This is a genomic window from Roseateles sp., assembly GCF_052436255.1.
Taxonomy (GTDB): domain Bacteria; phylum Pseudomonadota; class Gammaproteobacteria; order Burkholderiales; family Burkholderiaceae_C; genus Pelomonas.
In genome coordinates, this window is the sequence record NZ_JBQVNP010000001.1 from 55,363 (window position 1) to 164,772 (window position 109,410).

The 109,410-nt window shown below is 65.4% G+C and carries 82 protein-coding genes, 2 pseudogenes and 1 riboswitch (1 of these 85 only partly in view); of the genes and pseudogenes, 49 read left to right on the forward strand and 35 right to left on the reverse strand.

The genetic code is table 11. The features are described 5' to 3' along the window. The 13 genes and pseudogenes from ACT6S0_RS00240 to ACT6S0_RS00300 form a co-directional block, all read left to right on the forward strand. A protein-coding gene (locus ACT6S0_RS00240; protein WP_444761951.1) for a metal ABC transporter permease crosses the window boundary here: on the forward strand, positions 1-245 show its 3' end. It extends 619 nt beyond the left edge of the window; 245 of the gene's 864 nt are visible here — the last part of the coding sequence; its start codon lies beyond the left edge, outside the window; the stop codon is at positions 243-245. Continuing rightward, entirely contained in the window at positions 242-1,108 is an 867-nt protein-coding gene (locus ACT6S0_RS00245) for a metal ABC transporter solute-binding protein, Zn/Mn family (RefSeq protein ID WP_444761952.1), read from the forward strand. Before ACT6S0_RS00240 ends, ACT6S0_RS00245 begins: the two co-directional genes overlap by 4 nt. Positions 1,109-1,129: 21 nt before the next feature. Further along, positions 1,130-1,377 (forward strand): annotated as a pseudogene (locus ACT6S0_RS00250) (GTP-binding protein); the annotation flags it as partial. A 181-nt stretch (positions 1,378-1,558) separates the two neighbouring features. Continuing rightward, positions 1,559-2,335 (forward strand): SapC family protein, encoded by a 777-nt coding sequence (locus ACT6S0_RS00255; protein ID WP_444761953.1) that lies wholly within the window; start codon positions 1,559-1,561, stop codon positions 2,333-2,335. Positions 2,336-2,412: 77 nt separating this feature from the next. Continuing rightward, on the forward strand, positions 2,413-4,284 hold the full coding sequence (locus tag ACT6S0_RS00260) for an efflux RND transporter periplasmic adaptor subunit (protein ID WP_444761954.1): 1,872 nt from the start codon (positions 2,413-2,415) through the stop codon (positions 4,282-4,284). 10 nt (positions 4,285-4,294) lie between these two features. Further along, complete coding sequence (locus ACT6S0_RS00265; RefSeq protein WP_444761955.1) at positions 4,295-6,448, forward strand: site-2 protease family protein; 2,154 nt, start codon at positions 4,295-4,297, stop codon at positions 6,446-6,448. 5 nt (positions 6,449-6,453) lie between these two features. Beyond that, positions 6,454-8,517 (forward strand): preprotein translocase subunit SecA, encoded by a 2,064-nt coding sequence (locus ACT6S0_RS00270; RefSeq protein ID WP_444761956.1) that lies wholly within the window; start codon positions 6,454-6,456, stop codon positions 8,515-8,517. Continuing rightward, positions 8,514-9,416, forward strand: a complete 903-nt coding sequence (locus ACT6S0_RS00275) for an efflux RND transporter periplasmic adaptor subunit (RefSeq protein ID WP_444761958.1) — start codon at positions 8,514-8,516, stop codon at positions 9,414-9,416. Before ACT6S0_RS00270 ends, ACT6S0_RS00275 begins: the two co-directional genes overlap by 4 nt. After that, complete coding sequence (locus ACT6S0_RS00280) at positions 9,413-10,744, forward strand: TolC family outer membrane protein (protein WP_444761959.1); 1,332 nt, start codon at positions 9,413-9,415, stop codon at positions 10,742-10,744. The genes ACT6S0_RS00275 and ACT6S0_RS00280 overlap by 4 nt, the downstream gene beginning before the upstream one ends. 292 nt (positions 10,745-11,036) lie before the next feature. After that, positions 11,037-37,028 (forward strand): hypothetical protein, encoded by a 25,992-nt coding sequence (locus tag ACT6S0_RS00285; RefSeq protein ID WP_444761960.1) that lies wholly within the window; start codon positions 11,037-11,039, stop codon positions 37,026-37,028. Between the two features lie 387 nt (positions 37,029-37,415). Further along, positions 37,416-38,786, forward strand: coding sequence for a DUF6880 family protein (locus ACT6S0_RS00290; protein ID WP_444761961.1), 1,371 nt, complete (start codon positions 37,416-37,418; stop codon positions 38,784-38,786). Between the two features lie 516 nt (positions 38,787-39,302). Then, positions 39,303-40,817: a tyrosine-type recombinase/integrase gene (locus ACT6S0_RS00295; protein WP_310333167.1), complete on the forward strand. Its 1,515-nt coding sequence runs from the start codon at positions 39,303-39,305 to the stop codon at positions 40,815-40,817. A gap of 49 nt (positions 40,818-40,866) precedes the next feature. Beyond that, positions 40,867-40,982 (forward strand): annotated as a pseudogene (locus ACT6S0_RS00300) (transposase domain-containing protein); the annotation flags it as partial. A gap of 11 nt (positions 40,983-40,993) precedes the next feature. Here ACT6S0_RS00300 and ACT6S0_RS00305 read toward each other — a convergent pair. Continuing rightward, entirely contained in the window at positions 40,994-41,392 is a 399-nt protein-coding gene (locus tag ACT6S0_RS00305) for a YkvA family protein (protein WP_310333168.1), read from the reverse strand. 611 nt (positions 41,393-42,003) lie between these two features. Here ACT6S0_RS00305 and ACT6S0_RS00310 point away from each other — a divergent pair. Then, positions 42,004-42,471, forward strand: a complete 468-nt coding sequence (locus ACT6S0_RS00310; RefSeq protein WP_310333214.1) for a phosphatase PAP2 family protein — start codon at positions 42,004-42,006, stop codon at positions 42,469-42,471. Beyond that, entirely contained in the window at positions 42,468-44,147 is a 1,680-nt protein-coding gene (locus ACT6S0_RS00315; protein WP_310333169.1) for a phosphoethanolamine transferase, read from the forward strand. Before ACT6S0_RS00310 ends, ACT6S0_RS00315 begins: the two co-directional genes overlap by 4 nt. Positions 44,148-44,325: 178 nt before the next feature. Here the strand turns inward: ACT6S0_RS00315 and ACT6S0_RS00320 are convergent, their stop codons facing one another. Beyond that, complete coding sequence (locus ACT6S0_RS00320; protein WP_310333170.1) at positions 44,326-44,847, reverse strand: helix-turn-helix transcriptional regulator; 522 nt, start codon at positions 44,845-44,847, stop codon at positions 44,326-44,328. Positions 44,848-45,449: 602 nt separating this feature from the next. On the opposite strand from ACT6S0_RS00320, the gene ACT6S0_RS00325 reads away from it, so the two are divergent. Together ACT6S0_RS00325 and ACT6S0_RS00330 are read left to right on the forward strand one after the other, a co-directional pair. After that, positions 45,450-46,352 carry a sterol desaturase family protein gene (locus ACT6S0_RS00325; protein WP_310333171.1) on the forward strand — a complete coding sequence of 301 codons (903 nt, stop codon included), beginning with the start codon at positions 45,450-45,452 and terminating at the stop codon, positions 46,350-46,352. A 14-nt stretch (positions 46,353-46,366) separates the two neighbouring features. After that, positions 46,367-46,738 carry a DUF3703 domain-containing protein gene (locus ACT6S0_RS00330; RefSeq protein WP_310333172.1) on the forward strand — a complete coding sequence of 124 codons (372 nt, stop codon included), beginning with the start codon at positions 46,367-46,369 and terminating at the stop codon, positions 46,736-46,738. Between the two features lie 91 nt (positions 46,739-46,829). Here ACT6S0_RS00330 and ACT6S0_RS00335 read toward each other — a convergent pair whose 3' ends face one another. Both ACT6S0_RS00335 and ACT6S0_RS00340 read right to left on the reverse strand, forming a co-directional pair. Further along, positions 46,830-48,176: a sensor histidine kinase gene (locus ACT6S0_RS00335; protein ID WP_310333173.1), complete on the reverse strand. Its 1,347-nt coding sequence runs from the start codon at positions 48,174-48,176 to the stop codon at positions 46,830-46,832. After that, positions 48,176-48,835, reverse strand: coding sequence for a response regulator (locus tag ACT6S0_RS00340; protein WP_310333174.1), 660 nt, complete (start codon positions 48,833-48,835; stop codon positions 48,176-48,178). The genes ACT6S0_RS00335 and ACT6S0_RS00340 overlap by 1 nt, the downstream gene beginning before the upstream one ends. Positions 48,836-49,025: 190 nt before the next feature. Between ACT6S0_RS00340 and ACT6S0_RS00345 the strand changes: the two genes are divergently transcribed. Beyond that, the gene (locus tag ACT6S0_RS00345) at positions 49,026-49,418 is read left to right on the forward strand and encodes a diacylglycerol kinase (protein ID WP_310333175.1); all 393 of its coding nucleotides are present in this window, start codon (positions 49,026-49,028) and stop codon (positions 49,416-49,418) included. Positions 49,419-49,468: 50 nt separating this feature from the next. Here the strand turns inward: ACT6S0_RS00345 and ACT6S0_RS00350 are convergent, their stop codons facing one another. The 4 genes from ACT6S0_RS00350 to ACT6S0_RS00365 all read right to left on the reverse strand — a co-directional run bounded on the left by ACT6S0_RS00350 (position 49,469) and on the right by ACT6S0_RS00365 (position 51,411). Next, positions 49,469-49,867, reverse strand: coding sequence for a hypothetical protein (locus ACT6S0_RS00350; RefSeq protein WP_310333176.1), 399 nt, complete (start codon positions 49,865-49,867; stop codon positions 49,469-49,471). Further along, positions 49,864-50,244 (reverse strand): hypothetical protein, encoded by a 381-nt coding sequence (locus tag ACT6S0_RS00355; RefSeq protein WP_310333177.1) that lies wholly within the window; start codon positions 50,242-50,244, stop codon positions 49,864-49,866. The genes ACT6S0_RS00350 and ACT6S0_RS00355 overlap by 4 nt, the downstream gene beginning before the upstream one ends. Before the next feature lie 166 nt (positions 50,245-50,410). Then, positions 50,411-50,545: a hypothetical protein gene (locus tag ACT6S0_RS00360; RefSeq protein ID WP_444761962.1), complete on the reverse strand. Its 135-nt coding sequence runs from the start codon at positions 50,543-50,545 to the stop codon at positions 50,411-50,413. Positions 50,546-50,598: 53 nt separating this feature from the next. After that, positions 50,599-51,411, reverse strand: a complete 813-nt coding sequence (locus ACT6S0_RS00365) for a MipA/OmpV family protein (RefSeq protein WP_444761963.1) — start codon at positions 51,409-51,411, stop codon at positions 50,599-50,601. 260 nt (positions 51,412-51,671) lie between these two features. After that, positions 51,672-51,854, forward strand: a riboswitch (yybP-ykoY riboswitch). A 7-nt stretch (positions 51,855-51,861) separates the two neighbouring features. On the opposite strand from ACT6S0_RS00365, the gene ACT6S0_RS00370 reads away from it, so the two are divergent. The 12 genes from ACT6S0_RS00370 (at position 51,862) to ACT6S0_RS00425 (ending at position 65,807) form a co-directional block, all read left to right on the forward strand. After that, positions 51,862-52,440: a manganese efflux pump MntP gene (locus ACT6S0_RS00370; protein WP_310333180.1), complete on the forward strand. Its 579-nt coding sequence runs from the start codon at positions 51,862-51,864 to the stop codon at positions 52,438-52,440. 181 nt (positions 52,441-52,621) lie between these two features. Then, entirely contained in the window at positions 52,622-52,966 is a 345-nt protein-coding gene (locus ACT6S0_RS00375; RefSeq protein WP_310333181.1) for a CzcE family metal-binding protein, read from the forward strand. A gap of 152 nt (positions 52,967-53,118) precedes the next feature. Continuing rightward, positions 53,119-53,505, forward strand: a complete 387-nt coding sequence (gene czcI / locus ACT6S0_RS00380) for a cation efflux protein, CzcI family (protein ID WP_310333182.1) — start codon at positions 53,119-53,121, stop codon at positions 53,503-53,505. 231 nt (positions 53,506-53,736) lie between these two features. Further along, positions 53,737-54,900 (forward strand): TolC family protein, encoded by a 1,164-nt coding sequence (locus ACT6S0_RS00385; protein ID WP_310333183.1) that lies wholly within the window; start codon positions 53,737-53,739, stop codon positions 54,898-54,900. 26 nt (positions 54,901-54,926) lie between these two features. Then, complete coding sequence (locus tag ACT6S0_RS00390; protein WP_310333184.1) at positions 54,927-56,540, forward strand: efflux RND transporter periplasmic adaptor subunit; 1,614 nt, start codon at positions 54,927-54,929, stop codon at positions 56,538-56,540. 13 nt (positions 56,541-56,553) lie between these two features. Then, positions 56,554-59,730, forward strand: coding sequence for an efflux RND transporter permease subunit (locus tag ACT6S0_RS00395; protein WP_310333185.1), 3,177 nt, complete (start codon positions 56,554-56,556; stop codon positions 59,728-59,730). A 97-nt stretch (positions 59,731-59,827) separates the two neighbouring features. Then, the gene (locus ACT6S0_RS00400; protein ID WP_310333186.1) at positions 59,828-60,511 is read left to right on the forward strand and encodes a heavy metal response regulator transcription factor; all 684 of its coding nucleotides are present in this window, start codon (positions 59,828-59,830) and stop codon (positions 60,509-60,511) included. Beyond that, positions 60,508-61,917, forward strand: coding sequence for a heavy metal sensor histidine kinase (locus ACT6S0_RS00405; RefSeq protein ID WP_310333187.1), 1,410 nt, complete (start codon positions 60,508-60,510; stop codon positions 61,915-61,917). Before ACT6S0_RS00400 ends, ACT6S0_RS00405 begins: the two co-directional genes overlap by 4 nt. Next, entirely contained in the window at positions 61,911-62,102 is a 192-nt protein-coding gene (locus ACT6S0_RS00410; RefSeq protein ID WP_310333188.1) for a hypothetical protein, read from the forward strand. The genes ACT6S0_RS00405 and ACT6S0_RS00410 overlap by 7 nt, the downstream gene beginning before the upstream one ends. Before the next feature lie 33 nt (positions 62,103-62,135). Next, complete coding sequence (locus ACT6S0_RS00415; RefSeq protein ID WP_310333189.1) at positions 62,136-62,498, forward strand: hypothetical protein; 363 nt, start codon at positions 62,136-62,138, stop codon at positions 62,496-62,498. A 151-nt stretch (positions 62,499-62,649) separates the two neighbouring features. Further along, positions 62,650-65,319 (forward strand): heavy metal translocating P-type ATPase, encoded by a 2,670-nt coding sequence (locus ACT6S0_RS00420; RefSeq protein WP_310333190.1) that lies wholly within the window; start codon positions 62,650-62,652, stop codon positions 65,317-65,319. A gap of 47 nt (positions 65,320-65,366) precedes the next feature. Continuing rightward, positions 65,367-65,807, forward strand: coding sequence for a DUF6328 family protein (locus ACT6S0_RS00425; protein ID WP_310333191.1), 441 nt, complete (start codon positions 65,367-65,369; stop codon positions 65,805-65,807). Between the two features lie 147 nt (positions 65,808-65,954). On the opposite strand, the gene flgB is transcribed toward ACT6S0_RS00425, so the two are convergent. Together flgB and ACT6S0_RS00435 are read right to left on the reverse strand one after the other, a co-directional pair. Further along, positions 65,955-66,401: a flagellar basal body rod protein FlgB gene (gene flgB, locus ACT6S0_RS00430; RefSeq protein WP_310333192.1), complete on the reverse strand. Its 447-nt coding sequence runs from the start codon at positions 66,399-66,401 to the stop codon at positions 65,955-65,957. Between the two features lie 60 nt (positions 66,402-66,461). Further along, positions 66,462-67,508, reverse strand: coding sequence for a porin (locus ACT6S0_RS00435; RefSeq protein ID WP_310333193.1), 1,047 nt, complete (start codon positions 67,506-67,508; stop codon positions 66,462-66,464). A gap of 564 nt (positions 67,509-68,072) precedes the next feature. Between ACT6S0_RS00435 and ACT6S0_RS00440 the strand changes: the two genes are divergently transcribed. From ACT6S0_RS00440 to ACT6S0_RS00450, 3 genes are all read left to right on the forward strand, one after another. Then, positions 68,073-69,437 carry a hypothetical protein gene (locus ACT6S0_RS00440; RefSeq protein ID WP_310333194.1) on the forward strand — a complete coding sequence of 455 codons (1,365 nt, stop codon included), beginning with the start codon at positions 68,073-68,075 and terminating at the stop codon, positions 69,435-69,437. 135 nt (positions 69,438-69,572) lie between these two features. After that, entirely contained in the window at positions 69,573-70,181 is a 609-nt protein-coding gene (locus ACT6S0_RS00445) for a mechanosensitive ion channel family protein (RefSeq protein WP_310333195.1), read from the forward strand. 464 nt (positions 70,182-70,645) lie between these two features. Continuing rightward, positions 70,646-71,206 (forward strand): hypothetical protein, encoded by a 561-nt coding sequence (locus tag ACT6S0_RS00450; protein ID WP_310333196.1) that lies wholly within the window; start codon positions 70,646-70,648, stop codon positions 71,204-71,206. A gap of 12 nt (positions 71,207-71,218) precedes the next feature. Here ACT6S0_RS00450 and ACT6S0_RS00455 read toward each other — a convergent pair whose 3' ends face one another. The 10 genes from ACT6S0_RS00455 to ACT6S0_RS00500 form a co-directional block, all read right to left on the reverse strand. Beyond that, positions 71,219-71,848, reverse strand: a complete 630-nt coding sequence (locus ACT6S0_RS00455) for a cation transporter (RefSeq protein ID WP_310333197.1) — start codon at positions 71,846-71,848, stop codon at positions 71,219-71,221. A 319-nt stretch (positions 71,849-72,167) separates the two neighbouring features. After that, positions 72,168-73,238, reverse strand: a complete 1,071-nt coding sequence (locus tag ACT6S0_RS00460) for a DMT family transporter (protein WP_404667409.1) — start codon at positions 73,236-73,238, stop codon at positions 72,168-72,170. 4 nt (positions 73,239-73,242) lie between these two features. After that, complete coding sequence (locus ACT6S0_RS00465; protein ID WP_310333198.1) at positions 73,243-73,623, reverse strand: hypothetical protein; 381 nt, start codon at positions 73,621-73,623, stop codon at positions 73,243-73,245. 65 nt (positions 73,624-73,688) lie between these two features. Further along, positions 73,689-76,817, reverse strand: a complete 3,129-nt coding sequence (locus tag ACT6S0_RS00470) for an efflux RND transporter permease subunit (protein ID WP_310333199.1) — start codon at positions 76,815-76,817, stop codon at positions 73,689-73,691. 10 nt (positions 76,818-76,827) lie between these two features. Then, positions 76,828-77,946, reverse strand: a complete 1,119-nt coding sequence (locus ACT6S0_RS00475; protein ID WP_310333200.1) for an efflux RND transporter periplasmic adaptor subunit — start codon at positions 77,944-77,946, stop codon at positions 76,828-76,830. Beyond that, complete coding sequence (locus tag ACT6S0_RS00480) at positions 77,943-78,581, reverse strand: hypothetical protein (RefSeq protein WP_310333201.1); 639 nt, start codon at positions 78,579-78,581, stop codon at positions 77,943-77,945. The genes ACT6S0_RS00475 and ACT6S0_RS00480 overlap by 4 nt, the downstream gene beginning before the upstream one ends. Continuing rightward, on the reverse strand, positions 78,578-79,537 hold the full coding sequence (locus ACT6S0_RS00485) for a TolC family protein (protein ID WP_310333202.1): 960 nt from the start codon (positions 79,535-79,537) through the stop codon (positions 78,578-78,580). The genes ACT6S0_RS00480 and ACT6S0_RS00485 overlap by 4 nt, the downstream gene beginning before the upstream one ends. Positions 79,538-79,932: 395 nt before the next feature. Further along, positions 79,933-80,295: a hypothetical protein gene (locus ACT6S0_RS00490; RefSeq protein ID WP_310333203.1), complete on the reverse strand. Its 363-nt coding sequence runs from the start codon at positions 80,293-80,295 to the stop codon at positions 79,933-79,935. Positions 80,296-80,407: 112 nt separating this feature from the next. Beyond that, positions 80,408-81,730, reverse strand: coding sequence for an ATP-binding protein (locus ACT6S0_RS00495; protein ID WP_310333204.1), 1,323 nt, complete (start codon positions 81,728-81,730; stop codon positions 80,408-80,410). Positions 81,731-81,762: 32 nt separating this feature from the next. Then, positions 81,763-82,494, reverse strand: coding sequence for a response regulator transcription factor (locus ACT6S0_RS00500; RefSeq protein WP_310333205.1), 732 nt, complete (start codon positions 82,492-82,494; stop codon positions 81,763-81,765). Positions 82,495-82,566: 72 nt separating this feature from the next. Between ACT6S0_RS00500 and ACT6S0_RS00505 the strand changes: the two genes are divergently transcribed. The 4 genes from ACT6S0_RS00505 to ACT6S0_RS00520 all read left to right on the forward strand — a co-directional run bounded on the left by ACT6S0_RS00505 (position 82,567) and on the right by ACT6S0_RS00520 (position 86,859). Continuing rightward, positions 82,567-85,122: a TonB-dependent receptor domain-containing protein gene (locus tag ACT6S0_RS00505; RefSeq protein WP_310333206.1), complete on the forward strand. Its 2,556-nt coding sequence runs from the start codon at positions 82,567-82,569 to the stop codon at positions 85,120-85,122. Between the two features lie 218 nt (positions 85,123-85,340). Beyond that, complete coding sequence (locus ACT6S0_RS00510) at positions 85,341-85,703, forward strand: DUF3703 domain-containing protein (RefSeq protein ID WP_310333207.1); 363 nt, start codon at positions 85,341-85,343, stop codon at positions 85,701-85,703. Between the two features lie 98 nt (positions 85,704-85,801). After that, positions 85,802-86,197: a disulfide bond formation protein B gene (locus ACT6S0_RS00515; RefSeq protein WP_310333208.1), complete on the forward strand. Its 396-nt coding sequence runs from the start codon at positions 85,802-85,804 to the stop codon at positions 86,195-86,197. Next, positions 86,194-86,859, forward strand: coding sequence for a DsbA family protein (locus tag ACT6S0_RS00520; RefSeq protein WP_310333209.1), 666 nt, complete (start codon positions 86,194-86,196; stop codon positions 86,857-86,859). The genes ACT6S0_RS00515 and ACT6S0_RS00520 overlap by 4 nt, the downstream gene beginning before the upstream one ends. 32 nt (positions 86,860-86,891) lie before the next feature. On the opposite strand, the gene ACT6S0_RS00525 is transcribed toward ACT6S0_RS00520, so the two are convergent. The 6 genes from ACT6S0_RS00525 to merT all read right to left on the reverse strand — a co-directional run bounded on the left by ACT6S0_RS00525 (position 86,892) and on the right by merT (position 91,620). Further along, entirely contained in the window at positions 86,892-87,734 is an 843-nt protein-coding gene (locus tag ACT6S0_RS00525) for a hypothetical protein (RefSeq protein ID WP_310333210.1), read from the reverse strand. Between the two features lie 277 nt (positions 87,735-88,011). After that, the gene (locus ACT6S0_RS00530) at positions 88,012-88,401 is read right to left on the reverse strand and encodes a hypothetical protein (RefSeq protein ID WP_310333211.1); all 390 of its coding nucleotides are present in this window, start codon (positions 88,399-88,401) and stop codon (positions 88,012-88,014) included. A gap of 432 nt (positions 88,402-88,833) precedes the next feature. Next, positions 88,834-90,516: a mercury(II) reductase gene (gene merA / locus ACT6S0_RS00535; RefSeq protein WP_444761964.1), complete on the reverse strand. Its 1,683-nt coding sequence runs from the start codon at positions 90,514-90,516 to the stop codon at positions 88,834-88,836. Positions 90,517-90,550: 34 nt separating this feature from the next. Beyond that, positions 90,551-90,970: an organomercurial transporter MerC gene (merC, locus tag ACT6S0_RS00540; protein ID WP_444761965.1), complete on the reverse strand. Its 420-nt coding sequence runs from the start codon at positions 90,968-90,970 to the stop codon at positions 90,551-90,553. A 15-nt stretch (positions 90,971-90,985) separates the two neighbouring features. Beyond that, positions 90,986-91,258 carry a mercury resistance system periplasmic binding protein MerP gene (gene merP / locus ACT6S0_RS00545; RefSeq protein ID WP_444761966.1) on the reverse strand — a complete coding sequence of 91 codons (273 nt, stop codon included), beginning with the start codon at positions 91,256-91,258 and terminating at the stop codon, positions 90,986-90,988. A gap of 11 nt (positions 91,259-91,269) precedes the next feature. Further along, entirely contained in the window at positions 91,270-91,620 is a 351-nt protein-coding gene (merT, locus tag ACT6S0_RS00550; protein ID WP_444761967.1) for a mercuric ion transporter MerT, read from the reverse strand. Positions 91,621-91,692: 72 nt separating this feature from the next. Between merT and merR the strand changes: the two genes are divergently transcribed. Beyond that, a complete protein-coding gene (merR, locus tag ACT6S0_RS00555; protein WP_444761968.1) occupies positions 91,693-92,100 on the forward strand; it encodes an Hg(II)-responsive transcriptional regulator in 408 nt (135 codons plus the stop codon). Between the two features lie 164 nt (positions 92,101-92,264). Here the strand turns inward: merR and ACT6S0_RS00560 are convergent, their stop codons facing one another. Together ACT6S0_RS00560 and ACT6S0_RS00565 are read right to left on the reverse strand one after the other, a co-directional pair. Further along, a complete protein-coding gene (locus tag ACT6S0_RS00560; protein WP_444761969.1) occupies positions 92,265-93,221 on the reverse strand; it encodes an IS110 family transposase in 957 nt (318 codons plus the stop codon). A 230-nt stretch (positions 93,222-93,451) separates the two neighbouring features. Continuing rightward, positions 93,452-94,102, reverse strand: coding sequence for a DUF6624 domain-containing protein (locus tag ACT6S0_RS00565; RefSeq protein ID WP_444761970.1), 651 nt, complete (start codon positions 94,100-94,102; stop codon positions 93,452-93,454). A 240-nt stretch (positions 94,103-94,342) separates the two neighbouring features. Here ACT6S0_RS00565 and ACT6S0_RS00570 point away from each other — a divergent pair, with 240 nt between their 5' ends. Both ACT6S0_RS00570 and ACT6S0_RS00575 read left to right on the forward strand, forming a co-directional pair. After that, positions 94,343-94,723: an H-NS histone family protein gene (locus ACT6S0_RS00570; RefSeq protein ID WP_310333274.1), complete on the forward strand. Its 381-nt coding sequence runs from the start codon at positions 94,343-94,345 to the stop codon at positions 94,721-94,723. Positions 94,724-94,817: 94 nt separating this feature from the next. Further along, positions 94,818-95,747, forward strand: a complete 930-nt coding sequence (locus tag ACT6S0_RS00575; RefSeq protein WP_310333276.1) for a DNA/RNA non-specific endonuclease — start codon at positions 94,818-94,820, stop codon at positions 95,745-95,747. A 206-nt stretch (positions 95,748-95,953) separates the two neighbouring features. On the opposite strand, the gene ACT6S0_RS00580 is transcribed toward ACT6S0_RS00575, so the two are convergent. Next, positions 95,954-96,883, reverse strand: coding sequence for a hypothetical protein (locus tag ACT6S0_RS00580; RefSeq protein ID WP_310333277.1), 930 nt, complete (start codon positions 96,881-96,883; stop codon positions 95,954-95,956). Positions 96,884-97,910: 1,027 nt separating this feature from the next. On the opposite strand from ACT6S0_RS00580, the gene ACT6S0_RS00585 reads away from it, so the two are divergent. Beyond that, positions 97,911-98,621: a DNA methyltransferase gene (locus ACT6S0_RS00585; protein ID WP_444761971.1), complete on the forward strand. Its 711-nt coding sequence runs from the start codon at positions 97,911-97,913 to the stop codon at positions 98,619-98,621. 11 nt (positions 98,622-98,632) lie between these two features. Beyond that, the gene (locus tag ACT6S0_RS00590; RefSeq protein ID WP_444761972.1) at positions 98,633-99,169 is read left to right on the forward strand and encodes a DUF6900 domain-containing protein; all 537 of its coding nucleotides are present in this window, start codon (positions 98,633-98,635) and stop codon (positions 99,167-99,169) included. Positions 99,170-99,504: 335 nt separating this feature from the next. On the opposite strand, the gene ACT6S0_RS00595 is transcribed toward ACT6S0_RS00590, so the two are convergent. Further along, positions 99,505-100,719, reverse strand: coding sequence for a hypothetical protein (locus ACT6S0_RS00595; RefSeq protein ID WP_444761973.1), 1,215 nt, complete (start codon positions 100,717-100,719; stop codon positions 99,505-99,507). Positions 100,720-101,459: 740 nt separating this feature from the next. Here ACT6S0_RS00595 and ACT6S0_RS00600 point away from each other — a divergent pair. The 4 genes from ACT6S0_RS00600 (at position 101,460) to ACT6S0_RS00615 (ending at position 103,721) form a co-directional block, all read left to right on the forward strand. Further along, positions 101,460-101,873: a single-stranded DNA-binding protein gene (locus ACT6S0_RS00600; protein ID WP_444761974.1), complete on the forward strand. Its 414-nt coding sequence runs from the start codon at positions 101,460-101,462 to the stop codon at positions 101,871-101,873. A 72-nt stretch (positions 101,874-101,945) separates the two neighbouring features. Continuing rightward, positions 101,946-102,815, forward strand: coding sequence for a DUF932 domain-containing protein (locus tag ACT6S0_RS00605; RefSeq protein ID WP_444761975.1), 870 nt, complete (start codon positions 101,946-101,948; stop codon positions 102,813-102,815). A gap of 101 nt (positions 102,816-102,916) precedes the next feature. Further along, positions 102,917-103,360, forward strand: coding sequence for a DUF7673 family protein (locus tag ACT6S0_RS00610; RefSeq protein WP_444761976.1), 444 nt, complete (start codon positions 102,917-102,919; stop codon positions 103,358-103,360). Further along, complete coding sequence (locus ACT6S0_RS00615; RefSeq protein ID WP_444761977.1) at positions 103,341-103,721, forward strand: hypothetical protein; 381 nt, start codon at positions 103,341-103,343, stop codon at positions 103,719-103,721. The genes ACT6S0_RS00610 and ACT6S0_RS00615 overlap by 20 nt, the downstream gene beginning before the upstream one ends. Before the next feature lie 24 nt (positions 103,722-103,745). On the opposite strand, the gene ACT6S0_RS00620 is transcribed toward ACT6S0_RS00615, so the two are convergent. The 3 genes from ACT6S0_RS00620 to ACT6S0_RS00630 are packed head-to-tail and all read right to left on the reverse strand — an operon-like array spanning position 103,746 to position 105,432. Continuing rightward, a complete protein-coding gene (locus tag ACT6S0_RS00620) occupies positions 103,746-104,198 on the reverse strand; it encodes a hypothetical protein (RefSeq protein ID WP_444761978.1) in 453 nt (150 codons plus the stop codon). Beyond that, on the reverse strand, positions 104,195-104,938 hold the full coding sequence (stbB, locus tag ACT6S0_RS00625) for a StbB family protein (protein ID WP_444761979.1): 744 nt from the start codon (positions 104,936-104,938) through the stop codon (positions 104,195-104,197). The genes ACT6S0_RS00620 and stbB overlap by 4 nt, the downstream gene beginning before the upstream one ends. Continuing rightward, entirely contained in the window at positions 104,935-105,432 is a 498-nt protein-coding gene (locus tag ACT6S0_RS00630) for a hypothetical protein (RefSeq protein WP_444761980.1), read from the reverse strand. The genes stbB and ACT6S0_RS00630 overlap by 4 nt, the downstream gene beginning before the upstream one ends. Positions 105,433-105,690: 258 nt before the next feature. Between ACT6S0_RS00630 and ACT6S0_RS00635 the strand changes: the two genes are divergently transcribed. Further along, on the forward strand, positions 105,691-106,293 hold the full coding sequence (locus tag ACT6S0_RS00635) for a hypothetical protein (RefSeq protein ID WP_444761981.1): 603 nt from the start codon (positions 105,691-105,693) through the stop codon (positions 106,291-106,293). After that, positions 106,290-107,234: a relaxase/mobilization nuclease domain-containing protein gene (locus ACT6S0_RS00640; protein ID WP_444761982.1), complete on the forward strand. Its 945-nt coding sequence runs from the start codon at positions 106,290-106,292 to the stop codon at positions 107,232-107,234. Before ACT6S0_RS00635 ends, ACT6S0_RS00640 begins: the two co-directional genes overlap by 4 nt. 13 nt (positions 107,235-107,247) lie before the next feature. Here ACT6S0_RS00640 and ACT6S0_RS00645 read toward each other — a convergent pair whose 3' ends face one another. Continuing rightward, on the reverse strand, positions 107,248-107,904 hold the full coding sequence (locus tag ACT6S0_RS00645) for an AAA family ATPase (protein WP_444761983.1): 657 nt from the start codon (positions 107,902-107,904) through the stop codon (positions 107,248-107,250). Between the two features lie 126 nt (positions 107,905-108,030). Next, positions 108,031-108,372 (reverse strand): hypothetical protein, encoded by a 342-nt coding sequence (locus ACT6S0_RS00650; RefSeq protein ID WP_444761984.1) that lies wholly within the window; start codon positions 108,370-108,372, stop codon positions 108,031-108,033. A gap of 147 nt (positions 108,373-108,519) precedes the next feature. On the opposite strand from ACT6S0_RS00650, the gene istA reads away from it, so the two are divergent. Beyond that, the coding region (istA, locus tag ACT6S0_RS00655; RefSeq protein WP_444761985.1) for an IS21 family transposase at positions 108,520-109,410 on the forward strand (891 nt) is incomplete at its 3' end.

Genomic DNA, 109,410 nt, shown 5'->3' on the forward strand with positions numbered 1-109,410 from the left:
TGGGTTTGATGATGCTTCCGGCCACGGCGGCCCGCTTCTGGGCGGCGCGCATCGGACCGCAGATGGCGGTCGCCGCACTGCTCGCACTGCTGTCAGGCGCGGCCGGGCTGCTGCTTTCCTTCCACGCCGAGCAAGCCTCGGGTCCGGCCATCGTGCTCGTGGCCGGCGGGTTGTACCTGCTGTCGCTGTTGCTGGGTGCCCGCGAGGGGCTGTTGTGGCAGATGCGGCGCGGAAGGCCGTCATGAAGCGCCGCACGCTGCTGGCGGCAGCAGGCGTACCGCTGATGGTTGAGGCAGAGAAGGCGCCATTGCGCGTCGTCGCGAGCTTCTCCATCCTTGCCGACCTGGTGCGCGAGGTGGGCGGGCCGCTCGTCGCCGTGGACAGCCTGGTGGGCCCGGACGCCGACGCCCACGTCTACGAGCCCAAGCCCCGTGACGTGCGCCGCATCGCGGGTGCGGAACTGGTCGTCGTCAACGGACTCGGATTCGAGGGCTGGCTGGAACGGCTGCTCGCTGCCAGTGGCTACCGCGGGCCGGTGGTCGTCGCCACCGACGGCATCAAGCCGCGCCTGGCCGGCCTGAGCGTGGATCCGCATGCCTGGCACGACGCCGCGTTGGCTCAGCGCTATGTCGCCACGCTCGGCCAGGCGCTCACGAAAGCACGCCCCACCGCGCGCGATGCAATCACCGGCCGCGCCGAGACCTACGCCGCTCAGCTGCGCGCCGCTAGCGCTGCGGTACGCCAACGCCTGTCTCGCGTGCCACGCGAGCACCGCCGGATATTCACGTCGCACGACGCCTTTGGCTACTTCGGCGCCGCCTACGGGGTGGATTTCCTGTCGCCCCAGGGGCCGGGCACCGATCATGAACCTTCCGCTGCAGATGTGGCCGCGTTGATCCGGCAGCTGCGCCGCGATCGTGTGCGCGCCGTCTTCGCCGAGAACATCGCGAATGCGCGCCTGATCGAGCGCATCGCCCGCGAGGCCGGCGCCCGCGTGGGCGGGCGGCTTTTCTCCGATGCGCTGTCCGGTCCTGCCGGGCCGGCGTCAACCTACCTGAAGCTGTTCAAGTACAACGCTGACACGATCTGTGCGGCACTCGGTGTCTGACAGTCGCCATCCCGGGTGCCTTTGGCGCAGCCCCTGCAACGACACCTGCTGCCCACCGCCGTCCTGCCCGGCTTCCTCGGTGCCGGCAGACCGCATGGCTCAACCGCGTCCTGCGCAACCGAGAAGGCCGGCGCGTGGCCGTCATCGTCAATGCCATGAGCGACGTCAACATCGACGCCTCCCTCGTGCGCGACCGTGCAGACGTGGACGGCGTGGGCCTCTCGCGTGCAAAGGAGACGTTGGTGGCGATGAGCAATGGCTGCATCTGCATCGGCCGTGATGCTTGATCGGAGGACTTCTGCTTCCTAAGCGGTCGGACGCGCTCTACCGGTCCAAACTCGGGGGGCAGCAAGGTTTTCGCTAACCCGGCACGAGCACTTCACAGGCTACTCTCCACGCTCAGCAGGTGCCCCGGGGCGTCGGCGCGGTTCAGCTTACTTGAAGGCCAACATGATCAAGCAGCTTCTTATCTATGAAACCGCGGTGCCGGTCTCGGCGGCCCGTCACGGCAAGGTGTCGCTGGCCCCCAGCCCGGACTACGCCTTCTCCGCCGGCATCAATGCCGCACCTTTGATGGCTGTGGAGTTTCTTCGTGCGGCGACCGAATATGCCATTGTCTTCACCATGGCCGGCGACGACGTGATACCTGCCGCCGTGCTTGGGGTCAAGGACGACCAGAACCTCTTTCTCGGTGCTGACCGTCAGTGGCAAGCGAAGTACGTCCCGGCATTCATTCGCCGCTACCCCTTTGTTTTTTCGCGCAATGACGAGGGCAACACGCTGACCTTGTGCATCGACGAGTCGCACCCGGGCGTCAACCGCGAAGGCAATGGCGAGCGCCTGTTCAACGACGACGGAAAGCCCACGCCTTATGTCGAGCGGGTGCTCAAGTTCCTGCAGGAGTACCAGGCGCAGTTTGAGCGCACCCGCGCTTTCGGCCGTCGCGTGCACGAACTCGGCCTGCTCGAGGCCATGCAAGCCGAGGTCACGACGCCCACCGGTGCCAAGCTTTCCCTGAACGGTTTCCATGGCGTCAGCCGCGAGAAGCTGCGCCAGCTCAGCGGCGAGGCTTTGGCCAGCCTGGCCAAGACGGACGAGCTGGAGCTGCTCTATCTGCAACTGCACTCGATGCGAAATTTCGTCGATGTGAAGGACCGCCTGCTCGGCGCACTGGCTGACGAAGAGCCGCCTGCGGTGACAGCACCGGCCCCGGAAAGCGTGCAGTGACGCGCGCGCGCGGCCTGCCCGCTAGCGGGCAGTGTTGCGCCCCGCGCCGACGCACGAGCTGAAGCACCAGCGGCGCGATGCAGAAAACCGCCCCGGTCTATTCCCTGGCCGACGAGCAGCGCTCCCGCAGCGAGTCGACCGCGTGGGCTTCTTTCACGGCGCCCAGCGACAAGGCTGAGTTGTTCGCGTCCTGGCTGGCGCTGCTGGCCGCGCGCATTGCGCGTTCGCGCGCGGCAGTGCTGCTGACGCGTGAAAGCGCGGCAGGCGCATTCAGCGTTGCCGCGGTGTGGCCGGACCCGAGGCGTGACATGCAATACCTGTCGCCGGTGGCGCAGCGGGTGCTGCAGACGCGCGAGGGCGTGGTCAGTGCGCCGGACGGCGAGAACCCGCCCGGCGTCGATGGCCAGGCCCACGTCGGCTATCCGGTCGAGGTGGCGGGGCAGCTGTGCGCTGCGGTTGTCTTCGACCTCGGCCCCGGACCGATGGCCGAACTGCAGATCGCGTTGCGCGACATCCACTGGGCGGCGGCCTGGCTGGTCGACCACTTCCGCGCGCTGGCCCTGGCCGAACGCGAGGCCGAGCTCGCGCGCGCCGCGCTGTTCAACGAGGTGCTGGCCACGGCGATGCAGCACCACCGACTGCAGCCGTCCGCGCTTTCGGTCGTGAACGAACTTGCGCAGCGCCTGCGCTGCGACCGCGTCTCGGCGGGGTTCGAGGCGGCGGGTCAGGTGATGCCGCTGGTGATGTCCAACACCGCCACGTTCGATCAACGCTCTGACCTCGTCCGCTGGGTGGGCGAGGCCATGGACGAGGTGCTCGACCTGGGCGTGCCGGTCCAGGTGCCGGTGCCCGAGAACGAGCCGCTCGGCGCACTGGCGCACGCCGACAGTGCGCGCCAGCTGGGCGTGATGGCCATGCTCTCGGTGCCCGTGCGTGAGCAGCAGCAGACCATCGGCGTACTGACCCTGGAGCGCATCGCCGGCCCGGCGTTCACGGCGGCCGAGCTGGGTTTGGCTGCGGCGCTGGGCGTGCTGCTGGGGCCCTACTGGGGCCTGCAGCGGGCCCGCGAACGTGGCACGCTGGCGCAGCTGCGCGCGGGCGCGCTCGACGGTGTGCGCGAGCTCACCGGGCCGCAGCGTCCGGGACTGAAGCTGGCCGGCGTGGCGGCCCTCGTGACGCTTGCCGTGGTGGCGTTGTGGCAGACCGACTACCGCGTTTCGGCGCGTACCGTGGTCGAAGGCTCGACGCAGATCGCCGCGGTGGCGCCTTTCGACGGTTTCGTCGCCGAGGGCTTGGTGCGTGCCGGTGACACCGTGCGCAAGGGGCAGCCGCTGGCGCGCATGGACGACCGCGACCTGCGCCTGGAACGCTCGCGCTGGCTGGCCGAACGGGAACAATTGCAGCGCCGCTACCAGGTGGCGCAGGCCCAGGCCGACCGCGCCGCCATGGGAGTTCTGGCAGCCCAGGTCAACCAAGCCGAGGCCCAGCTGTCGCTGGCCGAAGAGCGCCTTTCACGCACCACGCTGGTGGCGCCCTTCGACGGCGTCGTCGTTTCGGGCGATCTCAGTCAGCAGATCGGCTCGCCGTTGCAGACCGGGCAGCCGATGTTCGAAGTCGCGCCGCTGCAGGGCTTCCGCGTGATGATGCAGGTCGACGATCGCGACATCGCCAGCCTGGAGGTGGGGCAGCGTGGTGAGCTGCTGCTTTCGGGTCTGCCCGACCGCAAGTTGCCCATCAGCGTCAAGCGCATAACGCCCGTGGCCACGCAGCAGGACGGGCGCAACGTGTTCGCGGTCGAAGCCGCCATCGACGGCACCGCCGGTGCCGCGCTGCGCCCGGGCATGCAGGGCATCGGCAAGGTCGCCGTCGGTGAACGCAGCCTGTTGTGGATCTGGACTCATGGCTTCGTCGACTGGGTGCGTCTGACCGCCTGGACCTGGACACCCTGAGGGGCGGGCCATGCTTGACGCGCCGCTGGAAAGCAGCCTCTGGTACCGCGTTGCCGACTTGCGCCCGCGCCTGGTGGCGCGCGCACGGCTGCACCGTCATATCTACCGCGGCACCGTCTGGTACCTGTTGCAGGACCCGGCCACCGGCCGTGTACACAGGTTCACGCCCGCCGCGCGCCTGGTGCTGGCAGCGATGGACGGCCAGCGCAGCGTGCGCGAGCTGTGGGGCATCGCCGGCGACAAGATGGGTGACGACGCACCGACGCAGGACGAACTGATCCAGCTGCTGGGTCAGTTGCACGGAGCCGACCTGCTCGCCACCGACGTGCCGCCGGACGCGCTGGAGCTGTTCGACCGTGGCCAGCGGGAGGCGCGCGTCAAGCGCCGGCGGTCGTGGGCCAACCCGATGGCCATCCGCATACCGCTGTGGGATCCGGGGCGCTTCCTCGATCGACATCTGGCCGCTTGCCGCACGCTGTGGAGCCGCGGCGCCGGCCTGCTCTGGCTGGCGGTGGTGCTGCCCGCCGTGCTGCTGCTGCCGGCGCAATGGGGCGAGCTGACCGGCAACCTGTCCGACCGCGTGCTCCAAGCCGACAACCTGCTGCTGATGGCGCTGATCTTTCCGCTCATCAAGGCGCTGCACGAGATGGGGCACGCCACGGCCACGCGCGCCGCCGGTGGCGAGGTGCATGACATGGGGTTGATGATGCTGGTGCTGATGCCGGTGCCTTACGTTGATGCGTCGGCGGCCAATGTGCTGCGCTCACGTTGGCAGCGGGCCCTGATCGGCGCCGCCGGCATGGTGGTCGAGCTCTTCATCGCGGCGCTGGCCTTCTATGCCTGGCTGCTGATGGAGCCCGGGGTGGTGCGCGCGGTTTGCTTCAACGTGATGTTCATCGCCGGCATCTCCACGCTGATCTTCAACGGCAACCCCCTGCTGCGCTACGACGCGTACTACATCCTGGCCGACGTGGTGGAGCTGCCCAACCTGGCGGCGCAGTCGGCGCGCTACTGGGGCTACCTGCTCAAGCGCTACCTGTTCCGCCTGCGCGAGATGGAGTCGCCCGCGCAGACGCGCGCCGAGCGCCTGTGGTACGGGTGCTACGGCATCGCGTCGGCGGTCTACCGCGTCTTTGTCTCGCTGGCCATCGCGTTGTTCATCGGCACGCAGTTCTTCTTCATCGGTGTACTGCTGGCCCTCTGGGCTGTGGTCATGATGACGATCATGCCCTTGGGCAAGGCCGTCAAGGCGCTGGCGGCGGTGCCCGAGGCGCGTGAACGCAGTGGCCGCGTCTGGGGCACGGCCGTGGTCAGTGTGGCGCTGATCGTCGCCGTGGTCGGCTTCCTGCCGCTGCCGCACCGCACCGTAGCGCAGGGTGTGGTCTGGCTGCCCGAGCAGTCCATCGTGCGTGCCGGTGCACCGGGTTTCTTCCGCAGCTTCGAGGCGCCGCCGGGTAGCCTGGTCGAGCCAGGCACGCTGCTGGCCCGCAGCGTGGACCCGGCGCTCGACGCCGAGGTGAGACTGCTGCAGGCCCGCGTCGACGAGCTCGATGCCAGCTATGCGGCCGAGTTCGTCGCCGACCGCACGCGCGCCGAGATCGTGCGCGACCAGCTCCAGCATGCGCAGGCCGCGCTGGAACGTGCCCGCCAGCGCAGCCAGGGCCTGGTGGTCGCTGCGGCCACGGCGGGTCGCTTCACGGTGCCCAAGGCCAGCGACCTGGCCGGCCGCCACCTGCAGCAAGGCGGCATCATCGGCTACGTGCTCGGCGACACGCCGCCGGTGGTGCGTGTGGTGCTCGACCAGGCGGCGGTGGACGACGTCACCACGGCCACGCGCGACGTGCAGGTGCGCCGCGCCAGCGAACTGCGCCAGACCTGGCCGGGCCGGGTCGTGCGTCAGGTGCCTGCTGGCCTTGACGAGGTGCCCAGCGCGGCACTGACGCCTTCCGGCGGCGGCCTCATCGCCACCGACCCACGCGACCCCAAGGGCTTGCGCACGCTCGAACGGGTGTTCCAGCTCGACGTCGAGGTCGATGCCTTGGCGGGCCGCGAGCTGCGCTACGGTGAACGGGTGCACCTGCGCTTTGCGCACGAGCCTGCGCCGCTGGCAGCCCAGCTCTGGCCGCCGCTGCGCCGCCTGTTCCTGCGCCACTTCAGTGTCTGACCACCATGTCTGAGGCCCTGCTGCTGCGCCTGAGCCCGCGCGACCTGGCCAGTGGCCGGCCCTATGCCGAACGCGACGAACGCCCCCCGGCCTGGCACGACGAACTGGCGCTGGGCCTGTGGCACGGCGCGGTGCGCCCGCTGTGGCGGCAGTTCGGCGGCCATGCCGCGAGCGCACAGCGGGTGGTGGCGCTGACGCGCAGCTTCGAGGCACAGATGGCCGCGCTGGACGACGCTGCCTTGCGCACACGCGCCGCTGCGCTGCGCCACGAACTGCGGCGCAGCCAGTTCGGTGCCGAGCCCACGGCGCACTTCTTCGCGCTGCTGCGCGAGGTGGCCGGGCGCGTGCTGGGCAAGCGCCACTACGACAGCCAGGTCCATGCGGGTTGGCTGCTGCTGCACGGTGCGCTGGTCGAGATGTCCACGGGCGAAGGCAAGACCTTTGCCGCCACGCTGCCGGCGTGTACGGCCGCGCTGGTCGGGCTGCCAGTGCACGTGGTCACCGTCAACGACTACCTTGCAGCGCGTGACGCAGAGGCCATGGGCCGGCTCTACGCATTCTTCGGCCTGCGCTGCGGCGCCATCGTGCACGAACAGACGCGTGAGCAACGCCGGGGTGTCTATGCCGGCGACATTGCGTACGCCAGCAACAAGGAACTGACTTTCGACTATCTGCGCGACCGCACGGCCTTGGGCGACCGCGCGAGCCCCCTGCACCGCGCCGTGGCCCAGGCCGCAGGCGGCTCGACCGGCCCTGCGACGGTGTTGCGCGGGCTGGCGTTTGCCATCGTCGACGAGGCCGACAGCGTCTTCATCGACGAAGCGCGCACGCCGCTCATCCTGTCGGCCACCTTGCCCGGCGGCCAGCGCAGCCGCATCGTCGGCTGGGCGCTGGCCTTCGCCGCCGGCCTGCAGCCGGGGGTCGACTTCGAGGTCGAACGCGCCTTCATGCGTGTGCGGCTGACCGACACGGGCCGCGACCGCATCGAGACCCTGGTGGACGACGCCGCGCAAGTCGATGAATCCGTGGCCGCCGTGATGCCCGTCGACACCGACCTGCCATCCGGTGCGACGCGCCGCGGCTGCACCGAAGCCGTGACGCAGGCGCTGTCGGCGCTGTGGCTCTACCACCGTGATCAGCAGTACGTGGTCGCCGACGGCAAGGTGCAGATCGTCGATGAATCCACCGGCCGTGTCATGGCCGACCGCGCCTGGGAACGCGGCCTGCACCAGATGATCGAGGCCAAGGAGGGCCTGGACGTGACCGGCGAACGCGTGACGCTCGCGCGCATCACCTACCAGCGCTTCTTCCGCCGCTACCTGCGCCTGGCCGGCATGACCGGCACCGCCACCGAGGTGGCCGCCGAGATCGGCCGCGTCTACGGCCTGCCGGTGTGGCGCGTCCCGTTGAACCGCCCGTCGCGGGCGCGCCTCGCGCTGCCGCGCTGCCTGCGCAGCAGCGACACGCGCTGGGAAGCGGTGGTGGCGAGCGTGCACGAACACGCGGTCGAGCGCGGCCGGCCGGTGCTGGTGGGCACACGCACGGTGCTGGCTTCGGAACAGCTGTCGGCGCGCCTGGCGGCGGCGGCGATTCCGCATGTGGTGTTGAACGCCAAGCATGATCGTGATGAGGCCGAGATCATTGCCCGCGCCGGCGTCGCCGGGACCGTGACGGTTGCCACCAACATGGCCGGGCGTGGCACCGACATCGTGCTTGGCCCGGGCGTGGCCGAGCGCGGCGGGCTGCATGTCATCCTGAGCGAATACCACGAGTCTGCGCGCATCGACCGCCAGCTCTTCGGCCGTGCCGCGCGCCAGGGCGACCCGGGGAGCGGCGAGGCCCTCGTGGCCGTCGACGACGAGCTGTTCCGCATCCACGCGCCGGCGTTGGCCGCGCTGGCGCAGCGCTGGCTGGCCGTGCGGGCCGAGCTGCCGGTAGCGATCATTTGGCTGTTGCGCCGCGCGGCGCAGGCCTCGGCCGAGGCGCGCAACCGCAGCGCGCGCACGGCCAGTCTCAAGCAGGACCGCCGTCTGGCGGCCGTGTTGGCGTTTTCCGGGAGAGGCGAATGAACTTGCGACCCATCGTGGTCTTGTGCATGGCGGCCCTGGCAGGGCTGCCGGTGGGGGCCCAGGGCACCGCACCGGCTGCTGCGGCGCCGCGGCCAGCCGCCGCTGTTGCGGCCGCCCCGCCTGCCGAGGGCGGCGTCGAATGTCTGCTCGAACCCTCGCAGCTGATCGAGGTGCGTACACCGGTCGACGGCATCATCGCCACCATCAGCGTCAACCGGGGCGACACCGTCCGCCGCGGCCAGACGCTGGTGGAGCTGCAGTCGCAGGGCGAGCGTGTGGCCGTCGACCTGGCGCGCATGCGCAGCAAGCTCGAAGGGCAGGTGGTTGCGGCGACGAACCGGATCGACTACTCCACCAAGCGACTGGCCCGACTGGCCGAGCTCGAGAAGGACAACTTCACCTCGCCGCAGGCACGCGACGAAGCCGATGCCGAGAAGCGACTGGCCCAGGCCGAACTTCAGTCGGCGCTGGAAGGCCGTGAGCTGGCCAAGCTGGAGCTGCTGCGGGCCCAGGAACAGCTGGCGCTGCGCACGGTTGCGGCGCCGTTCTCGGGCGTCGTCGTCGACCGCATGCTGAACGTTGGTGAACTGGCCGAGGCCGGCAGCGGCCGCAAGCCGGTGCTGAAGGTCGCCCAGATCGACCCCATGCGCGCCGACGTGGTTCTGCCGGCGGCGCTCTTCGGGCAGGTCAAGGTAGGTACGAAGGCAACGGTGCGCGCGCGCGTCGGTGGCGGTCAGTTTCCGGCCATCGTGCGCAGTGTTGACCGCATCATCGACGCCGCCAGCGGTACCTTCGTCGCCCGGCTGGAGGTGCCCAACCCCAACGGCCAGGTGCCGGGCGGTTCACGCTGCGCGGCCAGCATCGACGGCCTGTCAGTACCGGCGCGGGCCCGGCCATGAACACGAGCACGACATCGGCCCGTGCCGCTGCCCTGTGTCAGGCGTTGCTCTGTGCAGGCGTGCTGAGCACCGCGCACGCTGCAGGCCTCGGCGACGTGCTTGACGTGGCGCGTGCCAGCGACGCGCAGTTCGCCGCTGCGCGAGCCGCCGCGCAGTCGGGGCGGGAGCGGCTGCCGCAGGCGCTGGCTGCCATCCGCCCCAACGTCAACCTCAACTACAGCATGCGCCGCAATCGCGACGGGTCCACCGCCTTTGACAGCACGCTGGGCTACGACGCGTCCAGCGCCGTGCTGACGGTGGTCCAGCCGGTGTTCCGCCTGCTCAACAAGGCCACCATCGAACAGGCCGAATGGCAGGTGCAAATGGTCGAGCAGCAGCTGGCGTTTGCCGAGCAAGACCTGTTGCTGCGCGTGGCCCGTGGCTACTTCGACGTGCTGCAGGCCCAGGACGAGCTGGCCGCCGCCACGGCGCAGAAGGACGCGCTGGCGCAGCAACTGGCGCAGGCCAAACGCAGCTACGAGGTGGGCACCGTGCCGGTGACCGATTTCAACGAGGCGCAGACCCGCTACGACCTGGCGCGAGCCCAAGAAATCGCCACGCTCAACGACCTTGAACTGCGGCGGCGCGTGCTCGAACGCATCACCGCGCGACCATTGCCACCGCTGGCGCGGCTGTTGCCGCAGGCCGGCGCGCCATTGCTCAGCGCGCAAGCGCAAAACGCGCTGGTTGAGGCTGCGCCGCGCGACGCGCTGCCGGTGGTCATCGCCCGTCTGGCGGTGGAAGTGGCGACCAAGGAGATAGCCCGTCGCGAGGCCGGTCACAAACCGACCCTGGATCTGTTCATGAATATCGGCATGAACCGCAATACCAACTACGGGCGATTCGGTGGCACCGACACTCGGCAGACCAGCATCGGCGTGGAGATGAGTTTCCCCGTCTACCAGGGTGGCGCGGTCAGCTCGCGCACCCGCGAGGCGATCGCCGACCGGCTGCGCGCCGAGGAAGAACTGCTCAACGCCCAGCGCCAGGCGCTGCTCGAGGCGCAGCAGGCGCAGCTGGGTGTGCAGTCGGGCAGTGCGTTGACCGACGCACTCGACCAGGCGTTGCGTTCGGCCGAGACGCAAGTGCGTAGCACGCAGCGCGGCCAGCAGGTGGGTGTGCGCACGCGCGTGGACGTGCTCAACGCGGAGCAACAGCTCTTCGCCACGCGACGCGACCTGGCTGCGGCGCGCTATCGCACGCTGGTGGCGGGTCTGCAGCTCAAGGCAGCGGCCGGCGCTTTACGCGAGGCCGATCTGCGTGCGCTGGACGCGCTACTCGGCGATTGACGCCAGGACCGGCGTCACGCCGAGACGTTGCGACCCGAGCAGTAGAAACCCGTCCCGTAGTTGAGGGGGGCGCGCAAATTCGGCTCTCGTCCGACAGGGCGGATCTGCGGCAACATCCCCCAGTTAAGGGTGGCAGATGCTTAGTGGACTTTGCGGCACGTTTCGACGCTGTGCAACAAGCCCGCTCTGTGGACCCTCGAATCGCGGCGAGCCACCCGAGGTCTTCCTGATGCCGAGGGTGAACGATGGGCCCTGAGGGCTCTTGCATCAGGCGTTCCCGCAGGAGACCGCCATGCAATGGCTGCGTCAGCTCACGAGCCGCCTCACCCAATCGCAACACGCCCGTCGGGCCCTGGCACTGAAAGCGGCTCGGCCGCTCCAGCGACAGCAGGCCCTGCGGCTGGAGATGCTGGAGCCGCGCATGCTGTTGTCGGCCACGCTCGACGGCGCGGGCGTACTGAATGTCACAGGGACGGCGGCGGCCAACACTGTCGTCATCGAGCAGCTCGCCCAAGCCGCCGACGGCAGCGCCACGATCCGGGTCACGCTCGACGGCAACCTCCTGCCGGACTTCACTGGCGTCAACTCGCTGGCTGTCAACACACTCGATGGCGACGACGCCGTGCGGCTCGCCAGTGAAGTGTCGGTGCCCACCAGCCTGGTCGGTGGCGCCGGGAACGACGCCTTCTTCGGTCCCGATATCGACACGCAGTGGACGGTGTCCGGCGCCGGCATCGGCAACGCCGCCGGTGCGGCCTTCAGCGGGTTCGAGCGCCTGGTTGGCGGCAGCGGGTCCGACAGCTTCACGCTGGAAGTCGGCGCGGCGCTGTCTGCCGGCATCGCCGGTGGGGCGGGCAGCGACGGCATCGTGGCGTCTGAAACGCAGTCGCACAGCTGGCTCATTGACAGCCCCGATGGCGGCATTCTGGATGGCACCCTGGGTTTCCAGAGCATCGAGAACCTGCTCGGCGGGAAGTTCGATGACAGCTTCCTGCTGGCCGCCGGTGGTTCGATCTCGGGCGCCATCGACGGCGGCGTGGACGATGCGCAGGCCGCCGTGGCGGCGGTCGACACGCTGAGCTTCGCCGGCCGTGGCACGGTCGTCAACGCGCGCCTCGGCGGCGATGCGCCCAGCGCCACCGATGTGGCCGCATTCCAGGGGATCGAGGTGCTCGTCGGCGGCAGCGCCGCCGACACCCTGACCGGCCCCGACGAGGGCCGCGTCACATGGACGGTGCGCGGCGCCAACAGCGGCGACGTCGGCGGGCTGCGGTTCAGCAGTTTCGAAAGCCTGGTCGGTGCCGACCTCACGGCCAGCGACCTGTTCGTGTTCGAGGCGGCCGGCTCGCTGAGTGGCAGTGTGGCCGGTGGCACGGGTACGTTCGACAGCATCTCGGTGCAGAACGGCGTGGGCGGAGACTATTCCGTCTTCAACCCGGCCGCACCCGACGCGGCGGGCACGCTGGCGCTGCATGGCAAGTCCATCGTGTACAGCGGCATCGACCGCCAGGACTTCATCGGTGGCGACACCTTCAACAAGATCATCTACGGCTCGGTCTTCAATGACCGCATGGTCATCGAGGACGCCAGCACCTCGACCACCGGCCAGATGCGCGTGAGCTTCGTCGGCCTGAACTTCTTCGACGGCGTCTTGTTCAGCAATGGCGTCGTCTTTGACAACCCGGCCGACTCGCTGTCGGTCTACGGCCTGTCCGGTGCCGACCAGATCGAGATCAAGTCGCTCGACGCGCTGTTCAGTGCCGACCTGCGCGTCTACGGCAGCCGTATGCCGCTGCTGGCCAGCCTGGCCCAGGTGCCCGAGGACGACCCCTTCATCGATAGCGTCAGCATCAGCGGCAGCATCAACACCCAGGGAGGTTTCCTCGACATCTGGGCCGACCGCATCGCGGTGAACCCGGGCGTGGTGGTCGACACCGGCAATGGCGACATCGTGCTGCGTGCCCGCCTGACGGGGCTGGCCGACCTTGAGAATCTGCTGCCGGTGCTGGGCACCTCGCGCAGCGTCGACATCGACGTCGGCGCGAACGCCACGCTCAAGGGCGGCGGCATCTACCTGATCGCCCAGGCCGAGGACAAGAGCACGGCAGACGCCGCCGGCGTGCCCAAGGAAGTCGACAACTTCATCATCTCGCCGCTGCAGGGCGTGCTGGCCGACATGTTGGCGTTGCCGGTGAAGCTGCTGGTGAAGAACTCCAGCGCCACCATCACGCTGCACGAGGGCGTCCAGATCGAGGGCGGCAGCACGGTGGGCATCTACGCCACCGCCGCCGCGGCTGCAGCGGGCGTGGCAAAGGGCAGCCTGTTCAGCGTGGGCTACACGCGGGCGGTGGCGGATGCGCGCATCGACATCCAGACCGGGGTGCGCATCACCTCGGGCGCTGCGGTGGTCATCACATCCACCGGTGAGGCCACTGCCGCCATGAACGCGTCGACCGAGCGCGAGATGGACAGCACCCAGAACCCGGGCCAGACGCAGATCGCGCTGGCACTGGCGGTCAGCGACGCCAACGCCACCTCGCGGGTGACGGTGGCTGCGGGCACCCACATCGAGGCCGCGCTCACGGCCAACATCACCGCCAAGGGTGGCACGAGGTCCGAAGCCGAGGCCGAATCGGGCATCTTCGCCGACGGCAAGGCAGGCCTCGCCTTCGGGTTGAATTTCTCCAAGGCCGACATCCGCACCAGCGTCGACGGCACCGTCATCGCCCACGCCGATCCGGTGCTGGGTTACACGGTGAAGATCGAGATCGACCCGCTGGCAGGGCTGAACCCCGATGGCACGCCGCAGGTCGGCTATGTCGACTACGCCAATGACCGCATCTACGTCGGACCGAACGCGCTCGTCACCGAAGACACCATCAACTACACCAACCGCCGCGGTACCAGCATCGGCGGGCTCGTTGACGGCCGTACCTACTACGTCATCACCAGCGGTGACGGCTGGATCAAGCTGGCCGAGACGGAGACGCAGGCGCTGCGTGCCGCGGCCGGCGTGGAGGCTCACAACATCGTCGACCTGCGCACGCAGAACCTGCCGGCGACGGAGAACAACACGCATGTCTTCGGCGCCGCCGACGTCAGCGGCGCGGCCAGCACCATCACGCTGAACCGCAACGGTGCGACGGTTTTCAACGCTTTCGAACTCGGCCAGGCCGTGGTCTACAAGGCGCCGGTGGGCGGCACCGCGATCCCCGGGCTGGTCGATGGCGGCACCTACTATGTGGTCGCCAGCACGAACGAGCAGAACCTGCAGGGCAACTCGCGCTTCGCTGACACGCAGGTGCTGCGCCTGGCCGAGAGCGAAAACGAGTCACGAGCCGGCGTCTTCATCGATATCGGTGCGGCCACTGGCAGTGGTCATCAGCTGTATGCGAAGCACGTGCTCGACTCGGGCTTTGCCACCGGCATCGGCGTGGTCGCCCAGCTCGAGGCCGACGACAAGGCCACCGCCAGCGCCGGCCTGAACAGCGAAAGCCCCGACCCGAAGGGCCTCATCGAGAAACTCAAGGAGGTGCCCGGCAAGCTGACGCCCAACCTGGGCGACAAGCTGCTGCAGGGCCTGACCAAGGGCTACCGCGACGCAGCCGGCAAGCCCCAGGCCGGGGCCAGCGGTCAGTTCTCCGTCGCCGGTGGCCTGGCCTTCACCTTTGCCGACCATGTGGTGACCAGCGACGTGCTGTCCAACGCCGTGCTGAAGTCGAACGAGGACCTCGAAGTCAAGGCGCTGGTGACGCAGAAGTTCAATATCGGCGCGTCCAGCAGTACCAAGCCGCAGCAGCAGGCCGGCGGCGGCAGCGCCAATTCCAGCGCGCCCAACAATGCCAGCGTGGCGGTGGCCATCAACGTCACGAACAACACGGCGTTGGCCACGGTGCACGGCGGGGCCAAGCTCGACGCGCTGCGCGCGTTGCGCGTGATCTCCGACGTCAGCTACCCGATCCTGACGCGCTTGGACCAGTTCATCCCGCTGTCCTGGGGCGAGCTCACCGACTCGATCCGCACCGAGGGCTACGGGGCGATCACCAAGTACCTGAACTTGAACCTTGGCGCCAAGGACGCGTTCTTCAACACCTGGACGGCGGCCACTTCCGAGGCCGACAACATCGGCATCGCCGGCTCGGTGTCGGTGCTGGTGTTCAAGAACCGGTCGGAGGCCGTGGTCCGCGGCGGCGCACTGCTGAACCAGGACCGCCCATGGCGCGACGCCGCGCTCAACCCGCATCCCAACCAGGACAACGCACCCGGCCCCGATGCCGACGGCGCGGAAGGCGAGCAGGTGGTTTCGGTGGAGGCCACCAACTACCAGCAGACCATCAACATGACGGGCGTCTTCTCGCTGCCCGACTTCTCGTTCGACGTGAACCCCCAGGTCAGTGTGAGCGAGTTCCTGCCGTTGCCGGTGCTGAAGTGGAAGGCCAAGAAAGAGCTCAGCCTCAACCCGTCAGGGGTGAACGGCGGCAAGGGCGGTGCCGGCGGCGCCATCTTCATCAGCGTGCAGGACAACACCACACACGCCATCGTCGAGGATGGCGCACGCGTGCACAGCGGCCTGGATGGCGGCTTCAACATGAAGGCCGAGGAGGCGATCCTCAACGTCAACCTCGCGCAGTCCTGGGCCAACGGGAAGACTTTCGCCATCGGCGGCACCGTGCTGTACGCCGGCCAGACGAGCGATACGCTGGCGCGGCTGGGCGCTGCGGCCATCGTGACCGGCCGCGACGCGCGCCTGTACGCAGGCGATCTGACGACCAATGTCACCTGGGCGGGCGGCATCGCCGCGGGCGAGTCCCTGGGCGTGGGCATTTCAGTGGCCGTCAACGACCTGAACCGCACGACGCGCGCGCTGATCGGCGCTGCGGACGCGGTTGCCGGCAACCCGGTGGCTGCAGCGACCAGCATCGACGTGGCAGACGGCGTCAGCACGCTGGCCAAGATCGACGGCGACATCTGGGCCTTCACCGTGGCGGGTGCCGTGGCCAAGGCTGAGAGCGACGCGCCGGCCAACCCGACGGCGAAACAGACGCCGCAGAGCCCGACGCAAGGCCAGGCGGTACCCGGTGTGCCGGCCGCGCCGGCCGGCTCGGCGGGGGCGGGCGGCAGCAGCGACGAGCCCAAGGCCGGCATTGCCGTGTCGGGCGCGGCGTCGATCAACCTTGTCAACGACCAGGTGCAGTCGTCCATTGCCGACGCCGGCCAGGTCAAGGCCGGCTTCGTGGCCGTCGACGCCGAGAACAACCTCGGCATCCTGGCCGTCACCGGCAGCTTGGCCTTCGCCAAGGTGAACAGTGGTTCTGCCGCAGTGGCGCTGGCTGGGGCCTTCTCGCTGAACCGGATCGACAGCGACACGCGCGCCTCGGTGCAGGACACCGGCTTCACACTCAGCGGCAACGCCCGGGGCGAAGCCACCAGCCTCGACACGCTGCGTGTGCGTGGTGACAACCAGTCGCGCATCTTCTCGCTGGCCGCTGGCGGCGCCGGCGCCGTGGCCTCGGGCCAGAGCACCAGCGGCGGTGGTGGCGGAGGCGGCAGCTCCGCAGCGGTGGCGGTGGCCGGCTCGGTGACCGTCAACCTCATCAGCGGCGACACCTCGGCCTATTACGGCTACAGCACCGCCAAGCTGAGCGTGGGCGACGCCCGCGTGCTGGCCAGCGACACCTCGCTGATCACGGCTGCCGCGGGCGGCCTGTCGTTCTCGTTTGCCAGCGGCCAGCAAAGCAGTTCGCTTGCCGTGGCCGCGGGTGTGTCCGTGGCCGTGAACATCATTGACGGTGGCGCCAGGGCCAACGTGGCGAACGCCTCGCTGACGTGGGCCGATGGCGCTGCGGGCAACCTCACGGTGTCGGCCACCAGCGCGCAGAAGATCGGCGCCTATACCCTGGCAGCGGCGGTGGCCGGTGCCATCGGCGGGCAGGGCGGCGGCGTTGCAGCGGCAGGTGCGGGTTCGGGCTCGGTCAACCTGATCGATGCCGACACCGAGGCCAGCGTACGCAACAGCACGGTGAACACCGGAGCCGGGTCGGTCAGCGTGCTTGCGGCCGACAAGACCTCCATCCAGGTGCTGGCCGGCGGCATCGGCGGGGCGCTGGGCTACTCGTCCACCTCGAGCGCCGTCGGCATTGCCTTCGGCGCTGCATTCGCAGTCAACAGCATCGGGCACAGCGACACCAATACCGTGCTGGCCGAGGTCAGCGGTTCGCGCGTCGAAGGTGGCGGTGATGTCACGGTCGATGCGCAGTCGCTGGCTAAGATTTATGCGCTCACACTGGGCGTGGCGGGTAGCGCCAGCGTCTCGGGCAGCGGTGCGGCCCTGGCGGGCAGCCTGGCCGGTTCGTTCAGCTACAACCGCATCCGCAACAGCACGCAGGCCAAACTGCGTGGCAACAGCAGCGTCGACGCCGGTGGCAGCGTGGCCGTCACCGCCAGCGACGACAGCAGCATCAGTGCCGACGCCGGCGGCTTCGCGGTGGCCATCGCCGCGAGCGGCGGCAGCGGCGGCATCGGCCTGGCCGTAGGTGCCGCCTTGTCGATCAACGAGATCGCTGGCGCCGTGCGGGCCGAGATCGACGCCAGCACGGTCGAACACGTCAGCGGCCTGACCGTCACCTCGGCGTCCACCGGCAGCATTGACGCGCTGAGCCTGGTCGGCAGCTTGTCGGCGGGTGTCGGCACCGTCGGCGTGGCCGTGGCAGGCGCCGGCGCCGCGTCGAAGAACGAGATCACGCGCACGGTCGAGGCGCGCATCAACGCGTCGTCCACCACGCTCGACAGCGGCAGCGTCACCGTCACTGCCACCGACAGTTCAGAGATCGACGCCGACTCGGGCGGTGCCGCGCTCGCCATCGGTGCGGGTACCAGCTCGGCGGGTGTGGCGGTGGGTATCGGCATCGGGCTGTCGGTCAACAACATCAGCAACACCATCACCGCCGCCATTGACGGTTCGACCGTGCTCGCCAGGGGCGGCGTGCGCGTCGAGGCCGAATCGGCAGCGTCGATCCGCGCCTATTCCTTCGGAGTTGCCGGCGCCGTGGCGGCCGGCACCAGCGCCGGCATCGGCATCGCCGGGGCCGGTTCAGGCTCGGGGGGCTACATCGCCAACATCGCCACCGCGCGCATCCAGGGCAGCACGGTGACGGCCGGCGGCCCGCTGACCGTGCGTGCCACCGACAGCGCCGTCATCGACACCATCGCTGGTGCGGGCGCGCTGGCGGTTGGCGTTGGTGGCAGCGTCGGTGTTTCGGTGGCCATCGGCATCTCGATCGCCCTCAACGACATTCGCAACAGCACCAGTGCGTTGGTCGACAACAGCACCATCCTCGACAGCGGCAGCGTGCTCATCGACGGCGCGTCCACCTCGAAGATCACGGCGCTGACCGTGGCCGGCGCGGCCAGCGTCGGCGTCGGCGTCGACGTGGGCGTGGCCATCGCCGGCGCCGGCGCGGTGTCGCTCAACAACATCCACAACACCGTGCAGGCCACGGCGCAGAGATCCAGCTTCCAGTTGCGCACCGGCGCGGACTATGCAGTCACGGCGGCCGACAAGGCCGCGCTCAAAGCCGATGCCGCTGCCGTTTCGATTGCGCTGGCCGGGGGCATCTACGCCGGCGTCGGTGCGGCCGTGGGCGCCTCGGTGGCGATCAACGAGATCGGCAACACGACGAGGGCGTCCGTGCACGGCGTCAATGTCACCTCGCGCAACGGCGGCACTCTGGGCGCCGTGCGTGTGGCGGCTGATTCCGACGCCAGGATCGACGCACTGTCGGTCAGCGCCGCAGGTGCCGCTTCCGTGTCCCTGTACGCCGCCGTGGCTGTCGCCGCTGCGGGTGCCGTGTCGCAGAACGCGATCGCCAACACGACGCAGGCCACGGTGTCCGACAGCGTTTTCGCCCGCTCCGGCAGCGTCACCGTGAGCGCCGTCACCGACGCCGCGATCCTGTCCAACGCCGTGGGCGCCTCGGTCTCGGCGGCCGTGGCGATCGGCGCCGTGGCCGTGAGTTTCGGCATCGCATTCGCCGACAACCACATCGACAACGTCACGCTGGCTGCAGTCGAAAACACGGGCTTCGACAGCGTGGGCACCATCACCGTCGAAGCGGACTCCGGCGGGCGCATCGACTCACTGGCCGTGGGCGCCTCGCTGGCCATCACGGTGGCCATCGGCGCGGTCTCGCTTGCCGGGGCGGCCAGCGTCACCAACAACACGGTGAGCAACGACACGCAGGCCCTGGTGCTCTCCAGTGCACCGGGTCTCGCCTCGCCCGACGAGGGCCTGCGCGCCACCGGCAACATCAGCGTCAGCGCCAGTGACGACACCGGCATCAAGGCCGAGAACGTGGCGGCAGCGCTGGCCATCGCCGTGGCCATCGGCGGTGCGGTGGCCATTGGGGCTTCACCGGCCACGAACGACATCGACAACCGTGTGCGGGCCAACGTGGACGCATCGAGCCTGCAGTCCACCGGCGGGCGTGTCGACGTCGATGCCACCTCGGCGAACCAGATCGAATCCTTGTCGATGGCCATCGCGGTGTCCGGCTCGGTGGGCGCAGCGTCCGGCGCCGGGTCGAGCGCGAAGAACAACATCGGCGGCAGCGGCAACGCAGCCACACCGCACCTGACCGAGGCGTCGATCACCGGCGGCTCCTCGGTGCTGGCCGGCACGGCGCTGGGTGTGGCGGCCGCCGACCGTTCCGACATCTCGGCGTTGGTGGTGGCGGCAGCGGCAGCGGCCGCCGGCGGCGGCATCGCGGTGGGCATCTCACTCACCGACAACCAGATCGCGGGCAGTGTCACGGCCCTGGTGGCCGATTCATCGGCCAGTGCGAGCAGCGGCGACGTTTCGATCACGGCCTCGGCGGTGCAGACCATCCATGTGCGCTCGGTCGGTGTGGCGGCAGGCACCAGCCTCGGCGCCACCGGTGCCCAGGCCAGTGCAACGATCAGCAACATGGTATCGGCGACGGCCCGCGCGGTGACGCTGTCGGCCTCCGGCAAGGTAGTGGTCAAGGCCAGCTCCGACCAGTTCGTCCGTGCCGAGACCGACGGCGTCGGTGTCGGCTCATCGGGCATTGCCATCACCCTGCCCAGCACCGACATCGGCGGCAGCACGCTGGCTGCGCTGGGCGGCGCCAGCAGCATCACCGCAGGCGGCGGCCTGGAGGTGAAAGCCGACTCGAAGTCGGAGGCCGAGGCGCAGTCGATTGCGTTGACGATCGGCGTGGCCGGCGCCACCGGCGTCGGCGGCGTGACGCGCATCCACCGCATCACCGATGCCCACATCGGTGCCGACTACACCGCGGCCTCGCCCACGGCCAGCAGCATCACGGCCACCGATGTGATCATCGACGCCACGTCCGTCGCCACCGCCATCACCAATGCCTATGGCGGCGCGGGAGCGGCCATCGCCATCGCAGCCTTCGTGCCGGCGGCGACCATCGACGGCGCCACGCGCGCCTACGTGGGCCGCGCCACGACGCTGAATGCGCGCTCGCTCGACATCGACGCGAAGTCGACCGAGCGCGCCAGGACCGACGCCGTCATCGTCGGCGCAGGCGGCGCCACGATCACGGTCGCGAAGTCCGACGCCGTCATCCGCAGCGAGACCGAGGCCTTTGTCGGCGCCCAGCGCACCGGCCCGGCGGGCGGCAGCGCGGCGACCTTGCGCCTGGACCAGGCCGCCACGGTCGACGCCGTCAACGATTCCCGCGCCGAGTCCACCATCACCGGAGTCAGCGGCGGCCTGATCACCGTTTCGGTGTTGAACCCGAGCGCCATCGACAGTGCTGCCGTCCGCGCCTATGTCGGGCGCAACGCCGACCTGCAGGCCGGCACGCTGGCCGTGCGCGCCGACGCCACGCTGCGCACCGATGCCAACGCCACGGCCTTCGGTTTCTCGGCACTGGGCAGCGGAGCCGGTGTCGCCACAGCGTCGACCATCGACGGCCCGGTCGAGGCCTGGATCGGTGGTCGCCAGGGCGAAGGCCTGGCCGGTGGCACGACGGTGGTCGATGTCAGTGGCGGCGTCGTCGTCACCGCCGAATCCGATGCGCTGGCCGTGACGGACGCGTCGGGTGTCACGGTGGGCCTGGGCGTGGCCATCTCGGCCATGGTGCCCAAGGCCACCGTGGCCACGCAGACCGCGGCTTGGGTGGGTTCAGGTGTCACCCTCGAAGCCGACACGCTGGACATCAAAGCCACGGTGCAGCAACGCAGCGCGCAGTCCAGCACCAACCTCATCAACGTCAGTCTGGGCCTCGACGTGGGCGTCACCTCGGCAGTTGCCGAGGTCTCGGGCGCGGCGAAGGCCTTCGCCGGCGGCAGCGCCAGCACGCTCGGCGTCGCCGGCGCGATGAAGGTCACGGCCGAGACCGCCCTGGGCACCGCCAGCGCGCGCACCCAACTGGGCGGCGGCGGCACCATCAGCGTCCAGGTGGCGCTGGCCAGCGCGTCCAACGACGCCAGCACCCAGGCCTGGATCGCCGACGGCACGCAGATCACCGGCGCCGCCAGCGTGGCGGTGAAGGCCGACTCCAAGGACACCGCCTACGCCACGTCCAACGTCGCCAGCGGCGGCGTCATCAGCGGCCGCGGCACCAAGGCGCAGACCTCCGTGACGCCCAGCACGCAGGCCTGGGTGGGCCGCGACGTGCGCCTGGACACCCGCGGCGCGCTCAGCATCGACGCCATTGCGCAGACCGCCGAAGGCGATGCCAGCGCCACTGCGGCCGGAGGCGGCCTGATCTCGATCGGCGCCGCGGTGTCAGACATCACCATCCGCCCGACCGTGCAGGCCTGGATCGGCGGTGGCAGTACGCGCATCGACGCCGGTGGCAGCGTGGCCGTCAACGCCGAACTGCGCCAGCAACAGGGGGGTCTGCAACTCGACGACAACCTGGCGCACAACGGCGTCAGCATCGGCAACGACACGATCAGCTTCACGCGCCACGGCCTGGCGACGGGAGACGTCGTCACCTACGACGCCAACGGCCAGACCGCCATCGGCACCGCCAGCGGCCCGCTGGTCGGCGGGCGTGACTACGGCGTCATCGTTGTCGACGCGAACACGCTGGCGCTCGGCGCGGCTGCCAACGGCACCGCAGTCGACACCAGCAGCCCCTTCCCGCTGGGGGCGGGCGTCTCGGGCGTGGACACGAACCGCGACGTCATCGTCTTCGGTGGCCCGCACAACCTGGTCACCGGCGACCGCATCATCTACAACGGCGGCGGCGCGGCCGGCAACATCATCGCCCCCGGCTCGTATCTGGTGCGCGTCATCGACGACCGCACCATCAAGCTCGACACCTCGCTGGCCACACCGGTGAGCTTCATTGCCACGCAGGGCGGGCTCATCAGCGGCGGCAACCGCCTCAACCTTGCGGGCTTTGCGAACGGCGATCTCGTCACCTACCGCGCCCCGGCCACGGCGGGCTTCAGCAGCGCCGCAGTCGACCAGGCCGGGCCCAATGGCCAGGGCGAGTTCACGCCTAGCGACAACAACGAGATCTACATCAAGAACCGCATCGACACGAATGGCGACGGCGCGCCGGATGTGGATGTCGGGCATGGCCTGGCAGACGGTCAGATCGTCACCTACCGTGCCAATGGGGCAGCCATTGGCGGCCTTGTCGACGGGGCCAGCTACAAGGTGGTGCGCGTCGACGACTTCCGTCTCAAGCTGGCGGGGGCCACCCAGGCGACCGTGGCCGGCCTGGTGTTCGCCCGCGTCGCCAACGCACCCGACACCTTGACCCGCACTGTGGCCAGTGGCAGCTGGATCACCGACGGTTTCACCGCGGGCCAGAAAATCGTCATCAGCGGCACGGGCAGCAACAACGGTGAACGCACCATCCTGGCGGTCACTGCCACCCAGCTCACCTTCGCCGGGGACGTGTTGACCAACGAGACCGTGGCCGGCAACGCCACGCTGCGCACGGCCGACATCCTGCTCGACCCCAGCACCTCGCCTTCCAGCGTGCGCCACCTGCTGGTGCCGCAAGCGCTGGGCGGCCTGCAAAGCGGGCTCAACTACACGGTGGTCAACGCCTCCGGCGGCAGCTTCCAGCTGCAGGCTCCCAACGGCGTGGTGGTGCCTTCCATCACCGTTGGCAACGCGCAGGGCACCCACCAGTTGGGCAAGGAAGGCCTCGCGCTGAGCGCCAGCGGCGGCACAGCGCTGAATCACGGGTTCCGGCTCGACATCAACAGCACCACGGCCAACGCCGTCAACCTGCTGCTCGGCCCCGGTGGCGTGTCACTGCGCCAGGTCAGCCCGCCCACGGGTGACGGCCAGTCGTCGTCATCCGCCCGCGGCAGCGGCGGCGCCTTTGCCGACGTGCAGGTGCCGCAGGCCACGGCCACATTCTTCGGCGACGTGCAGGCCTCCATCGACGCCGACCGCGTCCGTTCCGGTGGCGACGTCAGCATCACGACGCTGTCGGCGGCCTCGGTCACGGCTTTCGGCAACAGCCGCTCAGGCGGCTTTGTGCAGGTGGGGGTCACCAACGCCTCAGTCAATTACGACACCCGCAACAACGCCTACGTCGGCCATGCCGCGCCGGGCGTGGCGGTGCGCAACATCGCTGACGAAGGCGCCAATCCGCAGATCAACGCCAGCGGCGTGAACATCGAGGCCGCCGGCGATTTCCGCATGCGCGCGATCACCGACGCCACTACCGGCGCCACTGCCTCGGGCAAGGGCGGCGGCTTCATCTCGGTGTCGAATGCGACGGCAGAGAACGACATCACGGCGCGCACCAACGCGATCTTCGGCAGCGGCGCCACCGTCGCTGCCCGCACGGTCGACGCGCTGGCCCAGGCACGAAGCCTGCGGCCCACAGCCACCTCGGAAGCCACCGCAGGCGGTTTTGCCGGCGGCGCCACCGCGACAGCCGACAACGACATCACCTCCAGCACCCTGGTGCTGCTGGAAGGCACGGCAACCGGGCTGACGGCCATCACCGGCCGCCAGGGTATGGACATGGAGGCTACGCACACCACGGTCAACGCGGTGCGCAACCCCAGCGGGCGCTGGTACGGCTTGTTCGGCGGCTCCTCCGAGCCGGGAGACAACTCCGGCACCGTGAAGAACCTCATCGACGGCGACGCAGGCGTGGTTGTCACCGTGGCGCCCCGCCCCGGCAGCAGCACCAGCAGTGCGGTGCCGACCAGCCCGCTGGATGCTGTGGGCGGCTTCAACAGCCTGGCCCTGCTGGGCAAGGCCAACAACGGCGCCATCAGCAACGGCATCGAGCAAGACCGCCGCGCCGTGCGTTGGGATTCCGACATCGTCGTCGGCGCCGGCCCGGCGCCCGACCTTTATGTCAATGCCGACGGCACCATCCGCCGCGCCGTCAACGTCACTGTCAACGGCACGGTGCACCCGGCGCCCGGCAGCGCCACCGGCGCTCAAGTCGAGGTCGGAGACATCGCGAACGCGCGCCTGGGCGAGGTGGTGTTCCAGGCCCTGGGCGACATCGTCGGCGGCCAGCAGATTGGCAGCCACTACTGGGGCACATTCACGTTCGCCAACGGCTTCGACTCGGTGCGCATCACTAACGCATCGGACAGCCCGCTGCTGATCAACAACATCGATCTCATCAGTGCCACCGGCACCCCGCGCGTGCACCTGGACAAGGGTGGTCAGTCCGTCGGGCTGAACTTCAAGCTGCTGCAGACCTACGAGCCGGCGCTGATCGACATCCGCAACCTGGGTAGCGGCGACATCACGCTGCGCCACGGCAAGGCGATCAACAACCCGATCGGCCAGACGCGCATCCTCAACACCGGCGGCGGCATCGTCGCCGAAGACGGCGCGAACGCTGGCAGCACCTATCTCATCCGCACCGGCACGCTGGGCAACGAGTTCACGGTCACCGCGCCGGCCGACTTCGAGGGCGAAACCAACCGCCGCTACGAAGGCCTTATCAACCTTTCCAGCAACGGCGCTGCGCCCGACACGCTGACGCGCCAGGACGGCGGCAACTGGCTCGCCGAGGGCTTCGTCGTAGGTGATCTCGTCAAGATCGAGGTCGCCGGCCAGACGCCGTATGTGGTGCAAATCGCGGCCTTCAGCGGTGGCAACCAGCAGACGGCGGTGCTGAACACACTGGAAGCGGTGCTGCCGCAGACGGCCCAGGCGCTGGTCAGCCGCTTTCACGGCATCGACGCCAAGGGCTCGGTTGGCTCGGCCGCCGCGCCGGTGCGTGTTGAACTGATCAACGCACCGACGCAAATGTCGCAGGCCTGGGGTGAGGCGGGCATCGACCTGTTCCTCGATTTCAGCTCGCGCTTCCGTGGTTTCAGCCCTGACGCGAACGGCGTGCTGCCGCTCGTCACGCCGCGTGTCGATACGCTGACAGCGGGACGCGACACCCAGGTGCGCCTGGGCCAGAGCGTCATCGAGACCGGCCGCGCGGCCGGCAACGGCGTGCTCGTCACGGTGCAGGGCCGCGGTGCGCCTGAGAGCGCCGTCTACTACAACTTCTACCGTCCCGACGCGCTGGACGCCCAGGGCAACCCGATCCGCTCGCTGTACTCGCAGGCGGCCATCGCCACCGGCGCGGCCACCGCGGTGGACGCCACCTGGACCTTCGGCCTGGCCGAAGCCGGCAGCTATCTGAGCATCAGCGCCGTCGACAGCAGCGATCCCGACGCCGACACGCGTGTCGTCAACGTGCTGGGCGTCGGCAACATCGAGGCCGGGGGCCGCTTCGTCGACATCGTCACCAACGGCTTCATCGGCAGCGCCGCCAACCCTTGGCAGGAAATTGTTGCGGTCGACGCCACCGACGGTGACGATCTGCGCGTGGGCAGCATCCGCAGCACCACCGACAGTGTCTTCCTGCTGGCCCCGCGCGGCTTCGTCGATGCCGACCCCGCCGACAACGACCTGACAGCACTGGCCGACATCAGCGGCGTAGCCATCACGCTGACCGCACAGACAGGCGGGGTGGGCAGCGCCGCCAACTTCATCGAGACCAACCTCATCGACAACGTGGCCAGCGGCCTGCGCGCCGGCGCCAGGAGCGGTGCGCTGACGGTGACCGCCGAGCGCTCGGTCTACAGCGAAGAGATCGCTGGCGACCTGCGTGTACACAGCGTGCTGGCGAACCGCGGCAACGTGTCGCTGGCAGCCCGTGCCGGCTCCATCGTCGACCAGCGGCCGGATGTGGACGCCGATGGCGAAGACCTCGCCAACGTCACGGCGCTGCGTATCGACCTGGCGGCACACGCGGGCAGCGTGGGCCGCGCGGGCGACGATTTCGACGTGAACAGCGGCGTGGTCGCCAGCGCCTATGTGCGCGACGGCCGCGTCTACGTGCAGGGCGACACCGGTGTCTACCTGACCGAGACCGACCGCGAGCTGAACCTGCTCGCCGCACGCTCGGCGCTCGGTGACGTGCGCTTGACCGTGCCCGACACGACCCTGACGCCGATCTTCATGAACGGCGACCCTTCACTGGTCACGATGACCGGCGAAGACCTCTACCTGCTGGTCAGCGACGGTGGACAGGGCGCCCAGATCAGCCAGGGCGCTGGGCTCACGGTGAGCGCGGGCGAAGTGTTGGCCTACCTGAGCGTCGCGCTGTGGGTGGGCGACAACGTGGTGACGAACTCCGTCAACCGTGTGGTGGCCGGAACAGGCATCCAGATCCGTGGCGACGAACGCCGCCGCGCCGATGGCAGCGTCGACCCTGTCGACCGCGATATCGGCTTCGGCAGCACGATGTTGCTGCGCGGCACCATCGGCATGACCGGTGCGCCGCTGGATGTGACGCTGGCCAACCCGAACGCCAAGACCTTCACCCAGATCTTCGGCAACAACGACACCGACACCTTCCTGTTCTTTGAGACCGACCTCGACGCCAACACCAGCGCCTTTGGCAGCGCCACGGCCACGCCGGCCGGCGGCACCCTGCCCAGCGCCAGCAGCGACGGCGAGGACCGCTTCATCGTCACCCGCCTGGGCTCGATGCACGTCGACCGCGACGGCCTCGGCGACACGCTGACGCTCGACGGCCAGGCCGACACCGACAGCTATGTCGTGCAGACCACCGGCAGCCAGGGTCAGGAGCGGAACTATGTCGTCAACGTGCTGGACACCGGTGCGCTGAATGACGGCGTCGACGTGCTCAGCGTCTTCGGAGTCGACGGCACCGAAGCCGACGGCAGCACCGACGACATCTTCCTGCTGCGACGCGTCGACAGCATTCCGTCCGAAGCGGCCACCGCGCCAGCCTTTGTGGCGCTGCTGCACGGCACGCTCGACCAGGCGCGCACCCCCAGCGCCGACGGCAACGTGCGCCCGCAGGCGGTGCAGCGCGTCAACTACGACGCCAACCTCAACGGCCGCCTTCAGGTCTACGGCGGCGCCGGCAACGACTTCTTCGCCGTCGACGACAACAGCGCCACCACCACGCTGGACGGCGGCAGCGGCCAGGACGTGTTCCAGGTCGGTCAGATCTACGGCTCGCAGCGCATCGCGGGCAATGTCTCGGGCACGGATGCTTTCACGACCATTGCCACCACGCGTGGCTATGTCAGCCGCGGCGCGTCCATGCCCATCGTGGCGCAGGGCGGCAGCGGCGACGACAGCTTCACCGTCTACAGCAACAAGGCCGAACTGCGCCTGGAAGGCGACGCGGGCGACGACCTGTTCATCGTCCGCGCATTCGCGCTGGCCCAGGTCGACGCCAACGGCAACATCCTGCTGGACGCCAACGGCGTGGCCGTCCCTCTGCTCACAAGCGATGTCTCCACCGCCGGCCAGATGAACGTCCGTCCGGGCGACGGCAACGACACGGTCCAGTACAACATCAACGCCCCGGTTTCGGTGGACGGCGGCAGCGGCTTCGACAAGCTCGTGATCCTGGGCACCGAGTTCCCTGACAACTTCGTCGTCACCGAGGAGGGCGTGTTCGGCGCTGGCGTCAACGTACGATTCCAGAACATTGAAGTGCTGGAAGTCGACGGCCTGGAGTCCGACGACGACTTCTACGTGCTGGGCACGCCGGTGGGGGTGATCACCCGCCTCATCGGCGGCCTGGGCAGCGACAGCTTCAACGTCGGTGGCGACGTGGCCGAGCCCATCGTGATGCAGCAGCTCGAAGGCGGGTCCAGCGCCATCGGCCACAGCGTCAGCGCGCCGGGCAGCGTCTACGACGGCCTGGCCGTTGACGGCATCGACCCCACCGTGGCGCAGGCCAGTGCCGGCGCGGTGGTGATCCGCGAAACCCACGGCAGCACCGCAATGCAGGAAGGCGCCACGGGCGACGCCCTCAGCGCCGACAGCTACTTCGTGCGCTTGGCCACCAAGCCCGCTGACGGCGTGGTGGTCTACGTTACCGTCTCGGCCTCGCGTTCGAATCGCGAAGAGCAGGGCGCCGGCGGAGATTCGATGTGGCTGGCGCGCACCCTGCCTTCGAGCTTCACGCGCAGCGTCACCATCGACGGCCAGGGGATCGACACCCCGGATCGCGCGTTGGTGCTGACCTTTACCGCCGCCAACTGGGACCAGGAACAGGCCGTCCACGTGTATGGCGTAGACGATGCGCTTGCCGAGGGCGAGCGCACGGTCACCGTCAACCACAGTGTGCGCGCCGTCGTCGAAGACGCGTCGCTGGACAGCGCCTCCAACAACCAGGCGGCCTCGCTGGCGACGTTCGACTTTGCCAAGGTGCGCAACGTCGAGGTGAGGATCGTCGACGACGACGCGCCGGTGCTGATCCTCACCCAAAGCGGCGGCTCCACGCTGGTGCTGGAGGGCAGCCTGGCGCCGGACGCGCAGGGCTTCACGCCGGGCATCGCCGACAGCGCGAACCTGCGCCTGGGCCAGGCGCTGACGGGCAGCCAGACCGTGACCGTCACGCTCAGCTACGACGCACAGCAGCTGGTGCTCTCGGGCGCCGGTGTCACCGTGCTCGGCGGCGGCCAGGCCACCGTCGCCTTCAGCGCGGCCAATTCGGCCAGCGGCATCGAGATCTTCTTCAGCGCCGTCGACGACGGCACCCGCGAAGACTTCAAGCGTTCCTTCATCAGCGCGGCGGTCACGGCCCACAGCGGCGCGCTGGCCTATGCCGGCCAGCTGGCGCAACTGGCGGTCAGCGTGTACGACGACGACGCCCCTGGCGTGCTGGTGCTGCAGAGCGACGGCTCGACCCAGGTGCTCAAGGACGACCCGGCGACGCCGGGCGACCAGTCGGTCAACGACTCCTACACCGTCCGTCTGCTGCGCGCGCCCGCCAGCAGCGTGGCCATCGCCATCAACACCGACGGCCAGGTGCTCACCGAGCCGGGCTCGCTGGTCTTCGACAACGCCAACTGGTACCGGCCGCAAACCGTCACCGTCAAGCCCAATGCCAGCTTCAACCCCGCCGGCCTGTCCATCGACCCCACGACGCAGAAGGTGTGGGCACCGCAGCAACATCTGCTGAGCAAGCTGGGCGGCCCGCTGGCCATCGTCGGAGGCCCGATGGGTGAACGGGCGCTGACGCAGGCCATCCTGCAGCCGGCGGAGAGGAACGTGGCGCTGCTGCAGATCGGTGTCCAACCCGACGAGCGCGATCAGATCGACACGTTGAACATCTTTGATGACAGCAGCCAGGAAGATAAGGTGGGCGTGCTGAGCAGCACCGGCCTCACCGGCTTCGGCCTTCCGCCCAGCCTGGTCGTCGGCGCCAACCCCTTCGGTGAACCCGGGGTCTTCCCAGGCGGCATCACTTGGGGCGACTCGGCCACCGGCAAGTCGGGCATCGAAGTGCTGAATCTCCTGATGGGCCAGGGCAACGACACGCTCACCATCACCGGCACGCTGGTGCCGACGGATGAAGGTCGCGACGCGCTGCGCGGCCCGGCGCGCCACGGCACGCTGACCACCGTGCACGGGGGGGGGAACCTCGACCTGACGCCAGGCGGCAGCGCCATCGTGGGCGACACCATCACCGTCACAGGCGGTGGTGGGGCGAACTCGCCACTGGTGATTTACGGCGACACCTCGCAGGACGGCACCTGGTACAGCGGCCTGACCAACCTCACCAGCCGTATCGACAACCTGGTGCTGGGCGCCAAGCTCTTCGACCAGGTCGGCACGGCCGACGACTTTTTCCGCTTCCCGCGCGCCAACCCCTTCCTGCGCGCCGGCAACGATGTCATCGACGCCAGCGCATTGTTCAGCGGCGCCGATGTCGAAACCACGGTGCTGGGCATCGCCATCTATGGCGGAGCGGGCAACGACACGATCATCGGCAGCGGTGCCGGCGACCACCTGGCCGGCGGCTCGGGCGACGACATCATCCGCGGTGGTGGCGGCGTCGACCTGATCTACGGCGACAGTGGCTTCAACGTCGACCCCATCACCCGCACGCTGGTGATGGTGACAGTCGATGCCGGCGTGGGCACGCTGGCCTTCGGCCCGGTGCGCGACGAAATGGTCTCGGGCAAGGACACGCTCTCGGGCGAGGCCGGTGCCGACATCATCTTCGGCGACCACGGTGTCGTGAACCAGATCGTGCCCCGCGGCACGGTCTACCCGAACTACGCCGCGGCCGCGGGCCGCAGCGCCGTGTTCGGCTATGCGACGGGCAACGCCAGCAACCTGCAGTTCCCGAACGTGGCCAGCGACAAGCTGCTGACCACGGGATTCATCGACTCGGTCGCGTCCGAGCAGTTCGCCAACGGCGCGGCCGACCTGATATTCGGCGGAACCTCCGGCGACCTGATCCTCGGCGGCGGCGGTGGTGACGAGATTCACGCCGGCGGCGGCGACGACCTGGTTTTTGGCGACCAGGGCCTCGTCCAGGCGACTGGGGGTTTCTTCGTTTCCCTCCAGAGCCTGCCGCCCATTGCACCCGAACTGCGCCCGGCGAGCCAGCGCTCGGTGGAGTTCACGGCCATCAACACCACCACCAACGTCGGCAGCGGTGACGACCTGATCTATGGTGACGACGGCAGCGACGTGCTGCTTGGCCAGCAGGGCAAGGACACGGTCTTTGGCGGCGGCGGTGACGACATCCTGATCGGCGGCAGCAACGTCAGCGGTGCACTCGACGGTGACGACCGCCTGGATGGTGGAGCCGGCTTCGATGTGATCGCCGGCGACAACGCCGATATCTACTTCCGCCCCGACAACCTCGACGTCCGCTTCGCCACGCTCACAGGTGCGACGCTGTACAGCGAGGTGCCGGGCGCGACCGAAGGCGTGTCGCGGACAGTGTCGGTCGATGCCCAGGGCCGGCCGCTGAACGCCGACCCCGATGGCGTGCTGCCAGCCAATGCCTCCGCGCAGCAGCCCATGCACCGCCAGTACCGCATTCGCCTGCTCGACCACAGCGCCGCGCTCGAACAGCAGCCGGCCAACGCCGACGTGCGTGTCTGGGGCAACGACTACATCGCCGGCGGGTCCGAGGATGACGAGATCTTTGGCCAGCTCGGCAACGATGCGATTCAGGGTGACGGTTCCATCCTCGGCAATCAAGTCGGCGCCAGCATCAGCAGCGGCGGCGCGCTCATCCTTCAGGCCTCGGTGGAGAACAAGGCCACCGACGGCGACGATTACATCGAGGGCGGCGGCGGCAACGACGTCATCTTCGGCAACCTCGGCCAGGACGACATCATCGGTGGCAGTTCAAGCCTCTTCGGCCTGCTCACACCCGAGCAGCGTCCCGATGGCAACGACATCATCTTCGGCGGCGCTGGCACACGCATCGAGCGCAACGATCTCGGCACGGGCGGCGATTCGCGCGCCAGCCTGATTGCCGAACACGCCTTCGACGCCGACGTCATCACGGGCGACAACGCCGTGATCCTGCGCATCCTGGGCGCCAACGGCCGGCCGCTCACCTTTGCCTATGACCAGACGGTGGACATCGGCAACGACCCGGCGAACCCGCGACGCACCGAGGCACGCGGCGCCGAGCGCGTGGTGGTCCGCACCTTCGACCTGCTTGACTACACGCCGGGCAACGACGCCGCGGGCATCGGCGGCAACGATCTGGTGAAGGCCGAAGACGGCGATGACATCGTGCACGGCGGCCGGGGCAACGATGTGCTCTACGGCGATGGCTGGGACGACGACCTGTACGGCGGCACCGGCAGCGACCGCATCTTCGGCGGCAGCGGGGAAGACGGCATCGTGGCCGACGACGGCCGCATCAGCACCAGCCGAAACGGGGTGGCCGAGCCGCTCTATGGCATTGCCGTCACCACCGAGCGCCTGATCGAGCTGCCGGGCCCCTTCACGGGCGCCTGGGTCGATCTCAACGGCTACCTGAAGAAGACCGTCAACCTGCTGGCCTGGGAACAGGGCGGTGACGACGTGGTCTATGGCGGCCTGGGCGACGACTTCATCCACGGCGGTGCCGGCGACGACGCTCTCTCGGGGGCCGAGGCGCTGCAGCCCTTCTTTGACGACGTGCGCGCGGCCACCGCCGCGCCCTTCCGCTACGACCCCGTGACGCGGAAGATGGACTTCTACGACGCCGACCGGCCGATGCTGAAGGTGGCGGGCTTCCTGTTGAACTTCGACGCCTTCGACCGTGGCGTGCTGATCGAGGACGGCAAGGACCAGATCTTCGGTGACCTGGGCAACGACGCGCTGTTCGGCGGCACCGGTCACGACCGCCTGTTCGGCGGCCTGGGTGACGACTACCACCAGCTCGACGACAACCTCGACACCAACGGCGGACTCAACGACGAGACCGACGACGCCACCGACGTGCAGAACACCGCTGGCGCGGGCGACTTCGCCTACGGTGGCGGCGGCTTGGACGTGTTGATCGCAAACACCGGCCACGACCGCATGTTCGACTGGACAGGCGAGTTCAACAGCTTCATCGTGCCGTTCAGCCGCTTCGGCGCGCCGACCATCAACCGGCTGATCTCGCCCGCCACACTGCTGTTCATCACGGATCTGGCCACCGCCGGCGGTGCCGACCGGTCGCTGGCCGAGCCCAATGGCGAGATCGGCCTGGTGACGCAGCGCGACCCCGAGTGGAACGACCAGCACGGCGGCCCCCGTGACCCGCAGCCCGGCAACGGGCGTGCGCGCTACGACGACAGCGGCGGCAAGGAAGACGACCGCACCCTGGCGCCGCTGCAGACCCAGCACGGCAGCACGCCCAGCGGCGGCGTGCCCGGCACACCCGATGCAGCGGTGATCAACATCGAGAGCGCCATCAACGCCGTGGCCGCGCTGACGCCCACGGTGGCCGAGGATGCCGACCTGCCGCCGGGTCCGGCGCTGACGGCCGGCGCAGCGCTGACCTTGACATACCTGGTGCGCAATCTGACCCCCGACGGCTCGCCGATCTTCAACCTGCGTCTCATTGACGACGCCGGCACGCCGGGCAACCTGGCCGACGACTTCGTGCCGGTCTACGTCAGCGGTGACGATGGCGACAACGCGTTGGAAGCAGGCGAGGTGTGGCTCTACGCCGCGCCGGCCGGGCTCACGACGCAAGCCGGCGCGCAGCGCCATCAGGCCACCGTGCGTGGCACTTCGACGGCGGGCGACGCCGTCGAGGACGGCGACCTTGTCTACTACAACGGCTCCGGTACACCGCTGCCGGGCATCCGCATCGAGAAGGCCATCAACGCCGTCAACCCGCTGGCGCCGACGGTCGCTGAGGACGCCGACAGCGCCCCCGGCCAGACGCTGGCGGTAGGCACGCCCGTCACCTGGACCTACCAGCTCATCAACACCGGTGCCGAGGCGCTGGAGATCACCTCGCTAAGCGACGACTTCGGCACGCCGAGCGTGGCGGGTGATGATTTCGCACCCCTGGCGGTGACAGTCACGGTGAGCGGTGCGGCTTTCAACGTCGGCGACAGCGACCGTGACAACCTGCTGGACGCGGGCGAAGTCTGGCTGTTCACCTCGGCCGGGACCTCTGCCGGCGGCTACAGGGTCGTGGCGGGTGCCTACAGCAACCTGGCCCGCGTCAACGCCATGGGCGTCAACTCGCGCGCCACCGTCAGCGACGACGACGCGGCCCACCACTTTGGCGACCAGACGCCGGGGGTGGTGGGCGTGCGGCTGGAGAAGGCCGTCAACGCGGCCAACCCCAACGCGCCCACGGCCTACGAGGACGCCGACTTTCCCACCGGGCCGATCGTGTCGGTGGGCAGTACGGTGGTCTGGACTTACCAGGTCATCAACACCGGCAGCGTCGCTTTCGCGGTGACCCAGCTGCGTGACGACGCCGGCACCGGCCTCATCACGTCCGACGACTTCACGCCTGTGGCCGTGCTGGCCGCCGGAAGCAGCTTCAATGTCGGTGACCTCGACCGCGACGGGCTGGTCGACGTCAACGAAGTCTGGCTCTACCAAGCCACTGGCACCGCGCTGGCCGGGCAGTATGTGAACAGCGCCCGGGTCGTGGTGACGGAAGCCGTCACCGGCGCCACGGCTACGTCGACCGATCTGGCCCACCACTACGGCAGTGCACCGGGCCTGGTGGTCGTGAAGGCAGTCAATGCGGTCAAGCCCCTGACACCGACGACAGCCGAAGACGCCAACAGCCCGACCACGCCGGTGGTGCTGGCCGCCGGCGCCACGGTGGTCTTCAGCTATGCGGTGACCAACACCGGCAACGACGCGCTGGCCACGGTGACGCTGGTTGACGACGCGGGCACCGTGGGCCTCACGACCGATGACTTCGTGCCGGCGCCGGTGACCGTTACCGCGGGCGGCAAGGTCTACAACACCGGCGACTCGAACAAGAACGGCCTGCTCGACCGCAACGAGGTCTGGCTCTACACCGCCACCCGTACCGTCGGGGCAGGCCTCGTCACGAATTTTGCCAATGTCAGCGCGGTGAACACGCGCACGCAGCTGACCTTGCGCGACGACGACCCGGCGAATGTCTTTGGTGCCGTGGCGCGCATCGACGTCGAGAAGGCCATCAACGCCGTCAACCCGGCGCGCCCGACTGCCGCGGAGGATGCCGACGACCCGGCCCGCCCGGTCGTGCTGAACCAGGGCGCCAGCGTCACTTTCACCTACCTGCTGAGCAACACCGGCAACGGCGCCCTGGCGGTGAACTCGCTGGTCGACGACGCCGGCACACCCGGCTCGACCTCGGACGACTTCACGCCTATCGCGGTGCTCAGTGGCGCCTACAACGTGGGCGACACCAACCGCAACGGCCTGCTCGACGTGGGTGAGGACTGGCGCTACACCTCGGCCGCAAGCACGGCGCTGATGGGCCTGAACACCAACACGGTGAAGGCCACCGCCACCGACGGCCGCACCGGCCGCACCGCGGCCGATACCGACGCGGCCAGCTACCTCGGCCAGGCCGGCGCCGTGCGCGTTGAGAAGGCGATCAACGCCGTGCACGTGACGGCACCCACACGCTATGAAGACGCCGATGCCGCCACCGGCCCCATCCTCACGGTGGGCTCGCCCATCGTCTGGACCTATCTGGTCTACAACCAGTCGGCCACGGCCCTCGACTTCATCGACCTCGTCGACTCCGACGGCTTCCGGCCGGTGCTGGTGGGCGGCGACGTCAATTCCGACGGCCGGCTCGACGTCGACGAGGTGTGGCTCTTCACGTCCAGCGGCGTGGCCGGTGCGGCGAGCGCAGCGCTGGCGGGGCAGCAGTCCAACACCGCCACCGTGCGGGTGGCCGACGACAGCGGAGTGCGCTACACAGACGACGACCTGGCCTACTACTTCGGCACCACGGTCACGGCGACGACGTCCATCCGCATCGTCAAGGCGATCAACGCAGCCAACCCCGCCCAGCCGACCGTGCAGGAAGACGCAAACAGCGCCGACCAGCCCGTGGTGCTGACTCAAGGTGCGGTGCCGACCTACACCTTCCAAGTGACGAACCTGGGCGCGCAGGCACTCAAGGACATCGTCATCACCGACGATGCGGGCACAACCGTCACTGGAGACGACTTCAAGCCGGTGCCGCTACGTCAGGGTTCGAATATCGTCGGTGATGCCAACAAGAACGGCCTGCTCGACTCCGGCGAGACCTGGCTGTACACCTCGGCCGGCGTCTACACGGTCGCGCCGGTGTCGGGGGCCTATGTCAACGTGGCGCAGGTGACGGGTACGAACGTCGTCACAGGCACCACGGTTCGCGACGACGATGTCGCGCACTTCGTGATCGGTTTGCCCGTGCACACGCAAGGGCGCATGACCGGGGGCGGCAGCGTCTACACGGAAGACGGCATGCGCGTCACACATGGCTTCGAGCTGCATTGCGACATCGACATCGGGCCGAACAACCTGCAGGTCAACTTCGACCGCAACAGCTTCCACCTCGAGTCCCTGATCTCACTCACCTGCTATGACGACGCGAACCTTGACCCCCTGCCGCGCCCGGCGCCGTTCGACACCCTGATTGGCGTGGGCACCGGCCGCTTCAACAACCAGCAGGGCTACACGATCCGCTTCACCTTCACCGACAACGGCGAGCCGGGCAAGACCGACTTTGCGCAGATCGAGATCCTCGACCGCCAGGGCAACCGTGTGCTCTTCGTGGCCGGCAACCTGCACAACGGCAACCACCAGGCCCACCCGGAGAACAAGACCGTCAAGCTGCAGGCGGCTGCGGCCCCGATGCAGACGAAAGCCCAAGGGTCTGCTTTGGATGAGACGCAATGGTTGCAACCGGTCGCGCAAGCTAGCAGCGAATGGGCAAATGCCAGGGCAAGCGCTGCGCAGATCGCGCAGCCGGGCAGCGTGCGCTACGCCACTGCCGACATGCCGGGTCTGGTGTGGGGCGAGAGGCAGGGCGATGTGGTCACCATCGACAGCCACGCTGCCGAGTGGGGCGGGTCCGTCGACCGCACGCCGCGTGACGCGAGCGAGTTCCGTCAAACATCCAGAGGGCTCCTCGCAACGGCCGGCCCGGCCGCCGGGCGCATGGACCTGCTGAGCGTGCTGATACATGAACCAGGCCATGTGCTCGGACTGGCCCACACCAGCGGAGGCGCGATGGAGAGCCAGCTGCTGGCAGGGGAGCGCGTCCTGCCGGCAGGTGAGCTTTCAAGCCCGGCGAAAGCTGACCAGGGCATCGCCGCGACGTCAAGCATGCTGGCGAGCGACGCGCCCAGCATTGACTGGTCCGCTCGGCCCGTGGTTGAGGCTGCCGGGCTGCTGCCGGCAGCGCGGGGCAAGAGCCAGAACTGGCAGGACCGTTTCGTCAACCATGGCGGCGTGGAGGTCCAGCGACTTAACCCGAACGCGTCGCTGCGCCTGCATCTGGACACGGCACACAAGGTGGCCAACACGCTTTCGGCTAGGGCGCACTGACCGCGGCGGGCCGCCGCCAGAGTCCCTAAGGCCTGTTCATTTCGCTAATAGGCGCGGCGAGGGCATGCACGACCCGACCTGCGAGGCCGGCTTGGGTTGGTGCCTCCAGTTCGCGCTGGACGCAAGCGGTCGTTGGGGGGCTTGACTGTTCAGCTGGATCCTCGCCGCGCGCTTGCGCACCTCGAGCGAGAACTTGTTCGATTTGCTCATGGCTCGATCCTCTCAGAGTGTTGAGCCTCCGCGATTGCCGGGGGCGGCTCAGCCCGTTGGACTCGCTGCCAAGCAGTAGGACCGCAAAGCGGGCTTTCGTGACTGACCGCCGCGTAGCAGTCGCCGGCCCCGCCGAAGCGCAACCAGCCTGGTCTCGACTTCCGGTAGCCTGACGGCATGCCCACCGAAGATCTCCACGCCTTCTTGCTTCGCCAGCCCCCAGCTGCCCTCGCGGACCTCCTCGTCGAGCTCGCGAAAGACCACCCAGACGTGGACAAGCGCCTGCAGCGTCTGCAACTCTCCGACAGCCCCAGCAAGCTGGCGGCCATGTTCAAGAAGGCACTGGCTGGCTGGCGCCGCTCGCAGAAGTACCACGACTACAAGACCGTCGGTGCCTTTGCGGCCAAGCTTGAGCTTTGGCTGGACCAGGTCGCCCGGGAACTTGCGCCGAAGGATCCTGCCTTGGCCCTGGATCTGTTCGAAACATTCATCGAGACCGACGCCGTCTTCTTCGAGAACGCTGACGACTCGGGCGGCCATATTGGTGGTGCAGTCCGCACGGCCTGCCGGTATTGGCTGGAAACGTCTGCTCAGTGCGAGGCGCCCCAGGCCGCACTGCGTGACCGTCTGCTGAAGCTGGCGACCGCCGATGCCTACGGCGCACGGGAAGGCCTGTTCCGGGAAGCCCATCTGCTGCTGTCCGAGCCGGCCATGCGCGAGATGGTGGCGGAGCTGGAGGCCAAGATGGCGGTGCTGGTCGCCAGGCACCGAGGGGCAGGCCAAGTGCCCTACGAGGTCATCAACGTGTCTGCCTCTCTGTCCCTCATCGGCGATGCGCTCAAGGATCCGGACGTCAAGGCGCGCGCCATCCTGAGCTATCGGCCGGAGCCGAATGCAATGCAGAAAGAGACGATCGCGCAGGGCTACCTGAAAGCGGATCGCGCAGAGGACGCGATGAAGTGGCTGCAGGGCGATTGGGGCAACCTGGACGACCGCCGTCAGCGGCTCTTGGCGCAAGCCCACAGCCAACTTGGCAACACCGAACTCAGCCATCCGCTTCGGCAGGAACTCTTCGAGCGGTCCCCATCGGTCGATGCCTTGCATCAGTGGCTCGATGCCTTGCCGCCGGCGCAGCAAGCCGCGGCGATGGAACGCGCAGGAAACGTGGCCTTGTCGCTGCCGAATCCGGCGTTGGCCGCACAGCTTTTGATCGAGCTTCATCGTGATGCCGACGCCGAGGCTGTTCTGGTCGACAAGGCCGCGGCCATTGACGGCGCCGACTACTTCATGTTGCCGACGCTCGCGAAGACGCTGGCCGCAGGTGGACGCAGCAAGGGAGCGACGGCCATCTATCGAGCCCTGATGCTCAACATCCTGGATCGTGCCAATGCGCGAGCCTATGGTCACGCAGCCCGCTACCTGGAGCGGCTGGCGTTGATGTCCGCCACCGACCTCGCGCCTCTGCCGTCGCACGAAGACTTCGTGGCCCAGCTGCGCAGCAAGCACGCACGCAAGACGGCGTTCTGGTCATTGCTGAACAAGGCCTGAGTTCAGCTCAGCCCATAGAGCTTGGCAATACGCGTCGCCGTGCGCCGGTCCGCAGCCTTGAGCTTGGCGCTGACGCGTTGGAACCTGCAGTCCACGGTCTCCGGCTTGAGATTCATGGTCGCGGCGGACCTTGCTGGAATGACCCGCGTCCTCGTGTCGCAAGAGTTCGAGGTCGGCCGGGGTGAACCGCAAATCGACCGCTCACAAAGTCCAAAGGAATCCCGTGTGAGCCCACTTCCGGTTTACCTCTCTGTTTAACCCTGGGAGAAAAAGGCCGCCGCAATGGAAAAAGGACTTAGAGGCTTTCGCTTCTAAGTCCTTGATTTCTCTTTTTATTTTTGGTCGGGACGGCGGGATTCGAACTCGCTACCCCTTGCACCCCATCGAAGTAATTGATCATCTTTGTGATTTGAGTGACGCTAGGCTGTCCGCTGATTTTTTGGAAATAATCGTTTAAAATCAACGTATTGCGTGGCAATACGGCGGTTTTGGCATCGTCCCACTGAGTGCCACAAGATGCCGGTAGATCCCACGTCCGGTATCCCCCTGGGTATCCCCCTGGAGAAGTTGATGGCGACGACTCGATATCCGAAGCAAGGCAAAGGAAGCCGCTGGACGGAGCTTGGCTTGAAGGCGATCCCTTCAAGCTGGAGGGGTGACTACATTGCGGATGGCGAAGGGCTGACGGGCGAGGTGCGGGTCGCCTCAGAAGGCAGGGTCAGCATCAACTTCAAGTACGGCTACAAGTGGCGCGGAGCGGGAGAGAAGCACTACTGTGGAACCTGGCCCGACGTCGCTCTCTCAGCCATTCGCGCAGAACGTGACCGCGCCAGAGCGCTAGTCAGGTCTGGAGCTAGTCCGAGCGATGCCAAGCGCGCCGCAAAGATTGAAGCCCAGGCCACTATTGAGGCCACCCTCGCTGAGGCTGCTCGCCAGCAGGCCGAGGACCTTCCCCTTCGCGCGATGCTCGAAGCGTGGCTGCGTGACGGCGTGAAGCGTGCGGATGACAACGCGGAATTGCAGCGCAGCTTCGAGAAGGACGTGCTGCCGCTCATCGGAGCGAAACCTGTACGTGCGGTGGAAGAGGGCGACATCCGAGCCGTACTGCGTGCCGTGATCGATCGCGGCACCTACCGGATGGCCTCGCGGGTCTATGCCGACCTGGTGCAACTATTCGCGTGGGCAGAGGCGCGGAAGCCCTGGCGCGCGCTCATGGTCGAGGGTAACCCCACCAAGTTGGTCGAACTGGCCAAGCTGCTGCCACATGGGTGCGACCCTGACGCAGAGCGTGACCGTGTGTTGTCTGCCGATGAGCTGCGCGAGCTGCAAGTCAAGTTGACCGACATGGAGGCCGCCTACGCCGCAGCACCTGCCGGAACGAAGTACGGCGTTGACCGCCCGCTGAAGAAAGAAACGCAGCTAGCGCTGTGGATTTGCCTGAGCACCCTCTGCCGTATCGGGGAACTCTTGATGGCTCGCTGGGAGCACGTGAACCTTACCGGCGGTGAGTGGTTTGTTCCTGCCGAGAACACCAAGACACGCGTCAGCTGGAAGGTCTATTTGTCGCCGTTCGCTCTGCGGCAGTTCAAGGCGCTGCATGCGTTGACCGGCGACACGGCATTCTGCTTTCCGGCTCGAGCGGCGGCGGGTGAAGTGCCAGCAGACCATGTGTGCGTCAAGAGCGTGTCCAAGCAGATCGGCGATCGTCAGACGCAATTCAAGAAGCGGGCCGGACCGCTGACGCATCGCAAGCATGACAACTCGCTCACTCTGTCCGAGGGCAGGGCGGGGGCGTGGACACCGCATGACTTGCGGCGCACGGGGGCCACCATGATGCAGCAGTTGGGCGTGTCACTTGACCTTATCGATCGATGCCAGAACCACGTGATGGCTGGCAGCCGGGTTCGTAGGGCCTATCTGCATCACGACTACGCAGCGGAGAAGCGCGAAGCCTGGGCGAAGTTGGGTGAGCGGATTGACGTCTTGTTGGGTGGCTTCAATCAGATTCGGCTCGAGGCCAAGCAGGCGTAGAAGGCGTTTACAGCCTAAGGGCTGTATGAAGTGCATTCAGCCAAGCTAAAACGGGAACGATCCGTCTGCCTACCTCAGGGACGTGCTAGCCAGGCTGCCGACGCAGCCGGCGAGCAGATCGGCCAACTGTTGCCGCATCGCTGGTCAGCAGCTATCGATTACTAGCGCACACCTCGTCAGCAGGTTTGCCAGGACCGCCACCAGTACCAAGCGCCCCAGCACGCCAACAGCCAAAGCAACACGATGAGGGCTGCACCGGCCTTACTGGTCGGCTTGGCGCCTCTCGATGCCATCCACTCATCTGCCTTGCTGCGGCTTTCCGCCAATACCTCCGCCGGTAGCAGCTTGATGGCCACCCAAATCAGGCCGGGCAGAAGCAAAACGTCATCGACATAGCCGAGCACCGGAATGAAGTCTGGGATGAGGTCGATTGGGCTCAGCGCGTACGCCACGACAAACACCCCGAGGGCCTTGGCGTACCACGGAGTGCGCGGGTTTCTTCCTGCGAACCAAAGAGTGACGCCATCGCGTTTAAGCCGCTTGGCCCATGACCTCAAGCTGCTGCTGATGCTCATGGGCCGCAGCATGCCAGGGTCTGGTGTCTGACCTCGCACTTGGCAGGAAGTGACGAGTCTGCGCTTACGGGAAGTCTGTCCCGTCAAGATGCCATCGCTGGACGCTTATGGCGGTGCGTGGTGTTTCACTGGTCATGGGCCAGTTGCCATGTGCGGCGACGGCTTTCTCGCCGAGGCCGGAGCAATCAGGAAGGACTGGGAAGAGGGGCTCCCGGGCGAGGCGCTTAAGCGTTCCTTAAGCGTCGTTTTTGAACACTGCGCGCCGTTCTTCATCGGCGCATCACGTGTTCGCTCCTCACTCCATCAATCCGCGCTCGCGCGAGATATCAGCCGCTGCCTCCAATCCAGCGTGGACACCCACGGAAGGCCGTGGCGACCGCGTTCGGCAGGACTTGCTTGTCCTGTTCTGCGGTCTCGCTCTGCTCGCTTTGTGGGAATGGTCTCGATTGGACCTGCCGCTGGCTCACCTATACGGTACCCCTGCGGGCTTCGAATGGAGGGACCACTGGTTAACTGCCAAGGTGCTTCACGATGGCGTTCGGGTTGTCGGTTGGGCAATTTATGCGTGGTTGATCGTCAGCCTGTGGCGGCCAAGGATGCTTGTGCTCGCCATGCCAAGGCGCAGTCGACTTTGGTGGATAGGCACGACGTTGGCTTGCGTGGCCTTGATTCCAGTTCTGAAACGTGCGAGCTCCACCAGCTGCCCATGGTCTCTCATTCAGTTTGGAGGCGACTTCGCGCGCTACGTGCCGCACTGGCTCCTAGGGCTCCCTGACGGCGGGCCGGGGGGGTGTTTTCCGTCCGGTCACGCGTCGACAGCATTTGCATTCATTCCGGGCTGGTTTGCGCTTCGCGACCATGCCCCTCGCGTCGCTCGCTTCTTCCTCGTGGTCGTGCTCATCTGCGGCGCTGTGCTTGGGTGGGTTCAGATGATGCGAGGGGCGCACTTCCTCAGCCATTCCCTGTGGACCGCGTGGATCTGTTGGGCCGTCAGCCTGCTGAGTTGGTATGGCCTGCAGCCCTGGCGTGAGTGGCCGTTGATCGGGAATCAAGTGAGCCTCGATGGAGGGCGGTCGTGAAGCGTGCCGTCGGATGGTTCTATCCCGATCCAGCACGGCCTCTCACCCAGGTGTGGATGTGCTCTCTGTGGATGGGGCTGGTGGCGAACTGGCCGCTTTGGAAGCAGCTGACCACGCTGCCAGAGCTCGGCGGTTGGCGCGGCCTCGTGTTCATCGTCGCGTTTGCTGGCATGGTGACAGCTGCGACCGGGACGGTTGTCAGTTTGCTGGCGTGGCCACGACTCATCAAAGGGGTTTTGACTCTCTTGCTCGTGGCGTCGGCGGCGCTGGCCTATTTCATCGACAGCTATGGCATCGTGTTCGACCCAACGATGGTCGTGAACATGGTTCAGACGGATGCGCGGGAGACGCGTGACTTGCTGAGCCTCCGCCTCTTGCTGACGATTCTTTTGGTGGGTGTGACGCCAGCCGTTTGGCTGCTGATTCAACCTCGAGCGCCTGCGCAGCACATCGTTCGGCGGGTGGCCGGAAACATGGCCAGCTTTGTCGTTGGGGTGATCGTGGTGGTCGGGCTAGCACTTGCGGTGTTCGCCGATCTGTCGTCCACCATGCGCAACCACAAGGCGCTGCGATACATGGTGACACCCCTCAACGCGGTGTACTCCTTGAGTGCGGCAGCGATCCGCAGTCAAGCAGCGCCAAGTGGTCCCCCGGTCGTCATCGGTGCCGATGCTCGTCTATTGCCTCGACCTGCTGGTACCAAGCCCCCGCTGTTGCTGCTGGTGGTGGGGGAGACGGCGCGCTCCATGAACTTCAGCCTCAACGGCTACGAGCGCCTGACGAATCCGGAACTGTCCAAGCTGCCCGTGGTCAGCTTTCGCGACGTGACGTCGTGCGGCACCGCCACAGCCGCCTCGCTGCCGTGCATGTTCTCGCCGTTGGGGCGCTCGGATTTCGTGGACTTGAAGGGTACACAGGAGAACCTGTTGGATGTCCTCTACCGCGCTGGTTTAGCCGTGCTGTGGTTGGACAACCAGAGTGGCTGCAAAGGACTGTGCGACCGGGTTCCCAACAGCACCACGGCCAATCTCCCCGAAGGCGCGATGCCACTGCCTGCGGCGCTGTGTCGCAAGGACGAGCTTGGCCATGCGGAGTGCTATGACGAGGCGATGCTGCATGAGCTGGATAGGCGCGTGGCACAACTGGAGCCGGCCCGGCTCGAGCGGGGCCTGGTACTCGTCATGCACCAGATGGGCAGTCATGGACCAGCCTACTTCAAGCGCTCGCCGCCGGACCTGGAACTGTTTCAGCCCGAGTGCATGAGCAACGCGCTGCAGCAGTGCGAGCGGCAACAAGTCGTCAACGGGTATGACAACACGATTGCGACGACAGACCGTCTGTTGGCTCGGTCAATCTCCTGGCTACAGACTATGTCGACTCGGTTCGAACCTGGCATGCTGTACATCTCGGATCATGGCGAGTCCTTGGGGGAGAACGGCCTGTACCTTCATGGGATGCCATACGCCATGGCACCGAGGGAGCAAACGCATGTGCCGATGATTGTCTGGCGTCCAAACGCAGATGGCGGTGCCCAAAAGCTCATGCCGGGTTGCCTGGCAGGCTTGCGCGACAAGCCAGCGTCACATGACAACCTCTTCCACACAGTGATGGGCTGGATGGGTGCTCGCGCGGACGTGTACCGTCCAGAGCTAGATATCCTGTCCAACTGTCGGTAGAGGCTAACCGACCGACAGATGTGATTTTGGTCCTGGATTGCGTGCCGAAAGCCCGTCTTTTGGCCAGTCGACAAGCTCACAACCAAACAGCTTGTTGATGAGTTCGTCGGCAGGCAGTTTCAGAAACGCAGCGGCATATCGGGATGCGGTCGAGCCCGGCGAGAGGTCCCGCAGGGCCTCAGACAGTCCAGAGCCTGTCGAACAACGCGGGCGGCGGCTCGGCATCGTCTGCGGAAACTACGCGCACACCTCGCAGAGATGCCGGTCGCACGCCGAACGTTGCGACAAACGTGCGAGTCAGGTGAGCGCTGTCGGAAAAACCTGCCCAATGGGCCGCTTCGGTGAGCGTGGACCCATCGGCGAGGGTGCGCACGGCACGCTGCAGTCGCAGCCAGCGCACATAGGCACGAAACGGCAAGCCGGACACCTCGGCGAACCAATGCATGAAACGGGATGCCGACAGTCCGACAGCCTGCGCGGCGTCTTCGACGCGTACCGACGTGTCGAGTGCCGGCTCCAGCCATCGGAGGATGGTTGCCAGGCGTTCATCGTTGGGGCCACGATTGCGAGACGCCCCCTGACCTTCCAGCCACCGCGCCAACGCTCGTTCCAGGAGATCAGCCTGCGAGACCAGCATCGAGACCGGCTCAGCGATTGGTGTCGGCACTCCGCCGACCATCGCAGGGTCCAGGAAGACCATGCGAACTGGATGGGTGGCCACTAGGCGATGTGGGACGCGGGCGGAGAGGAAATGTCCGGGGCTGTCTAGCACTCCCCAGGATCCTTCGACAGTCAAGGTGCCCGCTGAACACCAGGCAAGTTGGGCAGCCTGATGTCGGTGTGGGCGTCCCGTTTCGACCGGGCCTACGTAGACGGCCCAACCGCGGCCGACGGTGAGCTGAGGCCGGTCCGGAACTGTTGCCTCAACCATGCGCTGCCCGTAACGCAAGCCGATAAACAGATGGGCAAGCAGCCGCGTGCGTTTCCGGCATCTTTGCCGGAAGCCGGCCTCCGATCTTCATCGTTTTCTCCATAGTCTTAGATCGCCGTCATTGCACACCCTGAAGGGGGTACGGAGTCAAGTAGCGATGGACTCGCGCCGTACACGCACGCGTCAGCGAGGCGTCCAGCGTACGCAGATCAAGGGACCAGCAGCGGAGTACGGCGGTCTTCCTGATCGGTCTTATCAAGCTCTTGCTCACCGTCGCTCTTCCGGGACGCTGCTATCGCGTCGTCGCGCGAGTTCAGTTGCCGCCACGGAAGGCGCTGTTGCGGGCGAAGAGTCAAGCGGGCGTAGCTGGTTTGTTCAAGCGCGCCCTGAGCCGGATGGCAACACTGGCGCTGCTTGTTGAGGAAATAGCAATGAAAGTGAGTTCTCTTGTACGGTACGGCTCGTACCCCGGGGTCATGGCCCTGATGCTCCTCGGTGTAGCGGCAACGCCTGAGAGAGGCTTTGCATTTGCTTGGCTCGCCGCACTTGTCGCCAGCGGGCTGCTGGTCGTGGCCCTGCTTGAGCGCCGGTTTCCATTTGAGTCTCGGTGGCAGGCCGCGGATCTGGACTTTCCGGCCGACGTCGCGCACGCTGTCGTCAACCTGGCTGTGATGCACGCAGCGGTGCTCGGCTTCGCGCTAATGCGCGACCTGACTGGCTATGAGGGGTTGGGATGGCCTGGAGACTGGCCCTACCTTGCTGAGGTTTTCTTGGCCGGGCTGCCGCTGGACCTGTCGCTGTATGCCGTGCATCGCCTGAGCCATCGCCACGGCATTCTTTGGCGGTTCCACAGCATTCACCACTCATCCCGGCGGCTCTACTGGCTCAATGGCGAACGTCGTCATCCGCTGCATGCCGCGCTAATGGCAAGCCCGGGACTGCTGGTGCTCGGAGTGCTCGGAACGCCCGCAGAGGTTGTAGGCGGATGGTTCGCCATCCTGGCCGTGCATCTGGCCTTCCAGCATGCCAACCTGGACTACCGGCTTGGACCATTTCGCTACCTGCTAGGCGTTGCCGAGCTGCACCGCTGGCATCACCGAGAGCGCTTCGAGGACGCGCAGGTGAACTTCGGCGAGTTCTGGTTGATATGGGACCACGTCTTTGGCACCTTTTACCAGCCAAGTGCACCGCTTGGCCCCATTGGTATCGAAGGCGATCCTGTCCCACATGGCTACGGTCAACAGATCGTTTACCCGTTCCGGACCAACATATGAACAGGAGAACTCGAATGCCTTCCTTCCGCCAAACGATAGATCCCCACGTGGATGCCGAACTGCACAAGGCATGGGCTGCGTTGCCCAAGGATGAGGCAGCTGGTGGCTTCCGACACCTCGAGCGAGCCCATGTCATGGGACAGGCATCGACCTACCAACATGTGCGTGTCCATCTACACATGCTGGCTTGGGCAGTGCGAAACCATCGCGCACGGGAAACGGTCGGGCAGTTGCTTCGCATCGTTGGCGCTGCAACCAAGACGCCCTTTGGCCTAGTCCCAACGGGCAACACGGGTGGGTCGAATGTCAGCCCCATCAAGCCGCTGCCGATCCCCGTCGATCTGGCAAAGATCATTGATAGGGCGAAGCAGGCCGCGGGACGTTGATCTTCGTGCCTTGCGCTGCTGTCGCTTCGCGCCCCGGGGCGTCCTCCATCGAATCTTGCAAAAGGGGCCCCGGGACATGCGAGATCGCACGCTATGCCGACGCAGCACTGGTCGTGGCTGGGAAAACAACGCGGACAGACAGTCCGCGACCGGCGTCGCCCGCATCAATTTCCACCATCGCGCCGTGCCGGTCTGCAATCGCTCGGACGATCGCCAATCCGAGTCCGCTACCGCCCGGGTAGGCTCCTCCTGCCACGCCACGGAAGAAGCGATCAAAGACGCGGCCGCGTTCCGCCTCCGGGATGCCCGGCCCGTGATCGACCACTCGAAGTACGGGCTGCTCCGCCTCCAGGGCAACCTCGATGTCAACCGCTGCACCGGGCGCATACCGTAGCGCGTTGTCAACGAGGTTGTTCAGCAGCACCGTGAGTTGCGGTAGATCGCCTTCAACTACGGCTGGCTCAAGCACACGGACACCCAGGTCGACATCACGCGAATCTGCCTGGGTGGTGAAGGCACTGGCCACATTTCGCGCGAGCGCTGCCAAGTCAACGGGCTCTGAGTGCAGCATCTCGACGTCAGGTTCGCTGCGAGCGACCTGTAGGAGTTGCTCGACGAGGTGCTGTGAGCGGTCGATCCCTGCCTCCAGATCCTCCAGCGCAGCCTGCCTTGACGTTTCATCCGGGCTGCGCTGCAAGATCTGCAGCTGCAGGCGCAGTGCGGTGATCGGCGTGCGAAGCTCGTGCGCAGCGTCGGCGAGGAATCTTCGCTGTGCTGAGAATGCCTCGCCCAGCCGTCTCAGCAGCTCGTTGGTTGATTCGATGACCGGCATCAACTCCTTGGGTGTATTGCCAACCCTGATCGGTGACAACGCGCCCGCGCTTCGGGTTGCGATGTCGAGAGCCGCGACGTCCAACGGCGCAAGCCCGCGACGCAAGCTGAAGATCAGCAGAGCGCCGACGCCAGCTACGAGGGCGACCATCAGCGTGGAAATCTGCACGGCGGACTCCCCAGCCATCTGCTGACGTTGTGACTGGCGCTGGGCTGCTTGAGCCACATAGCCACCGCGCGTCACCGTGTGCACGATCCAGCGCTCGCCGCGCACCATCGGCTCGCTATGGCCTTCGATTGGAGAGAAGGGAAGCGCAACGCGTGGGTCGGAAATGAAGAGGCGTCTTCCGCCAATGGTCCAGCTTTGCGTCACGATCTCGGAGTCATCCGGAATGTCAGTACGCACGGGAAGGTCTGCGCTGCTTTGCCAGCTTTGATTGGCTTGGTGCATACGGGCGACGCCTTCGGCGATGGTTTTCAGCTCGTCGTCGAAGACTTCATGCATCTCGGTGAGCGTCACCAGATAGGCCACGACGGTGAGAAGCACCGTACCCAGTGCGAGGGTGCCGACGATCCACTTGAGCAGGTCACGTTCAAGGGAGCGCATCAAACCTCCGAAACTCGGTAACCCACTCCCCGGACGTTGCGGATGCGCTCCGCACCCAGCTTGCGTCTGAGGTTGTGTACATGCACCTCGACCGCGTTGCTTGCGATCTCTTCTCCCCAGCCATAAAGCGATTCCTCCAGCTTTTCCTTGGAGATGACCGTGCCTGGCCTCAGCATCAGCGCTTCAAGCAGCCCGAACTCGCGGGCTGACAGTTCGATCGGATGACCATCCAGGCTCACAACGCGTTTGGCCGGATCAAGGACCAGCGCACCACAGCGCAAGAGCGGAGATCCGCTCCCAGCATGTCGACGGAGTAAGGCGCGTACGCGCGCAATCAATTCATCCAGGTCAAAAGGCTTGAGCACGTAGTCGTCAGCGCCTGCCTCCAGCCCGGCGATCTTGTCTCGCACGGTATCTCGCGCTGAAGCGATCAGTACAGGCATGCCATCACCGCGATCACGCAGGGTCTTCAACAGCTGCATGCCGTCGACCTGCGGCAGCCCGAGGTCAAGGATCGCCAGGTCATGCAGGCGGTGACCAAGGGCGAGCTCTGCCTGTCGCCCATCTCGGACCCAGTCGACGCTGAACCCGGCTTGCAGCAGCCCTCTTTGCAGGGATTTGCCGACCATCACGTCGTCCTCGACCAGTAACAGGCGCATCTCAATCTTCTTGCCGCAAGGGGTTCATCCTAAGTTCTGAGGGGCATCGTCGGGGCCGCAACCTTAAGTGGCACTTAAGCATCCGGGAGCCACCATGGCGCATGCACTTCCCTGACCACTCTCTGCGTCTTGACCATATCGGCACCGACCTGCCGCACCAACCCGAATGGGACGTCACCGAGGGCGGCATATGAGCGCTTCCAACCCCTACAAAGGGCGAACAGGCCTGGAGCGCATCGTTTACGCGTTCCGCTACTCGATGGATGGGTTGGTCGCCGCTTTCAAGGGCGAAAGTGCGTTCCGGCAGGAGGTGGTGCTGGGTGCTCTCCTGCTGCCTGTTGCCGCATGGCTCGCCATGGACTGGGTCCAACTCGTGTTGATGCTCGGAGCGCTGCTGATCGTGCTGATTGTCGAGTTGCTCAACTCGGCAATCGAGGCAACCGTGGACCGCATCTCGTTCGAACACAACCTGTTGTCGAAGCGAGCGAAAGACATGGGCAGTGCTGCCGTCCTGCTGGCGCTGGTGTTCTTCGCCTTGGTCTGGGGGGCGGTGCTCTGGATGAAATTCTGTCCCGCGGCGTGATCCGTTGTAATCGCCACCGCAGGCTCCTGGTTTAACCGCGCCCTTACCCGTCACGGGGCTAACAGGGCGCAAACGAGAGCCGCGCTGCGATACGCGACCAAAAGTGCGTTCCGAGTCCAGCCATCAGCCCTGCCGCCCACGATCTGCAAGTTTGTCACCTCAAGAACCTGCTTCAGCTTTCGGGCAGCATCGTGGATCTCAACACCATCGCGCCCGAGAGAGATTTCCAGTCGCAGGATCTCGATGTGTCGATCAGCCTCCTTCAGCTGCGCCCGCAGTTGACGCTGCCATGGCTTGGAGGGCGGAATCCTGTCTAGAAGCCCCTGAACAATGACGTCGACATCGTTGATACCTTTCGCCATCGCTTCGAGGTGGGCAGCAGCTGAATCTGCTGGCAGGGCAGGGGACTCATCAGTCGATGCATCGTCGGTCAGATGTCTGGAGATCATGTGCCCGCACCTACCGTCAGATCGGCGACAAGACGGCTGATCAGCGCCCGATGCCGTATGGACGGCTCAGCCACCACAAGACGGTAGCGCTCGCTCCAGAGCCAAAGATCACCTACCAGTTCAACGAAGAGCACCTGGCCTGCCGATCCCAGGATGCTCAACTCGCCCGTCCCCTTCTTCCAATCGAACAGCAGCCGATGAGACCCGGGAGGCATGACAAGCCTCACCATCGATGCAGGCACGGTCGGCGCCAGTCGATCCCCTGCGGCGCCGACATGCACCGTGTTGACGGTGTCCCCGACGCGGTGCCGCACCACATAGACCACGAGCTGACCAGGCACCGGGGCGAAGCGCTTGGCGTCCTCGTCCGCAGCCAACGATGGGATGGATAGGGGTGCACAGGTTGTCTGGGTGCGAGGCCGTCCGTGGGCGTGGTAGCAGTAGCCGTTCTCTGAGAGATCTCTCGGCGGACTCGTGCAACCAGATACCAAGGGGGCGCCAAGGACCATGGAGCCAGCAAGAAAAATGCGTCTATGCATGATGTCACTCAACTTCGAAGGACGGCAGCGCGCCCGTTGAGAATTGCAGTACTACCTGCTGGTCTGCCAGAGCTGCAGACCACCACAGTGCAGCTGCTATGACGAACACCCCCGCAAGCACCGCGGAGCGCTTGGGCATGAGACTCTCCTGACGACCCGAGGAAGGAATGAGCGATTGGCGTTGCTTCAGGTTCACCATTTGCAGCATCTGTAGGCCAGGCCAAAACCTGCAGAGACAGAGCCTGTGTCCATCGTCAACGGGCTTTTTGCAGCATCGCCGAGCAGACGGGACGCGCCGAGATTGCCGAACAGGATCCAGCGTGGGGTCAGCGCGGTGATAAAGCCTGTGCCGACATAGGCGCCCCTCACGCCGCTTGCAGGCATGTAGGTCGGCAGGTTGGATGCCACAGCCTGAGCAGGCGTGACCCCAAAGTAAGTCTGCATGTTCTGTCGGTTGGCAACTGAGACACCCGCGCCCGCCGACCATTGAGTGGTGGGCGAGAGACGTTGGTGATAACCGATATCAAAGCTGCCCACCGCTCCGCCCTTGCGGCCTAGCAGGTCCTGCGAGACATTGGCGCTGATGTCCCAGTGATCGTTCAGCCGGTAGCCCACGAACACTCGCCCGCGCAGCGTGCGCTCGATGTCCGGCAGGCCGTTCAAACGGGTGGAGGATCCGGAATTGCGGCCACTGTCCAGCCGAAGCGCCGCGCCGAACCGGACGCGCTTGCCGTCGATGAGCAAGGCGCTTGCCCCTGGGCCCTGGGGATCTGATGCGAAGTTCATCGCAGCGGCCGACCGAGAGGTGCTGATGCGAAATCGACCCCACTGGTACGCCCAAAGCGGTCGAAGCTTGATGATTCGACGCCCTGATCCCTCGTACTCGGGCTGGGACAGCATCATGGCCCCGACGAGATAGTTCTGCTCGGACGTTTTTCGCTCTTCGTCGGCATGGGACACGGACGCAAACGTCAGTGCAAATGCGAATGGGGTCAGACGAGTCAAGGGACGATCAAGCGAGGTCATGCCCGATGGTCAGAGCCGGATGCTTAAGCGCCGCTTAAGGGATCTATCACCAGCACGAAGCGCGTCCCAGCCGATTGGTTTCGCGACATCTACCCATAGCACCTGGTCAATCGAGTTGACCGTTGGTCATCTATCCCCTTTGTGCCCGCTTCTGGGCGTTGTCCGCGCGGGCTGCCGTGCGGATGTACGGCTGATCAAGCAGCGATTGGGGAGCGCTTGTCGAGCCGTCCGATAAAATGTCTGTTGCTCTTGGGGAGTAGCCTGCTTCTGTCGCTCGGAAGCGCCTGCGTCAACACACTTGAACCTCGCGTTCATGGCGCCGGTAGCCAGTTCTGGTTGGCGAGACCAACGATGTGCCAGCACGACTTGTATGTGGTCGGGCGGTGGTGGCACGTCGTTGTATCTCTGCCCGACCCTGGATCGACTCTCATGAACGCTCTCTCTACAGCCGCACTCGCCATGGCGATGTCGACGGATGCCTTTGCTGCGGCCATCGGCAAGGGCACTGCGCTGAAACAACCTCGCTGGACCGAGGCCCTGCGTACCGGCGCCATCTTTGGCGTCATCGAGGGCATCACACCGCTTGTCGGCTGGCTACTCGGACTGACCGCGGTCAACGCCGTCAAGGAGTGGGACCACTGGATCGCGTTCGTCCTGCTCGGGACTCTTGGTCTGCACATGGTCTACAACGGGTTGAAGACGGACCAGTCCGAGGTTGATGCCGTCGAGGACAAACCGAGCCGTCACAGTTTTGCCCGTTTGGCATTGACCGGATTCGCAACCAGCATTGATGCGATGGCGGTGGGGGTCGGTCTGGCCTTCATCGACGTCAACATTGCGTATGTGGCCGCCGCCATCGGCTTCGCAACATTCGTGATGGTCACCCTGGGTGTGATGTTGGGGCGTGTCATGGGAGCCGTGGTTGGCAAGCGGGCAGAGATCGTCGGAGGCATCGTCCTGGCAGCCGTCGGCGCCGCCATCCTTTTCGAGCATCTCACCGCTGCCTGAGCGTGCATCCAACTTCGCATGCTCCTGGCGGCGCCAGTCGGAGGATGGGCTGAGGGCCAACATGACAGATTTGTAATGGGTCAAGCAGGCATGCCGTCGGGGACGGATTTCTACAGTGACGACCATGGTGAACGTTGTAGGCAGCTCGATCGAGCGACCCGTCCACCACCAAGGAGTACCTATGACCCGCATCTCTGCTTCCGCCTTCGTCGCCAGCCTGCTCTTCGCCGTCGGAGCAGCCCAAGCGGCGTCGATGACCAACGACACCTTCATGAACGGCAAGTCGGTTCACGGCGAGCCTGTTGCTGCTACGCAGGACGGGCGTATCGTGAACGTGGATGCTGGCAAGTCCATCAACGTGAACTGTGGGGACGTTGTCACGTTCCAGAAGGCTGGCAAGAGCTTCACCTGGAAGTTCAGCTCGGCTGCTCATCGCCCCGTCGATCTGCGCGCCATCGCACCTGCGGGCTTTACCGACAAGCCGCTCAAGGTCTACATCTCTCGCACCGATGCTGAGAGCAACTGATGCATCGGCATCAAGATCCGCGGCCCTTGCGGCCACGGGTCTGGTGGCGAACAGCTTCACGTAAGGCAGCGCTGCGGCCCGCTGCAAACGAATTCACTAGTTAGGCCAAGGCCAGTTCACCGCGCTCCCCATATCCAAGACACAATCGCCTCATGCGTCGCTGGTTGACCATCCTGTTGCTGTTCGTCCTGCCCGTCCAGTTTGCCTGGTCGGCTGCGGCAGCCTATTGCCAGCACGAGGAAGTGGCCGGGATAGCGCACTTCGGACACCACGCCCATGATCACGCTGCGAGTTCGCACGGTGGGGGCAAGCTGTCCGGCGCAGGCGAGAAGTCAAGCGACCAGTCTCCCGCCAAGGGCATGAAGCTGGTTGGTGACAACGACTGCAGTTTCTGCCATCTGAGCTTCGCCAAGCCGATGGTCCCGGTTGCGTTCCAGTTCGACAAGAGTTCCGTGTCCCAGCCAGACTCTGCGTCAGAACAGGCGTTCCGCTCACGCGGACCTGATCTCCTTGAACGCCCCAACTGGCGCGTCGCCTGATTCGGCGAGCGCAGATCCATCCTTACTTCTTTGATGCGGCCCTGACCGCAACACTGCTCTCGCCGAAACCCTCGCGTTGTTCCTACAACCCCGGAGTTTTCGATGCGCAGAACCCTCGTGCCGCTTGCTTGTGCGGCACTCCTCTCATCCCTCGCCCAGGCTCAGACGCCCGGGACCCCCAACACTGCCTCCCCTGAAGCGCGCGTAGCCCCAGCTACTGCCACCCCGGCCGTGCAGATTGCGCCGCTGACACTGCGGGCCGCCGTGGATGCCGCGCTGGCCCAGAACCCGCAGCTTCGCGCCGCAACCGCCGAACTCGACGCCAACGACGGCACGGTTCGCCAGGCCGGTCTGATTCCGAATCCGGTGCTAGGCGTCGATCAGGAGGACGTGAAGTCCGGCACTCGTGTCACGACGATGCAGCTCAGCCAGACGCTGGAGACCGGCGGCAAGCGGGCGGCGCGAGTCGAGGTCGCGCAGCGTGGCAAGGACATCGCGGCCCTGGACCTGACTGCGCGCCGCGCCGAGGTCCGCGCCACCGCTATTCAAGCTTTCTTTGACGCGCTGACAGCCCAGGAGCGGGTCAAAGTGGTCGAGGAATCGTTGCGCATTGCGGCCAGCGGTGTAGATGCTGCAGTGCGCCGAGTAACCGCGGGCAAGGTGTCTCCGACCGAGGAGACTCGCGCGCGGGTCGCCGCTTCTACTGCACGCATCGACTTGCGCCAGGCACAGGCTGAGGCCTCGGCCGCGCTTCGTGCGCTGTCAGCAGTCATGGGAGCGCCGGAGGGCTCGATCCAGCGTCTGGACGGCAACGTCGAGGCGCTGCCGATTGCACCTTCTGCAGTAGACATCATGGCTCGTCTCCCTGATGCGCCAGCCGTACGCCGCGCTCAGCTTGAGGTGCAACGTGCAGATGCCACCTACGGTTTGGCGCGTGCCAATGGCGTGCCGGACGTGACGGTGGGTGTCGGCGCTCGTCGGGCACAGGATCTGGGCCGCACGCAAGCCGTGTTCAGCGTATCCGTGCCGCTGCCGTTCTTTGATCGCAACCAAGGTGCGCAGCTGGAAGCCCTGCGCCGCCGTGACGCTGCCCAGGCCACAGCGCAAGCCGAGGAGTTGCGGCTGCGTTCAGAAGTGCTGCAGATGGCAGACCTGTTGCAGGCCCGCAAGGACGAGGTCGAAGCGCTTCGCAAGGAGGTCCTGCCCGGCGCGCAAAGCGCGTATGAAGCCGCCAAGACGGGCTTCGAGCTCGGGAAGTTCAGCTTCCTGGACGCGCTCGATGCGCAGCGAACCTGGCTCCAGGTCCGCAGCCAGTACTTCACTGCGGTGGCCCAAGTCCATCGCACGGCCGCAGAGATTGACCGCCAGCTCGGCACCACGACTGACCGCCCCTGACGGGCACTCCAACTTCGAGATCGACGATGAAATTCAATCAAAGCACGACCGAGGGCCTGCGCGCCTCGCTGGGCAAGAAGCAGCTGATCGCCATCGCGGTGGTTCTGGCGCTGGGCGCCGTTGGCACCGTCTCCATCCTCCGCATGGGCGGCAGCGCGCCGGCGGGCGAGGAAGAGCATGGACACGGCCACGATGAGGCCAAGGGCCATGGCGACGATGAGCACCACGGCGAAGCCAAGGACGCAAAGGGCCACAAGGACGCTGATGGTCACGGGGACGGCGAGCACCATGAGGAGGCCAAGAAAGGCTCCAACGGTGGCGAGGTCCTTGGTACACAGAAGGGTCTCGCCGTCGAGATGCTGCTCGCAGAGGAAGGTGGGACTGCACGCATCAAGGTCTGGGTGACAAATGCGGGCAAGCCGGTGAGCGTGAAGGCCGAACAGGTATCCGTGCAACTGGAACGACCTGGTCAGGATCCGGAGAAGGTTTCGTTCGCCATCCAAGCCGGTGCTCTGGTAAGCGCTCAGGCCATCGAGGAGCCGCACCTGTTCAAGGGCACGGTCAACGTGCAGACAGGCGATGGTGTGCTGACCTTCCCGTTTGCCAAGGACGAGGGTGCTGTCACGATGACGGCCGACCAGATCAAGGCAGCCGGCATCTCGATCGACACTTCCGCGCCTGCCACCATTCGCACAGCGCTGAAGTTGCCTGGCGAGATTGCGTTCAATGAGGACAAGACGGCTCATGTGGTGCCGCGCGTCGGTGGCGTCGTCGAGTCAGTCGCGGTTTCCTTGGGGCAGCAGGTCACCAAGGGCCAAGTGCTGGCCGTCATCAGTAGTTCGAGCGTGTCCGACCAGCGTGCCGAGCTGCAGGCTGCACAGAAGCGCCTCCAGCTCGCCCGCACAACCTACGAGCGGGAGAAGCAGTTGTTCGAGCAACGCATTTCTCCCCAGCAGGATGTTCAACAGGCCGAGCAAGCGATGCGTGAGGCGGAGATTGCCGTTGCCAATGCCCGGCAGAAGCTCAACGCCATTGGTGCGTCGCCCGATTCCTCTGCTCTCAACCGTTTCGAGCTGCGCGCACCGTTCAACGGCGTGATCGTCGAGAAGCATATTGCCCTCGGCGAGCAGGTTCGCGAGGACGTCAACGTCTTCACCATCTCCGATCTGCGTTCGGTCTGGGCTCAGATCAATGTACCGGCCAGCAGCCTGCCGCAGGTGCGCATCGGCGAGAACGTCACCATTCGCTCGACCGCGTTCGAGCAGACGGCAGTTGGCAAGGTCGCCTATGTCGGCGCGCTGATTGGCGAGCAAACGCGTACCGCTCAAGCGCGCGTCGTAGTCGACAACCCGAAGACCGCTTGGCGTCCGGGCCTGTTCGTGAACGTCGAGGTGTCCGCTGGCGAGTCCAGCGCCCCTGTGACCGTGACGGCGGATGCTGTCCAGACCATGGAAGGCAAGTCCGTCGTGTTCGTTCGCACCGCCAGCGGCTTCGCACCTATCCCGGTGGAGCTGGGCCGTAGCGACGGCAAGCGGACCGAGGTCACGTCTGGCTTGAAGGCCGGTGCGCAGTACGCCACGTCTGGCGCCTTCGTCATCAAGTCCGAAGCCGGCAAGGCGTCGGCTTCGCACGCACACTGAGAGAGGCGTCCACATGTTTGAACGCATCATCCGATTCGCCATCGAGCATCGATGGCTTGTGATGCTGGCCGTGTTTGGCATGGCGGCGCTGGGCGTATTCAGCTATCAGAAGCTGCCCATCGACGCGGTGCCGGACATCACCAACGTCCAGGTCCAGATCAACACCAAGGCGCCGGGCTACTCGCCGCTCGAGACAGAGCAGCGCGTGACCTACCCGATCGAGACAGTCATGGCCGGTCTTCCCGGTCTTGAGCAAACCCGCTCGCTGTCGCGCTATGGCCTCTCCCAGGTCACCGTCATCTTCAAGGACGGTACCGACATCTACTTCGCCCGCCAGCTCGTGAACGAGCGCATCCAGAGCGCGCGGGGTCAGATGCCGCCTGGCGTCGATCCGGACATCGGTCCGATCTCTACGGGTCTCGGGGAAATCTACCTTTGGACGGTGGAAACGAAGCCTGGCGCGAAGAAGCCTAACGGCGAACCCTACACGCCGACAGATTTGCGTGAGATCCAGGATTGGGTCATCAAGCCACAGTTGCGCAACGTGAAGGGCGTCACCGAGATCAACACCATCGGCGGCTTTGCCAAGGAGTACCACGTCGCGCCGGATCCAAGTCGTTTGGCGTCCTACGGCATCACGCTGGCGGATATCGTCAACGCGCTGGAGCGCAACAACGCCAACGTCGGTGCGGGCTACATCGAACGACGTGGCGAGCAGTACCTGATTCGCGCACCGGGCCAGGTCCGCTCCATCGACGACATCGGCAATGTCGTGCTGCGCAACGAGGGCAGCGTGCCTGTTCGCATCAAGGACGTGGCCACGGTCGAGCTTGGCCGTGAGTTGCGCTCGGGTGCTGCGACCGACAACGGCAAGGAGGTGGTGCTTGGGACCGTCTTCATGCTGATCGGCGAGAACAGCCGCACCGTGTCGCAGGCCGTCGACAAGAAGATGGCGGAGATCAACAAGAATCTGCCCGCCGGCGTCCACGCTGTGACCGTCTACGACCGTACGACGCTGGTCGACAAGGCGATCAGTACTGTCAAGAAGAACCTACTGGAAGGCGCGATCCTCGTGATCGTCATCCTCTTCCTGTTCCTGGGAAATATCCGCGCGGCCATCCTCACGGCCATGGTGATCCCGCTGTCCATGCTTTTCACGTTCACCGGCATGGTGCAGCAGAAGGTCAGCGCGAATCTGATGAGCCTTGGAGCGTTGGACTTCGGGATCATCATCGACGGTGCCGTCGTGATCGTCGAGAACTGCGTGAGGCGCCTGGCGCATGCGCAGGAGCACAAGGGTAGGCCGTTGACGCAGTCCGAGCGCTTTCACGAGGTGTTCGCGGCATCGCAGGAGGCGCGTCGTCCGCTGCTGTTCGGTCAGCTGATCATCATGATCGTCTACCTGCCGATCTTTGCGCTGGCTGGTGTCGAGGGCAAGATGTTCCATCCGATGGCGTTCACGGTCGTGATCGCGCTGGTGGGCGCCATGATCCTTTCGATGACGTTCGTGCCGGCAGCGGTCGCGCTGTTCATCGGTGAGAAGGTGTCGGAGAAGGAGAACTTCCTGATGGGCTGGGCCCGTCGGGCTTATGAGCCGGCGCTGCAGCGCGTGATGAACGCCAAGCCGCTGGTCATCACGGTTGCCGTTGTGACCGTGTTCCTGTCCGGCTTGCTCGCGACCCGCATGGGCAGTGAGTTCGTGCCCAGCCTGAACGAAGGTGACTTCGCCGTGCAGGCGCTGCGAATCCCCGGCACCAGCCTGTCGCAGTCGGTAGCCATGCAGCAGCAGTTGGAGGCCACGCTGAAGGCCAAGTTCCCTGAGATCGAGCGGGTCTTTTCCCGCACCGGCACAGCGGAGATCGCAGCAGACCCGATGCCGCCCAACATCTCGGATGCCTACGTGATGCTCAAGCCCGCATCTGAGTGGCCCGAACCCCGCCGGACGCGCGATGAGGTGCTCGCTGCGGTGAAGGCCGAAGTCGGGAAGCTGCCCGGTCAGAACTACGAGTTCTCACAGCCTATCCAGTTGCGCTTCAACGAGTTGATCTCGGGTGTGCGATCGGACGTGGCCGTCAAGGTGTTCGGCGACGACATGGACGTCATGAACGAGGCGGCCGGCAAGATCGCTGGCGTGCTCCAGGGCATCTCGGGATCCGCAGAGGTCAACATCGAACAGACCACCGGTCTACCGATGCTGAGCGTGCAGATCGATCGTGAGAAGACGGCTCGCTATGGCCTCAACGTCCAGGACGTGCAGGACACGCTGGCGACGGCGGTGGGTGGCAAGGAAGGAGGAACGATGTTCGAAGGCGACCGTCGCTTCGACATCATCGTCCGGGTGCCCGAGAACGTTCGCTCCGATCTTGAGGCCATCAAGCGTCTTCCGGTCCCGCTGCCGGCCGGCAGCAGCACGTCCTCGCGCAAATTCATCCCGCTGAGCGAGGTTGCCGAGCTGTCGCTGTCGCCCGGCCCCAACCAGGTCAGTCGTGAGAACGGCAAGCGTCGTGTGGTGGTCAGTGCCAACGTCCGCGGTCGTGACATCGGCTCGTTCGTGGCCGAGGCTGAGCAGGCGATCCAGCAACAGGTCAAGCTACCCACCGGGTACTGGATGGTGTGGGGCGGCCAGTTCGAGAACCTGCAGTCTGCAACGAACCGCCTGAAGATCGTGGTGCCGGTGTCCCTGGCGCTGGTCTTCACGTTGCTGTTCGTGATGTTTGGCAACGCGAAGGACGGTCTGCTGGTCTTCACGGGCATTCCGTTCGCGCTGACCGGCGGCATCGTGGCGCTTTGGCTGCGAGACATCCCGATGTCCATCTCGGCGGCTGTCGGCTTCATCGCGCTGTCTGGGGTGGCGGTGCTCAACGGTCTCGTCATGATCTCGTTCATCCGAAACCTGCGGGAATCGGGCAAACGGCTCGACGAAGCGATCTTTGAAGGAGCCGTTACCCGCCTGCGGCCTGTGCTGATGACCGCGCTGGTGGCGTCGCTGGGTTTCGTACCCATGGCGATCGCCACAGGAACGGGTGCAGAAGTTCAACGTCCGCTGGCCACTGTCGTTATCGGAGGCATCCTGTCGTCGACGGCGCTGACTCTGCTTGTTCTGCCGGTGCTGTATCGCATCGCTCACCGAAAGGATGAGGATGAGGCCGCGACACCGCGTCCGACGCCTGATCAGGAGGTTCACGCATGAACGCAGGTACGCATCAAGGGACGTCCCGGCCTGAAGGCGGGAGCCTGGTGGGCTTGATCCTCTCGCATGGAGGGTGGCCGCAGGGCCGCGGGGCCTCATGAAGATCCTGGTCGTCGAAGACGAAGTCAAGGCGGCCGCTTACCTGCGCAAGGGCCTCACGGAGGAGGGGTATCAGGTTGAGGTGGCTCACTCCGGCGTTGACGGACTCCACATGGCGTCCGTCAACGAGTACGACCTCGTCATCCTGGATTGGATGCTGCCTGGCATCGATGGGATGGCGGTCCTCTCCGCACTGCGCCACACGCGTTCAGTACCCGTCCTCATGCTGACCGCGCGCGGCCAGATCGAGGACCGGGTACGAGGTCTGCAGGGCGGGGCGGATGACTACTTGGTCAAGCCATTTGCGTTCTCTGAGCTGGTGGCGCGCGTGCAGGTGTTGCTGCGTCGATCCGGAGGACATCAAAGCGACGCGGAGACCATCCTCCTCCGGGTGGCCGACCTGGAGGTCGACACCGTACGGCGCAAGGCGACTCGAGGGGGGCAAAGGCTTGAGCTGACTCCGAAGGAGTTCAGCCTGCTGATCCTGCTGCTCAGACGCAAGGGGCATGTGCTGTCGCGCACGGAGATCGCGTCTCAGGTCTGGGATATGAACTTCGACAGCGAGACCAATGTGGTCGAAGTTGCCATCCGCCGTCTGCGCTCCAAGGTTGATCAGCCGTTTGACCGGCATCTTCTGCACACGGTCCGAGGTGTCGGCTACGTGCTGGAGGAACGACCGTGATCGCGCAGGTGTTCCAGGCACCGAGCCTTCGTGCGCGGCTGTCGCGCCAGTTCGCGTTGCAGACCATTGTTGGCCTCAGCCTGGTCTGCGGGGTCGTCTATCTCGTCATCGCACTGACGCTGGCTGGCCGACAGGACGATACGCTCGTCAAGAAGCGCGCGGCGGTTCAGCGACTGTTGGCAGAAGGGGAGGAGCTTCACGACGTTCCCGCGATCAAGCATCTGCTGAGCGACTTTCTGGCGGGCCACGATGACCTGTCACTCGTGGTGCGTCAGCGCGATGGCCTGGCGGTGTTCGACAAGAACGATCCCACTCGTCCGGAGGACATGAGCAAACGGTTGACGTTCGAAGTCAAGTTGCCGGTGGAATTGGGAGGCGCCGGGACCGCGGAGTTCATCTACGACATCCGCAAGGACGAGTCCCTTTTGAGCCGCCTCTGGTGGACCCTGCTCACGGCGGCCATCGTGGGCACGTTTGCGGTGTCCGCGACGGGCTTCCTGCTTGTCAAGAGGGGGCTGGCTCCGTTGAATGCGCTGGCACGCCGGACATCAGAGCTGGATGCGAGTCGCTTGGACCTGCGCCTTGACGGGGCAGGCCAGCCCGAAGAGGTGCAACCCCTGCTGATGCAGCTCAATGCGTTGCTCGATCGTCTGCAGGCAGCCTATGCGCAGATGGAGGCGTTCAACGCTGACGTCGCCCATGAACTTAACAATCCGCTGTCCATCCTGATCGGATCCTGCGAAGTCGCGCTGCGGCGTCCGAGATCGCAGGCGGAGTTGCATGACACGCTGACCTCGAACCTGGAGGAACTCAGGCGCGTCGCAGGCATCGTGGCGGACATGTTGTTCCTGTCGCATGCCGAGCGTGGCGTGGAGGCTCGCCGGACGTTGCCAATGAGCCTGGCGGATCTTGCGGCTGAGGTCATCGAGTACCACGAGGCTGCGCTTGAGGAAGCCGAGCTGCGTGTCGAGGTACTGGGCGATGCGCGCGTCGCCGTGGATGTTGGGCTGGTACGGCGGGCGCTGTCGAACCTACTCAGCAATGCCACCAGATATGCAGTCAAAGGATCACAAATTGAAGTTCGCATCGACCGCTTGGAATCAAGCATCGTGTCGATCGGCGTACACAACCAAGGTGAGGTGATTCCGCCTCAGCATCTGCCGCGACTTTTTGACCGGTTCTACCGGATCGACCCGTCGCGCACCAATGCGAACCGCAACCACGGACTCGGGCTGGCCATCGTGGCGGCCATCGCGAAGATGCACGGCGGTACCGTGGCCGCGGAGTCTGATCAAACGGGCACCTTCATCCGATTCACGCTAATGACAGGCTCTGGAGCCGCAAAGACAGGTGAACCAGAACGCATGGCGGTGCGGGTGCGTGATGAGGGGAATGGAGCGTGCTGAACCTGTTCGAACACCTTCGCGAGAAACATCACGGGCTAGCCCTCTACATCTTCGGGAGCTCCATCGCGGTCATCATCATCTCCTTGTTGTTGCTGATCTACTTCCTGCGGCAGGACCGCATCAAGAAGCAGCAGCGCAGGGAAGAACGTCGCGAGCAGCGACGCCGGACGCGCCAAAAGCGGTAGCCTCCTACATCGACCCGTTGTTAGGATCATTTGGTGCGCAAAGCTCTCGTGATCTTTCTGCTTGGACTGTTGTCCTTCCAGCTTGTCTGGGGGGCAGCCGCCGGTTACTGCCGGCACGAGCAGGACGTTGAGGTCAGCCATTTTGGGCATCACGTGCACAAGCACCAGACCAAGGCGGGGAGCTCTCCGGATGGAGCGAACAGCCCTGTCGACAACCTGAATGGCGAAGACGCTGACTGCATGGCATGCCACCTCTGCGGCCCAAGCCTGGTTGGTGTTGTCTACGACGCCCCGCATCCGGCAGGCGTTTCACATGCCGTGGCATCAGCCGAGAAGGACCACTCCAGGTTACTGATACCGGCGATCTACCGGCCCAATTGGGTCGCTGCTTCTTGATCTGAGCCTAGCTTCGCTAGGCAGAGCCGCTGGCGCACCGCCAGTGGCATGGACGACCTGACCACTTTCTGAGGTTGCAGGTCCGACTCCACGGGCAGCCATTGCAGCTTTTGCGTACCGGCCGCCGCCATTCAAGAAAGAGAAGCTGTCCATGAGTGACACCCAGAAGCTGCGGTTGAATCTCCCGCTGGTACTTCCGGAGATTCACGGTGCTGATGATCCCTGCGTCAAACGGTTGCAGGACAAGCTAACTGGCCGCCCCGGCATTGACGAAGCACATGTGACGGGGTTAGAGGAAGGCACACCACAGCTGTGCGTTCACTACGACTCCAATGTGATCTCGCTGAGCCGGCTGCGTGAGCTCGTCAGCTCCGAAGGCATGGCGTTGACGGATCAATTTGCTCACGTCCTTGGCCGAGTGAACCTGCCGATGCATGCCCGGTATGCGCAACGCGTCGCTGATGTCTTGCGTTCGGTGGAAGGCGTGGTTGAGGCGGATGTCTCGCCGAGTGGTGTCGTGCGCCTCGAGTACGACCGTTCAACGGTTGATCAAGGCAAGCTGGACCAGTGCCTGACTTCGCTGGACATCACCCTGAATGACGCCAGCGGACCCGCGGAGCGGCGTCAGCTCGCTATGGAAGCGGCTCAAGAGCCTGTGGCCAACGCGAGTCAGGCAGCTACGGCCAGTCATGCCCATACAGGGCATGACCACGAGCATGGTGACGAGCACGACCACGGACCTGGCAGCAAGCCTAGGAGCGGGCCAAAACATGGGGAAGATGGCCATGTCCATGGCAAGGAGGAAGAAGGCGGGGATGGCCACGAGCACGGCGGAATCTTTGGCGAGCGGACAGAGCTGATCTTTGCGTGCCTGTCGGGGGCATTCCTGCTGGCGGGGTGGTTGGTGGGGCGCAATGGTTCTGGGCCTGACTGGCTACCCACCGCCTGCTATGTGGTTTCCTACTTCTTCGGCGGGTTCTATACCGTTCGCGAGGCCATCGAGAACCTGCGTGCCAAGCGCTTCGAAATCGACACCCTGATGCTGGTCGCAGCAGCTGGCGCCGCTGCCCTGGGCTCGTGGGGCGAGGGGGCGTTGCTGCTTTTCCTGTTCAGTCTTGGCCATTCGCTGGAGCACTATGCGATGGGTCGTGCTCGTCGCGCCATCGAGGCGCTGGCCAAGCTTGCACCGGAAACAGCGCTGGTGCGTCGCGAATCCGGGACTGAGGTTGTGCCCCTGGAGAAGTTGGCGGTGGGGGACATTGTGGTCGTGAAGCCCAATGAGAGGCTGCCTGCAGACGGCGTGGTGGTGGTCGGCACCTCCAGCGTCAATCAGGCACCCGTCACGGGCGAGAGCGTTCCCGTCGACAAGCGGCCGGTGGAAGATGGCAAGACGGCGATCGGCAACTTCGAGCGTGTGTCCGCCGAGAACCGGGTTTTCGCTGGCACGATCAATGGCTCTGGCGCGATGGACGTCATGGTTGCGCGCAAAGCCGACCAATCGACGATGGCGCGAGTGGTCAAGATGGTGACCGAGGCTGAGGCACAGCGTTCGCCCACGCAGCAGTTCACCGAAAAGTTCGAGCGCATCTTCGTGCCTTCCGTGCTGGCACTGGTCGTGGTGCTGCTGTGTGCCGGACTGGTCATTGATGAACCGTTCTCGGAGACGTTCTATCGCGCAATGGCTGTTCTCGTCGCTGCAAGCCCGTGCGCGCTGGCGATCTCGGTGCCCAGTGCCGTCCTGAGCGGTGTCGCACGTGCCGCGCGAGGAGGCGTCCTGGTCAAGGGGGGCGGCCCCTTGGAGAACCTAGGCACGCTGACGTCCATTGCGTTCGACAAGACCGGCACACTGACTGAAGGCAAGCCAAAGCTGACTGACGTGGTGTCGGCGCAAGACGTGCCTCAGGATGAGTTGCTGGCGGTGGCGTTGGCTGTCGAAGAGCATAGCGATCACCCTCTCGCGGCAGCCATCGTCAGCGGCGCGAAGGAGCGGCTTGGCGACAAAGCCGACCTGCTGCAGGCGTCCGACGTCAAGAGCATCACAGGTCGTGGCGTGCAGGCGCAGCTCGGCGGAGAAACGGTGCACATCGGCAAGCCGGTGCTGTTCACCGAGTTGGCCGACTCCAAGGTGCCTGCGGACGTCGACGAGGCAAACAGGAAGCTCGTGGCCGATGGCCGTACGACCATGATCGTGCGCAAGGGCAATCGCTTCCTTGGGGTGATCGGCGTCATGGATACGCCGCGCCCGGTTGCTGGCCAGGTCATGGGTGAACTGCGCAAGCTCGGCATTGAGCGCTTGATCATGATCTCTGGCGACAACCAGAAGGTTGCCGAAGCCGTCGCCCAGACGGTCGGCCTGACGGAAGCCCGAGGCGATCTCATGCCCGAACAGAAGGTCGAGGAGATCAAGAAGCTGCGCACGGAGCACGGCAAGGTCGCGATGGTCGGCGATGGCGTCAATGACGCGCCAGCCATGGCCAACGCTACTGTCGGAATCGCGATGGGTGCGGCAGGCTCGGACGTCGCCTTGGAGACCGCCGACGTGGCGCTGATGGCTGATGACCTGGCGCAGTTGCCGTTTGCGGTCGGTCTGTCCCGTAGCACCAGTCGCGTTATCAAGCAGAACCTCTGGGTGAGCTTGGGTGTGGTGGCGGTCCTGATTCCTTCCACCATCTTGGGTTTGAGCATCGGCACCGCCGTCATCTTCCACGAGGGCTCGACGCTGCTGGTGGTCTTCAACGCTTTGAGATTGCTGGCCTACAAACCGTTTGACAAGAGCATGAAGTCGGCGGAAGCGGCTCGGCCCGTTGAGGTGAAGCCGTGAGACGGCCCCATGACCAACGGGGCGAGGACATGCAAGCCCTACAGGCGATGGATGATGTCGACGGTGATCTGACAGACATGCTGGGCGAGCTGCGGGTGCTGCTGCCCACAGCGCAACTGCTGTCCGCCTTCTTGATCGCCGTGCCGTTCGCCCCGGGCTTTCGCAACATCGTGCAGGCCGAGAAGCACGTCTTCCTGGCGACGTTCCTGTTCTCTGTCGCGGCATTGGTGCTGTTCACCGCGCCTGCGGTGCAGCATCGGCTGATGCGCCCACTTCAGCAGCGAGCGAGATTCAAGGCACGGGCGAGTAGGCAGATGCTCCTGGGCGCGGCCTCTCTTGCTATCGCGCTGGTGCTTGCCACGCAGTTCGTGCTTTCCGAGGTTCTGGGCCACACAGTGGGAAATGTGGCGGGCGTTGTCATTGGTGGATTGATCGGCACGGCGTGGCTGCTGGTGCCTCTGATCTGGAACCGACGGCAGTCTGCGTGACCGACTGGCCTCGCGTGACATCGCGGGCCTGCTCAGCTCGCTAAACCGTGATGGATAGTGCCTTTGCCGGACCGCCCAGAGCTTGGTCCAAATGCATTGGAAGCATCGGCTGAGCGCGTTGACGACGTGGCCGACTTTCGGTCGTGGCTAGCGTCGAGGATCAGCGATCGCCATCCTGAATTCCTTCAGCTCATCATCCAACGACGTGACAGCGAGCTGATGAAGGATGGAGTTCTGCGCGAAGGATGCGCGCTCCCTGTCAAGATCGACAGAGTTGCCGTCCAAGCTGGACTGGGACGGCAGCGCGAACTGGGCAAACTGCATGGTTGTGCGCGGCGCTACCAGGTCCGGAGCAAGATGGCGTTGCGACGTGATTGCGATTGTCGCGGCCGGTCGGGAGCGCTTGGCTTCCTCCAGCGCCGCAGCAAAGTTGATGTCACGTGCCTGGTACCGAGGCGTGTCGGCGTTCGCGATGTTGCTGGCGATCAGCGCCTGTCGCTGTCCCCTGAAGATCAGCGCCGTCCCTTTCCAATCGTCGTCGGCCGCGATGGGCGCGGCGCCGCTGCTGGGTGTCGGACGAAGTGAGTCGGACATGGGCGGTTCCTCCGAAGAGGGGAGCGGCAGAGCGCCCCCCTCTCGTAGCTACATTGCCGATCAGAAGCTGTGGCGCATGCCGACTTCCAGACCGGAGGACTTCTCGCCCCCACGCATGGCCGTCGGAGTTGTGTACAGCACGGAACTGCGAGCAGCACCCTTGTTGTTGATGTTGGCGTATGTGGCATACAGCGCCGACCGCTTGGACAGGTCGTGCACGTAGCCAACGGCCAGACGGGTGCTGTCATCTGCGTCGGCATAGCCGGAGCCTGCAGCGCCACCAGAGCGGTTGGCGTTGGTGTAGCCCAGGCGGATCGAGCCGGACGGGTTGACCGGGATGGTCGCGCCGACGGAGAGTTCCTGTGACTTGCGCGGGCCCCACTTCTTCACATCCAAGAGCGTGTGCACGGTGCCCCAGGGCGACTTGTAGTTGAACAGCAGGTTGTAGTTCTTGAACTTCGGTTGGCTGCTGCCGACATCAGTCTGACCGATAGCGCCGCCGACCAGGAAGGTGCTGTTCTCAAAGCCCACACGGCCGCCGGTGTACTTGTTGCCGACCACGCCTTCGCCGGCGGCGACATGAACTTGACCGAACCAGCCGCCCAGGTTCTTCGGCAGGAAGTAGCTCACGCCGTTGTCGGTACGCTGGGCGGTGGTTGCGCCGCTGCCCAGGACCGCGCTCGAGCCGTAGACGAACACGCCACGCGACCCGACGCCGACGATGTTGAACTCGTCACCCAGGGCGTTGTTGTAGGTCGGTGTGGTATCGCGGCCGAGGCGAATCTCGCCGAACTCACCCATCAGGCTGACGGTGGAACGGCGATTCCAGAACTTGCTGGCATTGGCAGTGCCGGTGTCCAGGTCAACACCGGATTCCAGGTTGAAGCCGGCAGACAGACCGCCCCCCAGTTGTTCCACACCGCGAACGCCCAGGCGGCTGGTCGTGTTGGCGCCGGAGGTGACGCCCTTGACCGTGCCGGCGCTACCGTTCTTCACTTGGCGAACGGCGGCATCAGCAACGCCGTACAGCGTGACGGAAGACGATTGCGCAAAAGCAGAACCTGCGAGCGCGCTGCATGCCAAGGCCAAGAGGGCTGGCTTCTTCATGTACTTCTCCTATTCAGTGGTCGATGCATGAGGTCGTGGATCGCCTCAAGCAGCTTGAAGGCTATGGATCGCGACTAGGGAAATCCATGACGAAGACGATTTCGGTGGGGGCGCGCTCGCACCGGGGCATGCAAACGGTCTGCTGACGTGCCTTGAAATCGACATCGCGCGCTGTGGCGCAACTCCTGGTTTCGTTTCACACGGAAGTCACACATGGCGAGGGTCGCGGCAGCCTTCCCGAAAGTGACAAAACCGTAATCCGCCGGACCGGCGGTCGTCAGGCGAGTCTTTCTAAGCTGCCCGCGGATTGGGCGCTGTCAGCGTCCACGAACGATAGAGAGCTTTGGCGATGCGCCAGTGCGAAGAAGGCGCAGGATGAGAAGACCGGATGCTCAGTTGATCTCCAGAGCTCGACGTGGCGATATCGCAGCTTGCTTGGAGGCAGGCAGAAAGTACCTCCAAGGAGCAAGCGGCTTCCCTCGTCACGTACCGCTCGGCCTCGAGTACCTGCAGCAAGCGGAGCCCATCCGAGCGGCCGACGCCCAGCAACTGATCATCGAGTCCTTGGATCTGTACGAGATCGCTGCGCACGGACGCATCGCGACGCTGCAGCAGGCAGCTCAGTCGGGTCGCGTTGCGGCGCAGTTGAAGCTGGCCGTGTGGTTGTCATTGACTGCAGCCGATGCGGAAGAGGGCATGCGCTGGTTCCGCAGCGCCGCAGCGTGTGGTGACCTCACGGCGAGGAAGGTGCTTACCGCCTACGTCGACAGCGATCAGTCGGAGGTGCAGGTCGTCTCGCGTCTGCGGAATCTCAGAAGACTCCCTGGATTTGGCTGGGCAAATCTTGTCACCTTCGCCATGGATCGGGCTTTGATGCGGCAGGCGCCGCTCTTGCTGTTCAGGGCCCTCGCTCTGGGGCTCGAATCGGACACTGACCCGGATGCGCTCTTGGCCGACAAAGTGCTTGAGGCCTTGACGTATGCGAGCGCGCTCGATGAGGCCACGATCGTGGTTGATCGACGGGCCATCGAAATGCTTCTAGACGATTGCGTGGCGCGTGGAAACAGCAATGCGGCCTTGATGCTGGGGATGGCGCTGAGCGGCAACGACGTCGGTGCCGTGCGGTGGCAGTCACTTGTCACCGGTCAGAACCACCGCAAAGCGGCAGCGTTGCTGATGCGTGCAGCCGATGGTGGTCATGCTGAAGCGTGGACGAGGCTGTTCGAGATTCACTCGAACCACAACGGCTCAGTCGCAAATCCACCGATGGCCAGGTTCTGCCTGGAGAAGGCAGCGGCCGGTGGCGCCGTGGCGGCGCAGCGCAGACTCGGTGCGGCCATTCTCCGCGCAGCGGGCGCGCTGCGGGAGATGGAGCTGGGGATGCACTGGCTGTTCAAGGCAGCGTCAGCCGGCGACGATCACGCGCAGACGCTGCTGCACACATTCGTGCTTCCGGTCGAAGGGCGTGACGACCAGGCGAGACGAGCGCTCATTTCGATCGCGAAGTCGAATCCGGGACTCGCGCTCCGGCTTGAGGTGGCAAGGGAGTTCGGCCTCACCAAGCTCGAGGCCATGACCGTGGATCTGGTGGCTGGCCAGCGTCCCTGGGGCTTGGTGGTCGGACGCAACCCCTTCATAAGACATATCAAGCTGTCCGCGCCACGAGCAGTTCCTGCTGTCTCAGTCGAAGTTCAGCAGAAGCTTGCCCGGATGGCCGCACAGGTCGCCAGTGGCAGCATGCGCGGCACGGACCTTCAAGACATCGAGTTCCGCCATCGGGCGGTGAAGCTGAAGCAAGTTCTCGATGCACATGGTCTGCCTGAATCCCTGTTCTTCGCCAAGGCACGCTCCAATGACCTGGAGGTGCTGCGCAGCGGCGGACGATGGGCACACATGGCCAAGGCCGATGTCGACGCGGCGATGGCGTAGATCGACCGGAGACCACGCGACGCGAGATTCCGCTGCTTGACGCGGGGCCCTTTTCCCGCAAAGTTGCGAAGGTGAACTCCCACACGCCGTTTGGTTTGTGGGTTCGCAGTCCCCTTGCGAACTTCGATGCTCCCCATGAGAAAGCTCATCCAATCACTGCATGACTGGTTGCCCGTGTGGGCTGCCGACTGGCTGGACATCCTGGTGCCGGCCGTTGAGGTCGCGCTCATCGCCTTTGCCGCATGGCTCCTCATGCGGTTGGCGCACAAGCTGATTGGCCGCGTCACGCAAAAGTATGGCTTGCCGGTCAATGTCGTCTCGGTATTCCTGCGCGTGGTCGGAGTGCTGGTCTATGTCGGCGCGCTGCTATGGGCGCTCGAACGCTTGGGCGTGTCGGGCGCGGTGCTCTGGACGGCATTCACCGGTTTCGCGACGGTGGGAGCGGTGGCGTTCTTCGCGGCATGGAGCGTTCTCTCAAACCTCTTCTGCACGCTGCTGATCTACATCACCAAGGCCTTCCGGATCGGAGACGTGGTGGAACTTCTTGAGGCCGGCGACAAGGCCGGGATGAAAGGGCGCGTCGTCGATATCAATCCGGTCTACACCACGCTGTTGGAGAGCGGCGACGCACAGAACGGTACAACGCTGCAATTGCCGAACAGCCTGTTCTTCCAGCGTGCCGTACGACGCTGGCACGGAAACGCTGTGGTCGAGTTGTCAGTCGACCAACAGGGCGGCCCCTAACAAGGTGCCGCCAGCCGCCTGCTCAATGCCGCTCTCAACCACGTCAGGGCTTGGATCCCCGGGGTGACTCTGTCTCGCTAACCCGGTCGCTGGCATCGACATGCGCATCCTCCACGCTCTGTGCGCGGCGGTCGGGCTTCGCCTTCGCGTTTGCGTGACCAGGGCCTTCCTCCGGTTGCGGCGCGACGGGCGTGTCGAGGGGGTTGTCAGGCTCGGTGGGCAGATCTGCAGGCGACTTCTCCTGCCTGCCTGGGGCAGGACCAGGGCCGGGGATATGGGTGTTCACGGTGATTCCTTTTGATGGATGCCGGAGATCGAACTTATCAACGGCGACGGGGGCGTACATCCCACAGTTGCCACCTTCGGACAGTAGGGGCCTGTAGAGATCACAGCGATGGCGCGCTGTCCGACTTCGGTTTCGCCGCGGCGTCGGTATGGTTCCTTTGTCACACCACGAGGCAGGCATGCGCAATCACCTCTTTGCCCGAACCGTTGGGATCGCGACTGCTTACACCGTGGCGGTGCTCGCCACAGGATTTGCCGCGTTCGGGCTGGTAACGATGCTGGTGTTTACCGCCGGGTTCGTCGGCGGCCTGACTCTCTGGCTGGCCCTTCCAACGCGAGGCACATGGTTGGACGTCCGATGGCCATTCTGGCTGGTGATGCTGCTGTTCATCGTGCACCGCATCGAAGAGAAGCAGTTCGGATTCTTCGCGATGCTCTCTAGCGTGACCGGGGTCGCAACGCCTGAGTTGTTGTCGCCCGCAGTGGTGGCGCTGGTGCTGCTGTCCGTAGGCGGGTGGCTGCTTGTACCGTGGCTCATGAGCCGAAGGAAGCCGCTCGGCAGCTACTTTGCGTGGTCGTTCTTCGCATCGATGGGGATCACGGAGCTCGCCCACTGGCTTGTCTTTCCTTTCATGCAAGGGGCGGGTGCTCACGCAGTCCCTGGCATGTGGAGCGTGTTGCTCCTTGCGCCGACTGCCTGGTGGGGGATGTCGCGCCTCTATCGCCCACCCCGAACGTAGCAGCTACACCTTCTACGCTGGACTGCGGTTTTGCTCGCTTGATGCTGCAGAGGCTTCGGCCAGGATCTCCCGCCCGCCGTTGGCTGCAATCACCGCGACGATGAGGCCGAGGACCAGATCCGGGAGGTTTGAATCCCACCACATTACCAAGGCACCAGACAGAACGATTGCCAGGTTCACGATGGAGTCGTTGCTCGTGAAGATGGCTGAAGCCTTGAAGTTGACATCGTCGCCTTTGTGGCGTTTGAGCAGCCTCAAACACACCAGGTTGAGCGCGGCGTTGATGGCGGCCATCACCATCATGGCGGGTCCGAGCGGGGGCTCGCCGCCGAAGTACCGTCGTAGGACCTCAACCGCGAGCGCGACTGAAAGTGCGATCAGCAGCCATCCGGACAGACGCGCAGCTCGAACCTTGATCACGGCGGCACGGCCGACGGCGTAGAGGCTGACGGCGTAGACAGAGGCGTCCGCCAGATTGTCGAGCGCGGCGGCGATGAGTGCTGTCGAGGACGCCCAGATGCCGACGCCGACGCCGCCAACGCATTGGCCGACGTTGATGATCAGCACCATCAGCAGCACTCGGCGATCGGTTTCCTGGCTGGAGTCCGAGGTTGAGTTGACGGGCTGATGATTGCCGCTCATCGGATCAACGGAGTTCGGTGGGTATGGGCGGTGGCATTCTCAGGCGGGACAGCCAAAAGAGAAGACCCGAAGCGTTCAAGCTACGGGTCTTCAGCCGTTTGCCTGTTCGGCAGTTCCTTTTCAGGTCACCGTTCTGGCTTGCGACGATTCAAGAATAGCTGGCGGACGGGCCTGAAAGTGCGGGAGGACGACCAATGACACCGTAGGCTCATGCCTACATGGTGCAAGACTTAGAGAACTCCGCCTGCCGATATTCCAAGCGCTCCAGGCGGGCGTTTCTGGCCGCACTGGTGATCGCCTGGGATGATCCACGTCGGTCTCAGTGGCGATGACCGTGATGGGCATCTGGGACATGGGCATGTCGGTGCCGCTTTGGCTCATGCGCATGTAGATGGCTGTGCGTCCCTGCCGGCATGGGATCGTGGAGATGGTCGTGGTGGTCATCGTCATGCCGGTGCGCGTGTTCGTGCTCCAGGGCTTCGTGTTCATGCTCATGCTCGTGCGACTCCATCAAGTGCAGCGCAACGCCGAGCAACATCAGCAATCCGCCAATGACCATCGCGCTCCCCGGGTAGCGATCTCCCAAAGCAAGCGCCAGCGCGGCGCCGATGAAAGGTGCAAAGGCAAAGACGGAGCCAGTGCGAGCGGCGCCGAACGCGCGCTGAGCCAGCAGGTAGAAACGCAGACTCAGTCCATAGCCGGTGGCGCCTACGGCCAGCAGACCCAGCGCAGCCAGGAGGCCCGGAGTTGGCTCGCTTGCCATGAAGGCCAGCGCTGTTGTCCCAAGGGCGCCAAAGATCGCCTTGATGAGCACCACTTGGCCGGGATCTCGGTCGGCTACTGCGCGTGAGAGCGTGTTGTCAAAGCCCCATGCCGCCGTGGCTACGAGCACCGCCAGCAGTCCCACCCATCGCCCGCCCGCGGAGAAGCCTTGGTCCAGGATCAGCAGCATGCCGCCGATCAGGAGCAGAAGCATCGCTACCCAGACGCGACGGTCCATAGTTTCTCCGTAGAGGCGCCAGGCCAGGACGGCAGTGAATAGAGCCTCCAACGTGAGCATGAGTGAGGCGCTGGCGCCGCTGGTGCGTTGCAGCCCCCATGCCAAGGCTACGGGACCGATGACAGCGCCAAACAGCGCCATCACCAGCAACCGTGGCAAGTCCGAGCGCAGCACTTCAGCTTCGACCTCTACCTTCTGGCGCAGCATCGCACCCACCAGGGCGGCCCCGACGTAGAGCAGGGCGGCCGTGGAGAACGGTCCCAATCCCTGACCTAGTTTCTGAACCAATGGGGTGCTGATGCCGAACAGCGTCGCGGCAAGTAGGGCAAGCGTCCCCCCGCGTATGGCGGGGAGAGAGGGAAGACGATGGCGCCCGGACATGAGGCTCATGATTTCATTTCACAGTGAAGCGCACGGTCACGGTCTTGCCCTCGACGTTGTTCAGCAAAGCGACGAGCTTGGCGCCCTTGGCGATCTTCACGCCGGTGGCACGCAGCTTGTTGCCGTCCGCAGCCTTGATGTCGACCTCGGACTTTTGCGCGCCGTTCAGCACGGTCAACTTGCCAGAGATGCCCTTGGACGGCATGTCGTCGTCATGGTCGACAAGGTAGATGGTCGCGCCGTCCGCCTCGACAACCAACTCGAAGTTGACGTCGTTCACTTCCTGCACGATGCCGCCATGCCGAGGCGCGGCGGAGCCATGTGCCATGGCGACGTTTGTGGTCAGCGCGCCGATGCCCAGTAGGGCGGCGATCAGCAGTTGCTTGGTTTTCATGAATAACTCCAGTCTCTGAGTGCGGCGCTCTTGGACAGGCGGCGCCGCATTGGCCCACTCAATGTTCAGAAAGCTTCCCGGGCCTGCGATGCAGGTTCGTCTTCGGCGGCTTCCAGTAGACGGTTCAGCGGCTTCTCGCCGACCAGCCAAAAGACGATAGGTGTCAGCACCGTGTCCAGCAGCGTGGAGCTGACGAGGCCACCGAAGATGACGACCGCCACCGGATGCAGGATCTCCTTGCCAGGCTCGTCGCCAGCCAGCAGCAGCGGTGTCAGCGCGAAGGCCGCCACCAACGCGGTCATCAGCACCGGCGTCAGCCGCTCCAGTGAGCCGCGCACGATCATGGGCTGGCCGAAGGTCTCACCCTCAAGGCGGCACAGGTTGATGTAGTGGCTGACCTTGAGGATGCCGTTGCGCGTGGCGATGCCGGCCAGCGTGATGAAGCCCACCATGGTGGCGACGGACAGCGTCACTCCTGCTATCCACATCGCCACGACGGCGCCGATCAGCGCCAGTGGGATGTTGGCCATGATGACCCCGGCCAACCGCGCCGAGCGGTAGCGCGTGTAGAGCACCAGGAACATCAACGCCAGCGAGATCAGCGACAAGCCCACGATGAGGTTGGTTGCCTGCTCCTGCGCCTGGAACTGCCCCTCCAGGCTGACAAACGCGCCCGCCGGCAGTGCCGCCTTGGCGATGACCTGGCGGATCTCGCCGATGACCTTGCCCATGTCGCGGCCGTCGGTGTTGGCATAGACGACGATGCGCCGGCGGCCGTTCTCGCGACCGATCTGGTTGGGCCCGTCCGCCTCTTCCACGGTCGCGATGCTGGACAGCGGCAGCCGCCCGGCCGGCGTGTCGATCAACGTGCGTGCAAGGTCCTGCGGGCCGCGCTGGTCGTCGGGCAGCCGCAGCACAAGCTCGTAGCGGCGCGGGCCATCGACGATCTGGGCACCATGTGCGCCGTCGGTCAACGCCTGCAGGATGCGCACGGCCTCGCCTGGCGAGAGCCCCGCCTGCGCGACCTTGCGCTGGTCCAGCCGCACGGCAATCTGCGGGATCAGCACCTGCTTCTCGACGGTCAGGTCCACGAGGCCCGGCACAGCGCTCAAGCCTGCACGCATCTGCTCGGCCAGCCCGCGCAGCGTGTCGGTGTCGTCGCCGTAGATCTTCACGGCGATCTGCGCGCGCACGCCGGACAGCAGGTGGTCCAGCCGGTGCGAGATGGGCTGTCCCACGGCAACCTGGGCCGGCAGTGAGGCGAGCTGTGCGCGGATCTTGGCCATCACCGCCTCACGCTCGACCGGCCGACCATCGCGTTTCAGGTCGACGTCGATCTCCGCCGAATGCACGCCTTCCGCATGCTCGTCCAGCTCGGCGCGGCCCGTGCGGCGGCCAACCTGGCTGACTTCGGGCACCTGCTGGATCAGCGTTTCCGCCAGCGCGCCCATGCGGTTCGCCTCGGCCAGCGACGTGCCCGGGTTGAACATCAACGACAGCACGAACGATCCCTCGTTGAAGGCTGGCAGGAAGGCGCGCGGGAAGAACGGGATGCTCGCTGCCGCACCAGCCACGGCAATCACAGCGGCGCCGATCAGCAGCTTGGCGCGCGGGAAGGACCAGGCTAGCAACCGGCCGTCCTGCCGCTTGAGCCAGGCTACCAACGGGCTGTCGCCGTGGTCCAGGCGCTTCATGCGCGGCAGCAGGTAGGCGCTCAGCACCGGTGTCACCGTCATCGACACCAGCATGGAAGCCAGGATGGACACGATGTAGGCGATGCCCAGCGGCGTGAACAGCCGCCCCTCGATGCCCGGCAGCGCGAACAGCGGCACGAACACGAGCACGACGATCAGCGTCGCGTAGACGATGCCGCTACGCACCTCCACGCTGGCGGCCCGCACGACTTCCAGTACGGTTTTCGGCTGCGCCAGCGCGCGGTTCTCCTTGAGTCGCCGCTGGATGTTCTCCACGTCCACGACCGCGTCGTCCACCAGCTCGCCTATGGCAATCGCCAGGCCGCCCAGCGTCATCACGTTGATGGACTGCCCCAGCCAGCGGAACACCAGTGCCGTCACCGCGAGCGACAGCGGGATGGCGATCAGCGAGATCAGCGTCGTGCGTGCCGACAACAGGAACGCGAACAGCACGATGGCCACCATGATGGCGCCGTCGCGCAGAGCGCCGGTTACGTTGTCGATCGAGGCCACGATGAAATCCGCTTGACGGAACAGCACGCGCGGCGCGCTGAGTCCCTTGGGCATGCCCGGCTTGAGTTCTTCCAGCGCTGTCTCGATCTGGCGCGTGAGCTGCACCGTGTCCGCCGAAGGCTGCTTCTGCACGCTGACGATGACCGCCGGCGCACCGCCGTACCCGGCGTCGCCCCGCTTCAGGCCAGGTGCGAAGCGCACGCTGGCCACCTGCTCCAGCAGGATGGCACGGCCGTCCTTCCACGCGACAGCAATGCCCTGCAGGTCTTCGATGCGGTTGGTGCGGCCCAGGTGCCGGATCAGATACTCGCGCCGGTTCATGTCGATGAAGCCGCCGCCCGCATTGTTGGCAAAGCCGCGCACGGCCTGCTCGATCTGCGTCAGCGACACGCCCACTTGCGCCATGCGCACCGTGTCGGGCTCGACGCGCAGTGTGCGCACCTCGCCGCCGATAGGAATCACCTGCGATACGCCGTTGATGGCCAGTAGCCGCGGTCGCAGCACGAAGTCAGCGTACTCGCGTGCCTGCATCGGGCTGGCTTGGCCGCTCAAGGGCAGCGCGATCAGCATCACCTCGCCCATGATGGACGAGACCGGCCCCATGACGGGCGTGATGTCGCCGGGCAGCTGTCCGCGCAGCTGCGCCAGCCGCTCGGCCACCTGCTGGCGGTTGCGGTAGACGTCGGTGCCCCAGTCGAACTCGGCGTAGACGATGGACAGGCCCACGCCCGACGTCGAGCGCACGCGCGTGATGCCCGGCATGCCGTTCAGCGCAGTCTCGATGGGGAAGCTGACCAGCTGCTCAACCTCCTCAGGCGCCATGCCGCCGGCTTCGGTGAGCACCGTCACCAGTGGCTTGTTCAGGTCGGGGAAGACATCCACAGGCGTTCGCCACGCCGTGAGGCCGCCGTAGACCATCAACAGCGCGGCGATGGCCAGCACGAAGAGTCGGTTGCGCAGGCTGGTTTGAACGATCCAATTGAACATAGCCGTCCTTTCAGCGGATCTGCGCGATCAGCGGCGCGCCCAGCACGACGACGCGGTTGTCCGTCGCGAGGCCTCTGGTGACGAGCACGGTCTTCGCGTCCAGCGGCTTCACCTGCACGGGCTGCGGGGTGTAGCGCTCGGCGCCGGTCTTGATCCACACCACCGTCTCGTTGACGGGGCTACGCACGACTGCTTCTGCCGGTAGAGCTATGCCCTTGGCCTTGTCACGAAGCGCCACGATGACGTTGACTGTCTGGCCCACCGCGAGCGGTGCCGCCTGGCCAGGCTTGTCGGCCTGGGCGCGGAAAGTCAGCGGCAGCACGCCATCGCGTAGCGCGCGTGGCACGCCGGCAAGCTGCAGCTTCACACCGTCCTGCCCGGCCAAAGATGCGTTGCCGATGCGCTCGCCCAGCGTCACGTCGGCTGTCTGCGCTTCCACCATCAGACGGCTCGGGTCGATGATGTCGACGAGCACATCGCGGGCATCGACGATCTGGCCGGCGGCGAGATCCGAGCGCGCAATGACACCGGACACCGGCGCGCGCAGCGGCTCACGCGACTGGATGCTGGCCGCAATGCTGCGCTCGCGCGCGGAGAGCGATTCGACGTCCACGCGCGCAGCCTCGATCTCCTTGCGCGGCACGGTGCCTTCCAGTCCTTTGAGGCGCTGGAGGCGCTGCTCGGCCAGTTGCCGACTGGCGCGCAGTTCGGCGCGCTGGGCTTCCTGACCTGCTTGCGCGAAGGGTTCGGACTGATAGCGCAGCCAAGCCAGGATCTCACCCTGGCGCACGGCTTGGCCGGGCACCGGCAAGCCCTTGGGGCCAGGCTCGATGCGGCCGACGTAGCTGGCCTGCACGCGTCCACTGGCGTTGGGATCCTGAACCACTCGGCCGGGCAGCTGCAAGGTGGCGGCGGCCTCGGTCTCCGATGCCACCAGCGTGCGGATGCCCATGCGACGCTGGGCAATCTTCGGCACGTTGACGCTGCCGTCCGGAAGTCGCGCCAGACCTGATGCATTGACGGGCGCCGCCTGGTCGAGATGCTCCCCATTTGGGCCATGAGCGCCGGGAGCGGACCAGCTCGACAATGAGGCCAGCACTAGGCCGATGCAAAGAAGGGTGCGCTTCATGCTTGGCCTCCGTTCCTCATCGAGAAGCCACGGCGGCGGCGCAGGGCGATGGTTACCGCCAGCGCGGCCGTGATTACGCCAACACCAATCCACAGCTTGCGCGAGCCGCTCATGTGCTCATGGCCATGGTCATCGGTCTGACCATGGTCATGGCCGTGCGACGCATCGGCTGCGGCCTGCGCTTGCGTCGCCGTGACCTTCAACGTCGCGTCCAGCAGGTCCGAATCGTCGCCGGCGATGACCGTGATGACGATGGCATGGTCGCCAGGCTTGCTGAGCAACTTCAACATGGCCTCGTCGGCCACGGCGTAGTCGCCAAGGTCGGCATGGAAAGGTGCCTTGGCCTTCAGGCCGCCGGATTCGATCTCGACCTGCGCGTTCAGCACCGGCTCGTTGGTGGCGAATCGGTCGATCAGCATCGAGAGCTCGCCGCCGCCCAGTGTTGCGACGAGTTCGAACTGCTCGGTCTTGGCTTCGATCCGGGGACGGCTGCTGCCAGCGCTGGCGGTGGTAGTCGGGCCGTCGAGATGCTCGCCATTGGGGCCGTGCGCACCAGGCGCCGCGACCGCGCCCAGGCTGAGCGTGGCTGCCAGCACGGCGAAGAAGAGCGCGCGCGGCAAGAAGTGAGAAGTCATGGGAGAAGTCCTTGAGCTTGTTGGAGTCGCGCCTGGGCCAGGCGCAGTTGGGCTTGTTGGCGTTCGTTGGCAGCCTCGGCCTGCGCGGCGGCATTCAGCGCGCGCAGCAGCTCGGGCAGCGGCGACTCACCGGCCTTGAATGACTTGTCGACGTGGCCTGCACGCTCTCGCAGCAGCGCGGCGCGCTGGGCTTCGAGTTGGCCCTGTGCCTCGGCCGCCCGAAGCTGGCTGCGGGCCAGCTCCAGCTCGGCCGTCAGCCGGTCTCGCATTCGCTGCTGCTGAACCAACGCCACGTCCACCTCGGTCAGGGCCGCCGCGATGCGCGGCTGCGCGTACGTGGCGGTGCCAAACGGCATACGCAACGCCACGCCGACGCTGCTTTGCGCTGGGTTGCCCTGGCCGGGGCGATCCTGGCGCAGGCTGACTCCCAGCTCGGGCGCATCGCTGCGTTGGACCTGGACAGCGGCCAGTTTGCGCTGTGCGCGTTCGACGGCACGAACAGCAAGCTGCAGCTCTGGATGGGCGTCGTTGAGCTCGAAGGCTGCCGGTTTGGAGGACTCAGCCTGCGCGGCCAGGGCCAAGCCAGTCAGCAGCTGCCACTGGGCCAGCTGGCCGCGCAGTCGCTGCGCAGCCTCAGCTTCCTGGGCTTTGCTCGCCAGCCATTCGGCCCGGGCGGCCATGGCGTCGGCCGGAGCGAGGTCGCCAGCCTTCACGCGCCGATCGACGTCGTCGGTCAACTCAGCCAGCAACTGGTTTTGCAGCACGGTGAGGCGCTGCTCTGACTCTGCGGCAGCAAGCTGACCAAGGGCCTCGCGCACCTGGCCCGCCACCAGAAGACGTGCCGCCTGCTCGGCGGCGGCGCTCCAGTCGAGTTCAGCCTGAGCAGCCTGTCCGGCTGTCGCCCGAGCACCGTAGCGCCAAAGCGGCAATGCGATACCGATCTCAGTCTCGCGCAAGCCGTTGGCGGCGTTGCCGCGCCCTTGGCGCTGAGCCAGTTGAAGCGCTGGAGGGGCGGCTAACCAGCTGCCGGCTACGGCCTGCTCGGCTCGGGCCTGCCGCTGCCGGCCGTGTGATTGGGCGGCCTCGGCTGAACGCTGCCAGGCAGCCTCTACGGCCTGTGCCAGGCTGGGACGCGTTGCGGCCAGGGTTGCAGTTGGGATAGGGGTGGGGGGCTGAGCCTGAGCGGCACAGCCGAGCGCGCTGACGGCCAAGGCGCCGCCAGCGAGCCATGGAACAAACCATGGATGGGGTTTCACGAGAGTCCTGATGCGAAGGGCGGACCGGCCATGGAGGCAGGCCAACGCCGTGGCGACAGACAGCCGCGCGTCAACGCGCGCGGGTCACGGCGGAATCAGGACAAGTCTCTGGGTGGCCGTTCAGGGCCGGCCAGGATTGGCGGGGGAGGGGGCGTTGCCGTGGCAAGCACGGGCATCTCAGGTGGCAACGGCGGCAAGCTCAGATCCACATGGGTCATCAAGACGGGCGCATGAACAGCGCCGTCGCCGGCAATATGCTGTGCAGAAGCTACCGACTGATCCTCGTGCGGGCCATCACCATCGCCATGATCATCGTGATGGTGGGCCTGGCCCTCAAGGTGCATCACCGCGTGATCCTGCTCGGCGCCATCAGACGCGAGCAAAGCAGCAGCCGTGCTGGCAAGTGCATTCAGGCACATGCAAAGCATCAGGAAGAAGGTGATAACACCACGGCGCATGGTTTTTACTTTACCGCAGCCCTTGTAGACCTTGATTGGAGGAGGACTTCCGTACGGGCAGAGGAGTCAAAAAACGTCCAAAGTTTCACTTGCGGGCATCATCGAGATTCACCTAACGCGGCAACGATATTCGAGCGCGCAGGCCGCCTTCCCGACGGTTGGACAGCCCCAAAGTCCCTCCATGCAGTTGCACACATGACAAGGCGATGGCCAGTCCCAGTCCGAAGCTGTGTGAGACGCCGTCATCCCCGCGTACGTAGGGCTCGAACACTCGAGCCAAGCGGTCCTCGGGGATGCCTGGGCCGTCATCGTCAATGTCGATCAACACATTCTCCGGGTCTGACTCGTGCAGGCTTAATCTGACCGTCTGCGCATGGCGCAGCGCGTTGTCAATGAGATTGCCGATCGCCCGACGAAGGGCCAGCGATCGTCCGCGCCAGATGATGGGTGAGGGGGGCGCGTGCATCTCCAGTACCCGCCCGGTTTGCTGGCGCTCGCGGACGACAGCGGAACACAGTGTCACGAGATCCACGTCATCGCTCGACTCGACTTGATGTTCGTCGCGAGCGAAGCGCAGGGTTTCGTCGACCATCTCCTGCAGCTCGGCCAACGAGCGCGTCATGCCGGCTCTCACTGTGGCGTCGTCAACCATTGAGACGCGCAGACGCAAGGCTGTCAGCGGTGCGCGAAGGTCGTGACTTATCGACGCAAGGAGGCGAGTTCGCTCGTCGACGTATCGGATCAGCCGGGTCTGCAACTCATTGAAGCTGGCACTCAGATCACGCAGCTCGGTCGGACCGTCCAAAGGAAGTGCCGAAGGGCGTTCGCCGCGGCCGAAGCGTTGCATGGTGTCTGCAAGGCTGCGCCAGGGGCGTAGCAGGCGCTGCAGGGCTATCACCATCAGGGCGCCTGTCAACAGCGCACTGGTCAACAGCGAGGCTGCGATCAGGAGTGCGTCGCCCGGCTGCGCGACCGGTCCCAGTCTGGCGTTGAGCCAGCGCCCGTCGGGCAAATCCACTGCTACCGCCAGCCCGGATTCGGATTGCCCGGGCCACCACGCTGGAATCCAGCTGTGGAGCCCCTGTTCCAGTCCGTCCAAGGGGCCCAGATGGACGCGAGGCAGTGCCTCGGGACGAAGCCGCGTGCGCAATGCCTGGGCAAAGGTGGCCTCGTTGGCATTCATGGGCTTCGCGTCGACCTCTGGCGCGGAAGTCACTCGGAAAACCGCTTCCGAAGACTGAGCAGCGCCCAGCAATACGGCGATTCGTTCCGGATTGGCGATCTCCGCCATGCGATAGACGGCAACCAGGCGATCCAACGCTTGATCGCGAGCGACCGGGTGCAGGCCGCCATAGGCATACCACCACAGCGCCAGCACGAGAACATTCGCGAGCGTAAGGGCCGAACCCAGCACCAGCAACAACTGGGTGCGCAATCGCAAAGGGCGGCGTAGCTTAGACAACGTCCTCAGACCGCGAGTGGCACTTCCGCCAGCGCCTGTTTGCTCACAGTTGCCGTCAACTGATAGCCGTCGCCCCAGGCTGTCCGCAGCAGTGCGGGGCGGCGCGGGTCAGCCTCGATCTTGCGGCGCAACCGGCTGACCTGGCTGTCAATGCTGCGGTCGAAGACTTCGGCGCCTTCGCTGCACAGGTCCAGAAGCCGTTGGCGGGCCAGCACCTCGCCCGGACGCTGCAACAGCACGGCGAGCAGCCGGGATTCGGCGGCGCTGAGCGCGAGTCGGCGCCCGTCATCGTGGCTCAGGCTGCGGTCGGAGGGGTCGAAGCACCATTCAGCAAAGCGATAGACCCAGGCCGCTGTGGCCTGCGTCGCTCGGCCACAGCGGCGCAAAACGTTGCGGATGCGCGCATTCAGCTCGTCAGGCTCGAAGGGCTTGATCAGATAGTCGTCCGCTCCAGTCTCCAACCCGGCGACGCGGTGTGCCGGAGCAGCCAACGCAGACAACAGGATGACCGGACGCCCTCCGGCCTGCAACTCGCGACACAGAGCGAGACCACTACCGTCGGGCAGCATGACGTCAAGCACGATCAGGTCGAAGTCATCGTCTTGCAGTGCATTGCGCGCGGTGGCCAGGTCGGATGCGGCGCGCACTGCAAACCCGCGACGTGTCAGGAAGGCCTCCAGCGCGTCGCGGATTTCGGGGTGGTCATCAATGACCAGTAGCCGGCCAGCGCTTGCCATAACTTGACAAAGTTTCAGAAAACGTAATGCGTACGATTCTCATTTGAACATACTGTTACTGGAGTTCTTCCGATGGCCCCGCTGCGCCGGACCCGTGGATCGGTGTCCGCTTCCTTTCGTCTTCAACCCGCTGCCCAGGCCGTCGCCTGCCTGACTCTGGCCGCGCTGTCGGCCCCCGTGGCGGCCCAGACCGCGGCCCAGGCCACCTCTGCAGAGAACGTGCTGGCGCCGGTTGTCGTGTCTGCCTCTCGCATCGCGCAGAAGATCACCGAGGCACCGGCGAGCATCAGCGTTGTCAGTCGTGAAGAACTCTCGACGCGCCCCTACCTGACCCTGCTGGACGCGCTGCGCGACATGGAAGGCGTGGATGTGGGTGAGACCCGTGACAAGGCCGGCGCCGGCACCATCAGCATCCGCGGCATGGGCGCCGACTACACGCTGGTGCTCATCGACGGCCGTCGGCAGAGCAACGTCGGCGACATCTACCCGAACAATTTCGGTGGCAGCCAGTTCAGCCACCTGCCGCCGCTGGAGGCGATCGAACGAATCGAGGTCATCCGCGGCCCGATGTCCACGCTGTATGGCTCGGACGCCATCGGCGGCGTCATCAACGTCATCACGCGCAAAGTCGGCACGAAGTGGCTGGGCTCGCTGTCGGTCAGCACGACCAAGCAGACCAACGATGCGTTCGGGGACGACAGTACCGCCGATTTCTACGCTACCGGACCGCTGGTGTCGGGCCTGCTGGGTCTTGCGGTTCGTGGCAGCTACTACGACCGGGAAGCATCCAATCCCGAGTACGCAGCTTTGCCGCTGCCGGACGGCACGATGTGGACCCGCCCGCTGGGATTTGGTGGCGGCGGCCGCACTGTAGAGAACGTCGCCAAATCTGGTGGCGCTCGCCTGGCGCTCACGCCTGCGGCCGGTCACGAGGTCCTGCTGGACTACGACGTGTCCCGTCAGAGCTATGACAACAGCGAGGCCCAGCTGGGAACGCGTGATGGCGTGGACTCGCTCTGGCGCACTGGCAACAAGGCCACGTTGAGCTACGCGAACCCGTTCTATCGCTCCACCTATACGGGAACGGCGTCCAACCTCTCGACCTGGAACCCGCAGACCCTGACGCGAGCCGTCGTGGCCAACCCCGGCTTCGACCCGTCCCGCGCCGTCACATCGAGCAATGCGCCCTTCCGCAACGTCCTGGTCGCCCAGCCTCGCGTGGGCTACACCGAGCAGCAACGCTTCACCCGTGAGCAGGTGTCGCTGAGCCACATCGGCCGCTTCGATCGTTTCAACACGGAAGTAATCCTCAGTCATGTGCAGACTGCCAACCTCGGCCGGTCGCAACCGCTGACCGTGGAGGAGCGCGCCGAGCTGCTTGCCTACATGAAGACGCAGGGCCAGGTGACCGGTGGGGAGCTCACGGGGGGCATCACCACCGGCGTGCCCAACGCGGCCCAGTCCGCTTGGCTGAACGCCAACCTGCTGCCTCGCGAGCGGCGCACGATGGAAGTTCGCCAAACCTCGCTGGACGGCAAGGTGGACTTCGAACTGGGCTCGCAGCACTACGTGGTGCTGGGTGCGCAGATCCTCGACGCGAAGATGGAAGACAGCGTGTTCGGCATGGTCGGCGGCGGCTATCAGACCGGCGTCATCCAGCCCCACAAGCAGTGGGCACTTTTCGCCGAGGACAACTGGGCGATCAGCAAGCAGTTCACGCTGACGGCAGGCATCCGCTACGACAACCACAACGTGTTCGGCAGCCGCACCAGCCCGCGCGTGTACGGTGTCTGGAACGCGGCTCCGAACTGGACCGTGAAGGGCGGCATCAGCACCGGCTACAAGACCCCAAAGACGAGCGACCTCTACCCCGGCGTCACGGGCTTTGGCGGCCAGGGTGTCAGCCCCATGGTGGGCACGCCCGGTCTGCGGCCGGAAACCAGCGTCAACGGCGAGCTGGCGGTTTACTACGAGACGGCCGCGTTGGCATTCAACGCCACGGTGTTCACGAACCGGTTCCGCAACAAGATCGCCACGGCAGAGAACGTCCCCAACTGCGAACTCGTCACTGCCGGCCAGGCTTGCGTGGACCTGGGCGTGGGCTGGGCCGACCTGGGCTACACGGGCTTCAGCCAGAAGCGCAACATCGACCGCGCCGAGGCGCGTGGCATCGAGTTGGCCGGCCGCGTGCAGCTGCCCTGGCGCCTGAGCCTGCGCGGCAACTACACGTTCACGGATTCGGAGCAGAAGTCGGGCGTCGATGTTGGCCTGCCCATTACCGGCAACCCGGCCAAGCACATGCTGAACACCAGTCTGAGCTGGAAAACCACCGACGCGCTGAGCACCACACTGCAGATGGAGGCTCGCTCCAATCGCTTCAACAGCCGCAACGCGACAACCGGTGATGTCAGCTACTACAAGAACTATCAGGTGCTGCACCTGGCCGCCAGCTACAAGTTCAGCCCGATGCTGACGATCAACGCTCGCGTCAACAACCTGCTGGATCGGGACTTCACGTCCAGCCAGTGCTCGCTGGCTGCGACGCAGGACCAGTACAGCTGTGTGGACGACTACCTGACCAAGGACAAGGCACGCAGCTTCTGGATCGGCATGAACCTGCGGTTCTGAGCGGTGCGAGACGTTGCAGCCTGACGGACTGACATGCGCTGCCGCCGCGCCGGCATTGCCGACGGTGGCGTGGCGTCGTTGATCACCGGAGGGCTGCGTTCTCGACGAGCGAGGCTTTGGACGCCGTGCAGGCGTCTAGCGAAGATCTGCTTGACTCTGGAGCTGCTACAGGGTTTTCAATACACCCTGTCGCCGCAACCAATCACGACAGATTCGCCATGACCCAGTTCTCCAAACGCATTGCACCTCACGTCGATCAAGAGCTCGCCGAGGCGCGACGCCTTGAGTCGACGGGTCAAACAGACGCCAGCTTCATCCACCTCGAACGCGCACACGTGCTCGGCCAAGCCTCGACCTTCCACCATGTACGGGTGCATGTCCAGATGCTTGGCTGGGCAGCTCGTCACCGTGTCTGGAAAGAGATTCGAGGCCAGGTTCTTCGAATCATTGGAGCTGCGACCAAGACCGTGTTCGGCTGGGTGCCGACCGGCAACACCGGTGGCGCCAACGTCAGTCCATTCAAGCCACTGCCGGTGCCAGCCGAGCTCGCGCGAACGATCGCGGATGCGAAGCGCGGCTAACGGGATGATCGAGAAGTCGTCCCGATGGATCTTTATGCCTGGAGTCGCTCGTGATTGAGGCCGTGCCTACGGATAAGACCAGACGGGGTTGGGCACCCTTGTTCGCCGCCTGGCTGGTCGCGCTGATCTCCTCGCTGGCAGTGCTCTTCGTCGGTGAGATCATGGGTCAGGCGCCGTGCAACCTGTGCTGGTTCCAGCGTGCCTTCATGTTCCCGCTGGCCATCGTGCTAGGTCTGGCCGCGCTTCGTACCGATACCGAGGTTTGGCGCTATGGGTTGCTGCTGGCCGTCGGGGGAATGCTGGTGGCGGGCTTTCACAGCCTGCTGTACCTCGGCGTGATTCCTGAACGCATCGCGCCTTGCAGCAAAGCGCTGTCCTGCACCAGTGCGGACATGACCATCCTCGGGGGCTTGCCGCTACCCATCATGGCGCTGACGGCCTTTGGCGCCATTGCCGCGCTTCTTCTGATGACCCGCAACAGGACCTCTGCATGACCCGACGTACCACGATCGTCATCGCTACTGCGTTCATCGCCTTGGCGGCCTTCGCCGCGGCCGTGTTCCTCTATCAGCGCCACGATCGCCAACAAGCGACGGAGCGGGCCGTCAGGCAGTTCGATGTCATGGTGCGGGAGCACTCGCCCGTCATGGGGCCTGCCACCGCCCCGGTCACCATCGTCGAGTTCTTCGACCCGGCTTGCGAGGCCTGTCGCGCCTTCTATCCCTACGTCAAACAGATCCTGGCTGACTATCCGCGTGATGCGCGGCTCGTGATTCGGTACGTACCGTTCCACGAGGCGCCATCAGTTGCGGGGGTCCAGATCCTAGAAGCGGCGCGTCGACAGAATCGTTTCGAGCCTGTCATGGATGCCCTGATGCAGTCCCAACCCGTCTGGGCCAGCCACCATGCTCCTGCCACCGAGAAGGCTTGGGACTTCGCGCGAGCCGCCGGTCTGGATCTGGAGCAAGCCCGCGCCTACGTCGCGACGGGCGCGGTCAACAAGGTTCTGGAGCAGGATTTCGAAGATCTAAAGGCTGTGGGAGTTCGTGGCACGCCCACCTTCTTTGTCAACGGAAAGCCTTTGCTGGAAGCTGATCCCCGCGTGCTGCGGGACATGGTGAAGAACGAGGCCGCGCGATCCCGACAAACGCCCTGAGTCTTAGCAGTGAAGTGGGCTTGTCTGTGCAATCACCGATCCCGCCACGGGGCGGGAAGCATGGGCCTCAGCTCCGCTTGGCGTTTATGGAACTCTTCCATCAGCTCTGCAGCAAGCGCGGGATGCTCAATCCACGCGGTGGTTGGCCGGTCGAAGAACGCTTCCGCGATCCAAGGCACGCCAGCGGCCAGGACCAGACATCCAATCAAGAGCGTGCCCAGGCCATCCAGCCGGGCGCTGACGGCCTCATTGATCTGTTGGGAGGCCAGACCGAGGATGGACTGGCCAGGGGTCAAGAAGGCGTCGACGATTGCCAGGACCACCGTCGCGAAGGACAGCGTGGCCAGGGCCAGCTCCGCGCGCCTCGAGGACTCCATCTGAGCTTCCTTCTGCTCCACCTGCGAGAGCCAGAAGCTGTCTTGGTCACGAAGGGCACGGTCGCGGACAACTCGCAAGAGCACGCTGGAGCCTGACACCCGACTTTCCCGTGGCTGTTCCCGGGGTGCCAGATAGACCTCACTCTGACCGAAGAAGCCAAAAACGGCGTTGAAGAACGCGTTCTCGAGCGCCTTCAAGAGCTCTAACCCCTTGCGCAAAACCGGCTCGACGATCGCCCTTGCTATCGGAGCCGCGATAGCCATGGCGACAACGTACGCGATGACGGCGCACAAGCCAAGTCCAAGGGGGGCCTTGGAAAGCAAGGACCAATCCGTCGTGACGACGTTCGTGCCGCGTGCAATCCGCAGACCGATGTCCAGGGCGAGGAACGCTGGCAAGACGTGCAGCGCGAATGTGAAGTTGGAGAGTCGCTCGATCGCTTCGCCGGCTTTTCTCACAACATCAACCGCTCCGCCAGTCTTTTCTGATTCAGCCATCTGTGACCTCCTGGGTAGTGAAGTCGTGAAGTTAGCTCATCCCAGAGTTCAGTGTTGAGTGATGCACTTGCCGAGGCCGCCGCCCTCCTGATGGGCTGCTGTGAGGGTGCTGGAGCGTGACCGGTGTAGCAGCGGGCAGCCGGGCTCACAGGCGCAGGTCGGGTGCCTGGCTGGATGGGCGAACGCGCAGGGAATGCCGCGGCGTTCATGACTTCCGGCGCATGGCGCGTTCCTAGCGGACAGGCACCAGCGCCGCGGCGGGCGCGTCGTCAAAGCCTCATCGGGTCGTGAGGGCGAAGCGCCATGCAGATGAAGATTGCAGCGCATCTCTCAGCGCCTGTGCGTCTGCGGGGAAAGCGAGATCCAGCTCCGGCGAATATAGAGAGCAGTTCAGCTCGATCATCAAGATCAGCCAGCAGTTGAGGAACGAGTCGGCGTCTGACCGTGCGTCAATCCGTGCGGACAACTCGCCGGACCCGTCCGCATCGACCACCAAGTCGATACGGTTTCCGCTCTCCGAGCCGTAGACCGACCAGCCGGGCAACATCTGCCACGGCGGGTCGAAACTTTCGGCGAGCACGGTCTGGGCGCGCCGACACACCAGTGGCGGCAGTGTCCGCTCGCCAGCATTGAACACGGCTGCTACGTCGAACTGCCAAGTCGCCATGTGCGTCGCTCCGGCCGGCATCCAAGCCAGCGATGGGGCAAATCTACTGGATGTCGGTGAATCGGCATGACGTCGCGCGCGCCGAAAAAGAAAGCCCCGGCTCAGGGCCGGGGCTGAACCGCCATCGTTGTCACGACTGGCGCCTGCTCAGCAACCGTCTTGGCGGTCAAGCGTTTGCAGCACCCACGTCGTCCGCTTTACAGGGCCTGGTGCACGTCAATCCTGATCGCACCACCTGGTGCTGTTCACCGCATTTCTGTCATCGCTGCGTGGAACAGTGCCCTGTGTCAGTGGCCGGTTTTGGTGTCTCCCGACGTTCACCAGGCGATCGACCACTGCCTCTGTTCGAAGCTCGACCGAATGTCGGTTCTTTCTGCCGGCGAACTCACGCATCCGGCCCGTTGCTGCCGGTCGGCCTTTTGGAGAACTGTGTCAGCCGGCGCAGCAGGACAGCTGCGTCACGTCCTTGGTGAAGGTCTGCGCCGCGAGCTTCAGGCCCTCGACCATCGTGAGGTACGGGAACAGCTGGTTCGCCAGGTCGTGCACGGTCATGCGGGCACGGATGGCGATGGCCGCCGACTGAATCAATTCGCCGGCTTCAGCCGTCACCGCCTGCACGCCGAGCAGCCGGCCCGAGCCCGTCTCCGCCACCAGCTTGATGAAGCCTCGCGAGTCGAAGTTAACGAGCGCGCGCGGCACGTTGTCCAGCGTCAGTGTTCGGCTGTCCGTCTCGATGCCCGCTCGATGGGCTTCTGCTTCGGTGTAGCCGACAGTGGCGACCTGCGGGTCGGTGAACACGACGGCAGGCACCGTGCCGAGATCGAGCGCCGCATCGCCGCCGGTCATGTTGACGGCCGCTCTCGTTCCGGCCGCCGCGGCGACATACACGAACTGCGGCTGATCGGTGCAGTCTCCGGCCGCAAAGATGGCCGGCGCGCTCGTGCGCATGCGATCGTCAATCACGATGGCCCCCTGTTCGTCCACCGCCACGCCGGCGGCTTCGAGGTTCAGCGCCCGGGTGTTTGGCGTACGGCCTGTGGCCACCAGCAACTGATCGGCGCGGAGTTCGCCGTGATTCGACGTCAACACGAATTGGCCGTCTGCATAGGCGACGTGGCTCGCCTGCGTCTGCTCCAGCACCTCGATGCCTTCATCGCGGAACGCGGAGGCAACCGCCTCGCCGATGGCCGGGTCTTCACGGAAGAAGAGCTTGTTGCGCGCCAGGATGGTGACCCGGCTGCCCAGCCGCGCAAAGGCCTGCGCAAGTTCCACGGCCACCACCGAAGAGCCGATCACGGCCAGGCGCGGAGGAATTGAATCACTTGCCAGGGCCTCTGTGGACGTCCAATACGGCGTGTCCTCCAGTCCGGGGATCGGGGGTAGTGCGGCGCTGGCGCCGACAGCCACCAGGCAGCGGTCGAAAGGCACTTCTTCTTGGCCGCCATCGCGCAGCGATACCGACAAAGTGCGGCCATCCTTGAAGCGTGCCGTGCCGTGCATCACGGTGATGGCCGGCGTGCCGGCCAGGATGCTTTCGTACTTGCCGTGGCGTAGTTCGTCCACACGGGCTTGCTGCTGCGCGAGCAGGCGATCGCGCAGCACGGTGGGCCTAACAGCCGACACGCCGGCGTCGAACGGGCTTTCGCGGCGCATGTGCGCAACGTGCGCGGCGCGGATCATGATTTTGGAGGGCACGCAACCCACGTTGACGCAGGTGCCGCCGATCGTGCCTCGCTCGATCAGCGTGACGCGGGCACCACCCTCGACGGCCTTGAGTGCGGCCGCCATCGCGGCGCCACCACTGCCAACAACCGCGACGTGCAGCGGGCTGCCAGCCGCGGGCCGTGCCGAGCCACCGAGCCATTCACGTGCCTTGCCGAGCAGGCCGGTCGGCGGCGCAGCGGGTGCGTCGTTGGTGTGCTTGGCGCGGTAACCTGCCGCCGCCACCGCGGCCGTCAATGCGGCGAGCGATGTGCCCGCGTCGACCTTGAGGCTGGCCATGCGGTCCGGATAGGACACCGACACCGAGCGCACGCCGGGCACCTTTTGGAGCGCGTCCTCGACATGAACGGCGCACGATGCGCAAGTCATGCCTTCGATTTGCAACTGGGTCATACAAGGTCTCTTTCGGAGGGAGAGAAGGGGTCACTCATTGCTTCTGCGGTAGATCGCAGCCGACCGGGCCGCACCTGAGATTCGCCGGCCAGACCAAATCCCAGATCGAGACGCCGACCATGACGGCCAAGCCCGTGTACAGCAGTCGCGCGGTCCACCAGTGGCCGAAGAACGGATACATCGCTGCGAGCACGATGGCTGGTCCCACCATGCCAAGCGCACTGCGATGCCACTGCCGGTGGCTGAACCAGCCCAGGCCGTTGGCCACGAGTGCTACTGCCGCGAACAGCGGTAGCAAGGTGGTCAGGAACAGTCCCTCGTACTCGGTAAGAAAACCAAGCCCGAGCGCCGCTCCCAAGCTCGCGATGGCCGGAAAGCAGGCCGCGCAGCCCATCGCCGAGACGATGCTGCCCAGCGCACCGGCCTTGTCGGCGATACGCGTCACCAGTCCCATGATCGGACGGTCCTACTACTTGGCGGTCGACGGATAGCCCGCGTCGGCAGTGGCCTTGGTCAGCGCCTGGACGTTGGTCTTGGCGTCGTCGAACGACACCACGGCCTGCTTTTTTTCGAAGCTGACTTCGGTCTTGGTCACGCCTTGGACCTTGCTCAGGGCCTGCTTGACCGTCAACGGGCAGGCGGAACAGGTCATGCCTGGGACTGACAAGGTGACGGTCTGCGTGGCGGCCCATGCGGGTGCGGCCATGGCGACGACGAAGAGGGAGGCGAGCAGTTTCTTCATGAGAACTCCGATCAGTAGAAGAATGGGACGACGTAGGGAAAGCCGAGCGCGACCAACACCAGCACGGCGACGGCCCAGAAGAGAAACTTGTAGGAAGCGCGCACCTGAGGAATCGCGCAGACCTCGCCAGGTTTGCAGTCTTGCACCGGGCGAAAGATGCGGCGGTGAGCGAAGAACAACGCCACCAGCGCCGCACCGATGAAGATCGGCCGGTACGGCTCCAGTGCAGTCAGGTTGCCGACCCAGGCGCCGCTGACACCCAATGCCACAAGAACAAGAGGCCCAAGACAACAAGTCGAGGCGAGCAATGCGGCCAAGCCACCTGCAACCAGGGCGCCGCGACCACTTTGGGGTTCCGACATATTGCTGTTCCTTTCCAAGTCTTTTCGAACAGCGTAACCTTACTTCCGTAGTTCAGTACGGAGTCAAGGGGTATGGACAAAGCGGTCGAAAACTTCACCATCGGCGCCTTCGCCGAGGCAGCCGGCGTCAACGTGGAGACGATCCGGTTCTACCAGCGCAAGGGGCTGCTACCCGAACCGGACAAGCCCCAAGGCAGCGTTCGGCGCTACGGGGAGGGCGACGTGGCGCGAGTCCGTTTCATCAAGTCGGCACAGCGCCTGGGTTTCAGCCTGGACGAGGTGGCCGGGCTGCTCAGGCTGGACGACGGCACGCACTGCGATGAAGCGCGCGACCTCGCCGAACACAAGCTCGCCGACGTACGCTCGAAGCTGGCCGATCTGCGACGCATTGAGCACGTGTTGGCTGCTTTGGTCCAGGACTGCTGCGCGAGTCACGGCAACGTCTCCTGCCCGCTGATTGGTGCGCTGCGGGCGCCCTGACGCTACACATGTTGGGAGATAGCCCCTTCACTCGGCGGTGGCATGAGGAAGCGGGCGTCCGGCCAGCAGATGGATCAATGACTGGTCTCGGCGCCTTCTGTCATTGACTTGCCAAAACCGTAGGGCTGGAGCCAGCCTGTAGCAGCCGCTCTTGGTCGATTTGCTCACGTATCGTGCAGCATGGGATTCCAGCGGGAGCCATACTTGGCCATGGAGTTGAGCGTCGCGAGCAGCTTACGCATGGACGCCACGAGCGCAACCTTCTTGGCCTTGCCTTTCGCGAGCAGGCGCTCATAGAAGGCTCGAAACACGCTGCAGAACCGTACCGCGACCAGTGTCGCCATGTAGAGGGTGCGTCGTACATCGTGGCGACCGCCCCAAATGGATCGCTGGCCGCGCATCAAGCCCGAGTCGCGGTTCATTGGCGCTACACCCACCAGCGCAGCAATCCGGCGCCGGCTGATCTTGCCGAGCTCCGGCAAGTCGGCGATTAGCACCGCAACGCTGGTCTGGCCAACGCCCGGAACAGTGCTGAGGGCCAGCGCTAGCTCTGAATGATGCTTCTGCAGGTGGGCCGCTATGGCGGCCTGGTTGTCTGCCAGCTCTTGCGCCAGGAAAGCCAGAACGCGTTCCACGCTCGCAATTGACGCAGCATGAGCCTGCCGGCGGCGCAGCTTCTCCGCCGTCTGCATGTCAACCAGTTGTCGGCGCCGCTGCACCAGCGCCTGCAAGCTCAGCCGCGCATCGTCAGCCAGTGGCTTGACGAATCGGTCGCGCTCTGGATGCTGATGAAGAACGCGAGCGAATGACGCCAGCAGCCGAGCATCCAGGGCATCTGTCTTTGCCATTAGCCCCATCGCCCGAGCGAAGTCGCGAGCAGCTCGGGGATTGACCACCGCGACGGCCAAACCTTGCGACTGCAACGCAGACGCTGCCGAGAACTCATAACCACCTGTGGCCTCTAGGACGACGAGTGCAGGGCAGAGTTCAGCAACGCGCCTTCCAAGCTCTGCGATGCCGGCCTCGTCATTGCCCACCTGCCAAGTCTCGGTCCGCCCCAAGCACGCTACTTCCAGCGTCGCGCTCGCGACGTCAATTCCCACAAAAACGGATTCGGACATGTCCTCTCGTTCCCTTCCTTGCATATGCGAACTCTGAGTTCCAACAACCGTTCGGGTTGAGGAGAAGACGGCCGGGCCCAGGCGCCCGGCGCTGAGCAACGGGCTTCAATGTGCGGCCCCAGGGAGGATCGAGCTACCTGGGCCAGTCCGAGCCGGAAAGATACAAGGGAGGAAAAGCAGGAGGCCGAAGCCCGCAGGCAATGTAGCGCACCTGACGTTGAGATTGGCCGTCACGGAGCTGCTTTCCCGTCGCCCTGGCAGGTCGGAGGCAGCATGGCGCTGCGAAGTTGATCGACATACGTGTCCAACGGGGGCAGACCCGCTTGCCTACGTCGCGCCGCAACCTTACCCAGGTCGTCGATAGGAAGGAGTTCCACATGGCATGGACCCTTCTGCTCTGCCTGCGTTCCATAGCGCTGCGGCTTTCCCATGCCTATCGCCACACGGTCCTCTAGATATGCCAGATGGGCTCCGGGTGCGCTCCCTTCGAAGACGCCTCGCTTCAGCAAGTCGATGGCAAACAACTGAAAGGGGCGGTCCTGGTCTGCATGCTGGACCAGTAGCCAGACAAGGACCTCGACTTCCTCGCCATGCGTTCTGATGCTCGGCCAGCCGCACCGTTGCAGCCATGGGCGAAGCTGTGCCGTGTTCTGACGGTCCACCAACATGACTCGGTCGGCTGCCTTCTCAGCTTGAGGTGACTTGGGATCAACATCCATGGGATACATGGCTCGGACTGCTTCGCCGACATCCTTCATGGCTCGCAGACTTGCAAGCGGCCAGCATGAGGCCGGCTGCGCGGGCGTAGTTGCTTGAGCCGCAAGAGCTGAAAGAGCTGAAAGCGCAAGAAAGCCGGCCAGGGCCGTTCGAAGTTCAGCCACGTAGTGCCTCCTTGGAGGTTTCGACTTGGTACGGACGGCGGCGCTCATCTGCCACGATTTGACCACCGTCGATAAGAACGACCCGGTCTGCCAGCGCAGTCGTGTCGGGGCGATGCGCGACAACGATGCGAGTGATCAAGCTTTGCGATTGCCTCATTCACGCGAGCCTCGTTCTGAACGTCAAGGTGGCTGGCCGAGGTTCGGCAAGAATGCGCTGCGTTCCTTCTCGATGGAAATCTCATGGCAACCAAGCTGCAAACGCTCCTGAACCAGATCTCGAAACTGCAGTCGCAAGCAGACAGCTTGCGCTTGAAGGAGAAGGCCGGGGTCGTGGCGCGAATCAAGGAAGCAATTGCCCATTACGGCATCACGCCAGATGAGTTGTTTGGTGCGACACACGTGAAGCGCGGCCGTGCTGCGGCGAAAGTGGTTGCGCCCGTAAACAAGGCGCACACGCCTGCTGCGCCAGCGAAGAAGGTGCGCAAGGCCAAGGTCGCCAGCGTGGCCAAGTACACCGACGATACGGGTCGCACGTGGTCGGGTGTGGGCAAGCGGCCGAACTGGTTCAAGGATGCACTCGCGGCGGGCAAGACCGCCGAGGACCTGCTGATCGCCAAGTGACCTGATCGACAGCATCGCCCGTCCGTAGGGTGAAAGCGGGTCGCTGATCCAGGGGGTGGTTCAATGCGCGCACCATGAACTCTCTCCTGTCCTCGTGCGCGGATTTTCCAGTCGGCTCCAGCTTCTCGCGAGCCTGATCGTTGCGTTGCCGGCCTGGGCGATTGCGTTTGCCTCCTCGTTCGAAGCAACTGGGCTGCCGACATCGTTCGCGCGATGCCCGCAGTTTTTCCTGGGGCAGAAGCCGCCTGCGATGCCGGCGCGGGCGCAGCTTCGAGAGCTCTGCTTTGATGGCTTCGCCGTGTTGCACAGTGGTGCGACCAGGACGCCCATCTACGCGGCCCAGCGTTTGAACAAGCAGGCCCTCGGCGGCATCAAGCGACAGCGGTCGGATCGGTTTTTTGCCGATGGTCGCCTGCCGCGATCTGAGCGCGAAGAGCTCGACGACTACAAGCGGTCCGGCTACTCGCGTGGGCACATGGCGGCATCAGGCGACATGGCGACGGAAGATGCCATGGCCCAGTCGTTCTCGCTGGCCAATATGGTCCCGCAGTCGATCCGGCACAACTCCGGCGCCTGGTCGAAGATCGAGCAGGACACGCGCAAGTACGTCCAACGCGCCAAGGGGGATGTCTACGTGGTGACCGGCGCCGTCTTTGGGGGAGCTGCTGAGCGGGTCGGCCCCAATGGGGTAGGTGTTCCCAGTCACCTCTTCAAACTGGTCCACGACGCGCGTACTGGGCAGACCTGGGTCCACTGGCAGGCCAACCGCGACGATGAGCGGCCGTCCAGGCCGATCACCTACGAGGAACTTGTGCGGCGTACGTCCGTGGAATGGCTGCCGATGCGCAACCGAGTGGCCCGGCCGTCCTTACGGACTGCAGCTTTCACCGCCTCCTGCCCGTGCAAGGGCGAACCAAGAACTGGGCTTGTGGCGGGGGAGTCCAGCGAGGCCATTGACCTCGCTGGCCTAGGGGAGGCTCAGACTTCGAGGTCCGGTCCGCCCCAGGTACTCACCTTCTATTGATCCGGCTGCGCGGCACCAGTACCAAGACAGCGATTGCATTCGTCGACCTGGATTTCTCCGTCTCCGTAGCACCTATGGCACTGGCCCAGCGCGTTCTCTTCAGTAGGCGCGGCGCCCGTCCCATTGCAGTCCGGGCACGTCTGCATGAAGTCGTGTCCGCGCCCACCGCATTCGCGGCATCGCATCTTCCTCATCACTCGCCTCCGTCAGAACCGCAGTGCGCCGGAAGCCCTCAGGACGCCAAAGGCATCCAGGTAGCTGTCGGCCAGTAGTTCCCGACGGACTTCGGCTCCCTCTCGGTAAACCAAGGTCAACCCTTCGGGAGGGATCTCAAAGCTGAAGTCTTCAAACTCGCCGGCCATGGCACGCGCAAACAACGCGGTCTCGATGGGAGGTCGAGTACGGAAGAAGTCGCGATGCGCGCTCACCGAATGCAACGCGCGTGCATGTGCGTCGCTCGCGGTGGGCGCCTCCAGCAGCCGCGCGATGAACCGGTCGGGCTGGACCAACGTCCGATAATCCACGAATCCCCAGCTTGCGGCGACCGCGTCGACTTGCTCGACAAAGCGAAGGAGCTTTGCGATGTCAGAGTGGAGAAACTCCGCCGCGTACCGATTCATTCGGCCCGAGGGCTTGCTTTCGATGTAAGCCTCAGCCCTCTCGTACTCATCCAGCAACTGGGCCACTTCGGGCGGCGCCGGCAACTTGAAGTCCGCGCGAGAGACGGTGCCAGGAGGCGCCTCCTCCTCCGACTTCGATCCCCGGCTCGGTGGAGTGAACATCACCCTGTAGCCAAAGGGAAGCAGTTCGTCTTGACGCGCTTCGATCAACCGCTGGAGGCTAGTGAGCCGTGCGTCGACGCGACGAGTGAACGCGCCATCCTCATCAATGGCCCTTAGTGCATCGGCCTTGTTGAACGGAAGCAAGATTGCCCCATACATCGCCATGGAGGCGACGTGCATAGGGTCCGAGATGGAGAACTCCGCAGGCCCAGGTAGCGGGTGAGGTGATCGCCGCAGCATCAGGCTTCGCCCCGGGGATCCGGCCTGGAGGAAATAGAAGTCATCCAGTCCGTATGCGAGCGCATCGGTACTGAAACCGTCGTTGAAATCGAAAGGCAGTGTGGATTTAGACATGGCGCACCTCATTTTTGACGCGTGTGTTAACACCTCTACGCGTGTGCGTAGAGGAACGCGGCTGGAGCGTGCTGTCCATTTCTCGAGCCGGCGCTCGAGGGGCCTGCCTTTTCTGACCCTAGGCAGGACCAGTTTAATCGAAGGCGGCGAATCGGACGCCTCCGACTTAAGTGCCAACCACGCCTAGCACCCGCACCCAATGTCTGACCTCTGATTGAAGGCTGCAGTGCTTCAGTTTCTAGATCTTGAAGGGGGTTGCTACGCTGACGAGCTTGCCGAGCTCGCGTGCAGGGCATCGAACAGGCTCGATGCGCTGAGTAGTGCTGAATACCTCGCTCTGACAGCACTGGTCAACCTGTCCAGAAGGAAGTGAACTCTCTGTCCAGAACCGCCCGCTCTACGCAAGCTCGGCGTGCTGCGCACGCAGCGGTTGGAAGCTCGGCCCGCCCGTGCTCGGGAGTGGCTGGCCAGTCTCCTTCACGCTGCGCGTGAACGGGCCCGCCTGGCGAACTGACCGTTTCTGATCGGCTGCGCTTCGCGCGTATAGGCCAGATCGCCACCCTCGCACCCGCCACGCCCGGAGCCGGGCCGCTGAACTTCGAACCGCTGCGCGGAAGCGTGACGAGCCTGCAGCTCGTGAACCTTGTGCCCTCCGGGCTGCGGCGCCTCGGATTGATCGACCGACGGGATGGAGCGCATGCCCGGATCTTCCGCCAGCGCTGTCCGGGTTCAGCGCGTGGGCGCGCTGTGCGCTCCCTCCGGGGCGTCCTGCGGACGCGTCAGGCCGGTGGCCTGTCCCCGGCGCTTCGCAAGGTGCTTTCGCGGCATAAAGCCGCGCCTGTCCGAGGGTCGGGGCCAGGCGGCAAGCCGTCCGGGCCGGGCCCCTAGGCAGGCGCTGTTTATTCCACGGTCACCTTGGCGCCCCGATCAACGCCGGCGGCAGCTCCGGGCATGCGCTGTCCCACCACCTGGCATCGGCGCAGGGCGGGTCTCCCAGAGCCCGTCGCCAGTTCTTCGGAGCGACGCCATGCTTTCCGTGCATCCATCCCTTCCCGTTGACACCGTACTTCTTGGTGATTGCCGAACCGTGCTCGCCGGCCTGCCTGGTGACTCGGTGGACTTCTGCCTCACCGACCCACCCTACCTCGTCAACTACCGTGACCGGTCGGGCCGCTCGCTGGCTGGTGACCGCGTCGGCGACTGGTTGAAGCCGGCCTTCGCCGAGGTGCACCGGCTGCTCAAGCGCGACAGCGTCTGCGTGAGCTTCTATGGCTGGACGAAGGTGGATGAGTTCGTGTCCGCCTGGCGCGCCGTCGGCTTCCGCCTGAGCGGGCATCTCACTTTCCCGAAGCGCTACACCTCGTCCAGCGGCCTGGTGCGCTATCAGCACGAATCGGCCTTCGTGCTGGCGAAGGGCTCGCCGCGGCCGCCGGATTACCTGCTCGGCGACGTGATCGACTGGGTCTACAGCACGAACCAGTTCCACCCGACGCAGAAGCCCGTGCAGGTGCTGATGCCGCTGATCGAGAGCTTCTGTCCAGTGGGCGGCGTGGTGCTGGACCCATTCGCCGGCAGCGCGTCAACGCTGGTGGCTGCGCGGCTGACAGGGCGCCACGGCATGGGATGCGAGCTGGAGGCGCGCATGCAGTCGGTTGCCAACGCCCGCCTGGCTCGCATGCGGCAACTCATGCTGCACACGCTCGGCGTGGATGCCGTGTCGCTGGCAGCCGCGGCTTGAGGGGGATGGCCATGAACCCGTTGTCATCCGATGTGGTGGCCGAGCTTCGGCTGCGGCTTCACGACTTCATGCTGGGATTCGCGCGTATGGATGCCACCGGCATGGCCCGTCTGGACCGGCCGGACTGGGCGCTGGCCGCTCGGATCGAGCAACTGCGACGCCATCCCCTCGTGTCCACTTTGGACGACGAGGTGCTGGCGGCCATCGCATGCCATGCGCTCGATCCGAATGTCGAGGCACGCTACTTGGTAGCCCGGCTGCGCGAGTCGGAGGAGGAGGCCAGGCTCGAGGCGAGGGCGGAGACGTCCGCGCGCATGTCTGCCGCTGCGGCGCCCGCCGTGATTGATGCGCCGCGCCGAGTCGACTTGCCCCCGACGGTCATCGACATGATGGAGGAGACGGTCGCTTTGATCGCTCGCAAGCAACTCGGCTTCCTGGTGCTTCATGCCCGGAACTCCGACAGCCTGGACTTCAGGGATTGCAGCGTGTGGAGTGTTCGCGACGCGTTGATCGAAGCGTACGAGGAGGGCTGGCACGCTGCAGCGTGATCTGTGCAGCTGCGGGCAGCCGGGTTCCCAGACGTAAGGCGGGCTGCCCGCATCTCCTTGCAACAGAGCTGGCTGCATGGGGAGGGTGGTCCTGTCGGCTGCGATATCGCGGCCCTCCCGTGACCGGGGACCGCGGCTTGCTTCCTTCACGCTGTGCGTGAACGAGCCGCTCGGCGGACAGGCGGGCCTGCGGCTGCGCCTCGGCTGTCTGACCGCTCCCCGCCCACCCGCCACGCCCGATGCCGGGCCGCGACAAGCCCAAGGCCCGCGAGTTGTGGCGGTGACAATGTAGCTCGGCCGACCGGATGCCAATGCCTGGTGCTCTCGTCAGGAGGTCAGAGCGTGAGTCTGGTGACCCGAGGGCAGTGGTCGCTGGTCAGGATCACCTGCGCGTCTTTCTGGTCGATCTTGAGCTTCTTCGAGGAGAGGGGAGCAGTCTGCCGAGACTTCAATGCCTCGCTGATCAGGATGTGGTCCAGACCCACGAAGCCCTTGCAGTCGGGTGACTCGGCCAGTGGCACCTGAAACAGGGCCGATGGCCGACCATCCGACAGCTCCTGCCAGAGGAAGCGGGAAGTGACTTCGCCTTCAGGTCCTGTCCGGTTCGGCGATGCGGGATCGGTGTGGTCCTTGCGAACGTCCGTTGCTGCCAGCTTCTGGGCGGCCTCCTCGTCCACACGCCGGTTGAAGTCACCGAGAAGCACGAACAGCGGAGACGCGGTGGCCACGATGTCGACCCAGTTTTCCAGCGGTGCGACCTGGCGGTTGAGCACCTGACAGGCAGCGCGGTCGTCCGTCAGTTCATTCCCCTTGAAGGCCGGACTGTCGATGAGGTTGGCGCAACCGGACTTGAGGTGCACGTTCATCAACGTGACCGTCTCCTTGCCGATCGTCAGCGAGAGCGCGAGGCCGGGGCGCAGGTAGCGCAAGGAAGCGGCGGCTTTGGTGTCCTCCTTGATTGCAAGGCTAGGCTCCGGCTTGCACGCGCCAGGCTTGGAGGAGACGGACCGGCGCCATGCGAATCCGACGGTCTGGAACGCCGTGTGGGGTGCGACGCATGCGTCGAAGTCGGCCGCGTGGCTGCCGAGGATGTCCTTGATGGCTGCCTCGGATCGCACCTCCTGGAAGGCGATCACATCGATGCCCTGGTCGCGAATGAGCCCGTTCACGGTGTTGCGCAGGCCTTCAAGCTTTTCAGTGTGAACCGAAGGCGGCCCCTTCTTCCACTTTGATGCGGTGAGCCGGTAGGCATTGCACGGCGCGACGAGCATTGCCTTGGCAGCCCCACCGGATGCCGCGTCGAAGTCGGCCTGGCACTGCTTGGCGCGCGCGTCCTCTTCCGGAGTGGGTGCTGTCGCACCTCTGGGGATCCTGGCGCGCGTGTCACACCAGTTCACGGCCGGGGTCGTGCAGACGCGGATGTGTTCGCTGAAGTCCGCTTCCGTGCCCGCCCATGCGATGTTGAACGAGGCGACGCCGAGTTCGGCGGCGTGGCCGCACAAGGTCAGACTGGCGAGCGATGCTCCCAGTACAGCTTGCCATCTGCGCATAGATCCTCCGGGTACTGGGCGTTGTGTCCGCGCGGATGATATGGCTGCGCGGCGACACCTCGGCGCGGGTTGCGCCGGGCCTGCTCGGCACCACCGCGAGAGCCCTTCGCATGGCGTGCTGCGCACGCGTGGATTGGATGGGGCGGCCCGCCCGTGCGAGGGGCTCGCGAGCCAATTTCCTTCACGCTGTGCGTGAACAGGCCCACTTGGCGAACTGGCCGGACTTGATCGGCTGCGCTTCGCGCGCGACCGGCCAGATCGCCACCCCTCGCACCCGCCATGCCCGGAGCCGGGCCGCGAATGCCGGACCTGCTCGCAGCGGCTCGACCATCGCGCCAGTCGCTGCGCTTGGTGTCACGCCGTTCGCGGAGTCGCCGCTACTCGGGCAATGCGGGCGACTTCGCTGCAACCGCTGCGCCAGCCGAGCCGGCACATCGGCTGCGGCGCTTCGGCGCCCGAGGGGCAGCCTGTGCGTCGGTCGTCCCACCGCGCTCCCCCCACAACCCCCGTCCCTGGGTGAGGGGGACTTGTGGGGGGATCTCGATGCGGTGAGCCGGGAAACCGGCGCACTGCTTCGGCTGCGTTCAAACCCGACCCCATCCCCCACCCCTTCCCGCCGGAAGGGGCCATGCCCACCCCCCGCCCGCCCGTGGGCGGGGGCGAGGAGAGCCGAGCGAGAGGATCAGTTTTCAGGAACCCAGGAAGGGGGCCGGCTGGTCTCTCACGCAAGGAGAGTGGCTATGGCCAACATTCAAGTCTTCCAGCGGCATGCGCATCTGGCGGGGCCTGTACGCATCGAGTTCGTCGATGGCAGTGCAGGGCGCATCACGAAGGGCACGCTGACCGCGATCAGCAACGCAGTACGCGGGTCCGGTGACGCACGCGAGCAGCACCCGACGGCCGTGCAGTGGACCCTCTGGGGCGCGCTGGCCGAGAACGCGGCGGCGTACCTGGACCGGGGCTCGCACGTGAACATCGTCGGGCGGATGCGCAGCAACGTCTACGAGAAGGACGGCCAGACGGTCTACGGCTGGGACTTCACCGCCGAGGAAGTCGACTTCCTGGACAGCCGGGGAGAAGCTCAGGCGCGGCGCGATGGCGGCAAGCCCAAGCCCGGTGGCAACGCGGACGCACGCCGTCCTGCCCATGCCTGACCCCATCGGGGCGGGCGTCGCACGAACGCGCTGTCCGCCCTTCGAACTCACCAACGATCGAAGGAATCCGTCATGTACTCGACCCATCCCACGCTTGCCGCCCGCTTTGCAGGCGGTTCCACTCGCACCCTGCGCAGCGAGAACCCGCTTGACGAGGACCAGATGCGCGCTGCCGCGCCTTCCATCTTTGCCGAGGGAAAACATGCCAGCCGCTCGGCTCGCTACACCTACATCCCGACCATCGACGTGCTGCGCGGTCTGCGCAAGGAGGGGTTCGAGCCCTTCATGGTTGCCCAGGGCGCCAGCCGGGTGGAAGGCAAGACCGAGTTCACGAAGCACATGATCCGCATGCGCCATGCCGGGCAGGTGCAGACCAAGCCCGAGGCCAACGAGATCATCCTGATCAACTCGCACGATGGAGCCAGCTCGTACCAAATGCTAGCGGGGATGTTTCGGTTCGTGTGCTGCAACGGGTTGGTCATCGGGGACGTGGTGGAGGACATCCGCATCCCTCATCGCGGCGATGTTCGGGGTGACGTCATCGAAGGCGCGTTCAGGGTGCTCGATGAGTTCGAAACGGTCGAGGCCCATGCCGAGGGCATGAAGGCGCTGCAACTGGACTCACGCGAACAGACCGCCTTCGCAACGGCCGCCTTGGCGCTTCGATTCGGTGAACACGTCATCGAGCAAACCGGCGGGCACCGTCCGGCGCCGATCACTGCAGACCAACTGATCCAGGCGCGCCGCGTCGAGGACCGTGGCAACAGCCTGTGGACGACGTTCCAACGCGTGCAGGAGAACGTGATTCAGGGTGGTCAGCCAGGCCGCACCGCACAGGGGCGGCGTATGCGCACGCGGCCGGTAGGCAGCATCGACAGGGGCGTGAGCCTGAACCGCGCGTTGTGGATGCTGGCCGAAGAGATGCGCAAGCTGAAGGCTTGATCGCCCCCCGGCGTGCGCTGGACTCGGCCCCCGAATCCAGCGCATTGGCCAGCCTGATCCGGCCCGACCATGGGCCCGTCCTCCGTCCGCTGGAGACGATCATGACCAACACTACTTTGGAGCAGCTTGCCGGCTTCGCCGTGCGCGCGCAGAAGGCCACCGCAGAAGGCGGCCAGGCCTTCGCGCGGCTGCTAAAACTCGCCGAGGGCAGCGACACTGGCCAGGCGCGCCGCGTGGCGGCGTTCGTTGCTTCCACCTACAACGGCCGCCGCTACCCTTTCGACCTGTTCGAACTCCGAGCAGTCGACGCGCAGATTGGCGACGACATGCTGCTGTGCCTGGACGCGTTGCGCTGGGCACGCGCTGACCTCTACCGGCTGGTTCCTGATGGAGAAATGCGGGTGCGCGCCGTCATTCAGGACTGGGGACTGCGCGCGTGGCTCCGACTGAGGCTGCAGGGCCAGGGAAGGTTCTGCCGACTTCGAGGGAGCCCGCAGTCATCGACGTGTTTTATCCTTGCATGGGATGGAGAACACCAAGGATGATTTGAGCGAGGAGCCCGCAGTGCAGCCGCAAATGCTGCGGGAGGAGCAGGCTGCCAAGACCATCAGCGACCTAGATGATCTGGTTCAGGCGGTGCTGAAGTCGTTGCCGTCTTCCAAGCCCTGGCAGCGGCAGTTGCATGCGTACCTCAATGACATCGACCGCTTGACGCAGGTGCTGCGGATGACGGTGGCGATGAACAGGCCGGCAGGCGAGGTGGGCGACGCTGCGCAAGACCTGCGCACTGCGCTGCGCGTTGCGCAGCGATATGTTGGTACGGGTCGAGCGGACTTTGGGACCAAAGCAGCGGTAGGAATTGCCTGCGAACTCGGCGTCAGGATCGATGCCACGCTAAGCGCGTAGCGCCACCGAGGGCCCCTTGGGGGCTCAGTGCGTGAGCAAGTAGGCGGTGAACGCGCAGCTGACCAGCGACGTGCCGATCGCAGTGGCTGCGTATGACCACCATCGAACTCGGGTCCGTTGTTGAGCCTTGTCCATCGCAGCCGTCACTTGGCGCAGTGTGGCGGACAACTCCGTACGAAACAGCTCGTGCGCCGCCGCCTGGATCGCTCTGGTCTGGGCATCGACCGTGCTTCGCGCCATCTCGTCGGCCTTGCGCGCAATGTGCTTGACTGCATGGGTGCTCGCCGCGCCGGCGATAGCCGCGATGTGTGCTTCCGTCTTCGCCGCCCGCTCCTCAAGACCGACGCCTGCCCGGGTGACTGCGTCGCACTGCTCTTGCAAGGCCGGTAGCAACGTGTCCACCCGATTGAGCAGTGCGGCGACCTCTCCCAGCAGTTCCGCGATCAGAGCTTCCCGCGCGCTGGAGGTCATGGTCATTCGGCTGCCCGGCTGGCCTTGGGTCTAGACGGCTTGGCTTCCTGACTCAGCCGCAGCGCGACGAAGCAGTCGTCCAACTCCGGCACTACGCCGAGCGCCAGACGGCGTGTGGCCAGACGCTGCGCCAGAGTGACCTTCTCCGCCTGGCCGGCTGCGGCTGAGATGGCGGCCTTGTAGTCGGTGTCATCGGCTACGAGTGCAGCTAGGTCGGCGCCGGATCGGCGAACGCGACCGTAGATTTCGTTGGCGGTCATCCGGCAGGCAGGGTCTGCGTGCGCGACAGGATGCGCTGTAAGGAACGCCAGCAACGGTTCGAACTCACGCGCGAAGTCGTTGGTCTCATCCACCATGTTGAACAAGACGTGAATCTTGGACGTGGGTATGCCGAGCCTTGCGAGCTCAATGAGCGTGGCGACGGTGTCCTGCTGCTGCTTCAACGCAGGAACGGTCGGCACGATGAAGTGATCGAAGTCGGTGTGGCTGCCGCGGTAGCGCTTCATGGCCGCGAGCAACTCCTCGACGTTGCTCGCGCCAATGTCGACGATCACGTTGTCGGCGACCTGCAGGTACTCCTGCAGCGCGTCGAACTGCCGGCCGCGCAGCGACTGCGTTTCGCCTTCCTCGGCGTTGATGCTCTCGATGGCGACCACCTCGGCCTCAGGAATTCGAGGCTTCAGCAGATGCCTGGCAACGGTGGACTTCCCGACGTTGCCCGAGAAATTGATGATGGCTACTTTCATCGCACGTCCTTTCTGAGGAGTGGGTTGTTGACCCGGGACTCGAAGAACGCCTCGGCGACCTCCTTGCCGGACTGGTGCAGCGACGTGTGGGCGACGTCGCCTGCGAGATGAGGCTGCGCGACGGCATGCGCTGCGGTGGTCACTGCCTGCGCAGACAGCTGTTCGACGCTGACCGTTGCTACGGGTTCCTGCCGCTGTTTCGGCTGCTGTGCGGCTGATGACGGGCAGCGTGCGGCCTCGCGCTGCACAGTGCTCTTGCTCACCACGACGCCGGCTTCTGCCAGCGTCTCGCGAATGGTTTCGAGGGAGTAGCCCTGCGCGTGAAGGCTGCGGATCTGGTGGCCGTACCTGCGCGCCTTGCGCGAACGCTGGCCAGGCGGCTGCGTGGGCAGCAGTTCGCCCGACGGCTCTTGCGCCAGCGATGCTCCAGTCGATGAGTTCCTCGCGCCGGCTTCGGAGCCGGGCTGATCCGCCTTTGCGTCGCATCGGTTCACTTTTGACCCACTTTCGACCCGGCTCAGGTTCGCTTCCGGTTCACTTCGACCCAGAGATGGCCCGAAGACGGTTCACTTGGACCCGCCTGACCTGATGTTCGGCGCGCCGCAGGCCTTGGAGGCTGCGGCATTTGAGGTCTGAATCCAGCGGCCATGAGGCCGTGGATCAGGCCAATACTGGGTTCATGGGTGAGTGCAGAGATAGGCGGCCTGCCGCCGATTTCACAAGCGCTCCGCGCACCTCCTTTCTGCCGGCTTATGAGCACCTCTACGCATGCCTTCGTCACCGTCGATATGCAAGGCCTGAAGGCCCCGCTGGTGGCGTGTGCAGCGCAACACCGGGTCAGCATCTCGGTGGTCGTGCGCAAAGCTGTGGCGGTTGAGCTCGGTGAGCCCGGCGTAGAGGAGGGCGCACCGGCGGAGTCATTGAGCAACGAACCGAGCGCGGATGGCTGGATCAAGCTCTCCATCCGTATGCGCCGCGAAGAGGCTGACCGGCTTGCAGCTGGCGCTCGCGCGGCGAAGCTATCGCGAGGCGCCTATCTGGCGGGCCTTGTCGAGGGCGTACCGGTGCTGTTGGCCGGTGGCGGTCGGCCCGAGCAAATCGTTGCGCTCACAAGTTCCTGCGCAGAACTGTCGACCCTCAGTCGCAGCCTCCACCAACTGATGAGGTTGCTGCGCGCGGGCGATGTCCAGCAGGCTCTGGTGTACCGAGAGCTGCTTGATCGTCTGGATGGCGACGTCCGTGAGCATCTCCGGGTTGCCTCGCAGGCGCTCGCAGACCTACTGCCCAGTCGTCGGCCCGCGCGTTCAGCCCATGTCCAGAAGGCGCAGCGGAGGAAGTCATGGCGACAGGTGTGAACATCGACGGCGTCCTGGTCACGTGGGGGGACAGGCTCTTCTACACCGGCAATCGCATGGTGAAGGGGAACGCTCCGCCCAAGCTGACCGGCGACGCGCTTCACCGCCGAGCGGCTGATGTTCGCAGGCGCATCGCCGCAACAGTGCGGCGCGCGCCGCAGGTGATGGTGAAGGTCACCGGGGGAGGCCGCAGCATGCGAGCAATCGCTGCACACTTCCGCTACATCAGCAAGAATGGCCGCCTGGACATCGAGGACGACTGTGGAGAAATCATCAACGGTGCGCAAGCGGTTCGCGAGCTGGCTGACGACTGGCGATTCAGCGGCGGGCTGATTCCTGAGGATGCCGAACCCAGTGGTCGACGCGAGGCGTTCAACATCATGCTGTCGATGCCGCGAGGTACGGATCCGCTGACCGTTCAGCGTGCGGCGCGAGAGTTTGCACAGGCTGAACTGGCCGGCCACAAGTACGTCATGGTGCTGCACGATCACCAAGCAAACCCTCACGTACACATCAGCGTCCGGGCGGAGTCAAGAAGCGGAAGACGACTGAATCCTCGTAAAGCCGATTTGGCCCGATGGCGCGAAACCTTTGCTGAAAAGCTTCGAGGCCTTGGAATCGACGCTGAAGCGACCAGGCGGCTGACGCGTGGAAACCTGATGCGTGGCGACCCGCTATGGCGCCTGAGAGCCGGACAGGAAGGTCGACTCAGAAGTGGACTCGGCGTTGGCGCTGCCGGTTCCCGCAAGTCAAACTCAAGGGTTGCGGAGGCCTGGGGGCATATCGCTCGAGCTCTGACGAGCTCTCAAGACCCACGGGACGCGAGGCTGGCGGTGGAGATCAGCCAGTTCTTGGACCCGATGCCGCGCAGTGGTCGGCAGCACGCTCTTCCACCTATCGTTCAGCGAACGCGCTCAATCGATCACTCGCCGCGTCGTTGAGCGCTTCGCCGCTTCAGGCCCCAAGAGAGTTCCAAGCGGTATTCTGCTCAACGACTTTTTGAACTTCGGGCACGTACCACTGATAGAACTCTGCCGCTGACCATGGGCGATTGTCGCTGTACCGCGAGACAAGCTCGTTGAAACCGCCGTTGCGAACTTCGTCCAGCAAATCAAGCTGGCCGAGTGCTTCAATGGCCTCTTCTGCGCGCGACTCCTCGGGGTTCAGCAGCCGGTTGGCCAGTTCGCCGTCGAAGATGAACAGATCGACAAATCTCCGCGTCAGAAAGCGACGAACGTTAGACGGTGGAGTCCAGCCTGCATTGAAGCCTCCGACGTCAGGCGACTGCGTTGTGTAGCTCGTTTGGCCGAAGTCAAAGTCAAGCGTGAGTTCGAGTTTCAGGGCGCGATCGTCGATGCGGAGCTCAACTGAGAACTTGCCTGTGCTGTTGGAGTCACCGGCACGTCGAAACTCGCCGATTCGAGCCGGCCCCCAGTCCTTGGCTTCACCGGTGAGCGTGGCCTTAAGCAAGTTGAGCGTCGTGGTCTTTCCCGTGCCGTTCGGCATCTGGATCAGTGCGACCTTGGGAACCGTGTTCTCCCGTTTGAACGACACCTCCATGTCCGGGCATCTGAATCCCTGCGACCTCCAACCGATGATCTCGATCTTCATAGCTGGTCTGCCAAGGAGCCGGGTGGGGGAACCACAGCTTGGACAAGAAGGTTGATGCCCAGCATCTGCCCCTCTTCGCTCGCACCCCTCGCGCTCAGGTCGTCCAACATCGCCAGGAGTTGTTTCTCAAGGCTTAACGGCTGGCAGTGGCACGTAATCGAACTCGACCAGGATGCCCTTGCGAATCGCGTCTTCCAACCCGAACTCGAAAACGACGCGCCCAATCTCGGATTCGATGAAAGCCGTCCCTTCTTCGTCGTACTCACGCTCCGGCGTGGCGGACAAGCCGAGCACGTAACCAAAACGAGCGTGCTTGCCGGCCAGGTCACGGCGGGACTGAGGAGCCCCCAGGCCGTGCACTTCGTCATGCACGACCAGCGTTCGGGCGGCCTGAGCTGGGGGCAGTCCGTTCATGAAATTCCCAACCCGCTCCCGGGACACGATCAGCACTGCGTCCTGCGGCTTCATCGTGAACGACATTCCCTCGTGGCGCGTTCCGAAGTGTTGGCGCCGACCGAAAATTGACCCACCTACAGCGATAGTGCCGATCCAAATTTGACCCGGGTGTTCGACCTACCCTGCCTCTTTCTTGAGCAGGGGGAAGGAGTGATCACCATGGCCATGATTGGCAAGGTCAAGCGGATGCATTTCCGCGAGAAGAAGTCTGTTCGAGAGATCGTGCGGCTGACGAGTTTGTCGCGCAACACGGTGCGCAAATGGTTGAAGGAGGCGGTGCTGGAGGCGCCTAGCTACCGGCGCGGCGAGATGCCGGGCAAGCTCATGCCGTTCCACGAGTCGCTCAAGCGAGCCCTCAAGGTGGACGCGCACCGCCCGAGGCACGAGCGGCGCACGGCGCGGGCCCTGCATGAGCAGATCAAGCTGGAGGGCTACGGCGGGGGCTATAGCCGAGTTACCGACTTCATCCGGGCCTGGCGCCAGGGTGAGGGCCAGTCCATATCCACCAAGGCCTTCGTGCCCCTGGTCTTTGAGCTGGGCGAGGCCTTCCAGTTCGATTGGAGCGAAGAGGGGCTGGTGGTGGGCGGCATCTACTACCGCATGCAGGTCTCGCACCTGAAGCTGTGTGCGTCGAAGGCCTTCTGGCTGGTGGCCTACCCCAGCCAAGGCCACGAGATGCTGTTCGACGCGCACACCCGCTCGTTCGCGGCGCTGGGCGGCGTGGCCCGGCGCGGCATCTACGACAACATGAAGACGGCGGTCGACAAGGTCAAGAAGGGCAAGGGCCGCGTCGTCAACAAGCGCTTCGCCGTGATGTGCGCACACTACCTGTTCGATGCCGACTTCTGCAACGTCGCCTCGGGCTGGGAGAAGGGTGTCGTCGAGAAGAACGTACAGGACAGCCGCCGGCGCATCTGGATCGACGCGGCCAAGCTCAAGTTCGGCAGCTTCGTCGAACTCAACGCCTGGCTGGGCGACCGGTGTCGCGCCCTGTGGGACGAGGTCCGCCACCCCGAGCACGACCAGTTCAGCGTGGCCGAGATGCTCGAG

Coding starts and splice junctions, on each gene's coding strand:
- ACT6S0_RS00245 (WP_444761952.1), top strand. CDS start 242: ATGAAGCGCCGCACGCTGCTGGCGGCAGCAGGCGTACCGCTGATGGTT.
- ACT6S0_RS00255 (WP_444761953.1), top strand. CDS start 1,559: ATGATCAAGCAGCTTCTTATCTATGAAACCGCGGTGCCGGTCTCGGCG.
- ACT6S0_RS00260 (WP_444761954.1), top strand. CDS start 2,413: ATGCAGAAAACCGCCCCGGTCTATTCCCTGGCCGACGAGCAGCGCTCC.
- ACT6S0_RS00265 (WP_444761955.1), top strand. CDS start 4,295: ATGCTTGACGCGCCGCTGGAAAGCAGCCTCTGGTACCGCGTTGCCGAC.
- ACT6S0_RS00270 (WP_444761956.1), top strand. CDS start 6,454: ATGTCTGAGGCCCTGCTGCTGCGCCTGAGCCCGCGCGACCTGGCCAGT.
- ACT6S0_RS00275 (WP_444761958.1), top strand. CDS start 8,514: ATGAACTTGCGACCCATCGTGGTCTTGTGCATGGCGGCCCTGGCAGGG.
- ACT6S0_RS00280 (WP_444761959.1), top strand. CDS start 9,413: ATGAACACGAGCACGACATCGGCCCGTGCCGCTGCCCTGTGTCAGGCG.
- ACT6S0_RS00285 (WP_444761960.1), top strand. CDS start 11,037: ATGCAATGGCTGCGTCAGCTCACGAGCCGCCTCACCCAATCGCAACAC.
- ACT6S0_RS00290 (WP_444761961.1), top strand. CDS start 37,416: ATGCCCACCGAAGATCTCCACGCCTTCTTGCTTCGCCAGCCCCCAGCT.
- ACT6S0_RS00295 (WP_310333167.1), top strand. CDS start 39,303: ATGCCGGTAGATCCCACGTCCGGTATCCCCCTGGGTATCCCCCTGGAG.
- ACT6S0_RS00305 (WP_310333168.1), bottom strand. CDS start 41,392: ATGAGCATCAGCAGCAGCTTGAGGTCATGGGCCAAGCGGCTTAAACGC.
- ACT6S0_RS00310 (WP_310333214.1), top strand. CDS start 42,004: ATGCCAAGGCGCAGTCGACTTTGGTGGATAGGCACGACGTTGGCTTGC.
- ACT6S0_RS00320 (WP_310333170.1), bottom strand. CDS start 44,847: ATGGTCTTCCTGGACCCTGCGATGGTCGGCGGAGTGCCGACACCAATC.
- ACT6S0_RS00330 (WP_310333172.1), top strand. CDS start 46,367: ATGCCTTCCTTCCGCCAAACGATAGATCCCCACGTGGATGCCGAACTG.
- ACT6S0_RS00335 (WP_310333173.1), bottom strand. CDS start 48,176: ATGCGCTCCCTTGAACGTGACCTGCTCAAGTGGATCGTCGGCACCCTC.
- ACT6S0_RS00340 (WP_310333174.1), bottom strand. CDS start 48,835: ATGCGCCTGTTACTGGTCGAGGACGACGTGATGGTCGGCAAATCCCTG.
- ACT6S0_RS00345 (WP_310333175.1), top strand. CDS start 49,026: ATGAGCGCTTCCAACCCCTACAAAGGGCGAACAGGCCTGGAGCGCATC.
- ACT6S0_RS00350 (WP_310333176.1), bottom strand. CDS start 49,867: ATGATCTCCAGACATCTGACCGACGATGCATCGACTGATGAGTCCCCT.
- ACT6S0_RS00360 (WP_444761962.1), bottom strand. CDS start 50,545: ATGCCCAAGCGCTCCGCGGTGCTTGCGGGGGTGTTCGTCATAGCAGCT.
- ACT6S0_RS00370 (WP_310333180.1), top strand. CDS start 51,862: ATGAACGCTCTCTCTACAGCCGCACTCGCCATGGCGATGTCGACGGAT.
- ACT6S0_RS00375 (WP_310333181.1), top strand. CDS start 52,622: ATGACCCGCATCTCTGCTTCCGCCTTCGTCGCCAGCCTGCTCTTCGCC.
- czcI (WP_310333182.1), top strand. CDS start 53,119: ATGCGTCGCTGGTTGACCATCCTGTTGCTGTTCGTCCTGCCCGTCCAG.
- ACT6S0_RS00390 (WP_310333184.1), top strand. CDS start 54,927: ATGAAATTCAATCAAAGCACGACCGAGGGCCTGCGCGCCTCGCTGGGC.
- ACT6S0_RS00395 (WP_310333185.1), top strand. CDS start 56,554: ATGTTTGAACGCATCATCCGATTCGCCATCGAGCATCGATGGCTTGTG.
- ACT6S0_RS00400 (WP_310333186.1), top strand. CDS start 59,828: ATGAAGATCCTGGTCGTCGAAGACGAAGTCAAGGCGGCCGCTTACCTG.
- ACT6S0_RS00420 (WP_310333190.1), top strand. CDS start 62,650: ATGAGTGACACCCAGAAGCTGCGGTTGAATCTCCCGCTGGTACTTCCG.
- ACT6S0_RS00425 (WP_310333191.1), top strand. CDS start 65,367: ATGGATGATGTCGACGGTGATCTGACAGACATGCTGGGCGAGCTGCGG.
- flgB (WP_310333192.1), bottom strand. CDS start 66,401: ATGTCCGACTCACTTCGTCCGACACCCAGCAGCGGCGCCGCGCCCATC.
- ACT6S0_RS00435 (WP_310333193.1), bottom strand. CDS start 67,508: ATGAAGAAGCCAGCCCTCTTGGCCTTGGCATGCAGCGCGCTCGCAGGT.
- ACT6S0_RS00445 (WP_310333195.1), top strand. CDS start 69,573: ATGAGAAAGCTCATCCAATCACTGCATGACTGGTTGCCCGTGTGGGCT.
- ACT6S0_RS00450 (WP_310333196.1), top strand. CDS start 70,646: ATGCGCAATCACCTCTTTGCCCGAACCGTTGGGATCGCGACTGCTTAC.
- ACT6S0_RS00455 (WP_310333197.1), bottom strand. CDS start 71,848: ATGAGCGGCAATCATCAGCCCGTCAACTCAACCTCGGACTCCAGCCAG.
- ACT6S0_RS00460 (WP_404667409.1), bottom strand. CDS start 73,238: ATGAGCCTCATGTCCGGGCGCCATCGTCTTCCCTCTCTCCCCGCCATA.
- ACT6S0_RS00465 (WP_310333198.1), bottom strand. CDS start 73,623: ATGAAAACCAAGCAACTGCTGATCGCCGCCCTACTGGGCATCGGCGCG.
- ACT6S0_RS00470 (WP_310333199.1), bottom strand. CDS start 76,817: ATGTTCAATTGGATCGTTCAAACCAGCCTGCGCAACCGACTCTTCGTG.
- ACT6S0_RS00475 (WP_310333200.1), bottom strand. CDS start 77,946: ATGAAGCGCACCCTTCTTTGCATCGGCCTAGTGCTGGCCTCATTGTCG.
- ACT6S0_RS00480 (WP_310333201.1), bottom strand. CDS start 78,581: ATGACTTCTCACTTCTTGCCGCGCGCGCTCTTCTTCGCCGTGCTGGCA.
- ACT6S0_RS00490 (WP_310333203.1), bottom strand. CDS start 80,295: ATGCGCCGTGGTGTTATCACCTTCTTCCTGATGCTTTGCATGTGCCTG.
- ACT6S0_RS00500 (WP_310333205.1), bottom strand. CDS start 82,494: ATGGCAAGCGCTGGCCGGCTACTGGTCATTGATGACCACCCCGAAATC.
- ACT6S0_RS00505 (WP_310333206.1), top strand. CDS start 82,567: ATGGCCCCGCTGCGCCGGACCCGTGGATCGGTGTCCGCTTCCTTTCGT.
- ACT6S0_RS00510 (WP_310333207.1), top strand. CDS start 85,341: ATGACCCAGTTCTCCAAACGCATTGCACCTCACGTCGATCAAGAGCTC.
- ACT6S0_RS00520 (WP_310333209.1), top strand. CDS start 86,194: ATGACCCGACGTACCACGATCGTCATCGCTACTGCGTTCATCGCCTTG.
- ACT6S0_RS00525 (WP_310333210.1), bottom strand. CDS start 87,734: ATGGCTGAATCAGAAAAGACTGGCGGAGCGGTTGATGTTGTGAGAAAA.
- ACT6S0_RS00530 (WP_310333211.1), bottom strand. CDS start 88,401: ATGGCGACTTGGCAGTTCGACGTAGCAGCCGTGTTCAATGCTGGCGAG.
- merA (WP_444761964.1), bottom strand. CDS start 90,516: ATGACCCAGTTGCAAATCGAAGGCATGACTTGCGCATCGTGCGCCGTT.
- merC (WP_444761965.1), bottom strand. CDS start 90,970: ATGGGACTGGTGACGCGTATCGCCGACAAGGCCGGTGCGCTGGGCAGC.
- merP (WP_444761966.1), bottom strand. CDS start 91,258: ATGAAGAAACTGCTCGCCTCCCTCTTCGTCGTCGCCATGGCCGCACCC.
- merT (WP_444761967.1), bottom strand. CDS start 91,620: ATGTCGGAACCCCAAAGTGGTCGCGGCGCCCTGGTTGCAGGTGGCTTG.
- merR (WP_444761968.1), top strand. CDS start 91,693: ATGGACAAAGCGGTCGAAAACTTCACCATCGGCGCCTTCGCCGAGGCA.
- ACT6S0_RS00560 (WP_444761969.1), bottom strand. CDS start 93,221: ATGTCCGAATCCGTTTTTGTGGGAATTGACGTCGCGAGCGCGACGCTG.
- ACT6S0_RS00570 (WP_310333274.1), top strand. CDS start 94,343: ATGGCAACCAAGCTGCAAACGCTCCTGAACCAGATCTCGAAACTGCAG.
- ACT6S0_RS00580 (WP_310333277.1), bottom strand. CDS start 96,883: ATGTCTAAATCCACACTGCCTTTCGATTTCAACGACGGTTTCAGTACC.
- ACT6S0_RS00585 (WP_444761971.1), top strand. CDS start 97,911: ATGCTTTCCGTGCATCCATCCCTTCCCGTTGACACCGTACTTCTTGGT.
- ACT6S0_RS00590 (WP_444761972.1), top strand. CDS start 98,633: ATGAACCCGTTGTCATCCGATGTGGTGGCCGAGCTTCGGCTGCGGCTT.
- ACT6S0_RS00595 (WP_444761973.1), bottom strand. CDS start 100,719: ATGCGCAGATGGCAAGCTGTACTGGGAGCATCGCTCGCCAGTCTGACC.
- ACT6S0_RS00600 (WP_444761974.1), top strand. CDS start 101,460: ATGGCCAACATTCAAGTCTTCCAGCGGCATGCGCATCTGGCGGGGCCT.
- ACT6S0_RS00605 (WP_444761975.1), top strand. CDS start 101,946: ATGTACTCGACCCATCCCACGCTTGCCGCCCGCTTTGCAGGCGGTTCC.
- ACT6S0_RS00610 (WP_444761976.1), top strand. CDS start 102,917: ATGACCAACACTACTTTGGAGCAGCTTGCCGGCTTCGCCGTGCGCGCG.
- ACT6S0_RS00615 (WP_444761977.1), top strand. CDS start 103,341: ATGGAGAACACCAAGGATGATTTGAGCGAGGAGCCCGCAGTGCAGCCG.
- ACT6S0_RS00620 (WP_444761978.1), bottom strand. CDS start 104,198: ATGACCATGACCTCCAGCGCGCGGGAAGCTCTGATCGCGGAACTGCTG.
- stbB (WP_444761979.1), bottom strand. CDS start 104,938: ATGAAAGTAGCCATCATCAATTTCTCGGGCAACGTCGGGAAGTCCACC.
- ACT6S0_RS00635 (WP_444761981.1), top strand. CDS start 105,691: ATGAGCACCTCTACGCATGCCTTCGTCACCGTCGATATGCAAGGCCTG.
- ACT6S0_RS00645 (WP_444761983.1), bottom strand. CDS start 107,904: ATGAAGATCGAGATCATCGGTTGGAGGTCGCAGGGATTCAGATGCCCG.
- ACT6S0_RS00650 (WP_444761984.1), bottom strand. CDS start 108,372: ATGAAGCCGCAGGACGCAGTGCTGATCGTGTCCCGGGAGCGGGTTGGG.